Raw genomic sequence first — 115,343 nt, 5'->3', positions numbered from 1 at the left:
TCTTGCGTACTGTCAGACTGGCATGGTGCAGAAGTTACTGATGAGGCGAATGAGACTGCTGGGACTGTTGGTGATCGCGGTGCTCGCCGCGGTTGTCGGCGGCGCCGGGCAGTCGGTCGCCGCCCCAGAGACAACTACACCCGAGACATCCACGCCGGGGACGTCCACCACGCCTAGTCCGGGAACGACGCCCGGGTCGGGCATGCCGCTGCTCGACGGCATTCTCGACCAGCTCGCCGGTGGGACCGGGTCGGACGACGGCACCGGCGGTGCCGGTGTACCCGGGGCGGGTGGGCCGACGAGCCAGATGATCGTCGTGACCGCGCCGAAGGCGTCCGACACCACCGCCACCCTGACGGCCTTCGACCGGGGCGCCGACGGCAGTTGGAAACCCGTCATCGGCCCGACGAAGGCCTACCTCGGTTCGCTGGGCATGGGCGAGCCGAAGGACAACGTCCACCGGACCCCGCAGGGCACCTTCCCGCTCGACCAGGCCTTCGGCCGTGCGGAGAATCCCGGGACCAAGATGCCGTATCGCAAGGTCGACCAGCAGGACTGGTGGGACTCGAACATGAAGTCGCCGACCTACAACACGCACGTGCGTCAGCCGCAGAGCCCCGGCGGGGACAGTGAGAACCTCTACAACTCCGGCCCGGTCTACGACTACGCGGTCAACATCGCGCACAACCCGCAACGCACCCCGGGGCGGGCGTCGGCGATGTTCCTCCACGTGACCAACGGTGAACCGACCATGGGCTGCGTCGCGATCGAACGCGAGCTGATGAAACAGATCCTCGTGTGGCTCGATCCGGCCAAGAACCCGAAGATCACCATCGGTGTCAACCAGGGTGCACCCGCAGGCGACGCGCCCGGAGCAACCCCTCAAACCGCTCCGGGCACGACGCCGGGGACGACGCCTCCCACCACCTCGGGCGTTCCGGGTGCCGACGTCCTGACCGGTCTGCTCTCGCAGCTCGTCGGCGTGGTTCCGGCCCTGTTCGGGCTCGGCGGTCAGGCGGGCTGATCGGTCCGGCCGGGCCGGGCGCGAACGTCGGACAAACTCATCCGGGCACATCGGCAGCCGGGGCACCACGTGGCCTCGGTGCTGATGTGCCACCCGTTGACCCGGGCGAGATCGTCCAGATCGGACTGGCGGAGCGGCGTACGGATCGCGAACGCGCGTCCGCAACTGCCGCAGTGCCGGTCGGAGGGGGAAGTCCCGGTTTCCACGAATGCGGAAACAACTGTCATCTCGATGGACCTTCTCTGTCACTTGTTCGGGCGTCGGGCCGCACTCGTCCGAGAGCCCTCCCTGTTCGGACGAGCGACCATTTCAGTGTCAGCTTATGTGATGTAGATCTCAAGAGTCGAATGACACATCGTTCGATCGACCCCCCGCGTGGCCCCCCGCGCGGCGCGTCAGCGTCGTCGGTCGCGGTTCGCGGTCTTCGCCGCGTACACCGCCGCCTGGGTCCGGCGCTCCATGCCGAGCCTGCCGAGCAGTCGCGAGACGTAGTTCTTGACGGTCTTCTCGGCGAGATGCATCCGCGCGGCGATCTGCCTGTTGGTCAGGCCCTCGCCGAGTAGGGCCAGCAGCGTCCGATCCTGCTCGCTGAGTCCGTCGTCCGCCGGTTCCGCGGCGTCCTGCCGGGCGCGTAACCGATCCATCAAGGCTGCCGCGGCGCGATTGTCGAGCAGAGACCGGCCGGCGCCCACCTCGGCGATCGCCTGCGCCAGTTCCATCCCGGTGATGTCCTTGATCACGTAACCGCTGGCCCCGGCCAGGATGGCGTCCATCATCGCCTCGTCGTCGGTCAGTGAGGTCAGCATGAGGCAACGCAGGCCGTCCACTCTGCTGAGGAGCTCACGGCACAATTCGATGCCGTTGCCGTCCGGAAGCCGGACGTCGAGCACGGCGACATCCGGAGACACCGCGGGAATGCGCGCGAGCGCCTGCGCGACGGTGGCGGCCTCGCCGACGACCTCCACGTCGGAAACGGAGTCGAGCAACTCGACGAGTCCCCGTCGGACGACTTCGTGGTCGTCCACCAGGAAAACCCTGATCATGCCGTCTCCCTCCGGATCGGACACCTGAATCGGATTGTAGGACGGGCCGGACGAATTAGACGAATGTGTGCAGGTCTAATTAAATGTCATCGCTCGTGTCCCACCCCGAGCGAAACCGCGTTCGAACCCGAAGTGCAGCACCCGGAAATGAACCTGACTATGATCCGGTACATGGTTTCCGAATTCTCGGAACTGGATCCGAGATCGCTCGAATTGCAGAAAGCGCTGTCGCAGATGCGTTTGCGCGAACTGCTCGACGAGGTCTCCGACCGGATCAGCCTGATCGCCGACGTACGCGATCAGACCGACGGGCTCCTGCAGGCGATGTTGGTCGTCAGTTCCGGACTCGATCTGGAAACCACTCTCGAATCGATCGTGGCGTCGGCGATCCGTCTCGTCGACGCCGAGTACGGGGCGCTGGGCGTGCTCGGGAGCGGGCATCACCTGTCCGCGTTCCTCTCCCAGGGCATCGACGCCGAGACCCGGGTACTGATCGGCGACCTGCCCACCGGTGGCGGCGTCCTCGGTCAGCTCATCGACCAGCCCGAGCTCCTGCGGTTGTCCGATTTGTCCGAGCACCCCGAATCGGCGGGTTTCCCGGCCAACCACCCGCCGATGACGAGTTTCCTCGGCACGCCGATCCGGGTCCGCGACGAGGTCTTCGGCAATCTCTATCTGACCGAGAAGAAAAACGGCGGCGTCTTCACCGAGGACGACGAGGTGGTCATCCAGGCGCTGGCGTCGGCTGCCGGGATCGCGATCGACAACGCCCGGCTCTACGCGCAGGCGCAGAACCAGCTGGCCTGGATCGAGGCCAACCGGGACGTGATGACCGAGTTGCTGACCGGCGCCGATCATCAAGACGTCCTCGAGCAGATCGCGCGGAAGGTGCTGACCCTGGCCGATGCCGACCTGGTCTTCATCGCCGAGCCCCACGACACCGAAGAACCCGTGGAACTGATCGACGAACTGGTGATCACGGTCGCCGAGGGAGAAGACGGACACGTCTTCCGCGGCCAGAGCATCCCCATCACCGGGTCCACCTCGGGGACGGCGTTCGTCCAGCGCCGGCCCGTGCTCCGGAATCACCTGGAGTACGAGGTCGGCGATTCGACGCGCTACGGGCCGGTCATGGCCGCCCCGCTGCGCACCGTCGATTCCACACGGGGAGTGCTGATCGCCATGCGGGCCGACGGGCGGGAGCCGTTCGCCCGGGATCTGCTGGGACTGAGCGCGGACTTCGCCGACCAGGCCGCACTCGCGATGCAGTTGGCCACCGCGACGATGCAGGCCCACCACATGCGCGTGCTCGAAGACCGCGAGCGTATCGCGCGCGACCTCCACGATCATGTGATCCAGCGGATCTTCGCCGAGGGGCTCAGCCTACAGGCGACGCTGCAGCGCACCCACTCACCCGATATCCGGTCGCGGCTCACCCGCTCGATCAACAACCTCCAGGACATCGTCCAGGAGGTGCGCTCGACCATCTTCGACCTGCAGACGGAGGACATGACCGTCACTCGGTTGCGCCAGCGTGTGCAGGAGGTCATCGACCAGCAGATCGACGACCTGCCGATCCAGATGCACGTGCGGACCTCGGGTCCGCTGTCCGTGGTCGATCGCCCATTGGCCGAGAATGTCGTCGCGGTGATACGCGAGGCGGTCAGCAACGTCGTGAAGCACGCCCGGGCCACGACGGTGACGGTGTCGATCACGGTCGCCGACGAGCTGGTCGTCCAGGTCATCGACAACGGCATCGGGCTGCCGGCGGACGTGACTCCGAGCGGTCTGGCCAACCTCGCGCTCCGGGCCGAGAAGGCCGGCGGAACGTTCACGACGACCCCGCCGCCGGGCGGCGGTCTCGCGCTGCGGTGGTCGGCGCAGCTCTAGTGACACACCACTAGGGGGCGTCCGCCTCGGCCGGTAGTCGCCATGCCGACATGCGTTCGGTCAGCCAGGCGACCGTTTGGAGTCCGGTGAGCACGCCGAAGAGCACGAGCAGCCACACGGACAATCCGATGATCGCGCAGACGGCGAATGCGGCGAGGAAAGCGACGAGAACGGCCGTGAGAGTGATGACGGTCCCCCTGGGAGAGCTTGCTCCGACTGTGTGCGGAGAAATTGACCCTCACACCATCCACCGACGTCGCGCCCGCCGGGAGGGGCCGAAGGTCACCGATCCGAGGGGCCAAGGAAACGTCGGGTCGTCGCCGCTGCCGCTGCCGCCGCTGCTGATGCGCGGTGAGTCGTGCCGGCCTCAGGCGGGCCGACCCCGTTTGAGCTCGAAGCCGGTCACATGACGGGCATCGCCGTCCCGCGGCGCGGTCGCCATCTCGATCTGCGCCCGCGCCTGGTCGAGGACCGGGGTGTCCGGATCGAGGACGGAGAGGTAGCGGTCGTGGGCGGCGAGTGCTCGAACGGCCGCGTCGAGTTGTTCCTCGACCTCGACGCCGTGGGTCGCCGCCGGACCGTTCTCGAACAACCACGACGGCGGGGCTTCCAGGGCGTCGTAGGCCTCGACGACCGCCGCGGCGAACTCCATGTGGTCGCGCTGGTTGGGCATGCCCGGCGCCCACTCGGGCCCACCGAAGAGCGAGACGATCACCTGCGGACGCACCCGTTCGACGGTCTCCGTGATCTTGTCCCGCAACTCCGGCACGTTGCGGATGTCACTGTCGGGGAACCCCCAGAACTCCACCTCGTCGACGCCGACGATCGACGCGGACGCGCGCTGCTCCGCTTCCCGCAGGGGGCCGCACTCGGCGGGTGGCAGACCTTCGATGCCCCGCTCGCCGCTCGAGGCCAGCGCGTAGACGACTCGCTTGCCCTCGCCGGTCCAGCGGGCGACGGCCGCCGCCATCCCGTACTCGGGGTCGTCGGGGTGGGCGACGAGCACGAGTGCGGTCTGCCAGTCGGTGGGGAAGGGGAGCAGCTGCGCCGTCACGGTTCTCAGCGCTCCCGGTCGAGATTGGCCATCTTCAGCACGTCGAGCCGGGCGTCCAGTTCGTCCTCGGTCAGCTTCTCGCCGACCAGGCCACGTTCGAGGACGGTCTCGCGGATGGTCTTGCCCTCCTTCAGTGCCTGCTTGGCGACGGCCGCTGCCTCCTCGTAGCCGATGGCGCTGTTGAGGGGGGTGACGATCGACGGCGAACTCTCCGCGAGCGTGCGCAACCGCTCGGTGTTGGCCTGCAGACCGGTAATACAGCGGTCGGCGAACAACCGCGAGACGTTCGCGAGCAGCTTGAGGGACTCGAGGACGTTGCGCGCCATCATCGGGATGTAGACGTTGAGTTCGAAGGCGCCGTTGCCGCCGCCCCAGGTGACCGCGGCGTCGTTGCCGATGACCTGCGCCGCCACCTGCGTGACAGCTTCGGGCAGAACGGGATTGACCTTGCCCGGCATGATGGAGCTGCCCGGCTGCAGGTCGGGGAGCAGGATCTCGCCGAGCCCGGTGAGCGGACCCGAGCCCATCCAGCGGACGTCGTTGGCGATCTTGGTCAGCGACACCGCGATCGTCTTCAACTGGCCGGAGAGTTCGACGAGCCCGTCACGGGCCGCCTGCGCCTCGAAGTTGTCCTTCGCGAGGGTGAGTGACTCGACGCCGGTGAGCGACACGAGTTCGGCGACCACCTTGGTACCGAAGCCATCTGGCGCATTGAGGCCGGTGCCGACCGCGGTACCGCCGATGGGCAGTTCGCCGACGCGCGGGAGGGCGGCGGTGATGCGCTCGATGCCGGCCTCGACCTGACGCGCGTAACCGCCGAACTCCTGTCCGAGCGTGACCGGTACCGCGTCCATCAGATGCGTGCGCCCGCTCTTGACGACCTCACGCCATTCGGTTGCCTTGTCGGCCAACGTCTTCTGCAGATGTTCGAGCGCCGGGATCAGGTCGGTGACGGCGGCCTCGGTGGCGGCGACGTGCGTCGCCGTCGGGAAGGTGTCGTTGGACGACTGGGACATGTTGACGTGGTCGTTCGGATGCACCTCGACGCCGTTGGACTTGGCGATCGACGCGATGACCTCGTTGGTGTTCATGTTCGAGCTGGTGCCCGAACCGGTCTGGAACACGTCGATCGGGAACTGGTCGTCGTGGCGTCCGTCCGCGATCTCGGTGGCCGCGGCGACGATCGCGTCGGCCTTCTCCTTGTCGAGGAGACCGAGGTCGGCGTTGACGGTGGCGCAGGCCGCCTTCAGCAGTCCCATCGCCCGGATCTGCGTCCGTTCGAGGGGGCGTCCGCTGATCGGGAAGTTCTCCACGGCACGTTGCGTCTGTGCCCGCCACAGGGCGTCGACGGGTACCCGGACCTCGCCCATGGTGTCGTGCTCGATGCGGTACTGCTCGCCCTGCGCGTCGGTCTGTGTTTCCTCGGTCATCGGCGTGCCTACTCCTTCGATCGAATCCTTATGCCGCTCAGCGGGACGTTGACGGCCCCACTCGGGTCGGTGAAAAAGTCGTTGCCCTTGTCGTCAACGACGATGAAGGCGGGAAAATTCTCCACCTCGATCTTCCACACGGCCTCCATGCCGAGTTCGGGATACTCGATGATCTCCTGGCTCTTGATGCAGTCGAGCGCGAGACGTGCCGCGGGCCCGCCGATGGAGCCGAGGTAGAAACCGCCGTGCGCGCCGCACGCCTCGGTGACCTGCTTGGATCGATTCCCCTTGGCCAGCATGACCATCGAGCCCCCGGCGGCCTGGAACTGCTCGACATAGCTGTCCATCCGGCCGGCCGTCGTCGGACCGAACGATCCGGAGGCCATGCCCTCGGGGGTCTTCGCCGGCCCCGCGTAGTAGACCGGGTGGTCGCGCAGGTAGTCGGGCATCGGCTCGCCGGCGTCGAGGCGTTCCTTGATCTTGGCGTGGGCGATGTCGCGCGCGACGACCAGCGGTCCGGTCAGCGACAGGCGCGTCTTGACCGGATACTCCGAGAGCTGCGCGAGGATCTCCGGCATCGGGCGGTTGAGGTCGACCTCGACCACCTCGCCGCCCGAGATGTCCTCGGCCACACCGGCTGCGGGCATATAGCGGGCCGGATCGGTCTCGAGCTGCTCGAGGAAGACGCCGTCGGCGGTGATCTTGCCGAGGGCCTGACGGTCGGCCGAGCACGAGACCGCGATCGCCACCGGGCACGACGCTCCATGGCGGGGCAACCGGACCACGCGCACGTCGTGGCAGAAGTACTTGCCGCCGAACTGCGCCCCGATGCCGAACGACTGGGTGAGCCGGAAGACCTCGTCCTCGAGCTCGAGATCGCGGAAACCGTGCGCCGACATCGATCCCTGCGTGGGCAGGTTGTCGAGGTAGTGCGCCGACGCGTACTTGGCGGTCTTGAGCGCGAATTCGGCTGAGGTGCCGCCGATCACGACGGCCAGGTGGTATGGCGGGCAGGCCGCGGTGCCCAGTGAGCGGATCTTCTCGTCGAGGAACTTCAGGATGCTCGTCGGGTTCAGGATCGCCTTCGTCTCCTGGAACAGGAACGACTTGTTGGCGCTGCCACCGCCCTTGGCCATGAACAGGAACTTGTACTCCGGACCGTTGGGCCCCTGCTCGGTGGCGTAGATCTCGATCTGGGCGGGCAGGTTCGAGCCGGTGTTCTTCTCCTCGTACGTCGTCAGCGGGGCGAGCTGCGAGTACCGCAGGTTGAGCTGCGTGTAGGCGTCGTAGACACCGCGGGAGATGGCTTCGGCGTCGTCGGTGCCGGTCAGGACCCCTTCGCTCTTCTTGCCCATCACGATGGCGGTGCCGGTGTCCTGGCACATCGGCAGCACGCCGCCGGCGGAGATGTTGACGTTCTTCAGCAGGTCAAGGGCGACGAACCGGTCGTTGCCCGAGGCGTCCGGGTCGTCGATGATCTTGCGCAACTGCGCGAGATGAGCCGGGCGGAGATAGTGGCTGATGTCGTGCATGGCCTCCGCGGTGAGCCTCCGGATGGCCTCCGGGTCGACCTTCAGGAAGGTCCGACCGTCGACGGAGAACGTGGACACACCCTCGGTCGTGATCAACCGGTACGGGGTCTCGTCGGCGCCGGTCGGGAGCAGATCGGAGTAGAGAAACTCGGGGGCTGAGGCTGGTTTACTCACGGACCGCATCGTATCGCCCACGACATCGGCCCCACGCCAGAGGTTGACTCGTGAAGTCACCGGTGTTGGTGTGGGGCCGATGTCGTGTCTCAGAGATCGATTCGGGAGTAGCCGCGAAGCTTGGCCGGCTTGTGGACGGCCTCGATGCGGCGGACGGTGCCGGACTTCGAGCGCATCACCAGCGACCGGGTCGTCGCGCCATTGGGCCGGTAGGTGACGCCGCGCAGCATGTCGCCGTTGGTGACCCCGGTGGCGCAGAAGAAGGCGTTCTCGCCGCTGACCAGGATGTCGTTGGTCAGCACCCGGTCCAGGTCGTGGCCGGCATCGATGGCCTTCTGACGCTCGTCGTCGTTGCGCGGCCACAGCTTGCCCTGGATCTCGCCGCCCATGCACTTCATCGCGACGGCGGTGATGATGCCCTCGGGAGTGCCACCGACGCCCATCAGCATGTCGACGGTGGAGTAGTCGTCGGCGGCGGCGACCGCACCGGCGACGTCACCGTCGGAGATGAGGCGGATCTTGGCGCCGGCCTGCCGGATCTCACCGATGAGATCGGCATGACGAGGACGGTCGAGGACGATCACGGTCAGATCGGCGACGTCGATGCCCTTCGCCTTCGCGACCGAGTTGATGTTCCACTCGACGGACTCGTTGATGTTGATGGCGCCCTTGGCCTCGGGTCCGACAGCGATCTTGTCCATGTAGAAGACCGCCGACGGGTCGTACATCGTGCCGCGCTCGCTGACCGCGATCACCGAGATCGAGTTGGGGCGGCCCTCCGCCATCAGCGTGGTGCCGTCGATGGGATCCACGGCGACGTCACAGTCGGGGCCTTCGCCGTTGCCCACCTCTTCGCCGTTGTAGAGCATCGGCGCCTCGTCCTTCTCGCCCTCTCCGATGACCACGACACCGCGCATCGAGACCGACGACAACAGTTCGCGCATCGCGTCGACCGCCGCGCCGTCGCCGCCGTTCTTGTCGCCACGACCGACCCAACGACCGGCCGCGAGTGCAGCCGACTCGGTCACGCGGACCAACTCCATCGCGAGGTTGCGGTCCGGGGCCTGATGGGTGCTGACGGTCATGGGCAATCGACTCCTCTGTTCGGCGCGGGTCGACTCCAGCGGCGCCGAGTGATGGTGGCGGTGGTCTCGACCACCATCCTTGCATGTCACACCGGGCATTCGGTCAGTGACCCTGCTGGTGGGATACTCGGCGCCATGGCTGACAAACCCCGCATTCTGAACAACGGCAAGGACATGTTCTGGTCGTTGGTCCCGTTGCTCGCGCTGTGTGCGCTGGTGGCGATCGCGTCGGGGAACTGCTCGATCGGGGCCTCCAAGGACGTGGCCGACAGCAAGCTGCCGCCGTTCGACGTGGTCAGCGCATTGAACGCCGACGCCGCCCAGCTCCCGTTCCCGATCCGCCGCCCGCCTACGCCGGAGGGCTGGCGGCCCAACTCCGGTTCGTCGGACGCGATCGAGGGGCACCGGGTCAGCACGGTGGGATGGCTCAGCAGCGACGGCGCCTACGTCCAGCTCAGTCAGTCCGATGCGCCCGAGGACGTGTTCGTCCCCTACCTCGGCGGCGGCAGCGGGGGTGATTTCGCCGACATCTCCGGTACCGGTACGCGCCAGGCGGGCGGGCGGCAGTGGGTGACCTACGAGACGTCGGCGGGCAAGCGGTTCTGGATCACGGACCTGGGCAAGGTACGCATCGCGGTCCTGTCACGCGGCAGCGACGCCGACATCGAGACGATCGCGTCGTCGGTCGTCGCCCAGCAGCCGCTGCAATTGGGGTAGCGCACTACTCGTGAGAACCCGGCCCGCGGTTCCTAGCGTCTTCGGCAGGAGGCGCTCATGGATGGGGGATCGGGGTTCGGCTTGCACCTCGTGTGGGCCAGGCTCGTGCTCGTCGCGGTCCTCGTGCTGCTCGTGGTGACCGTTCCGGTGCAACAGGCGGGCGCCATCGATGCGCCGACCGACCCGCGATCCGGGGCCGCGACCGCATCCGGTCTTCCGTACATCGTCGGGCCGCCTCCGGATTCCGCTGTGGGGCGGCCGCTTTCCTCCTCATCGAGGGGTGGGGAGGATCGTCGGCCGGTGCTCGCGCGGGCCGGTGCGCGACCGACCGCCGAGCACACGCGCATCAGTGTTCTCGACCGCGAGGCGCTCACCCGGTTCGACTGATCGGTCTCAGTCGTCCTCGGGGTCGTCGGGATCGGAGCCGGTGCTGATGACCGCCTCGATGCGCTCGCGGGCACCGCGCAGGTGCTCCTCGCAGCGGGTCGCGAGGGCCTCGCCACGCTCCCAGAGCGCCAGCGAGGCGTCGAGGTCGAGTCCGCCGTGCTCGAGGGCGGTGACGATCTCGGCGAGTTCGTCGCGTGCTTCCTCGTATCCGAGTTCCTCGATCGGAGTAGATGATTCGTCGGTGCTCACGCGTTTCCTCCGTGTTCCGGCATGGTCGTGGGTTCGTCGACCCGGGCGGTTGCGGCGCCGTCGGCGACCCGGATGCGCAGGGGTGCACCCGCCGGCAGGTCCGCGAGCGTGCCGACCACATGGGGTGGGTCGGTGTCGGTGCGCTGTACCACCGCGTAGCCGCGGGCCAGGGTCTGCGCGGGACCGAGTGTCGACAGGCGCGCACCGAGATGGTCGGTACGTCGTTCCTCGGAGTCGATGTGGCGCAACATATCTCGGCGCAGGGCGCGGACCAGCTCGGCCACCTGTCCGGCTTCGGAGTCCACGAGCACCCCGGGACGGGCGAGCACCGGCCGCGCCCGCAGCGCGGCGACGACGCCGGACTCGCGGCGCACCCAGTTGCGCAGGGCCTGCGCGCTGCGTCGACGCAGATCCGCGATGCCCGCGAGTTCGGCCTCGACGTCGGGCACGACGCGCTTGGCCGCATCCGTCGGAGTGGCGGCGCGCAGGTCCGCGACGAGATCGAGCAGTGGATTGTCCGGTTCGTGCCCGATCGCGCTGACGACCGGGGTCCGGCACCGAGACACCGCGCGCAGCAACGCCTCGTCGGAGAACGGGAGCAGGTCTTCGACGCTGCCCCCGCCGCGCGCGATGATGATGACCTCGACATCGGGGTGGGCATCGAGGTCGGCGAGGTGGGTCAGGATGCGGGCGACCGCCGTCGGCCCCTGCACGGGAGCCTCCCGGATGTCGAAGCGCACGTTCGACCATCGAGCGGTGGCGACACTCACGACGTCGTGCTGCGCTGCGCTCGCGCGGCCACTGATCAGGCCGACGGCGCGCGGCAGGAACGGCAGCGGCCGTTTGAGCCGTGAATCGAAGAGGCCCTCGGCGGCCATGAGCTGCCGCAGCCGTTCGATGCGCAGCAACAGCTCGCCGATGCCCACGGCCCGGATCTCGCTGACCCGCAGCGACACCGTGCCGCGCCCGGTGTAGTAACTCGGCCGGCCCAGGACCACCACGGAGCTGCCGTCCGTCAGCGGGACCTCGGTGCGTGCCAGCAGGTCGGGGCTGCATGTCACCGAGATCGAGATGTCGGCAGCGGGGTCGCGCAGGGTGAGGAACGCGGTGCGGGTCCCCGGCCGCCGGCTGATCTGGGTGACCTGTCCTTCGACCCAGATCTGTCCGAGCCGATGGATCCAGTCGGCGATCTTGGTGTTCACCGTCCGGACCGGCCAGGGATGCTCGGCCGAGTTCGGTGACGAGGAACGTCGCGGTGTGTCGCTCGTGTCGGCCCCGGTCACGCTTCGGTGGAGCGCTTGTTCTGCGCGGCGATCCGGTTCTCGAGCATCGTCACGAACGGCGCGCGGTCGCGGCGGGATTTCTCATAGTCGACGAGTGCGATCAGGTCCTCGACGGCGACCGACCGCAGACGGGCCCGGAGTTGCGCGAGGGTGAGGGTGTCGTAGTCGATGAGCTCGACGATCTCGGGCCCGGAGCCGTCGGCGGAACCCACCGCCTCGGTGCCCGGCACCTCGGCCGCGACGACCTCGTCGGGGGTCGAGCTGTACAGCGCGAACCGCCCGGCATCGGCGCGCGGCGGTGCGGCGAGATCGGCGTCGGCAGCCGCCTCCTCGATCTCCTCGTCGATGGTCGTGGGCGACGGGGTCGTCGCGGCGGCCTTCGGCTTCTCGTCCTGCACAGACGTATCGGTGGTCTCCGCGGGCGCGGCGGGCGTGACCGGGTCGGGACCCGCTGCGTCGTCCTCGTCGAAACGTGCCCACTCGGGCTGTTCGTCGGGCCGGTCGAAGAGCATCTCCAGGGCGGCGTCGCCCTTGATGGCCAGTTCGGCGATGTTCTGTTGCGCCCGCATACCGGCCTGGAGGGTCTGGCTGATGGCGGTCATCGGCAACGTGATGAGCAGCGCCGGGAGTTTCCGTGTCTCCTCGAGGGCGGTGACGATCAGACCTGCGGCTATCCGGGCGGGGTACGGTGCGCGATCCATGCCAACACTCTGCCATCACGGGCAACGCCGCGTAACCCGTACCCTGGGAAGCATGTCTGAGACGAAGCGTGTCCTGCTCGCCGAACCCCGCGGCTACTGCGCTGGTGTCGACCGTGCGGTGGAGACGGTCGAGCGTGCCCTCGACAAGCACGGCGCTCCCGTCTACGTGCGCAAGGAGATCGTGCACAACCGGCACGTCGTGGAGACCCTGGCCGAGCGCGGGGCGATCTTCGTCGGCGAGACCGACGAGGTGCCCGAGGGCGCGTTGGTCGTGTTCTCCGCGCACGGGGTGTCCCCGCTGGTGCACCAGACCGCCGCCGAGCGCAACCTGCGCACCATCGACGCCACGTGTCCGCTGGTCACGAAGGTCCATCAAGAGGCGAAGCGATTCGCGCGCGACGACTACGACATCCTCCTGATCGGCCATGAGGGCCACGAGGAAGTCGAGGGCACCGCCGGCGAGGCCCCACAGCACATCCAGCTCGTCGACGGTCCCGACAGCGTGGACGCGGTCGAGGTCCGTGACGAGTCGAAGCTCGTCTGGTTGTCGCAGACCACCCTGTCCGTCGACGAGACCATGGAGACGGTCCGTCGACTCCGCGAGAAGTTCCCGCTGCTCAACGACCCGCCCAGCGACGACATCTGCTACGCCACCCAGAACCGGCAGGTCGCGGTCAAGGCGATGGCTCCCGAATGCGACCTGGTGATCGTCGTCGGATCGCAGAACTCCTCGAACTCGGTGCGCCTCGTCGAGGTGGCCCTGCAGGCCGGCGCGAAGGCAGGCCACCTGGTCGATTACGCCCGTGAGATCGACGACTCGTGGCTCGACGGTGTGACGACGGTCGGGGTCACCTCTGGCGCGTCGGTGCCCGAGGTGCTGGTCCGCGGGGTTCTCGACTACCTGGCCGAACGCGGCTACGGCACGGTCGAGACGGTCAACACGGCCAACGAGACGCTGACCTTCGCGCTCCCGCGCGAGCTGCGCCCCGCACGTTCGTCCAGCTGACCTCGGGCCACGATCCGGCGTCGACAGATCAGAACTCGTCCGGGTCGAGCTTGCGCACCCGTCGGTGGGGTAGTGCGATCGCGAGGACGGCGGCGATGACGATCGCCGCGACGGCGCTGCCGATGATCGCGACGTTGCGCGCGGAATTGTCCGGTGGCTGCGCCACGGTAGGTGCGGCGATGGGCGCCGAGGCCCGGTCCGGCTGCTGATCGGTCGGCACTTCGGCGGTCAGGGCGGCGACCGGATCGATGACACCGTGTCCGATCCGCTGGTCGCGCCCGGTTCCCGGGGAGTGGGCGGTGGCGATGATGCGGTCCATCACCTCGCGCGCGGTCAGATCCGGGAAGCGGGCCCGGATCAGCGCGGCGGTGCCCGCGACGTACGGCGCGGCGAAACTCGTGCCGATCAAGGGCACCGGCCCGCCGTCGCTCTGCTGGGCCGACGCCAGCCGGTTCGAACCGCGCTTGCTGTTCAGGCTCACGATGTCGGTGCCCGGCGCCGCGATGCTCACCCACGGGCCGTGCAGGCTGAAGTCGCTCGGCGAGCCGGTGTCGGCGTCCACCGAGCCGACCGTCAGCACGTACGGCGAGTACCAGGCGGGACTGGCGACGGTCGCGACCGACCGCCATCCGTCGGGGTCGTCGGCGGCGGGAGCCGGATTCTGGTTCTGGCAGGCGCCGTCGCGCGTCAGGTTGCCGGCTGCCACGACGACCACGACGTTCCGGTCGTAGGCGTGCCGGATGGCCGCACCGAGCGCCCGGTCGTCGACCGAATCCGCCGCCGACGCGCACGCCACCTCGGAGATGTTGATGACGGTGGCGCGGAGATCGACCGCGCGCACGATGGCGTGCGCCAGCGTCCGGACGGACCCGTAACCCGAGCCGACCACCGGCGCGGCGTCGTCCCGGGCGCGGTCGTTCTTCTTCTGGAAAGCGCTGCTGGACTGGCGGATCGCGATGATCGATGCCGCGGGCGCGACGCCGGCGAACGCGTCGGCGGTGCTGGGCCGGGCGGCGATGATCCCGGCGACCAGGGTGCCGTGGGCGTCGCAGTCGTCGAGTCCGTTGCCGCCCGAGACGTAATCGCCACCGGCGACGACGCGACCGAGCCGCGGATGGGGCGTCACCCCGGTGTCGATGACGGCCACCCGCTGACCCTGTCCGCGACTGAACCGCCACGCCTCCGGGAGATTCATCATCGCCTGCGCCGCGGTCGGTTTCGTCACGGTGCGCGTCAGTTCCGGGATGTTGCACAGGTGCCGCTGCTCGGTCGGTTCGAGCGGGGCGACCGGGGCCGACCGGACGAGGGCGCCGGGATCGATCCGAGGCGGGGTCACCGCCGCAGCGGGCGTCGCCGAGGCCCCGACGAGTGCCGCGACGAGGGTCGTCGCGAATACTCCGGCACCACGGACACGGTTGTCGCGCATCAGATCTCGCGGACCATTCGGTACAGGTCGAGCAGCCACAACAGCAGGGGCACGATCAGGGCGACGAGGATGTACTCGCCGATCTCGGCCCACCGACGCATCACGGGTGAGAAGTCCTGGTTCGGTGCGACGACCCCGAAGACGAGGGCGCCGATCACCACGAGGATGCCGAGGGCGAAACCGATCACCGGCCACTGGTCGTCGCCGAACGCGAGACCGGTGATCAGGGTGATCACCACGAGCGATCCGCCGATGACGAGGATTCCCGCCTGGAACAGGTCGCTGTGGGAGCGGCCCCGCAGACACAGCACGACGCCGATGATCGCGGCGTAGACGGCGTTGCGCCATTCGAACCCGGCGAGCGGGGCGGCGGTGAGCACGGCCGCGATGGCGGTGACGATCGTGAGCCCGCCGACGATGCCGGTCAGGTACGCGTTGGCGAGGTAGGAACGACGTTCCAGCGCATCGGCTTTGGGAAGGGCGGTCGCGCCGATCGCCCCGATGCCCTCGATGGCCGGTCGCGGTTCGATGTCCTTGACGTCGATGGCGGCACCCGCGGTCGGCACCGGGGGCAGCGGCAGTTTCGCGAGCAGGATCGTCGTGCGGGGAGCCAGACCGATGCACAGCAGACCGACCGCGGCGATGACGGCGGCGACATCGGCCACCGGCGCATCGATGAGGAGTCGCGCCCCACAACCGGTGGCGCCGAGCAGCGCCGCGCTGGTCACGGCGCTGTGTGCGGTCGCCCCGGCCGCGGTCATGCGATAACTGACGACCGCGGCGACGAGTGCGAACGCGAAGCCCAGGGTGAGGTGTGCGGCGCCGTATGACCCGGGCGTCACGATCATCCCGGTCACGAAGGCCATCGGTGCGGCACACAGGGACAGCACCGTCGAACTCTGCTCGTCGCGGTAGTAGCGGGACACGATCGTCGAGGCGGTGACGAATCCGACGACCGCCAGCCCGGACAACCCGGCGAACCACAGGGCGCCGGTGCCGGAGCGGACCGCGGCCAGGGACGCCGCCGCCGCGATCGCGGCGACGAGTGCCAGTGCGTAACCGACCTTCCGGGCGGACGCCGCGGTCCAGTCGACGAACTGCGATTCGTTCAATCGGGCGACAGCGTCGACCACATCGTCGAACAGCACCGGGGACTCCCCGGTTCGCGTGGAGGTCAACAGCAGCAGGTCGCCGTCACGGATACCCGACTCCGACAGCGACCGGTGCAGGGGCAGTGGGTCCTGTCCGACGAGCGCGAGCGTCCACTTGTTCTGCCGGTCGTGCGGTCGGCCGGGATTGCGGGCGTCGGCATCCGGGTCGTCGGGGTCCGACCTCGAGGGATTGCGCGATTCGATCTGGGCGACAAGGTCACCGATGAGTCCGGCGATGGGGATGCCGGCCGGCAGTCCGACGTCGAGCTGGGTGTTGCCGCCCAGTACGGACACCCGTACGAGTTGCGGCTCGACGGCCCCCTCACCCCGCCGGCGATCCCCGGTGTCCGCGTCGGCAGCGGTGGCCGGGTACCCCGGTGCGAATCCGTCCACAGACGACATCAGGTCAATCCTCCCCCTAGATTCAGCAGCTAACATAGCCAACCGCGGCGGGTTCGACCGCCCGGGGATACACAGCGCGACATGTCAGGGGGGACGTGTGGTCACGACGACGGAGGGCTTTGTGCGTCGCCCGCGCATCACGCCCCCACGCACGCCCGGAGGCGAGGTCAACATCCAGGCGCCGCCGGATGTGCCGCGGGTGGTGCCCGGCGGCCTCCTGATGAAACTGCTGCCGGTGGTGATGGTCGTCGCCGTCGTCGGCATGGTGGCACTGATGGTCGTCACCGGTGGGCGCAACATCCTGACCAACCCGCTGTTCATGATGTTCCCGCTGATGATGCTGATGTCGATGTTCGGCATGTTCGCCGCCGGCGGCCGTGGCGGGGGCAAACGCGCCGGAGAACTCAACGAGGAACGCAAGGACTACTTCCGCTATCTCGGCCAGCTGCGCGGCCAGGTCTTCGAGACCGTCGACAACCAGCGCGCGGCACGCACCTGGAGCCACCCGGACCCGCGTGCGCTGCTCGACGTGATCGGCAGCAGGCGCATGTGGGAACGCCGCCCCAGCGACGCCGACTTCGCCCATGTGCGCGTCGGGGTGGGTGTCCAGCGACTCGCCACGCGGCTCATGCCGCCGGAGACCGGGCCCCTCGAGGACATCGAGCCGGTGTCGATGGTGGCCCTGCGCCGGTTCGTGCGCACGCACTCCGCGGTGTACCGCCTGCCCACCTCGATCTCGCTGCGCGGCTTCCCCGCCATCAACATCGAGGGTGCGCGGCAGGAGACCCGCGAACTCATCCGGTCGATGGTCGTGGAGCTGTGTGCGTTCCACGGTCCCGATCATCTGCACATCGGCATCGTGACCGGTGATCCGGCGGGGGAGGCCTGGGACTGGGCGAAATGGCTTCCGCACGTGGGACATCCGACGCTGCGCGACGGCGTCGGGGCGATGCGGATGATCTATCCGACGCTGGCGGACCTCGAGAACTCGATGGCCGCGGACCTCCTCGAGCGCGGCCGGTTCAGCCGGTCGGCGCCGCCGAACGCCAACCGCGCACACCTCGTGGTGATCATCGACGACGGTTACGTCGCCGGCGACGAGCGGATCATCAACGACGCCGGCATGGAAGGCGTCACGATCCTCGACCTGACCGCGCCGCCGGACGGTCTCGCGGTGCGGCGCGGGCTGCAACTCGTCGTGCGCGGGGGCAAGGTCTCCGCGCGCAGTGCCGCCGGCGTCGAGGAGTTCGCCGACATGGACTCGCTGACGATTCCCGAGGCGGAGGCGATCGCCCGGCGCATGGCGCGCTACCGGCTGGCCACCGCGGCGACGCTGGCCCACCTCGAGTCCGAAGCGACCTCGGCCGACCCCGGCCTGCCCGCGCTGCTGGGCATCGACGACGCAGCACGCTTCGATCCGGCGACGGCCTGGCGTGGTCGTACCGGCCGGGAGCGCCTGCGCGTGCCGATCGGTTACACGCCGACCGGCGCGCCCGTGGAGATCGACATCAAGGAGAGCGCACACGGCGGCATGGGTCCGCACGGGCTGTGCATCGGCGCCACCGGATCGGGGAAGTCGGAGTTCCTGCGCACGCTGGTCCTGGCGATGCTGGCGACTCATTCGCCGTCGGAGCTGAATCTCGTGCTCGTCGACTTCAAGGGCGGCGCGACGTTCCTGGGCCTGGAATCCGCGCCGCACGTCGCCGCGATCATCACGAACCTCGAGCAGGAACTCTCGATGGTCGACCGGATGAAGGACGCGCTCTCGGGCGAGATGAACCGGCGCCAGGAGGTGTTGCGGGCGGCGGGCAACTACGCGAACGTCGCCGACTACGAGCGCGCCCGCGCCTCGGGGGTGCGCCTCGATCCGCTGCCGGCACTGTTCATCGTCGTCGACGAGTTCTCCGAACTGCTCTCGCAGAAGCCCGATTTCGCCGAACTGTTCGTCGCCATCGGTCGTCTGGGTCGCTCGCTGCACATCCATCTGCTGCTCGCCTCGCAGCGGCTGGAAGAAGGCAAACTCCGGGGCCTGGACTCGCACCTGTCGTATCGGATCGGCCTGAAGACGTTCTCCGCCAACGAGTCCCGCTCGGTTCTCGGTGTTCCCGACGCCTATCACCTGCCGAGCGTCCCGGGTTCGGCGTACCTCAAGTGCGATTCGGCGGACCCGATCAGGTTCAACACCTCCTACGTGTCGGGGGCCTACTACTCGCCGACGGTCACCGAGTCGGTCGATCCGACGACCACGGCGTCATCGCGTCGCGGAAACCTCAAGGTCTTCACCGCACTTCCGGTGCCGCTGGACGAGGGCGCGTCGCGTTCGCTGCTCGACCAGGCCGAGAGCCTGCTCGACGAGGAACCGCCGGCACCCGAGGCGCCCACCGAGTTCGAGCCGGTCTCGGCGCAGGTGCCCACGCTCATGGAGACCATCGTCGAACGCATGGAACACGCGGGCCCGCCGGCCCACCGCGTGTGGCTGCCGCCACTGGACGACTCGCCCACCGTGGAACATCTTCTCGGCGAGCGGGACTGGTCCCACCCGGCGGTGCCGGGGAGTCTCAGCGTTCCGATCGGCGTCGTCGACCGGCCCTACGACCAGCGACGCGACCCGCTCGTCATCGACCTCGCGGGGGCCGCGGGCAACGTGGCGGTGGTCGGCGGTCCGCAGTCGGGCAAGTCGACGACGCTGCGCACGATCATCATGTCGGCCGCCGCGTCCCACACGCCCGAACAGGTGCAGTTCTACTGTCTGGACTTCGGCGGCGGCAGTCTGGCCGGTCTCGCCGGGCTCCCGCATGTCGGCTCGGTCGCCTCGCGCGGCGACATGGACGCGGTCCGCCGTACGGTCGCCGAGGTGGCGGCCGTGGTCCGCTCGCGCGAACTGCTGTTCACCCGGCTGGGCATCGAGGCGATGCGCGACTACCGGTCCCGCCGGGAAGCGTGGTTCCGGTCCGGCGTCACCTCGCCGGCGTCGGACCCGCTCGCGCAGGACCGGTTCGGCGACGTGTTCCTCGTCCTCGACGGCATGAACGTGCTGCGTACCGAACTGGAATCGCTCGAGGAACAGATCACCGCGATCGTGGCCCAGGGGTTGAGCTATGGCGTCCACGTCATGGTCACCGCGTCCCGATGGGCCGAGGTGCGCCCGGCGGTCCGCGATCTCATGGGTACCCGGATCGAGCTGCGGCTGGGCGACCCGATGGATTCCGACATGGGTCGTCGCGCCGCCGCGCTGGTCCCGCAGAACCGACCCGGCCGCGGCCTGACCGGGCAGGAGCTGCACATGCTGATCGCGCTGCCCCGGCTCGATTCGGTCAGCAGTGCCGAGTCGTTGCCCGCGGGCGTCGCCCAGTCGGTCGAGAAGCTCACCGCCGCCTATCCGGGCCGCTCGGCGATGGCCGTGCGCAAGCTGAGCACCGAGATCGACTACGCATCGGTGCAGCGCGCGGTTGCCGCCGCCGGGCTGACGCTGGCACCCAATCAGGTGGCGATCGGTGTCGGTGAGCTCGAACTCGCCCCGGTGGTCCTCGATTTCACCGCCCAACCGCATTTCATGGCGTTCGCCGACGTCGAACACGGCAAGACCAACCTGCTGCGGACGATCGTCACCGGGCTGGTCGCGGGTGCCACACCCGAGCAGGTGCGCATCGTCTTCGTCGACTACCGCCGCACGATGCTGGGGATCATCGACGGCGATCATCTTGCCGGCTACGCGAGTTCGCCCGACCGCGCGGCGTCGATGATGACGGAGCTGGCGGCGTATCTGAAGAACCGGATGCCGCCTGAGGACGTGACGGTCCAGCAACTGCGGGACCGCACCTGGCTCGAGGGCCAGCCCGAGGTGTACGTGGTGGTCGACGACTACGACATGGTCGTCACCTCGACCGGCAATCCGATGCTGCCGATCGTCGAACTGGCCTCCCATGCGCGCGACATCGGGCTGCACATCGTGCTCGCCCGACGTTCCGGCGGCCTCGGTCGGGCGATGTTCGATCCGCTGATCGCGCGCCTCAAGGACCTGTCGTCGGACATCCTGCTGATGAGCGGCGACCGGGACGAGGGATTCATCACCGGCCGGTCGAGGCTGCAGACGCTGGTGCCCGGCCGCGGCGAACTGGTGTCGCGCGTCCGGCCGCAGGAGATGATCCAGGTCGCCCATCTCCCGATCGGCGACTAGGGGTGGGTCGGGCCGGATGACACAGCCGGGCGAGGTGCAACCGATCGGCGACGGGAACCGTCCGACGGTGGTCGATCTCGCGTTCGGGACGCCGCTGGTCCATGACCCGGAGCGCGGGCTGCGCCGGGTGGATCGCGATGTGCGGCCGCTGCTCGAGTCGGTGGACCAGATGAGTGTCGTGGCCGACGGTCGGCGCGAACACCTGCGCCAGGTGTGGCGACGGGTCTTCGCCGGCCTCGACTTGCCCGCGGGCCGACCCCTCGTCGTCGGGCACCCGAGCACCTGGGGACCCCGTCGGGCATCGACGCTCGCCGACCTCGGCGACGGCCGCGCGCCGGTGGCACTCCTACCGCGGGCGGTGCTCGTCGCGCGCAGTCACGCCGATCTCACCGTGCGGCGGTGCGCCGTCGTCGAGACCACACATCTCCCGCGCCCGCCCGCCGATCCCGGCCACCCGCGACCGGCGTGGTGGGACGTGCAGATCGTCGGGCGCGGTCCGGACGGCTGGGTGATCGAGCGCTCCGGGCTCATTCGTCCCGGTGCCGACCGTGCGCCGCGCTCCTCGTCGAACGCGGACGGCCTCGACGTCATCGACGACTCGGTCGAGGCGGTGTTCGTCGACGGGGACCGCCCGGACGAGGTGTCCGCGGCGATCGGCGTCATCGCCGGGCACGCGGTCGCGGGACGCGTGGTCGCCGTCGACCGCGAGCTCGTGGTCCGGCTCGGCCACCGCACCGGCGGTGCGGACGAGGACACGATGGCCCCGGGCGCCGATCCCGGACCCTCGCTCCCGGTCGGCGCCACCCGGCGCCGGTCGGGGACGCTGCTCGCCGCGGCGGTGATGGCGATCCTGGTCGTGAGCGGTGCGATCGGGGTGGGACTCTGGCAGCGCGGCACCGCACCGGACGCGGCGTCGACGGAGGTCGGCCTCGGGCGTGCGACGCTGGCGGTGCCCGGCGACTGGCGGCAGTCCGAACAGCGGACCCCGAGCGGTTCGGCCGACGACCCGTCGACCACTCGCGCGGTGTTCGTCGATCCCGACGACGGCCGGCGCATCATCGCCGTCCTCACCGAGGTGCGCGCCGGCTCCACCCGGGAATCGGTCGCGGGGAGCCTGCGCAACCGGATCGAGCAGCGCGGCGACGACGTCGTCACCGAGTTCTCCGCCGCCACCCGGTTCGGCGGGCGGGACGTGATCGGCTACCGCGAGTCACCGGCCTCGGGCGGCGCGATCCGCTGGTACGTCGTGGTCGACGATGGTCTGCAGGTCTCGATCGGTTGTCAGGCGGGTACCGCGGCCGAATCCGCCGACGACGAGTGCGCGGCGGCGGTGCGGTCGGTTCGGGTGTCGCCGTCGTCGTGAGGCCGAGTCCGTTTTGACCCCGGCCGGAGGCCGAGTCCGTTTTGACCCTGACCAGCGCGGTCGCGTAGCCTGGGTCGCTGGTGCTCGGCGCCTGGCGCACAGCTGTGTGTCCAGGTCAGCGGAGGCCCGGGTCCCCACTGGTCGCCGGGAACAATCTCTGCCGTGCACCCGACCAGCATCCATTCGACAAGAGTTGAGGACAACTGTGCCTACCTACACCCCGAAGGCCGGTGACATCACGCGTACGTGGCATGTCATCGACGCCGAGAACGTGGTGCTCGGCCGGCTGGCCGTGCAGGTCGCGAACCTGCTTCGCGGCAAGCACAAGCCGACCTACGCCCCGCACATGGACGGCGGCGACTTCGTCGTCATCATCAACGCGGAAAAGGTCGCGCTGACCAGCAACAAGGCTGATCGCAAGCTGAACTACACCCACTCGGGGCACCCCGGTGGCCTGAAGTCCCGCACCACCACCGAGCTGCTCGCGACCTACCCCGAGCGGGTCATCGAGAAGGCCGTCAAGGGCATGCTGCCGTCGACCAAGCTCGGCCGCGCCATGGCCTCGAAGCTGAAGGTCTACGCCGGCCCGAACCATCCGCACGCGGCCCAGCGCCCCGTCCCCTTCGAGATCAAGCAGGTGGCCCAGTGAGCAACGAGAACATCAACGACGCCGTCGAGGCCGTCGACGAGGCTGCCGTCGAGGTCGTGGAGGCCGTCGAGGTCGCCGCTGACGACTACGACGCCGCTGTCGTCGAAGAGGTCCGCGAGCCGGTCGTCATCGACCGTCCGATCCAGACCGTCGGCCGCCGCAAGGAGGCCGTCGTCCGCGTTCGCCTGGCGCCGGGTTCCGGTGAGTTCACCCTCAACGGCCGTTCGCTGGAGGACTACTTCCCCAACAAGGTGCACCAGCAGCTGATCAAGGCCCCGCTGGTCACCGTCGAGCGCACCGAGTCGTTCGACATCTACGCCAAGCTCGTCGGCGGCGGCCCCTCGGGCCAGGCCGGCGCGCTGCGTCTCGCCATCGCGCGTGCGCTCATCGAGGTCACCCCGGAGGATCGTCCCGCCCTGAAGAAGGCCGGCTTCCTCACCCGTGACCCGCGTGCGGTCGAGCGCAAGAAGTACGGCCTCAAGAAGGCCCGCAAGGCGTCGCAGTACTCCAAGCGCTGATCTTGGCACGCCTTTTCGGAACCGACGGCGTCCGAGGCCTGGCCAACGACGAGCTCACCCCCGAGCTCGCGTTGCGCCTGGCCTCGGCCGCCGCGGTCGTTTTTGCAGAGAGTTCGGCGACCGAGTCGCACCGGCGTTCGCGCGCGGTCGTCGGTCGTGATCCGCGGGCATCCGGCGAGATGCTGGAAGCCGCGGTGTGTGCGGGGCTCGCCGCCACCGGAGTCGACGCCATCTGTGTCGGCACCGTGCCGACCCCGGCGGTCGCATTCCTGACCGCGGACTACCACGCCGACTTCGGCGTGATGATCTCCGCGTCGCACAACCCCATGCCCGACAACGGGATCAAGTTCTTCTCCGGCGGCGGGCACAAGCTCGACGACGCTGTCGAGGACCGCATCGAAGCGACCATGGACGGCGAGTTCATCCGCCCGATCGGGGCTGCGGTGGGCCGGATCGTCGCTGCGCCGGACGCCGGCGACCGCTACCGGCGCCACCTCGCACAGGCCGTCGACACCCGCCTCGACGGATTGACCGTGGTCGTCGACTGCGCGCACGGCGCGGCGTCGGAGCTCGCTCCGCAGGCCTACGCCGACGCCGGGGCGACGGTGATCGCGATCCACGCCGAGCCGGACGGCCTCAACATCAACGCCGACTGCGGGTCCACCCACATGGACAAGTTGCAGGCGGCCGTGCTCGAGCACGGAGCCGACCTCGGACTCGCTCACGACGGTGACGCAGACCGTTGTCTCGCAGTCGATTCCACGGGTCAGATCGTCGACGGCGATGCCATCATGGCCGTGCTGGCGACGTCCCTGAAAGACCAGGGCAAGCTCCACGACGATGTGCTCGTCGCGACCGTCATGAGCAATCTCGGACTGCACATCGCCATGCGCGAGGCCGGGATCACCGTGCACACCACCGGAGTCGGGGACCGGTACGTCCTCGAGGAACTGCGGCGGGGCGGTTATTCGATCGGCGGGGAACAGTCCGGTCACATCGTCGTCCCGGGTTCGGGCACGACGGGTGACGGCATCCTGACCGGGCTGATGCTGATGGCGCGGATGGCCGCCACGTCGACGCGGCTCGCCGACCTGGCCGGCATCGTGACGGTGCTGCCGCAGGAGCTCATCAACGTGCGCGTGGGCGACAAACACGCAGTGGCGCAATCGCAATCGGTGAAAGAAGCGGTCGTGGCCGCCGAAGCCGAGCTGGGGGAGACCGGTCGCGTCCTGCTGCGTCCGTCGGGAACCGAGCAGCTCGTCCGCGTGATGGTCGAAGCCGCGACCGCCGATCAGGCGCTGGCGGTGGCCGGCCGTCTGGCCGACGTCGTCCAGGGGGCCGGGGCATGACCGGTTCGGTTCCGCGCGCGGTCCTGTTCGACTTCTCCGGCACCCTGTTCCGCTTCGAGGCGCGCGACGAGTGGTTCGCCGACCTGCGCGACGACACCGGTGCCGAGTTCGACCGCGACCGTCAGGCGGACATCATCCGGCGCATGGTCGCACCCGTCGGTCTGCCCGACGGCGTCGTCGGTGCCGACCAGGACGCCTGGGAACGTCGCGATCTCGACCCGGCGCTGCATCGGACCGGTTACCTGGCGTTGCTGCGCACGGTCGGGATGAGCAATGTCGACCACGCGAACGCTCTCTACAACCGGGTGCTCGACCCGGCCTCCTGGGTTCCGTTCGCCGACACCGTCGCGGTGCTGCAGAAGCTCGGTGCGGTAGGGGTTCCGGTCGGCATCGTCAGCAACATCGCCTTCGACCTGCGCAAGGTGCTGGCCCTGCACGGCGTCGAGGACCTTGTCTCGGCGTTCGCGCTGTCCTACGAGGTCGGGGCGATCAAACCCGACCCCCGGATCTTCCACGCCGCGCTTGATCCGCTGGGTGTGCCGGCCGACGAGGTGCTGATGGTCGGGGACAGCGAGACCGCCGACGGCGGGGCGCGCGCCCTCGGCTGCGCGTTCGCGCTGGTCCACGACGTCCCGGCCGCCGACCGGCCCACCGCTCTGCTCGACGCCGTGACCTCGCACGGCATCGAACTGCCCGACTGACCGCTCGCCTGATGGCGCACTGGCGCCTCGCCCCTCCGTACGCGACAATTCCCTGCGTGTCCGGAGAAGTCCCGGGAACCGGCGGCCGCTGCCGTGCGTCCAAGAATGCAAGGCCGCTCGGAAGATCGCGGTGAACTGGCGGACGCGCGTCGGGGAGGGGTGACATGAACGGCGACGGTGCGGACGGTGTCGGGTCGCGCCCGATCTCGATGGACACCGCCCAGGTGTCCGCGGTGTCGGCGTACTACCGCAGGTCCTCGCTGGTGTTGTCGGCGGTCGCCGACGATCTGGCCGCACACGACTTCGGGACCTGGGCTCGGGAGTCGATCGCAGGAGACGGGAACCCGGTCGCCTTCGGGCCGTCGGCCGCGGCGTACGCCGAGATGAGCGCGACCCTGTCGCGCCGGTTACGGGTGCAGGCCACGGCCGCTGCGGCGCTCGCGGACACTCTCCGCAACAGTGCGCTGACCATGGCGGACGGGGATCGGCGCGTGGCGGACGAGATCTCGCGAGCGCTGCCGCCTTCGGGGGTGGACGGCCGGTGAGACGAGGCGTGGACTCGTTGTCGGTGCTCAGGTCCGACGCCCGGGGTGGCGTCGAGGCGTTGATCGAACTCGTGTCGGCCGGTCGTCTGATGGGGGTCGCCGCCCCCGACGATGCCACCCTCCGCAACGGACTCCGCGTGGTCGACGGATTCGACATCGCGGCCTTGTCCGCGGACAGTCGCGCCCTGGTGTCGGCGCACCGGGCCGTGTCCGAACAACTCCACCATCTCCCCGAACAGCAGGTCCGCCTCGACGACGGCTGGAACAGCGAGTCCGCGACTGTCGCCCTCACGACGGTCATCGACCATCAGCGTCGCGCCGAATCGGACCTGCACATTCTGCGCACCCTCACCGACGCCACCTCGGCCGCGGCGTCGGGCATCGACCGCCTGCTGCGCACCTTCTATCTGACCGTCGCCCGGTTGTCGGCACCGACCGCGGCCGGGGTGCCGCCGGCGGAACTGCCGCAGGCGGTGCTCACCGGTCGCGTGCCGATCGGGGTGGCGGTCGAGGACATCTCGTCCCGGCTGGCCCTGTTCAGCACCTCGCAGGAGACGACGACCCGCGGGATCGCCGGAATCCTCGACCTCCTGAACCGGTCCGTCGACGGCATCGACGACGAGTCCTATCCGGTCGACGCCGGGCCCCCGGACGCCGTCCCGGTCGTGTCGCCGGGATCACCGTCGGCGGCGGCACCGGCTCAGACCGTCGCCGCGCCCGCATCGGGACCCCAGACCTGGATGGCCGAATCGACCACCGATGCCCGGCCGGCGGAAACCGGGGCGGCGACCGCCGCGGCACGATCAGAGCCCCCGGTGTCGGTGTCAGGTGCGGCCGCGTCCGAGCCCCCGGCGTCCGTACGGTCGTCGGAGCCCGACGAGTCGGCGCGCGCACCCCGCGACGACGGCGTCGACGTCCCGTTCCGGCTGGGCGGCGCCGAGGGACACGACGCGCCCGTCGCGTCAGGGCCGACGGCCTCGGCCACCGTCGAGGCGGCAACCGGGGCGGTCGCCGAAACCGAAGCCGCGGAACCGAATCGGTCGAAACAGAATCGGTCGGGGCCGGAACCGGAGGCATCGCCGGACCGATCGTCGGGTGATCTGGCGTTGGCGGGTGACCAGTGAACCTCGCCGACCAGATCGAGGCCCTCGCCCGCACCGCGACCGCCGGCGTCGCGGAGGCGTCACACGTGTTCTCCGCTCGACAGCGGGACCTCGAACTCGCCATGGACGAGCATCGCCGCAACGCGGTGCGGTCGGAGACGCAGCAGCTCCGGGACGAGCTCGAGAACGCCGCCGACGCCGCGGACGCCACCCCGGGCATCATGTTGCCGGCCGACGTGGCCGACGCCAGTCCCCATCTGCCGCCGCGCAACACATAGGCTGTCTGCTGTGCCAGGCAAGAAGCAGCAGAAGCCGACGCAGTCGCCCGCGAAGCTGATGAAGGTGCTCGCCCGACGCGGCCCCCATCGCGTGTTGCGCGGCGACCTCGGGATCGTCGGGACCCCGGGTGTCGTGTTCACTCCCGCCGAGGGCGAACGACTCCCCGCCATCGCGTTCGGGCACGGGTGGATGACGTCGGTCGAGCGCTACCGCGACCTGTGCCACCACCTCGCGTCCTGGGGCATCGTCGTCGCCGTCCCGGCGGGTCAGCGAGGCCTGCTCGCGTCCGACGACACGATGGCCGCCCAGCTCCGTTCAGCGCTGTCGATCGTGACCCGGGTCCCACTCGGCTTCGGCGAGATCACCGTCGACCCGCGCAAGATCGGGTTCGCCGGCCACGGCTTCGGTGCCGCCGCAGCGGTATTGGCCGCGTCGGAGGGCGTGCTGCACGGTCAGCCGCAACCGCCGGCGCGGGGGGTGGTCGCTCTGTTCCCGGCGCCGACGACTGCGCAACTCCTGCCCGCGGCCCGCCGGGTGAGTGCTCCGGGACTCATCGTGTCGGCGATCGGCGAACTCGACACCATCGACGGCAACGCCCTGCCGCTGGCACAGGCGTACGGGTCGGAGTCGGCCGCCGATCCCCGTCCCGGTGTGGTGCTGCGTACCCCGCCGGCCGCGACCTCCCGCGGGCTGATCGAGCACCGATCGATCAAATCACTCCTCGGCGGCAACGGCGCCGACAAGAAGACGCACACCGCCGCACGCGCCCTGACCACGGGATTCCTGCTGCACACCCTCGACGACGACAGCCGGTACGAGGCCTTCGCCGACTCCGACACCGAGCTCGGCAAGGTGCCCGCGGTGGACCTCGACGATCCGCCGGAGATCCAGGACAAGATCGCCAAGTTGCTCGGCGCGAAAGAACGCAAACGCCGCCGCGCGGCGAGTCCGGTGCCGTCCCGGGCCCCGAACGCGGTGGTGCCCGACACCATCGAGTGACGTCCGTGCCGCGGCACCCGACGGCGGCCTGCTGTGACCCCCGCTCGGCACCCGACGCGCCGCGCTGCCGCTCGCGCGTCCGCAGGTACCCTGACTAGCTATGTGTGGAATCGTGGGATACGTGGGGCGGCGCGATGCCCTGGACATCGTCGTCGACGCGTTGCGGCGGATGGAATACCGCGGGTACGACTCGGCGGGCGTCGCAATCCTCGACGGCGAGGGAAGCACCGCGATCCAGAAGAAGGCACTCCGGCTGGAGAACCTCGAGAAGCAGATCGCCACGGTCGGGCGCGAGTCGCTGTCGGGCACGACCGGGATCGGACACACGCGGTGGGCCACGCACGGCAAGCCGACCGATCGGAACGCGCATCCGCACGCCAGTGACGACGGCAAGCTCGCCGTCGTCCACAACGGCATCATCGAGAACTACGCCGAGCTACGCGCCGAACTCGAGGACGACGGCATCGAGTTCGTGTCCGAGACCGACACCGAGACCGCCGTGCACCTCGTGTCGAAGTACTACGCGTTCGGGCCGACCGCCGGCGACTTCGTGGCTAGCGCGTATGCGGCGCTGCGTCGCCTCGAAGGTGCGTTCACGCTCGTGTTCACCCATGCCGACCACGCGGACACCATCGTCGCCGCGCGGCGGTCGACCCCGCTCGTGGTGGGTGTCGGGCAGGGCGAGATGTTCCTCGCGTCGGATGTCACGGCCTTCATCGAACACACCCGGGACGCGGTCGAGCTCGGCCAGGACGAGGTCGTGGTGATCACCGCCGACTCGTACACGGTCACCGACTTCGACGAGAACGCCCGGGACGGCAAGCCGTTCCACATCGACTGGGATCTCGCGGCCGCGGAGAAGGGCGGCTACGACTTCTTCATGCTCAAGGAGATCGCCGAGCAGCCGCGCGCGATCGCCGACACCCTCCTCGGGCACCTGCAGAACGGTCGCATCGTGCTCGACGAGCAACGCCTGACCGACGACGATCTGCGCGACGTCGACAAGGTGTTCGTGGTGGCCTGCGGCACCGCCTACCACGCCGGGCTGCTCGCCAAGTACGCGATCGAGCACTGGACGCGCCTCCCGGTCGAGATCGAACTCGCCAGTGAGTTCCGCTACCGCGACCCGGTTCTCGACCGGTCGACCCTGGTGGTGGCCATCTCGCAGTCCGGTGAGACCGCCGACACGCTCGAGGCGGTCCGGCACGCGAAGGACCAGAAGGCACGCGTCCTCGCGATCTGCAACACCAACGGGGCACAGATCCCCCGGGAATCCGACGCGGTTCTCTACACCCACGCGGGCCCCGAGATCGGCGTCGCGTCGACGAAGTGCTTCCTCGCGCAGATCGTCGCCGCCTATCTCGTGGGGCTCGCGCTTGCGCAGGCACGCGGCACGAAGTACGCCGACGAGGTCGCCCGCGAGTTCGCGGCCATCGAGGCGATGACCGACTCGGTCGCGCAGGTGTTGGACACGATGGAACCGGTCCGGGAGCTGGCGCGTTCGCTGGCGCACCACAACACGGTGCTGTTCATCGGCCGGCATGTCGGGTATCCGGTGGCGCTCGAGGGCGCTCTCAAACTCAAGGAACTCGCGTACATGCACGCCGAGGGGTTCGCGGCCGGCGAGCTCAAGCACGGGCCGATCGCGCTGATCGAGGACGGGCTCCCGGTGATCACGGTCATGCCCTCGCCGGACGGCCGCGCCGTGCTGCACTCGAAGATGGTCAGCAACATCCGCGAGATCCAGGCCCGCGGAGCCCGCACGATCGTCATCGCCGAGCCCGACGACGCGGCCGCCCGTGCCGTCGCCGACGAGTTCATCCCCATCCCGAAGACGCCGACGCTCCTGCAACCGCTGGTCTCGACCGTGCCGCTGCAGGTGTTCGCGGCGAGCGTCGCGCAGGCCCGTGGCTACGACGTCGACAAACCGCGGAACCTGGCCAAGTCGGTGACCGTCGAATAGCGGTTCCGCATGCCGATCCGGTACCTGACGGCCGATGAGGTCCGCGCCGCCGAGCGGGCGACGGGGAACCTGCTCACCGACGGCGTCCTGATGCGCCGGGCGTCGCACGGCGTCGCCCGGGTGATCGCGGCAGAGCTGAGCCGGACCGGCGGATGTTATGGACGGCCGGTCGGGCTGGTCGTCGGTGCGGGGGACAACGGCGGCGACGCGCTGTTCGCCGGTGCCGAGCTGTGCCGCCGCGGCGTGCGGGTCGACGCGGTCCTGCTCGCCCCGGACCGCGCCCACGCCGCCGGGCTGCGGGCATTCCGCGCCGCCGGCGGACGGATCGGCGAGCGGCTACCCGACGGCCTCGAGGTGATCGTCGACGGCGTGGTCGGACTCGGTGGCCGGGGGCCGCTGCGGGCGAACGCCGCCGAGGTCTTCGCGGGTGTCGATCCGGACACCGCGGTCGTCGCGGTGGATCTGCCGTCGGGTGTCGACGCCGACACCGGTGAGGTCCACGATCCGGCGGTCCGTGCCGACATCACCGTCACCTTCGGCTTCCGTCGCCGCGCGCACCTGCTCGCCGCCCCACAGTGCGGGCGGGTCGTCCTCGTCGACATCGGCCTCGATGACGCCGGCCTCGGCGACCCCGCCGATTCGGCGCTCGCCACCTTGACCGACGACGAGATCGATTGGCCGACACCGGGTCCCGGGGACGACAAGTACACGCAGGGGGTGGTCGGGGTGATCGCCGGGTCGCATCGGTACCCCGGTGCGGCCGTCCTCGCCACCGGCGCGGCGGTGACTGCGACCTCCGGAATGACCCGGTTCGTCGGCTCCGCCCACGCCGAGGTGGTGGCGCAGTGGCCGGAGGTCGTCGCCACGCCCGACCTCGCCGGTGCCGGACGCGTGCAGGCGTGGGTCCTCGGCCCCGGCATGGGTACCGACGATGCGGCCGCGACGACCCTGCGCACTGTCCTGGACACCGATCTGCCGGTCCTGGCCGACGCCGACGCGCTCACCCTGATCGCCCGCGACCCCGGGCTCGTCGACGGGCGGACGGCACCGACGCTGCTGACCCCGCACGCCGGCGAATTCGCCCGCTTGACCGGTACCGAACTGGGCGCCGACCGTCTGACCGCCGTCTCCGGTCTCGCTGCACGGTGGGGCGTCACGGTGCTGCTGAAGGGACGTATCACGCTGGTCGCCGACCCGACGGGTCACGTCCTGGGCAACGACGCCGGGTCGTCGTGGGCGGCGACCGCCGGGGCCGGCGACGTCCTGTCGGGGATCGCCGGGGCCCTGCTCGCCGCCGGGAGGTCGCCGCTGGTCGCCGGTGCGTCGGCGGCGCGCGTCCACGCCCGGGCGGCGCAGCTCGCGAGTGGCGGCGCGCCGATCGGGGCGTCGACGCTGCTGGGGGCGCTGCGGCCGGCGATCCGTGAGTTCACCACGCCGCCAGCACGAACGCGAGCGGGTACAGCGCCGTCAGCACGCTGAACGCGGTGACCGACGACAGCACGATCGCGTCGGCGATGACGCCCGGGCGCCGAAAGGCGCCGTGCCTGACCCGCTGGACGAATGACACGACGAGACCTGCGCAGGCGGCGATCGTCGCGAGTACTCCGACGCCGAAGGCGACGAGAGCCGCGACCCCGTACCCGTCGGCGGGTTCGCCCGCCATGGCGTGCCCGAGGGCGAGCAGGAAGAGCACCGCGGCCGTGGCGAACGCCACCCACCCGATCGTGTTGGCGGCCCACGACGTGAGCGATGCGCGCAGGCCCGGCCGACCCGGGCGCGCGGGCGGGACGATCGGGTCGACGGGCACGAAGCCGGCGGGCACGAAGCCGGCGGGCACGAAGCCGGCGAGGTCGTGGGCTGGGCGCAGGCGGACCGGGGCGAGAACGGCGGGGTCCTGCGGATTCGAGTTCGTGTACATGGTGACTTCCGGTGGATGCGGCGGTTCGGGATCAGCGTCGGGGTCCACTCAACCGTCCTCCCCGACGCCGCGCATCGGTGTGACTACTCAGACCATCTCCGCAGAACGACGCGCACCTCACGCCGGAGGCAGCCGGGACGAGCCGCACCCGGCGATCTGGGACAATGGTCGACGATGACTTCCCCTGCTCTGACCGCGACCGTGGATCTCGGCGCGATCGCCCACAACGTCGGCGTGCTGCGCGCCGCTTCGGGCGCTGACGTGATGGCGGTCGTGAAGGCCGACGCCTACGGCCATGGCGCCCTGCCGGTGGCCCGCGCCGTGCTCGCCGCCGGCGCCGCCGAACTCGGGGTCGCGCACCTCACCGAGGCCGCCGCGCTTCGCGCCGCCGGCATCGACGCCCCGATCACCGCGTGGCTGCACACGCCGGGAGCCGACTTCGCCGGAGCGATCGTCGACGGCATCGACATCGCACTCTCGTCGATCTCCCAGCTCGACGCGGTGATCGCGGCGGCACACCGCACCGGCCGGTCCGCGGTCGTCACCGCGAAGGTGGACACCGGCCTCAATCGCAGCGGCGTTGCGGTGGACGAGTGGGCGGATTTCGCCGAGCGGGTGGCGAAGGCGCACGTCGACGGCTCGGTGACCCTGCGTGCGGCGATGTGCCACCTCGCGCGCGGCGACGAACCCGAGCACCCGCTGAACGACGCGCAGGCGCAGCGACTCGACGCCGCGGTCGCCGACCTGGCCCGCCTCGGCGCTGCACCGCAGGTGGTCCACATCGCCAATTCGCCTGCCGCGCTGACCCGTCCGGATCTCGCCCGCGACCTGGTACGGCCGGGGGTCGCCGTCTACGGCCGGACCCCGGTACCGGCACGCGGCGACTTCGGGCTGATCCCGGCGATGACCCTGACCGCGACCATCGCGCTCGTGAAGAAGGTCGCCGCGGGGCAGGGTGTGTCCTACAGCGAGACGTGGATCGCGCCGCGCGACACGGTGGTGGCCGTGGTCGCCGCGGGGTACGCCGACGGCGTGCCGCGCCTGCTGTCGGGCCGGATCCGGGTCCGGATCGGCGAGCGGATGTTCGACGGGGTGGGCCGGATCTGCATGGATCAGCTGGTCGTCGACCTCGGACCCGACGGCGCGGGTGTCCGCGAGGGCGACCAGGCCGAACTGTTCGGCACCGGCGCCTCGGGCGGCCCCACCGCGAAGGACTGGGCGGACGCGATCGGCACCATTGACTACGAGATCGTCTCCCAGGTCGGGACGCGCGTGGTCCGTCGTTACCTCGGCGAGAGGCAGGTCGGGCTCGCCGCCGAGACAACGGAGACCGGACAGTGAGCGAGGCAGCAGTGGTGGAATCCGACCGGGTCGGACTGCTGGCCGGGGTGGCGGGGATCGCCGCCCTGGGCGGCATGGCAGCCGTCGGGGCAGCGCGCAACATCGCCCGCAAGAGCGTGGTGGGCCGGCCGGACCCGCACGCCGATGTCGATCTCACCGCGCTCTACCGCGAGCGGGGGACCACGGTCACCGCCGATGACGGCCTGGATCTCGCGGTGCGGATCGTCGACCTCGGGACGGTGTCGGAAGGCTCCGTGCCCGACCTCACGATCGTGTTCGTGCACGGCTTCAGCCTCCGGCTGTCGAGCTGGCATTTCCAGCGCGAGCAACTCGCCGCCGAGTGGCACGATCGCAACTACCGGCTGGTGTTCTTCGATCACCGGGGGCACGGGGAGAGCGACCCGGCCCCGACCGAGACCTGCACGATCGCGCAGCTGGCCGACGACGCGGCAGCGGTGATCCGTGCCACCGTACCCATGGGACCCGTTGTGCTCGTGGGTCATTCGATGGGCGGGATGACGCTGATGGGGCTCGCGCGCCGGCACCCGGCATTGTTCTCGTCGCACGGTCCGGTCGCCGGGGTGGCGCTGGTGGCGACGGCGTCGCGCGGTGTCACCGACGCCGGACTCGGTGAGGGACTGCGCAATCCGGTGGTGGATGCCTTCCGGATGAGTGTGCGCCGCGCGCCGCGCCTGGTCCAGGCGGGCCGCGGCCTGACCCGCGCCGCCCTCGAACCGGTGCTGGTCGCGGCGAGTTTCGGGCCGACGTTCTACAGTCCGGCCCTCGGCGCCGCGGTGGACACGATGATCCAGAGCACGCCGATCGAGACCATCGTGAACTTTCTGCACGCCTTGGAGATCCACGACGAGTCGACCGCCCTGCCGGTGGTCGCCCAGGTGCCGACCACGGTCGTGTGCGGAGACCGGGACCGGCTCACACCATTACGCAACTCGGTCCGGATGTACTCCCAACTGGGCGCCGATTCCCGCCTGGTCGTCGCCAAGGGCTCCGGCCACATGGTCCAGATGGAGGAGCCCCGGCTCGTCAGCGACGCGATCGCCGAACTGGTGGATCGCGCGCGGATCGCTCTGCCGGCCCCCCGTCGGCGCTGGTGGAAGCGAGGCCGCCGATGAGCGGCGTGGGTCCCCGCGGTACGCGCGACCTCCCCGAGGTCGATGACACCGAGGCCTTCGGCGCCGAGCTGGCGTCGACCCTGTCCGCAGGTGACGTGGTCATCCTCGACGGTCCGTTGGGCGCGGGAAAGACGGCGCTGGCCCGCGGGATCGGTGCCGGTCTCGGCGTCGAGGGACGGGTGACCTCGCCGACGTTCATCATCGCCCGCGAGCACCGGCCGGGCCGGCCCGACCGCCCGGGGATGGTCCACGTCGACGCCTATCGGCTCGGCGGTACGGGAAGCGGGTCCGGGATGCTCGACGAACTCGATGCCCTGGACCTGGACTCCGACCTGGACGAGGCGGTCGTCGTCGTCGAGTGGGGCGAAGGTGTGGCCGAGCGGCTCGCCGACCGGCATCTGGTCGTGCGGCTGCGACGGGACACCGAAACCGATGTGCGACACGCCGAGTGGGAGTGGGTGAGCGCGGAATGAGTCAGGGTCTGGTGCTGGCGGTCGACACCGCCACCGATTCGGTGGTGGCCGGAGTGGCCGAACTGCGCGACGGTGAGGTGCGCGTGCTGGCCGAACGGGTGGTCGCCGACCACCGACGGCACGCGGAACTGCTCACCACCCTGGTCGCCGAGTGTCTTGCCGAATCCGGCACGGCCCGAACCGAACTGACCGCGGTGGTCGTCGGCTGCGGGCCCGGGCCGTTCACCGGACTCCGGGTGGGGATGGCGACCGGCGCCGCCTTCGCCGACGGGCTGGGGATACCGGCGTATGGCGTGTGCTCCCTCGATGCGCTTGCCGTCGACGCCGGTCCGGACGACGCAGGATCGCGGGCTCTGGTGGTGACCGACGCGCGCCGGCGCGAGGTCTACTGGGCGCTCTACGAGGGTGGCCGCCGTGTGCGCGGCCCCGAGGTGACCGCGCCCGCGGTGGTCGCCGAGGAGCTCGCCCCCGATGTCGCCGGGGGGCGGATCGGTGCGGTGGCGGGTTCTGCGGCCCACCTCGAACTCGCCGGCTGGACCGGTGATCCACCCGCGACCGGCGTGCCGACCGTACGCGGGGTGGTCATGGCGGCTGCCGCCGACATCGTCGCGGGCGCCGAACCCGAACCCCTTGTGCCGCTGTATCTACGACGCCCCGACGCGGTCGAGCAGAAGGCCCGTCGGGCGGGTGCGGCGCGATGACCACACCGGAGCTGGTCATCGACGCGCTCACCTTCGGTGACATCCCGCGCTGCGCCGCGCTGGAACGGCGGATGTTCGCCGACGACTCACCCTGGCCCGCCGCGGCTTTCCGCGCCGAACTCAACGCCCCGTACAACACCTATTTCGCGGCTCGGGAGCGCCTCGGCGCCGACGTCATCGGTTACGCCGGGATCTCCACGCTCGGGCAACCCGACGCCTGGGAGTGCGAGATCCACACCATCGCCGTCGATCCGGACCATCGGGGACGGGGAGTGGGCCGGGCGCTGCTCGAGGCCATGCTCGCCGTCGCGGACGAGAACGACGCCGCGGTGTTCCTGGAGGTACGCACCGACAACGAGGTGGCGATCGGGCTGTACTCACATCACGGGTTCAGCACCGCGGGTATTCGCCGCAACTACTATCAGCCGTCCGGCGCGGATGCCTACACGATGTTGCGGCTCCCGGTGTCGGGCCGGCCGCTCGAACCGGAGGAGGGCCCGGCGTGATCGTTCTCGGCATCGAAAGCTCCTGCGACGAAACGGGTGTCGGCATCGTCCGGTGGACGCCGGGCGACGGCGACACACCCGGATTCGCGACGATGCTGGCCGACGAGGTCGCGTCGAGCGTGGACGAACACGCCCGGTTCGGCGGCGTGGTCCCCGAGATCGCCTCCCGAGCGCACCTGGAGGCGATCGTCCCCACGATGCGTCGGGCGCGGGAGGCGGCCGGGATCGACCGCCCCGACGCCATCGCGGTCACCATCGGGCCGGGACTCGCCGGCGCGTTGCTCGTCGGGGTGGCCGCGGCGAAGGCCTACGCACTCGCCTGGGACGTGCCGCTGTACGCGATGAACCATCTCGGCGGGCACGTCGCGGTGGACACCCTCGAGCACGGACCGATGCCGGAGTGCGTCGCACTGCTGGTCTCCGGTGGACATACGCACCTGCTGCACGTCACCGATCTCGCCGAGCCCATCGTCGAACTGGGCACCACGGTCGACGACGCGGCCGGGGAGGCCTTCGACAAGGTCGCCCGCCTGCTCGATCTCGGTTTTCCCGGGGGGCCGGCGCTGGACCGCGTCGCCCGTGAGGGTGACCCGGGTGCGATCGCCTTCCCACGCGGTATGACCGGTCCCCGCGACTCGCGGCACGACTTCTCCTTCAGCGGACTCAAGACCGCGGTCGCACGGTATGTCGAGAAATGCGTGCGCGACGGTGTGGAGGCACCGGTGGCGGACGTCGCGGCCTCGTTCCAGGAGGCGGTGGCGGACGTGCTGACGATGAAGGCAGTCCGGGCCTGCGGTGACCTCGGGGTGGACACCCTGGTCCTCGGCGGCGGTGCCACCGCCAATTCGCGCATCCGATCGCTGGCGGAGGAACGCTGCGCGGCGGCCGGGATCGACCTGCGGGTTCCGAAGCCGCGCCTGTGCACCGACAACGGCGTCATGATCGCGACGCTCGGCGCTCATGTGATCGGCGGGGGCGCGGCGCCCTCGCCGCTGACCGTGGCGTCGGACCCGGCGATGTCGGTGCGTGTCAGTCAGCTGTAGCGGACGGAGCCCGGCCGTCTTCGCGGGGAGCGAACACGGCCGGGTTTTTGCAGCCTCCACCCTTGAGTGCTGGCACTCGCATGTATAGAGTGCTAGATGGCGCTGACCGAAGCCTCGGACACCCGCGACGACGGGGTTTTGCAGGGCCGTGAACGTGCAGATTCTTTCTCAGTAGGAAAGTTGAGGACTCACATCGTGGCGAGCGTGAACATCAAGCCGCTTGAGGACAAGATCCTGGTGCAGGCCGTCGAGGCCGAGACGACCACCGCGTCGGGCCTGGTCATCCCGGACTCCGCCAAAGAGAAGCCGCAGGAAGGCACCGTCATCGCTGTCGGCGAGGGTCGGGTCACCGAGCAGGGCAACCGCGTCCCCGTGGACGTCAAGGAAGGTGACACCGTCATCTACAGCAAGTACGGCGGCACCGAGATCAAGTACGCCGGCGAGGAGTACCTGATCCTCTCGGCGCGCGACGTCCTCGCCGTCATCGGCAAGTAGGACCGGCACCGAACTCCGGCCGAGTTAGACCCCGCGAGCCTTCATCGCGTCTCACATCGCCCCGGCGCCCCGTGCAGGGGTACCGGGGCGATGTGCGTTACGCCGACAGGCTCCCGTTGCAGAAAGTGATTCATGGCCAAGCAGATTGAATTCAACGAAACCGCGCGCCGGGCGCTCGAGCGAGGCATCGACCAGCTCGCCGACACCGTGAAGGTCACCCTCGGCCCGCGCGGACGGCACGTGGTCCTCGCCAAGGCGTTCGGCGGACCGAGTGTCACCAACGACGGCGTCACCATCGCGCGCGACATCGAGCTCGACGATCCGTTCGAGAACCTCGGCGCGCAATTGGTGAAGTCCGTCGCCACCAAGACCAACGACGTGGCGGGCGACGGCACCACCACCGCGACCGTGCTGGCACAGGCGATGGTCAAGGCCGGCCTGCGCAACGTCGCCGCCGGGTCCAACCCGATCGCTCTCGGGCAGGGCATCAGCAAGGCTGCCGATGCGCTGAGCGAGGCCCTGCTCGCCGCTGCGACCCCCGTCGCCGGTGAACAGGCCATCGCCCAGATCGCCACCGTGTCCTCCCGCGACGAGGAGATCGGCGAGATGGTCGGCAAGGCGATGACCGCGGTCGGCGCCGATGGTGTCGTGACCGTCGAGGAGAGCTCGGGGCTGAGCACCGACCTCGAGATCACCGAGGGCGTCCAGTTCGACAAGGGCTTCCTCTCGCCCTACTTCGTCACCGATCTCGACAGCCAGGAAGCGGTTCTCGAGGACGCGCTGGTCCTGCTCTACCGCGACAAGATCAGCTCCCTGCCGGACTTCCTGCCGCTGCTGGAGAAGGTCGTCGAAGCAGGCAAGTCGCTGCTGATCATCGCCGAGGATGTCGAGGGCGAGCCGCTGTCGACCCTCGTCGTGAACTCGATCCGCAAGACGATCCGCGCCGTCGCCGTCAAGGCGCCGTTCTTCGGCGACCGCCGCAAGGCCTTCCTCGAAGACCTCGCGATCGTCACCGGCGGAACCGTCGTCTCCTCCGACATCGGCCTGAGCCTGCCGACGGTCGGTCTCGACGTGCTCGGCTCGGTCCGTCGCGTCGTCGTCACCAAGGACGCCACCACCCTCGTCGAGGGTGCCGGCACCAAGGACGCGATCGCGGACCGTTCGGCGCAGCTGCGACGGGAGATCGAGCAGTCCGACTCCGACTGGGACAAGGAGAAGCTCGCCGAGCGTCTGGCGAAGCTCTCCGGTGGTGTCGCGGTGATCCGCGTGGGTGCGGCCACCGAGACCGCGCTCAAGGAGCGCAAGCACCGCGTCGAGGACGCCGTCGCGGCGGCCAAGGCCGCCGTCGAGGAGGGGATCATCCCCGGTGGTGGCTCGGCCATCGTGCAGGCGTCGAAGAAGCTCGACGCCCTCGCCGAGTCCCTGACCGGTGACGAGGCCCTGGGTGTGCGGGTCGTCCGCGACTCCGCGCGGGCGCCGCTCTACTGGATCGCCGCGAACGCTGGACTCGACGGTGCGGTCGTGGTCGACAAGGTCGCCGGTGGGGCCGAGGGCTCGGGGTTCAACGCCGCGAGCCTGTCCTACGGCGACCTGGTCGCCGAAGGCATCATCGACCCGGTGAAGGTCACCCGGTCGGCGGTCGTCAACGCCGCGTCGGTGGCCCGCATGGTGCTGACGACCGAGACGGCGATCACCGATCAGCCGGCCGACGAACCGGCCGGTCACGCGGGACACGGGCACGCGCACTGACGTAACTCCGCGCAGTTCGACGAACACGAGAGCCGGGCATCCTCGCAGGGATGCCCGGCTCTCGCGGTCGTGGTCTGGTCGGGTTCGACGCCCCTGGCCTCAGCTGGCCATCCGGCGGCCGACGCCCCGCTTCATCAAGATGCTGCGCTCGGATTCGGACAGTCCGCCCCAGATGCCGTACGGCTCCGCCACCGCGAGTGCGTGCTCCCGGCATTGCGCGATGACCGGGCACTGGTGGCACATCTCTTTGGCGCGTCGCTCACGCTGCGCTCGGGCGCGGCCGCGTTCGCCGTCCGGATGGAAGAACATCGACGAGTCGACGCCGCGGCAGAGTCCTGACATCTGCCAGTCCCAGATGTCAGCGTTGGGGCCGGGGAGATGATTGGGCTGAGGCATGACAGCTACTCCTTGTCGTGGGCCGCACCGGGGTGCTTCGGTGGGAAACGTCGATTTCCTGCAACGCTGAACTCACATTAAGCGGGCCTGAGAAATTGCGTCAATAGCCCTGAAATGGGACCGGATTGCTGCGAAAGTCTCAGAAATGTTAACGGCGGGTTAGGTGATCGCGGTTGGATAGCACAGCGCGGATGCGTCGTTGCGGTGCCCCCTGATCCGGGGTGACCGACCCGGTGTGACCTGCAATGATGACTGCCGGGTCCAGGTGTCTGTCCAGTGCGTCGGACGTAGGGGTGTGGTGACGTCGATCGAACCGATTTACACGGCGGAAATCTTCCGATGATGCACCCGTGATCTGTCCAGAGAATTAACGTTGGGAATCGTTCGTTAAATTCATGCAAACCGAAAAAGATCGAGTGACCAAGAACACCTCCTCGACGCTCGACAAAGCCGTTGAGCTGCGTCGACACCCCTCGATGCGACCTTCGGTGGTCCCGCTGCTGCATGCGTGGGCCGCGGCGGTCTCCGCCGGCGGGGACGGGAACTACGCCCGCGCGCTCACCGAGCTCGCGTCCCTCGAACGGGTCGCCGGTGTGCGAGCGCGGGGATTCGCGCCCACCGACCCCCACCTCGCCGTGCTGTCTCTGTGTCAGAGCACGCGGGCCTCGCTGATCCGCCAGGCCGGGCGACACCACATCTCGCATGGGGTCGACGGTCGAGCCCTCCTCACCGTCGGAATCTCCGGCGCCCGGGCCGAGCCGGGTGCACCGGGCCCCGGGCCACGCGAGGTCTCGCTCATCCGAGCGGCGGTCGCGGACGGACTCGTCGGGCTCGCGGCCGACAATCTGGGTCTGCTGCGGTTCGATGCGTCCCGTCGGCTGCTCGACCGGGCGCGAACGGTCCTCGATCCCACGGACGAGCGGCCGGTCGGGGCGAACCCCGAACAGTGGTCCTGGCGGCCGGCGGACGCGGACTGGATGACGGCCACGCGCTGCCGCCTGCGCTGGGAATGGGTGAGCGCCGAACTCGGTCTGTACCGCGGTGACGTGGCGTCCGGGCTCGAACACGCCCGAGCGGGGGCACTGCTGGTGCGGGAGATGCACGACGCGGCGACTCCGGTCCCGGCCCGCCATCGAGTGAAGACCGCGTTGATCGCCGCGGCTGCCGCCGCGGGCGCGGGGGATCGGGGTGGCACCGCGAACGCGGCGCGGGACGTCGTCGCCGACGCTCGCGACGAGGCCCTCCTGCCCCTGGAGTGGGCGGCGATGAGCCTGCTGCTGGGCACCGGAGCCGCGTCCGGCGACGAGGCCGTTCACCACCGCCGGCTCCGCGCCACGCTGATCGGCAAGGGCATGGCGCTGATGCCGGACGGTTGATCGCTAAGGTGTGTTGGGGTCTGCCACGTCGTCGCCGCCGGAGACGTCGCCGGAACGCGCTCTCCAGCCGCGTGCCACGACGATCGCCACCGGCGGCGTCACCGTGCCGGGGCCCGGACCAGGACCGGCAATTAGACCGGTTGGCCGACTTGTAACACGGGGATTCCTACGCGCGATGAAGTTGACAGGTGGTGAGTTGAACGACGCCGTTCGGGCCGCGGGCCAAGGCGATCGGGCAGCTCTCACGTCAGTTCTCGAAAGCGTGCAGGAACCGATCCTGCGCTACTGCCGAGGACGCATCGGGGTAGGGGAACGGCATCTGTTCTCCGCCGACGACATCGCGCAGGAGGCATTGATGGCGGTGATGACCGCGTTGCCACGGTACCGTGACCAGGGCAAACCGTTCATGGCCTTCGTCTACGGCATCGCCTCGCACAAGGTCGCCGACGCCATGCGGGTGGCGGCACGGGTGAAGTCGGACCCGGTCGAGGAGATCCCCGAGGTCTCACACGTCACCGGTGGCCCCGAGCAGTTCGCGATCGATGCCGACGGCAGCAGGCGGATGAGAGCCCTGCTGGGCATCCTCCCCGAGAAACAACGCGAGGTACTGGTCCTGCGGTTGATCGTCGGGATGTCGGCGGAGGAGACCGCGCAGGCGATCGGCAGCACCGCGGGAGCAGTACGAGTCGCCCAGCATCGAGCGCTGGCGAAATTGAAAGACGAGTTGAGACGGACAGGAGGTCACGATGAGCGGACAGTCTGATTGGCGTAGACGCCGTGTCGCCGGTGGTGACCAGCCGAATCGACCCGGTCAGCCGCCGGCGCACCGTCGCGCGCCCGGTTCGAGCGGCCCGGCGCCCGCCGGGCCCGGACCCCGCCCGGTTGACCCGTTCTCCTCGGACGCGGAGTCCGGACTCGACGCGTTCGATCTCTCCGCTTCCGATGACGCGCTCGATCTCTCCGAACTGAACTTCGACGAGAACTTCCTCGACGCGCTGACCCGCGATGTGCCGGTGCCGACCCGCGACGCGGCCGAGTATCAGCTGGCCGAGATGCTGTCGGGCTGGCGGTCGGAGATCGTGTCCACCCCCGAGCCCGAGCTGCTGTCCGTCGACGACGTCGAGCGGGCAATCGGGACCAGCGAGCGCGCGAGTCGCGGCCGCCGCATGGTCCGTCACCTGCGCGTCGTGTCGGGTGCCGCCGCGATCGTCATCGTTGCGGCTGCCGGCCTGACCGTGCTCTCCGAGGGCTCGCAACCCGGCGACCCGCTGTGGGGCATCAAACAGGTCGTGTTCGCCGAGGCCGCGTCGCAGACGCAGGCGGCCCACGACGTCCGGAACAACCTCGAGCGTGCCGAGGCCGCGATCGCCGCCGGTGATCCGGGTGCGGCGGCCAGCCTGCTGGCCGAGGCGCAGGAGCGCATGGGTCCGATGGACAACGAGATGCGTGACGAGATGACGGACTGGATGAACCGCATCCGCGCGGGTGCGGGTCTGCCGACCGAGACCACCGATCCCGCACCGTCGACCGGTGCGGAACAGCCCGGGACGATCGACCCGACCCGGCCCGATCTCCGGAACTCCGAGGACCAGCCCTCACCCGACGCGTCGACGCCTCCGGGCGGCGGGACGGATGAACCGACCACGCCGTCCGAGCAGACGAGCGAACCGCAGGAGCCGTCGTCGGTCCCGCCCTCGAGCGAGCCGGCAGAACCGTCGACGCCGTCGTCGAGCACGAAGGTCACCCGTTTCCCGGCCGAGTTCCCCGAGATCCCGTGGACGCCGCCGCCCGGCGTGGACGCCGGTCGGCCGATCGGCTGACGCGACCGCACCATCGCCGGCCCCAACGGTCGTTGGAGATCATGAGCGAGGCCCCGCACCGGATCGATCGGTGCGGGGCCTCGCTCATTGGTGGTGCCGGAGAGTCGGCGACAGTTACCGCCGCGTCCGTGGAGGATCAGCGCTCGTCGTCGAGATGACTACGGGCGTCGGCGTAACCGCGGCAGTAATCCCACGTGACGTAGGCGTCCGGACGGGGATCCACCGCGGGCTCGTGCGGCCGGACGGTGCCGTCGATGAGAAGCTGGATCAGGTTGGCGCGCAACATGTCCCAGTCGTGGTAGTGGTCCTCGCGGCAGTCCTCACACACGACGACCAGGCCGCGTACACCGCGATTGGCCAGTAGGGCCTCGTAGAGTGCGAGATCGGCGAGGTCTTCTTCGACCGCGAGCCGCTCGTTCTCGTCCAACGGGATACCCGGCTCCACGCTGTCCAATGCGGATGCGGGATCGCTGGGATCGTCGGCGAACGGATCCGGCGGGAGGCCGGGTGGCAGGTGGTCACGCACCACACCACCGTAGCCGATCCGCGGGTGCGCGCGCCGCAGGCGTTCACCGGTCGAGCGCACCTGTTGAGAGTGGGTCGGGCGACCTCATCGGCGCGAAGACTCCTGTGTGACGATCGCCGCAACAAGGGACTCGATACCATGGTCCGATGACTGCTGTTCGTACCGGTGGAGACGATCCCGGCAAGGTCGCGATGCTCGGCCTGACCTTCGACGACGTCCTGTTGCTGCCCTCGGCGTCGGACGTGATACCCAGCGAGGTCGACACCTCGTCGCGGGTGACCAAGAACGTGACGCTGCGTGTCCCGCTGGTGAGTTCGGCGATGGACACCGTGACCGAGTCCCGGATGGCGATCGCGATGGCGCGCGCCGGGGGTATGGGTGTCCTCCACCGCAATCTGTCGATCGAGGAGCAGGCCGGCCAGGTCGAGACCGTCAAGCGGTCCGAGGCGGGCATGGTCACCGATCCGGTGACGTGCACCCCCACGCACACGCTCGCCGAGGTGGACGCCATGTGCGCGCGCTACCGCATCTCCGGTCTGCCCGTTGTCGACGACAAGGGTGAGCTCGTCGGCATCATCACCAACCGCGACATGCGGTTCGAGGTCGACCAGAGCCGTCCGGTCGCCGAGGTGATGACCAAGGCCCCGCTCATCACCGCCCAGGAGGGCGTCTCCGCAGAGGCCGCACTGGGACTGCTCCGCCGGCACAAGATCGAGAAGCTGCCGATCGTCGACGGCAACGGTCGCCTGACCGGACTCATCACCGTCAAGGACTTCGTCAAGACCGAACAGCATCCGCTGGCGACCAAGGACTCCGACGGACGGTTGCTCGTCGGGGCGGCCGTCGGCACCGGTGACCCGCAGTGGGACCGGGCGATGGCGTTGGCCGACGCCGGGGCCGACGTGATCATCGTCGACACCGCCCACGCGCACAACCGGCTCGTGCTCGACATGGTGGCCAAGTTGAAGGCCGAGGTCGGCGATCGGGTGGACGTGGTCGGCGGCAACGTCGCGACCCGCGAGGCCGCGCAGGCCCTCGTCGACGCCGGCGCCGATGCGGTGAAGGTCGGCGTCGGACCGGGCTCGATCTGCACCACCCGCGTCGTGGCGGGTGTCGGTGCCCCGCAGATCACCGCCATCCTCGAAGCCGTGGCGGTCTGTCAGAAGGCGGGAGTGCCCGTGATCGCCGACGGTGGTCTGCAGTACTCCGGCGACATCGCCAAGGCCCTCGCGGCGGGGGCGTCGACCGCGATGCTCGGTTCGCTCCTCGCCGGCACCGCCGAGGCCCCCGGCGAGCTGGTCCTGGTCAACGGCAAGCAGTTCAAGAGCTACCGCGGCATGGGTTCGCTGGGTGCGATGCAGGGTCGCGGACAGGCGAAGTCGTACTCCAAGGACCGCTACTTCCAGGACGACGTCCTCAAAGAGGAGAAGCTGGTTCCCGAGGGCATCGAGGGACGGGTGCCGTTCCGCGGTCCGCTGTCGCAGGTGATACATCAGCTCGTCGGCGGCCTTCGTGCCGCGATGGGCTACACCGGCGCGTCGACGATCCCGGATCTGCAGACCGCGCGGTTCGTCCAGATCACCGCGGCCGGCCTGAAGGAATCCCACCCGCACGACATCACGCTGACCGCAGAGGCACCCAACTACTATTCCCGCTGAACTCCCCGAGGTCGTTCCCGCCGGACTCGTCCGGGGGGCCAGGCCGTAGGGTCGTTGTGCAGCTGAACTCCGCAGAAAGGCGCAGTGGTGCGTGACCTCGTCGAAATCGGCATGGGCCGGACAGCCCGACGGACCTACGAGCTGGGGGACATCAGCATCGTCCCGTCCCGTCGGACCCGTTCGTCCAAGGACGTCTCCACCGCATGGCAGATCGATGCCTACCGGTTCTCCTCGCCGATCCTGAGCCACCCGACGGATGCCCTGGTGTCGCCGTCGGTCGCGATCGAACTGGGCAAGCTCGGCGCGCTCGGCGTCCTGAACGGTGAGGGGCTGTGGGCCCGTCACCGCGACGTCGAGGCGAAGATCGCCGAACTCGTCGCCATCGCGGCGGAGGACCCGGATCCCTATGCGGCGGTTCGACACCTGCAGCAACTCCACTCGGCCCCGCTCGACAGCGGGTTGCTCGGCGAGGCCGTGGCCCAGGTCCGCGACGCGGGGGTCACCACGGCCGTCCGCGTCAGCCCGCAGCACGCACCCGAGCTGACCCCGGCGCTGCTGGCCGCCGGGGTGGAGATCCTGGTGGTGCACGGCACGATCATCTCGGCGGAGCACGTGGCGCAGGTCGATGCCGACGGCACGCAGCGGGAACCGCTGAACCTGAAGACCTTCATCGCCGATCTCGACGTACCGGTCATCGCGGGCGGCGTGCACGACCACCGCACCGCGCTGCACCTGATGCGGACGGGTGCCGCGGGCGTGATCGTCGGCTACGGTTCCGCCGCGGGAGCCACCACGACGGGCGAGGTGCTCGGCATCGGTGTGCCGATGGCCACCGCCATCGCCGACGCCGCCGCCGCGCGTCGCGACTACCTGGACGAGACCGGCGGCCGCTATGTCCACGTCATCGCCGACGGCGACATCCACAGCTCGGGCGACATCGTCAAGGCGATCGCCTGTGGAGCCGACGCCGCGGTCCTCGGGACCTCGCTCGCCGCAACGAGTTCCGCGCCCGGCAACGGGTGGTACTGGCCGTCGGCCGCTGCTCACCCCGACACCCCGCGCGGCGCCCTCCTGCAGGTCGCCGCGGGCGAGGACCGACCGAGTCTCGAGCGGGTCCTCTACGGCCCCTCCGACGACCCGTACGGCGAGCTGAACGTCGTCGGCGCACTGCGTCGGGCCATGGCGAAGGCCGGTTACTGCGACCTCAAGGAATTCCAGCGCGTGGGGTTGTCCGTCCGCGGCTGAGCTGAGGAGCGCCCGGAGCTTGCGGAACGGCAGCGGCCCCTCCGCTCCCTGGGGAGCGCTCGGAGCTTGCGGGACGGCAGCGGCCCCTCCGCTCCCTGGGGAGCGCTCGGAGCTTGCGGGACGGCAGCGGCCCCTCCGCTCCCTGAGGAGCGCCCGGAGCTTGCGGAGGGTGCGTCACGAAGGGTTAGGGTGACCTGGGTCTCGTTATGTGACAAGGCGCGTTAGTATGTTCGGCATGGGATTCGACAAGTCGACCGAACGCGCCACCGACTTCGACGTTCTGATCGTCGGCTCCGGGTTCGGCGGCAGCGTGAGTGCGCTGCGGCTCGTGGAGAAGGGGTACCGCGTCGGCGTGGTCGAGGCCGGTCGTCGGTTCGAGGACGAGGACTTCGCCAAGACCAGCTGGCGCCTCAACCGGTGGTTGTGGGCACCGAAGCTGGGCCTGTACGGCATCCAGCGGATCCACGCCCTGAAAGACGTGATGATCCTCGCCGGGGCGGGCGTCGGCGGCGGCTCGCTCAACTACGCCAACACGCTCTACAAGCCCCCGACGCCGTTCTTCACCGATCCCCAGTGGAATCACATCACCGACTGGGAGGACGAGCTCAGCCCGTACTACGACCAGGCCCGGCGGATGCTCGGCGTGGTCACCAACCCGACGGTCACCGCGTCCGACCGCGTGGTCGCCGAAGTCGCCGCCGAGATGGGTGTCGGGGACACGGTGACCCCGACGCCGGTCGGTGTGTTCTTCGGTGCGAAGACGGGTCTGTCCGGGGCGCCCGGCGAGACCGTCGCCGACCCGTACTTCGGCGGTGCGGGTCCGGACCGGACCGCCTGCACCGAGTGCGGCGCGTGCATGACCGGGTGCCGGGTGGGTGCCAAGAACACCCTGCTGAAGAACTATCTCGGCCTCGCGGAACGCCACGGCGCCACCATCATCGACCGGACCACGGTGGACTCGCTCCGGCAGCGCGCCGACGGTGTCTGGGAGGTGGGCACGCATCACTCGTCGTCGTGGGGTCCGCTCGGACGCCGTCGACGCACGATCACGGCGGGTCAGGTCATCCTGGCGGCCGGCACGTTCAACACCCAACGACTGCTGCACCACGCGAAACTCGGTACGCTGCCGCAGATCTCGGACGCGATGGGTCGGCTCACGCGCACCAACTCGGAGTCGATACTGGGTGCGATGGGGTCGCGGATCGATCCGGAGAACGACTACTCGCGCGGCGTCGCGATCACTTCGTCGTTCTATCCCGAGCCGAACACGCACATCGAACCGGTGCGATACGGCAAGGGCTCCAACGCGATCGCGTACCTGCAGACCCTGCTCACCGACGGCGGGTCCCGGCGCAATCGGTTCGGGCAGTTCCTGCGTCAGGTCGCCCGCAACCCGTTCCTGCTGGTGCGGTTGCTCGTGGTGCGACAGTGGAGCGAGCGGACCGTGATCGCCCTGGTCATGCAGAACAACAACAACTCGCTGACCACCTTCGTCCGCAAGCGCGGACCGGTGCGGTACGTCACCAGCAAGCAGGGCCACGGCGAGCCGAACCCGACGTGGATTCCGAAGGGCAACGAGGCAACTCGCCGGATCGCGGCGAAACTCGACGGCGGCGTCGCCGGCGGGACCTGGGGCGACATCGTCAACATGCCGCTGACCGCGCACTATCTCGGCGGCTGCGCGATCTCCGACGACCCGGACAACGGCGTCATCGATCCCTACCAGCGCGTGTGGAACTACCCGACGTTGCACATCGCCGACGGCGCGTCGGTGTCGGCGAACCTCGGCGTCAATCCGTCGCTGACGATCTGCGCGCAGGCGGAACGCGCGGCGGCACTGTGGCCGAACAAGGGCGAACAGGACCGGCGTCCTGCGCAGGGCGACCCGTACCGCCGCATCGAGCCGACGACGCCGGCGTCCCCGGTGGTGCCGGCCGACGCACCCGGCGCCCTGCGGCTGCCGATCACCCCGGTCGTCCCCGCCACTCCACTCACGGCACAACGCATCTCGTAGCGCCGGTGCGCCGTCACGCGCACTGTGACCACGAAATCCCGGTCGGAGGCGTCGGCGGGTAGTGTCGTCGTCCAGTGCCGAACGGGGGGAGACGCATGTCGGGTACAGAGCCGCTGACCGTGGTGTTGGCGGGCGGAAGTGGCTCGCTGGGAACGCATCTGGCGACCGATCTCGCCGAGCGTGGATACCATCCGGTCATCCTGACGCGGCGGGTCGATCCGTCGTCGCCGTTCGAGCAGGTGGTCTGGGACGGCAGGACCCAGGGCGACTGGGTCGAGACGCTGGCCGCAGATCGTCCGACGGCGGTGGTCAACCTCGCGGGCAAACTCGTGGATTGCCGCCCCACGGACGCCAACATCGCCGCACTGCGGAACAGTCGGGTCGACGCGACGCGAGCACTCGTCACCGCATCGCGCGAACGCACGACGCCGATCTCGTACTGGCTGCAGTCCAGCACGACCGCGATCTGGAGCGACGCGGGTGAACTGTGGTGCACCGAATCGACGCCGATCCCGGTGGGCCTCCCGCAGATGACCGGTGTGGCGCAGCCCTGGGAGGAGGCGGTGGACGGCGCGAACACCGACCATCTGACCGTGCTGCGCACCTCGATCGTGCTCGATGCGGATTCGCCGGCCATCCGACGCCTCGTGGGCCTGACCAGGTTCGGACTCGGCGGGCGGGTCGGCGACGGCCGGCAATGGTTCAGCTGGATTCACATCGACGACTGGCTCGCGATCGCCCGCGCGGCGCTGCGGGTCGACGGCGCGGTGTCGCTGCCCGACGGTGTCGTCGTGGCGGCCAGTCCGAATCCGGTGCGCAACTCCGAACTTATGGCGATGCTGCGCGCGGAGATCGGACGGCCGCCCGCGCCGCCGACGCCCGCGTGGTTGCTGAAGCTCGGTGCGGTGGTGCTGCGGACGGACCCGGCCCTCGGACTCACGGGGCGCCGCGCGCGGTCTGATGTACTGGCCGACGCCGGTTTCGAATTCCGCTTCCCACGGCTCGAGGACGCACTCTCCGATCTGCTCTGAGAGGTCGCCTCAGTCCAGTCCGCGCGCGGTGAGGGTGTCGGCGAAACCGTCGGCGGTGCGCAGGGCGGCGAGGACAACCGGCGCGACGAGGATGCGTGGACCGGGCCGGAGCCCGCGAGCCTTGCGTGCCTCGTCGACCTCCCGCACCACCTCGACCATCAGCGGGATCGCCCGAATGGTCAGCGCCAGCGCGAGGGCGATGAGGTCCACGCGCACCCCGAGCCGTCTCAGGGGGCCGAGCGCACGGACGATCGTGTCGAGCATGTCCGTCGTGCGGGTGGTCAGCGAGACGGCCGCGGCGAGTGCGACCGACAGCGCGAGGACGCCGCAGACGATTACCGCCCGCCGCCAGTCGGTGAAGACGACCTGGAACGCGAAGATGAACAGCAGCAACCACATCAGTGGCCGCAGCTGCCGCCACGCCTCGCGCGGCCCGATCCCCGCCAGCGCGTAGACGACCGCGACCCCGGCCGTCGCGATGCCGAGGGCGGTGAGCGACCGGACCGTAAGCGACAGCACCAGGATCACCACGCCCATCGCGACGAACTTGACGCCTGCGGGCAGTCGGTGCAGCAGCGTGTTGCCGGGACGGTAGACGCCGAGGACGTTCACGACATCATCCCGCGGTAGGCGGCCAGCGCAGGCCGAGGTTCGTCGTCGACGACGACCCGCCCCTCGTCGATGACGATGACGCGGTCGAAGTCGGCCAGGATGTCGAGATCGTGGCTGACGACGACGAGTTGCTCGTCGAGGGTCGCGAACACGTCGGTGAGCATGCGGGTGTTGCGCAGGTCGAGCAGGGTGGTGGGTTCGTCGGCGACGATGATCGCGGGGTCGGTCACGAACACCGACGCCAGGGCGAGGAGCTGCTTCTGCCCGCCGGAGAGCCGCTGGGCCGGATGGTCCGCGTGGTCGGCGAGGCCGAATCGGGCGAGCACCTCGCCGGCACGCTCGGCGCGCGCGGACTTGTCGAGATCGGTTCGACGAAGCGACAGTTCGATGTCCTCGCGGACCGTCGGCATGATGATTTGACGGTCGGGGTCGGAGAAGATGAAGCCCACCCGGCGTCGGACCTCACGCTTGTTCTTCGCGACCGATAGCCCGTCGACGATGACGGTCCCGGAGTCGGGCACGACGAGCGCGTTGATCATCCGCGCCAGCGTCGACTTGCCGCTGCCGTTGGCGCCGACGATCCCGATCCGGTTCTCCGACAACGTCAGTGAGACCTCGCGCAGGACGACCCGGTCGCCGTAGGCGTGGGTGACATCGGTGAATTCGATCATCGCCGCTGGGGTGGGGCGGCTTCTCAGCCGGCCACGGTGCCGGATCGGCGCGCGCGCAACGGTTCGATGAGGCCCGGCCGGCCGCGGTGGACCTGGGCCGCGACCAGGGCCGCGATGACGCACTTGGCGATGTCGCCGGGGATGAACGAACCGTTGGTCGCGATGGCCGCCCACAGTGTCAGGTCGGTCCGCACCAGCAGGCCGAGCACCCCGCAGGCGTAGAGGACGACGATGCCGCCGAGCGCGTTGATGCCGATGCCCCACAGCACGCGATATTTCCCGGAGCCCGTCTTCCCGCCGGTCGAGACCATGAGTGCGGTCAGCACCCCGATGACGATGACCGCCGGGAGGAACCCGATGAAGTATCCGGCCGTCGGGGAGGACAGCGCGGTGAGGCCGTTGCGTCCGCCCGAGAGGATCGGGAGTCCGGCGATCGCCAGCACCATGAAGATGACCACGGCCAGCGTGCCCTTCCGCGGGCCGAGGACCGCCCCGGCGAGGATGACCCCGAGCGACTGGAACGTGATCGGCACACCGCTGGTGCCGATGTTGATGGTCCCGGGCAGGCCGAGCGCGGCGATCAGCGCGGCGAACACGGCGGCCTGGGTGAGGTCGCCGATGCTCAGCGACCAGCGGTTGGGGGATTTCGGCGATGCAGTCATGTCGATTCCGGAGTATTTCACGCGGCGGCGGCGCAGCCGCACCCACCGGGCGGGGTGACCAGGTATCGACGCCGGTCCGCCCACTAGACTCGGCCCGGTGACAGACACTTCTTCTGCGAACTCGTCCTCTCCCGAGGATTTCCTCGAGGGCCCGCGGCCGGTGCTCGTCGTCGACTTCGGCGCGCAGTACGCGCAGCTGATCGCGCGTCGGGTGCGGGAAGCGCGGATCTACTCGGAGGTGATCTCGCACGAGGCGCCGATCGCGGAGATCCAGGAGAAGGATCCGGTCGCGATCATCCTGTCGGGCGGACCGTCGTCGGTGTACGCGGAGGACGCGCCGGACCTCGATCCCGCCCTCTTCGACCTCGACGTCCCGGTCTTCGGCATCTGCTACGGCTTCCAGGCGATGGCGGACAAGCTGGGCGGCGAGGTGGCCAACACCGGCGGGCGCGAGTTCGGCCGGACGACGTTCACGACCAACGGCGAAGGCGTTCTCCACCAAGGTCTCTCGGACACCCAGCCGGTCTGGATGAGCCACAACGACGCCGTCCAGTCCCCGCCGGAGGGGTTCACCGTCACCGGGTCGACGCCCGGCGCGCCGGTCGCATCCTTCGAGAACCTGAAGCGCCGGATGGCCGGTGTGCAGTACCACCCCGAGGTGCTGCACACACCGCACGGCCAGCAGATCCTCACCCGTTTCCTGTACGAGATCGCCGGTCTCGAGGCCACCTGGACGGCGGCCAACATCGCCGACGCGCTGATCGACGCGGTCGCCGACCAGATCGGTGACGGGCGGGCCATCTGCGGGCTCTCCGGCGGCGTGGATTCCGCGGTGGCCGCCGCGCTGGTGCAGCGCGCCATCGGCGATCGTCTGACCTGTGTCTTCGTCGACCACGGTCTTCTGCGCGCCGGAGAACGCGAACAGGTACAGCACGATTTCGTCGGGGCGACCGGGGCGAAGCTGGTGACGGTCGACGCCGCCGACACCTTCTTGCGTGAGCTGTCCGGCGTCAGCGACCCCGAGACCAAGCGCAAGATCATCGGCCGCGAGTTCATCCGGTCGTTCGAGGGTGCGGTCAGCGAGGTCCTCGGCGAGGAGGCCGAGGCGGGGGAGAAGGTCGACTTCCTCGTCCAGGGCACGTTGTACCCCGACGTCGTCGAGTCCGGCGGCGGCAGCGGCACCGCGAACATCAAAAGTCATCACAACGTCGGCGGTCTGCCCGACGACCTCGAGTTCAGTCTCGTGGAACCGCTGCGTCTGCTGTTCAAGGACGAGGTGCGTGCGGTCGGCCGCGAACTGGGGCTGCCCGAGGAGATCGTCGCCCGCCAGCCGTTCCCCGGGCCCGGCCTGGCGATCCGCATCGTCGGCGAGGTGACCGGCGACCGACTGGAGACGCTGCGCAAGGCCGACCTGATCGCGCGCGAGGAACTGACCGCCGCCGGCCTCGACTCGCAGATCTGGCAGTGTCCGGTCGTGTTGCTGGCCGACGTGCGCAGTGTGGGCGTGCAGGGAGACGGCCGCACCTACGGCCACCCGATCGTGCTGCGCCCGGTGTCGAGCGAGGACGCGATGACCGCGGACTGGACGCGTGTGCCCTACGAGGTCCTCGAGATCATCTCCACCCGCATCACCAACGAGGTCGCCGAGGTCAACCGGGTGGTGCTCGACGTGACGAGCAAGCCGCCGGGCACCATCGAGTGGGAATGAGCTGACGAGAGCGGCCGGTGGCGTCTGCCACCGGCCGCTCTCGTCTGCGCGTGCCGGGTCTCAGCGCCGGGAACGCGTGCCGGACACGATCAGCACGAGTCCGACCAGCAGCCCGATCCCGACGACGACCCATCCGAGGTCGGCGGCGTCGGGAAGCGCCGGCCCGTCGGCGAGCCCCCACCCGGCCACGGCAAGGGCGGCGAGTCCGAGCAGCCCCAGACCGGGAGCGCGATGGGTGGCGCCACAACCTCGGTCGTCATCGGTGCCGGAAGCGTTCATCTCAGTGCTCATCGCAGGACCTCTACCTCTCCCAATCCGGTGCGGGCCTCGATCTGCAGGACCGGGCCATCGGTGCCGTCACGTCCGCCGTCGAGCCCGGTGGGGCAGTTGTAGTCGCCGACACCGGTCTGGCAGTCGGCACGCACGTTCATCGTCTCCGGCACGTGGACCGTGATCTTGCCGACCCCGCTCTCGAGTCGTACGGTCCGGTCGGCGGTGAGTTCGACCGCGCGCAGGTCCAGGGCCATCTCGCCGATGCCGAGTGAGTACTCGGCCTGGATGTCGTTCTCGGTCAACGGCTTCCACTCGCGGTCACCGACCCCGCCGGGCGGCAGCGGGCCGGACAGGCCGTTGACCCCGGAGATCACGGTGGTGACGATGACCGCGGCACCGAGAGAGACCGCGATGGGCGCCAGGCCCGTGCTGTGCTCGCCGGTGCGACGCTTGACGACGGCCGCGACGAGGAGTCCGGCTCCGATCACGGCGAGGGAGAGCGACAGGATGTGGGGGACGGTGAACCACTCGACACCCATCTGGTGCAGGCCCGCACCGATCGCACCCACGATGGTCGCCAGACCGACCACGATCAGGGTCAGCGGTGAGCGACGGTGCCGACGGACGGCCGGTTCGGCCGGGCGGGTCGGTTCGGGCAGATCCCAGGCGAACCGCGCCGCTCCCAACGGATCCCACGCGGGTGGACTCGCCTCGAGTGGTTCGTTCTTCGACAGTTCGACTTCCGGCACCGGGGTGGCCGGGTGTTCGGTGGCCGGATTCCCGCCGATCGCGGACGGGCCCGGTGCTTTGGTCATGGATACTCCTGGGGTCTGGGGGCCGTCCGTGGGGGTGACCGCGCCGGGGGCCGGGTGGCTCATCGCGCGCGGCACCCACCGTTCGAACTGCCCGGCCGCCGGTGGCGGGACGACGATGTCGGTGACCGCCGCGGTGTCGATGCTGGTACCGGCCGGTGGAGTCGGGGTCCGCAGGTACAGCAGGTACCAGCCGCCGAGCATCAGGATCGCGCCGACGAGCCCGCCCGAGCCCCAGGTGCGATTGGGGCCGAATGAGGTGACGATGACGATCGCGAGCACGACCAGCAGGATCACCTGCGGATTCCCCAGGCCGTGCATCGAGTTGTGCGACGCGGTGTGACCGGCCCGGGGGGAATCGACACGGAGCGCATCGGCGCGGGCGCGTCCGGCGCCCGGGAACGCGACCCAGGCCGCGAGGTAGAGGATGAGTCCGCTGCCGCCGAAGAAGGCGGCCACCACGAACGCGACCTTCACCAGAGTCGGGTCGACGCGATACCGGGCGGCGATGCCGGTGCACACGCCGGCAATCGTCCGATCGTCGGGCCGATACGGACGGGTCGCCCACAGGCCCTGGATCTGCTGCTGGAACTCCTTGGTGTCCATGACGATCATCGTGCCGCCCGTCCGGCCCCGGACACATCGGGTGATCCCCTGAATTGTCCCCCGGAGAATCCCGAGGCCCGGGGGCGGCGGAGCGGACACACCCTGAGATCGCGGCGCATGAACCGGGGTTGACCCCGATGTCGCGAAGCCGATCGCATGGGACGATCGAGGAGTGAGTCGAATGGAGGTCGAGCCGGTCCCGAAACTGGTGCGCCGCGACGGCGGCCGCGTCGTCGCCGGTGTCGCCGGCGGATTGGCCGATCATCTCGGGGTCGAGGTCTTCCGCGTGCGGATCGTCTTCGTGGTCCTGGCCGCGCTGGCCGGCGCCGGGGTCGCCGCCTACGGGCTGCTGTGGTTCTTCTGCCCGCAGGGCGACGACACCGCGTCACCGGCACCGGGAGAGCGTCGTCAATCCCTCGGTCTGGCGATGGTCGGGCTGGTGGCCATGGGCGTGGTCGGATTCGCGGCGTCGGGGACCCCGGCGGAGTACCTCATCCCGTTCGTCTTCATCGCGTTGGGCGCCGCCCTCGTGTGGCGCGAATTCGATACATCCCCGCGCGCACCCCGCACCCCACTGCGCACTTGGACGCGGTTGATCGGCGGCGTCGCGCTCGTTGTCGGCGGCCTCGTGGTCGTGGTGGTGGCCGGGGATCGCAGCTTCGGCGGTCTCAATTCCACGATCCTCGCGGTCGGGGCGACCCTGATCGGCGTCGTCCTGTTGACCGTGCCCCTGTGGATGCGGATGCTGCGCACCATCAACGAGGAGCGCTCGGCCCGCATTCGCAACGCCGAGCGCGAGGAGATCGCCTCGCATCTGCACGACTCGGTCCTGCAGACCCTGGCCCTGATCCAGAAGAAGGCGGGCCGCCCCGAGGAGGTGGCACGCCTGGCCCGGAGTCAGGAACGCGAGCTGCGGGCCTGGCTGTTCGGCGACCCGGCCACCGAACGCGGCTCGCTCGCGGCCGCACTCCGGAGTGTCGGCGCCGAGGTCGAGGACGCCTACGGTATCGAGGTGGAGATCATCACCGTCGGCGATCTGCGTCCGGACAACACCCGGGACGCCAAACGCTGGTCGGCTCTCGTGGGGGCCACCCGCGAGGCGCTGGTCAACGCCGCCAAGCACTCCGGTGAACGCACCGTGGACGTGTACGGCGAGATCACCGACGACGAGGTCGAGGTGTATGTCCGTGACCGGGGAATCGGTTTCGACCCCGACGCCGTCGACGACGACCGCCAGGGCATCTCCCGGTCGATCCGCGCACGTGTGGAGAGGATGGGCGGCCGCGTGCGGATCACGTCGACCCCCGGGCGCGGGACGAACGTGGGTCTGATGATGCCGCGTGGTGACGGGGGATCGGGATCGATCGACGAGAGAGCGGACGACACCCGACGCTCTGCCGAGGTGACCGTCGACGCGGTCGCCCCGACCGACAACAGGAAGGCACGATGACGCCGAGTTCCCCGAGTTCCGACCCGACCGGCCCCGGTCCGGTGACCTTCTATCTCGTCGACGACCATGCGGTCTTCCGCTCCGGGGTCCGTGCCGAACTGGCCGACGAGCCGGGCCTGCGCGTCGTCGGCGAGGCGGGCACCGTACCCGAGGCAATCGACGGGATCGTGGCGGCGGCTCCCGATGTGGTCCTGCTCGACGTGCACATGCCGGCCGGCGGCGGGGTGGCGGTCCTGCGCGGGGTGCTCGATCGACTCGGATCGAACGGAACGGGTTCGAATGCAACGGGTTCGACACCGCCGGTCTTCCTGGCCCTGAGTGTGTCGGACGCGGCCGAGGATGTCATCGCGACCATCCGGGCCGGTGCCCGCGGTTACGTGACCAAGACGATCGCGGGCCCGGAACTCGCCGACGCGGTCCGCCGGGTCGCCGACGGCGACGCGGTGTTCAGCCCACGTCTCGCGGGTTTCGTCCTCGACTCGTTCACCGGAAAATCCTCGGCACCCGAACCGCCGCTCGACCCCGAACTCGACTCGCTGACCAGGCGCGAACTGGAGGTGTTGCGCCTGCTGGCGCGCGGGTACACCTATCGGGAGATCGCCGAGGAGCTGTTCATCTCGATCAAGACGGTCGAGACACATGCGTCGAACGTTTTGCGGAAGACCCAGCAGTCCAACCGCAATGCCCTCACCCGATGGGCGGCCACCCGTCACATCGGCTGACCGCAGCGGCGCCGGCTCAGCGCAACAGCGCGATCGCGAGTACGACGACGACCGCGAGCACGGCGAAGAACACGAAGATCGACACCGCCAGTGCCGTGCTCGACGTGCCCGGCGCCGGCGGACCGGGGTTCGGTTGCCGGGATTCGGACGAGTACTGCTGGGAGGCAGGCGGTCTCGGCGTCGACGAATGTGGTTGCGGCGTCGACATCAGGGTCGGGGACATGCCGCGACGTGTGTCCGGAAGGTCGCGGGAGCCGCGATCGGCGGACATCGTCGGGGCGTAGGGGGGCAGGGTGGCACCGGCCGGACGATGCGAACCGGTCGTCGACGACCGGCCGCCGCGCTGTGACCAGGTCGGCGTGCCCGCTCCGGGCCGGGTGATGAGGCCGGTCAGGACCTGGTCGCGGGTGCCTCGGGAACCGGCCGCGAACGAGGTGAGCATGTCTCGTGCCTGACTCATCGTCGGGCGTTTGGTCGGGCTCGGTTCCAGGAGGCGCAGCAGGATCGGCTCGAGCTCGGCGGCATTCTGCATGGGATTGATGCGTGCGCGTGCGACCTTGTGTAGCAGCGCGATCGAGTTGTCGTCGACACCGAAGGGCGGCTGACCCTCCACCATCGTGTAGACGGTCGCGCCCAGCGAGTAGACGTCCGAGGCCTCCTGCGGATCGGCGCCGCGCGCGACCTCGGGAGCGAAATACGCAGGCGTTCCGGTGATCACGCCGGTCTGGGTGAGAGTGACATCGTCCTTCGCCCGCGAGATCCCGAAGTCGGTGATCTTGACCAGGCCGGTCTGCCGTCCGCCCTCGGCGATGAGGATGTTGCCGGGCTTGATGTCGCGGTGCACGATCCCCGCGGCGTGGGCCTCGACCATCGCATCGGCCACCTGGGCGCCGATCTGGGCAGCCTCGGCGGGCGCGAGAGTCTTTGTGGTGTGCAAGATCTGGGCCACACTGCGGGAGGGTAGGTATTCCATGACCAGCCAGGGCTCACCCCGGTCGAGGGCGACGTCGTGCATGGCGATCGCATTGCGGTGGGAGAGCTTCGCGGCGATCCGCCCCTCCCGCATGGCCCGCTTGCGCACGTTGTCGGCGGAGTCCTCGGTGAGGCCCTCGGTGGAGACGACCTGCTTGACGGCGACGTCACGGTCGAGGAGCTGGTCGCGGGCGAGCCACACGGTTCCCATGCCGCCGCCGCCGATGCGCGACTTCAGACGGTACCGGCCGGCCACCAGGTACTGGGGACCCGGCGCATGGTGGGTTCCGGCGGTCGTCGACATACGGAGATGATAGCGGCGAGGTCGACGCCGCGGGCACCGCACTTGACAGCCATCTCGTACGTATGTTCGACTCCCATCATGCGATGGTCGGATCAGGCGGTCGAGGTCGACGACGGGTCGCTCCCGGGGCTGAGCCGCTCGGGTCTGGTGCGGTCGGTGCGTACGCCCGATTTCGAGGGTGTCACATTCCACGAGGTGCTGGCCAAGAGTGCGCTCAACCGCGTGCCGGAGGCCTCGCAGCTCCCGTTTCAGTTCACGGTCAACACCTTTCGCGGGTGCACGCATGCCTGCCGCTACTGTTTCGCCCGTCCGACGCACGAGTACCTCGACCTCGACGCGGGCACCGATTTCGACACCCAGGTCGTGGTGAAGCTCAACGTCGCGGCGGTGTTGCGCAAGGAACTCAAACGCCGGTCGTGGACCCGGGAGACGGTGGCGCTGGGCACCAACACGGACCCGTATCAGCGTGCCGAGGGGCGGTACCGACTCATGCCGGGCGTGATCTCCGCGCTCGCCGAGTCCCGGACGCCGTTCTCCATCCTGACCAAGGGCACCTTGATCCGTCGGGATCTTCCGCTGTTGCGTCAGGCTGCGGGGGAGGTCTCGGTCAGCGTCGGGATCTCGCTGGCGATCCTCGATCAGGACCTGCAGAAGAAGATCGAACCGGGGACGCCGTCGCCCCAGGCGCGGCTGTCGGTGATCCGCGATCTCGCCGATGCCGGCATCGCGCCGCATGTGATGGTGGCCCCCGTCATCCCGTACCTCACGGATTCGACCGCGCATCTCGACTCGTTGCTCGAGGCACTCGCCGAGGCGGGCGCGTCTGGTGTGACCGCGTTCCCGATGCATCTGCGATCCTCGACCAAGCCGTGGTTCCTCGAGTGGCTGGCGGAGGAGCATCCGGCGCTCATCCGCCGGTACCGGGGGCTCTACGGGCGTGGCGCCTATGTCACCCCGGAGTACTCCTCGTGGCTGCGTGACCGGATGAAGCCGCTCGTGCACCGGCATGGCCTGGCCGGTTCCGGCGGTCTCCGGCAATCGGGTCCCGACTCGCCGGCGACGGTGGCCGCGCCCGAGCTGCAGCACGCCCTCACCCTGTTCTGACCCGTGCCGTCCTGACCGCGCCCCTGAGCTGGGCTGTTTTCGGCGTGGATGCAAACATCCTGTGCTGCGCAACGGCTTTCGGCTTCGGTTGACGCTTGTCGGTGGTTGGTTCTACTCTCGAACAATCGAAACAGTGTTCGAATGATCGGCGGACGAGGGGCCTCCTCGGGATCGTTCGGGAACTGTGTCGAGAACCCTGATGGCGCGCACCTTCCCGGCTCGCTCGAGAACTACTCATGTCGACTGGAGGGTGCCGGATGGATGTCTCTGCTGGTGTGGCCGTGACCGATGCCGTGACCGATACGGCGGCCGGTGGCCGGGCCGACGAGCTGGCGGGTTTGCGCCGGCGGATGGCGGCCATGTCCGGTCGGCCCGACCAGCGGGTGGTCGAGGTCCGAGACCGGTCGGTGGGTGTCCTTCCCGTGCCGGAATCGTTGTCGGACATCTTGCCGCACAACGGTATTCCGCGAGGGTCGGTGGCCCGGCTCGACGGCGCCCGTTCGGTGCTGATCGCGATGATCGCTTCGGTGACCCGTGCGGGTGGACAGGTGGGGATCGTCGGGTTGCCCCGGTTGAGTCTGCTGCCCGCGGCGGAGATGGGCGCCGACCTGTCCCGCATCGCCACCATCCCCGATCCCGGTCCCGACCCGGTCGAGGTGGCAGCGGTGCTGCTCGACGGTATGGACCTGGTGATCCTGGACCTGGGGAGCGGTGGCGAGGGTGCTCGCCCGCGGAACGAGATGGTGGCCCCCTCGCGTGCCCGGGTGGTCATGGGCCGCGTGCGCAAGCAGTCGTCGGTGCTGCTGGTGACCGGTGGTGCATGGCCGGGTGCGCAACTGGCCCTCGAGGCCCGTGTCCTCACCTACCGGCACAGTCCGGGCCTGCCCGGCCGGTCTGCTCCCGCCTCCCGCGCGGCCGGTCTCGACTCCGCACGCAGCGGCTACGGCCGCATCGGCGGGATGCGGCTGGAGGTCACGGTGTCGGGCCGCGGCCGGCGATCCGAGAGCACCGAGGTCGAACTCCGGGCGACGGGCCACGGTGCCGATCGCACGGTCGAGATGGTCGCGGCGACGACCGTCTCCCCGGTGCTCGCGGTGGCGAACTGATGCCCTCCGGAGAGCAGGGGTCCCGGCGTATCCTCGCGCTCTGGTGCCCGGACTGGCCGGCGATGGCCGCGGCGGCCGAGGCGGATCTGCCCCCGCTGCATCCGGTCGCGGTGCTGTCGGCGAATCGGGTGGTGGCCTGTTCGGCCTCGGCACGGGCCGCCGGTGTGCGGCGGGGAATGCGGAAGCGACAGGCGCAGGCGGCGTGCACGGAGATGACCGTGGTCGCCGCCGACGAGAACCGGGACGGACGGCTGTTCGAACCGGTGGTCGCCGCGGTCGCCGAGGTGATCCCCGCCCTCGAAGTGCTCCGGCCGGGTCTCCTGGTGATCGCCGGCGACCGTGCCGCCCGCTACTTCGGCGGGATGGAGGCCCTCGCGGAGGAGCTCGTCGACGTGGTGTCGGCGTGCGGCATCGAGTCGCAGGTCGGCATCGCCGACGAGATCTTCACCGCCGTCCTCGCCGCCCGGAACGGGCATCAGGTGGAGCCCGGGGGTGACCGGGAGTACCTCGCCGGCCGCCCCGTCGCCGACCTCGCCGTCGAACCCAGCATGAGCGATCCGTCCCGTGCCGATCTCGTGGAGTTGCTGCGCCGGTTGGGGATCGGCACGATCGGCGCCTTCGCCGACATGTCCGTCACCGACGTCGCCACCCGGTTCGCCCGGGATGCGGTCGTCGCGCACCGGCTGGCCAATGCGCTGCCGGGGCGTGTCCCGTCGTCACGTGGTGTGCCGGCCGAACTCGACGTCGACCACACCTGCGACCCGCCGGTCGACCGCATCGACGTCGCGGCGTTCATCGGTCGCACCCTCGCCGACGTGCTGCACCGACGCCTGCGTGATGCCGCGGTGGCCTGCACGCGACTCACCATCATCGCGACCACCGAACGCGGACAACAGCATTCGCGAACCTGGCGATGTGCCCAACCGCTGACGCCGGAGACGACCGCGGATCGTGTCCGATGGCAACTCGAGGGGTGGCTGACCGGCGCGGCGCGGCCCACCTCCCCGCGGGTCGAGCCGCGCGCAGCGAGGAGCAGTGCCCGACCCGACTCGCCGATCGTCCGGCTGCGGCTCGAACCGGTCGAGGTCGTCGAGGCCGGGGCCCTGCACTATCAGCTCACCGACGATCTCTCCCGTGGCGGGCTGGCCGGTGAACCGGATGTGGAGGAGCGCGCCCGGCGTTCGCTGGTGCGGATACAGGGGCTGCTGGGCGGGGATGCGGTCCGTATTCCCGTGCTGAGCGGTGGTCGTGGACCCGCCGAACGGATCACCATGGTCTCACTGGGCGACGAGCCGGCTCCGCGCCGGGATCCGTCGGCGCCATGGCCCGGACGCCTGCCACAACCCAGCCCGACGGTGCTGGTGGAGACCGCGATCCACGTGCTCGACGCCGTGGGGCAACCGGTGAAGGTGACCGATCGCGGGGCCTTCACCGCCGAACCGGTGACCGTCGCGCTGGCCTCGTCCCGGGCGCGCCGGTCGAGTTGGGGCCTGTGCTGGTGGGCCGGGCCCTGGCCGGTCGGAGGCGCCGACCTGCCCGCCGGGGCCTCGGTGCCGACCGGAGCCGCCGAGACCGGACTGACCGCGCGGGCGCAGGTGCTGCTCGACGATTCGCGCGCCCTGCTGCTGTGTTACCGCGCCGGGGAGTGGATCGTCGAAGGTGTCTACGAGTGACTGCGTCCCGCGGAGTGGCTTCGAGAAGAAACGCCGCGACCGAAAGCGTGCGCGTTCGCCTCTGAGATGCCACTCTCGACGCATGGCACGTACCTGGTTGTCGGTGACAGTGGAACTGCTCGGTGGTCGCGGCGTTGAGTTGTGGCCCTGGCCCGGAAGGGTTTTCGCGGTCGGACCGGCGCACACGTTCAAGGATCTGGCGACCGCCATCGATGACGCGTTCGCTCGATGGGATCGTTCCCATCTGTCACTTTTCACCCTGGACGACGGCAGGGTGGTCGCCGACGCCGCGCTCGGTGCCGACCTGGCCGGTGGTATCGGCGGCCCGATCTCCGAGCCCGTGGACATCGCCACGGCCAAGGTCGCCGCGTTCGCAGCGACCGGTTCCGAGTTCCAGTACACCTTCGATCTAGGCGACGAGTGGACCCATCGGTGCGTCGTGGGAGATCTGAAGGTCGACCCGGTGGACGTGTTGGGCATCAAGCCGACAGCGCCGCTGGCGTACTTCGGTTGGGGCGACATCCCGGATCAGTACGGTCGACGGACGGCCGATGGGGACGACGAGACGCCACCACGCCCCACCGTTCCTCATCCGATGCTCGTCGGCCAGTGGCCCGCGCAGAAGGAGATACGTGAACTCGATCTGGGCGAGGTACGCGGGTCGATCGCGTCGTCGGATGCCGATCGTTTCCTGGATGCCGTCATCGGATGCGATCTGCACGACGCACTCCAGCAGGTCGGCCCCGGGGTACCGATGGCACTGCAGAAGCGCCGCGAGCGAGCCGAACCGGTGGCTGTGTCGATCGTCGAACAACTCAAACGACGGGGAGAGGCCGGCGACGCCGAACTCGCCGAGGAACTGCTCGCGAGCCTGCGCGGGGAACCCGCGCCGGGACGGCCGATCGCGGTGGATCTCGAGATGCTCAGCGACGAGATGGAGGGTGATCCGAACCGGTCCACCGGCGGACTCATCGACCTGAGCACCGGCTTCGTGTACAACGACGAGATGCTCGACCCGGGCGTGCTCGATGAGGAGATCGACGTCGAGGAGGACCCGGACCGCTGGCTGCGCTTCGACTGCATCGGTTCGCGCGACAGCTGGCGGGACATGGCCGATTTCGCCACGCGCACCACCGATCCCGACCTGCGAAACCGTCTGGAGCGCGCGATCGAGGGACGAGGTGCGTTCCGCAGGTTCCGGGACGTCGTCCACGAAGCGGGTGTGAGTCAGCAGTGGTATGCGTTCTCCACCGACCGCAAGTTCGGACGGGCACGCAAATTCCTGGTCCGTGAAGGCATCCGACCGATCTGACTCAACTGTTGTGCCCCCGCGCGATGACCGGCCACCGGCTGTCCGAGCCGTCGATCGCCACCAGTTCGTCGACGAGATTGACCGCAGTGCAGACGTGGTTCGGCACCACCCGGATCACGTCGCCCAACCGGGGGGCTGACGTCGATTCCGCCGGGAACTCCACCACCGCGTGATGTTCGGACAACTGCACGACGCGGGCGTCGGGGTGATCGAGGAGGCGTCCGTGGCCGGTCGCCCAGGCGGCTCGGTCGGCGCCGAGGATCTTGCTGCCGGCGTCGAGGACGATCCGTCCGGGTTCGCTCCGCACCACGGTTGCCACCGCGGTCAGAGCGACGTCGTCGAATCCGCAGGTGCCGATCTCGACCTGCTGGGCGTCGCTGAGGGGATACACGCCCGGACGGATCTCGGTGAGCACGCCCGCATACGTGGGGTCGCCGACGAATTCGACGGTGGGTGTGGATCCGCCGCTGCGCACCCGCGGATCGATGCCCTGCGCTCGGAGACTCTCCGCCGCCGTACGCAGTGCCGCCACCTCCTGTTCCGCGGCCCGCCGGCGGGTGTCGCCGACGCCGTAGCCGTGGCCGGGGAAGGTGAAGACGCCGACGACGTCGAGCCCCGCTGACACGCCCGCCGCCGCGACGCCTCCGGCGTCCCCGGGTGCGGTCCCGGTGCGGTGTTGCCCGGAGTCGACCTCGACGAGTGCCTCGACCCGCTGCCCGCCGAGCAGCGCCCCGAGATGCCGTGCGCCCTCCGCCGAGTCGACACCCACCCGTAGCGACACCCGGTCTGCGAGGGCGCGTAACCGGGCGGCTTTCGCCGGGGTCGGCCAGATGGGATAGGCGATGAAGATGTCGGTGCACGAGGTGATGTCGGCGGCGTCGGCGAAGGCCTCGGCCTCGCCGATGGTGGCCACCGCCAGCCCCGTGGCACCGGAATCGATCTGCATCCGCGCGATCTCGGCGCATTTGTGGGTCTTCGCATGCGGCCGGAAGTCGACGCCCGCCGATCGCGCGCGGTCGGCGAGCACCGCGAGGTTGCGCGTCATGCGGTCGACGTCGACCTCGAGATACGGGGTGTCGATCACGCGTCCCGCCCGCCGGCGTCACGATCCGAACGGCCCAGCGCCGCCGCCGATTCGCCGAAGACCAGGTACTCCTGGTGCAGGATGCGGGTGGTCAGTCCGGGGGTGACGCGGTGCCCGATCTCGGCGACGAGCCCGACCAGCGAGTCGACGCGCTTGGGTCGATCGATGATCGCGTGCAGCACGCGCGCCGCGGCCCGGTCGACGTTCCAGGTCCCGGGCTGGTTGTCGTAGGCCTCGGTGGGCGCGATCATCCGCGTCTTCACGAGGGGGAGACGGACATTGGAGAAGGTCACGTGGTCGGACACCGTTTCGGTGCCGGTGACGTCGCTGAAGGCCTCCAGAGCGGCTTTTGACGCCGCGTAGGCACCGAACCGCGGGCCACGCGACTGCACCGCGATCGAGGTCACGTTTACCACATGACCCGCCTGCCGGGCGATCATGTGCGGCAGCAGTCCGAGGACGAGGTTCACCGCGCCGAAGTAGTTGACCGCCATCACCCGGTGGTAGTCGTGAGACCGATCCACCGAGTTGATCGTGGCACGACGGATCGACCGGCCGGCATTGTTGACCAGGACGTCCACGTGACCGTGCGCGGCGAGCACGGTCTTGACGAGCGCATTGACCGATTCCTCGTCGGTGATGTCGCACTGGTATGCGGTCACCTGACCGGGCGGGATGCCCTTCTTGCTCGTCGTCGAGTTCAATTCCTCGGTCGCCGATTCCAGTTCGTCGGCGTTGCGGGCGACGATGAGGACGTTGGCCCCGCGTGCGACGCACATCCGTGCGGTGGCCTTGCCGATCCCGCTCGACCCGCCGGTGATGAGAACGTTCTTGCCGACGAGCGGCCCGCGCGGATCGGTGCGCCGGTTGCGTGACCGGTCGAGGTGTCGTGACCAGTAGGTCCACAGGCGCGGGGCGTAGTCGGCGAAGTCGGGCACGGTGATGCCGAGGTCACCCAGGACCGCCACGGTGGTGTCGGCGCGGAAGTCGACCGGCAGCGTCACCGCGTCGAGTACTGCCCCGGGGATCCCCTGCTGGGCGGCTACGAGGTTGCGTCCGACGCGCGCGATCCCCATGCCGGACAACGTCATCACGGGTTCCACCGCAGCCCGTGGGATGGCGTCGAACCCCTTCGGCGCCTTGAACGCCGGTGCCAGCGCGTTGTACATCTCGGTGGTGGTGAGCGACTTCGGGTCGCTGAGATGGAACACCAAACCGCTGCGCGTGGGGTTCACGCCGAGGAGGGCGACCATCGCGGCGGCGACGTAATCGACCGGCACGATGTTGAGCGTCCCGAGATCGGGCATCGGCAGTCGCAGCATCGAGGGCAGTCGGCCGAGCGTCGCGAGGTGGCCGAAGAAGTAGTAGGGACCGTCGATCTTGTCCATCTCGCCGGTGCGCGAGTCGCCGACCACGATCGACGGCCGGTAGACGCGCCAGCGGAGTCCCTCGCGTTCGCGCACGACACGTTCGGCCTCGAACTTGGTGCGATGGTAGGCAGTCGGAAAGCCCTGTCCGACTTCGAAGTCCATCTCGGTGAACCGCCCGCGGTGGTCACCGGCCACGGCGATCGAGGAGACGTGGTGGAACAGCGCATCGTGCGCGATCGCGAAGTCGGCGGCGCGCGAGGTCCCGACGACGTTGGCGGCGCGCTGTGACTCCGCATCGGCGGCCATGTCGTAGATCGCCGCGAGGTGGATGACGTGATCGATCGCGGGGACGGTGTCCGGTGCGATACCGAGTCCGGGTGCGGTCAGGTCGCCGACCACGGGTGTCACGCGGTCGCCCGCGTCGAGGTCGTCGAGCATGGCGACGAACGCCGCGCGCGAGGTCTCGCGTACCAGTGCGTGGATGGTGGCGTCGGGAGCGACGGTCAGGAGACGTTCGAGTACGCGTCGCCCGATGAACCCGCTGCCCCCGGTGATGAAGTAGCTCGTCATGGAAGAGATCCCATCAGATGGGCGGGCCGACGGCCCGCTGGCTGTCCACGGCCCGCGGGCCGCGGATCTGTCTGGTACTCAGGGTGACACTAACTTGCGGCGATGGCAATGACTACGCGCGCGGCGTCGCGCGCCCGTACGCGTCGATCGTGCGTCTCATTCCGTCGACTGTGCGTTCGACCCCGTCGATTGTGCACCGCGATCGCCCGACCAGGCCGACTTCCGCAACAGGCGGGCGCCGTTGAGCGCGACGAGCACGGTCGAACCCTCGTGCCCGGCCACGGCCAGGGGGAGTGGCAGGGTGCCGATGAGATCCCAGGTCACGAGGGTGAGGATCACGGTGGCGGCGATGCACAGATTGGCGATGACGTAACGGCGGGCGAGGCGGGACAGCCGTATCAGCGCGGGGACCGCGGTGAGGTCGTCACGCACGATGATCGCGTCGGCGGTCTGGACGGCGAGGTCCGCACCGCGACGACCCATCGCGATGCCGGTCCCGGCCGCCATGAGTGCCGGTGCGTCGTTGATGCCGTCGCCGACCACGAGCACGTGTCCCTCGATCTCGCCGACGATCCGGACCTTGTCCTCCGGCAGCAGGTCGGCGTGTACCTCGCGGATTCCGGTCCGGTCGGCGACGTCCGCGGCGACCGATGGCCGGTCGCCGGTCAGCAGCAGGACCGAACCCGACGTGACGTCGCCGATAAGCCGCACCGCCTCGGCGGCGTCGTCCCGCAGGCGATCGACGAGTTCGATCCGGCCGATCTCCCGCCCGTCGACGAGTACGCCGACCACCGTCCCGGTCGAACCGGCGACGGTGCGCTCGACGGTGACGCGGCGCCCGCCGACCGCCCCCGTCACCCCGCGTCCGGGAAGCGCCCGGAAACCCTCCACCGATTCGACGTCCAGTCCGCGGTCGGCGGCGGCGGTGACGATCGCGCGACCGAGGGGATGCTCGCTGGGGTACTCGACCGCGGCGGCCAGCGCCAACACCTGCGACGGGTCGTGACCGTCGAGCGCCGCCACGTCGACGACCTGCGGGCGTCCCTCGGTGAGGGTGCCGGTCTTGTCGAACGCGACGACCGAGGTCCGTCCCACCGACTCCATCACCGCGGCGGACTTGACCAGGACGCCGTGCCGACCGGCATTGGCGATCGACGCGAGCAGCGGCGGCATCGTCGACAGGACGACGGCGCAGGGCGAGGCGACGATCATGAACACGATGGCACGAAGCAGCGCCTCGTCGAAAGTATTGCCGAACAACATCACCGGGATGCCCAGCACCAGCAGGGTGGCGACGACGACGATGACGGAGTACGTCTGCTCGACCTTCTCGATGAAGAGCTGGGTCGGTGCCTTCGTCTCGGATGCCTCGGCCACGAGCGTCGCGATGCGGGCGATGGCCGACTCCGACGCCGGACGGGCGACCTCGACGATCAGCGCGCCGGTGCCGTTGACGGTGCCGGACAGCACGTCGTCGCCCGCCGCCCGCACGATCGGGACCGACTCGCCGGTCACGGCCTGCTGATCGACCTCGCTGCGGCCGTCGACGACGACGCCGTCCGCGCCCACCCGTTCGCCCGGACGGACGAGGATACGCTGGCCGACTTCGAGTTCGCGGCAGTCGATCTCGCGTGTCGTGCCGTCGGGCGCATACAGGGTGGCACGTTCGGGGGCCAGTCCGAGCAGGGCGGTCACCGAATCGGCGGTGCGCTGGGTGACGACGACCTCCAGAGCTCCCGAGGTCGCGAAGATCACGATCAGCAGCGCGCCGTCGAAGACCTGCCCGATCGACGCGGCGGCGACGGCGGCGACGATCATCAGCAGATCGACGTCGAGTCGTCGTCCCCGCAGTTCCTGCAGGCCCGATCGGGTCGGTTCCCATCCGCCGGCCAGATAGCACGCGAGATACGCGGTCCACCAGGACCATTCGGGCGCCTGGCTGATCTGGAGCAACCAACCCGCGAGGAACAGTGCCAGCGCGAGGCCCGCCCAGCGCACCTCGGGTAGCCGGAGTCCCGTCCGGAGGATCGACGGCGGGGTGCTCCCGCGGTCGGCTCCCGCGCGCGTCGAGTTGCGGGCCGTTCGTTCCGTCGTCTCCGCCGTACCCATCGTGTCTCCCGTCTGTCGTCGGCCCTCCTGCTGGTTGAGCCGGCACCGAGCGCGAGCGAGGCGCCGAGTCGAAGCCACTTGCCGACAGCCGCCCTCCTGCTGGTTGAGCCGGCACCGAGCGCGAGCGAGGCGCCGAGTCGAAGCCACTTGCCGGCAGCCACCTTCCTGCTGGTTGAGCCGGCACCGAGCGCGAGCGAGGCGCCGAGTCGAAGCGACTCGCCGACAACCACCTTCCTGCTGGTTGAGCCGGCACCGAGCGCGAGCGAGGCGCCGAGTCGAAGCCACTCGCCGACATCCACCTCTCAGACAGTAACAGTTCATATGAAGAGGTTTTCATGTAATGTCCAGCCGGTAGCATCCGCTGCATGGGACACGGCATCGACGAGGGGATGCGGCCGGCTGCGCGGCTCGATCCGGAATCGGCCGTGCACGTCGCCACCACCCTGCAGGCGCTGGCGACCCCGAGCCGGCTGCTCATCCTCACCGAGTTGCGGTCCGGACCGCGCTCGGTGACCGATCTCGCCGACGCCGTCGGCATGGAGCAGTCCGCGGTCTCCCATCAGCTCCGGTTGCTCCGCAACCTCGGGCTGGTCACCGGCACCCGGTCGGGTCGGTCGATCAGTTACAGCCTCTATGACAGCCATGTCGCCCAGCTGCTCGACGAGGCGGTCTACCACAGCGAACACTTGCGGCTCGGGCTCGCCGAGCGTCCGCAATCGGCGGGTTGATCCGACGTCACCGAAAGGCATCGCATGACCAGTGACCACACGGCCACGTCGGGAGAACCGCTTCTGTGGATCGAGCAATCCGGGCGGGTGCGGACGTTGGTCCTCAACCGTCCGTAGGTCCGGAATGCGCTCAGCTTTGACCTGATCGTCGCTCTCCGTTCCGAATTGGCGAACGCGGATCACGACGATGACGTCGACGTCGTCATCCTCACCGGCGCGGGCTCGGCATTCTGCGCCGGCCTGGACCTGGCCGAGTTGGGCTCGTCGACCGACAGTGCTCGACTGCTCGATCATGCGGACGTACCTGTCGGGCATCCGTGGCGCCCCATCTCGAAGCCGATCATCGGCGCCGTCAACGGTGTCGCCGCCACCGGTGGTCTGGAGTTCGCCCTCGCGTGCGATGTCCTGATCGCGTCCGAACGGGCCCGCTTCGTCGACACCCATTCGCGGGTCGGGGTGCTGCCGGGCTGGGGTCTGACGTCTCGATTGCCGGCAGCGGTCGGCCGGGGTTTCGCGCGCCGCATGAGCCTGTCCGGGGAGTTCGTCGATGCCCAGACGGCGCTGCGGGTCGGTTTGGTGACCGAGGTGGTGGCCCACGATCAGCTGATGGCCTCGGCGATGGAACTCGCGGTGTCCATGGCCGGGAGTGACCAGCTCGCGGTGCGGACCATGCTCGACTCGTATCGGCGTGCCGAGCAGCATCTCGTCGGCCCGGCGCTCGACGTGGAGAACGACACGTCGGTCGAGTGGATGTCAGGTTTCGACCCCGCTCGGGTGGCCGATCGTCGGTCCGGCATCGTCGAGCGGGGCCGGGCCAACAGCTGAGTCCTCCCCGCTGTCGCATCGAACTTGTGTTCGATAGGCTTGGCGGGTGGGCTGGGATCAAGGACCACCGACGTGGTCGGAGATGGAACGGGTGCTCGCCGGCCGAGCGCCCGGCAGTGCCGACCGGCCCGGCACCGAGTTCGGTCCCGACCTCAGCGAATGGGCGCCGTTCCCCGGGGATGGCGGCGACAGTCCGGCCTGGTCGCGCAAACGCGGCGCCTACCAGGCCGAGGACATCGCGCGCGGCTCGTCGGCGGTGCCCTACGCCGAACTGCACGCCCACAGTTCGTACAGCTTCCTCGATGGTGCGTCGATGCCGGAGGAGCTGGTGGAGGAGGCGCAACGGCTCGGACTCCGCGCACTGGCCGTCACCGATCACGACGGGTTCTACGGCATCGTGCGCTTCGCCGAGGCGGCCCGTGAGTTCGGCATGCCGACCGTCTTCGGTGCCGAGCTGTCACTGGAACCCGACATCGCGCGGACAGGCCAGAACGATCCACCGGGCGAGCATCTGCTGGTCCTCGCCCGGGACGGTGAGGGCTACCGCCGTCTGTCACGGACCATCGCCGACGCGCACATGGTCGCGGGGGAGAAGGGCCTGCTCCGTTACGACCGCGAAGCCCTCGCCGCGGCCGGCGGCGGGCACTGGCTCATCCTCACCGGATGCCGGAAGGGTGCCCTCCGACGAGCACTCGATCGCGGCGGCGTCCCGGCCGCCGAGCAGGCGCTGCGAGAACTGATCGAGACCTACGGCCACGACAACATCGTCGTCGAGCTGACCGCGCAGGGCATGGCCGACGACGACGAACGCAACGCGGTGCTCGCCGGCCTCGCCGCCGGGGCAGGCGTGCCGACCGTGGCCACCACCGGCGCCCACTTCGCCGCGCCCCGGCGCCGACGGCTGGCGATGGCGATGGCCGCCGTCCGGGCCCGCACCGACATCGACACCATCTCGGGGTGGATGCCCGGCGTTGCCGGATCACATCTGCGCAGCGGCGACGAGATGGCGCGGCTGCTGCCCGCACATCCCGATGCCATCGACAACGCGGTGGGCATCGCCGCGGACTGCGCATTCCACCTGGGCCTCATCGCACCGCAGTTGCCACCCTTCGACGTCCCCGACGGGTACACCGAGGCGAGTTGGTTGCGCGAACTCACCATGACCCGGGCACGCCGCCGGTACGGCACCCCCGCCGAACATCCGCAGGCCTACCGGCAGATCGAGCACGAACTCGCCATCATCGAGACGCTCACGTTCCCCGGCTACTTCCTGGTGGTCGCCGACATCGTCGATTACTGCAAGGCCAACGACATCCTCTGCCAGGGCCGGGGGAGCGCGGCCAACTCGGCCGTCTGTTACGCCCTCGGCATCACCAACGTCGACCCGGTCGCCAACACGCTGCTCTTCGAACGGTTCCTGGCCCCCGAGCGCGACGGCCCGCCCGACATCGACATCGACATCGAATCCGACCGACGCGAGGAGGCCATCCAGTACGTCTACCGCCGCTACACCCGGGAGCGCAGCGCGCAGGTCGCCAACGTCATCACCTACCGGGGGAAGTCGGCGATCCGGGACATGGCCCGGGCGCTCGGGTACGCGCCCGGTCAGCAGGACGCCTGGGCCAAGATGCCTGACACCGCTCCCGCCGACGTCGCCGAACTCGCCGGCGAGATCCTCGGCATGCCAAGGCATCTGGGTATCCACTCCGGCGGCATGGTGATCTGCGACCGGCCGATCGCCGATGTCTGCCCCACGGAGTGGGCGCGGATGGAGAACCGCAGCGTGCTGCAGTGGGACAAGGACGACTGCGCCGCCATCGGACTGGTCAAGTTCGACATGCTGGGTCTCGGCATGCTCTCCGCCCTGCACTATGCGATCGACCTGGTCGCCGAACACAAGGGGATCGACGTCGACCTCGCCACCCTCGACCTCGCTGAACCCGCCGTGTACGAGATGCTCTGTCGCGCCGACTCGGTCGGCGTGTTCCAAGTGGAGTCCCGTGCGCAGATGGCCACCCTCCCGCGGCTGAAACCGCGCTGCTTCTACGATCTCGTCGTCGAGGTGGCCCTGATCCGGCCCGGCCCCATCCAGGGCGGCTCGGTGCATCCGTTCATCAAGCGGCGCAACGGAGAAGAGCCGGTGACGGTCGAGCATCCGTCGATGAGCAGGGCGCTCGAACGCACCCTGGGGGTGCCGCTGTTCCAGGAGCAGCTGATGCAGTTGGCCGTCGACGTGGCCGGGTTCGACGCCTCCGAGGCCGACCAGTTGCGCCGGGCGATGGGTTCCAAACGGTCGCCGGAGAAGATGGAACGCCTGCGGCAACGTTTCTACGAGGGCATGGAGAACCTGCACGGCATCACCGGGGACACCGCCGACCGCATCTTCGAGAAGATGGCCGCGTTCGCCAATTTCGGCTTCCCGGAGAGTCATTCGCAGAGCTTCGCGTCCCTGGTGTTCTACTCGTCGTGGTTCAAGCTGCATCACCCGGCGGCGTTCTGCGCCGCGCTGCTACGGGCGCAACCGATGGGTTTCTACTCACCGCAGACCCTGGTGGCCGACGCCCGACGGCACGGTGTCGCGGTCCATCGCCCCGACATCAATGCCTCACTCGCGCACGCCACTCTGGAGAACGAGGGTCTCGATGTCCGGTTGGGTCTCGACGGTGTACGCGGGGTCGGGGAGGAGGCGGCGCAGCGCATCGTCGACCGCCGGTCCGACGGTCCCTACCTCGACATCACCGATCTCTCCCGGCGCGCCCGGCTGACGACCAAGGAACTCGAGGGGCTCGCCGGTGCCGGCGCCTTCGACGGGTTCGGCCTCAGCCGGCGTCAGGCCCTGTGGGAGGCCGGGGCCGCCGCGACGGTGCGCGACGATCAGCTGGCCCTGGAATCGGCGCAGGCGACCCCCACCCTTCCGGGTCTCTCCGACGTCGAGCTGGCGGCCACCGACGCCTGGGCCACGGGGATCACCCCCACGTCGTATCCGACGCAGTTCCTGCGTCCCCGGCTCGACGCGATGGGAGTGCTGGCCGCCGATCGCCTGCTGTCGGTGCCCGACGGTTCGCGCGTGTTGGTCGGTGGCGCGGTGACCCATCGGCAGCGTCCCGCCACCGCGTCCGGGGTGACCTTCATCAACCTCGAGGACGAGACCGGGATGGTCAACGTGGTGTGTTCGGTCGGTTTGTGGGCGCGGTACCGTGTACTCGCTCAGACGGCACCCGCTCTGCTGATCCGCGGCCGGGTGCAGAACGCCGAAGGCGCTGTGACCGTCGTCGCAGATCGACTGCAGCGCATGGATCTTCGGGTGGGGAGCAGATCCCGGGACTGGCAGTAGTCCTCCGGCGGACGCGCCGGGATGTCCGAGCCGGATCGGTGTTCACGAAGAACAGGAAGAGTCATGCCGCAACAGGTCGTGGTGACCGTCAAACCGAAGAGCAGCAAGGGCCCGTTGGTCGAGACGGGTCCCGGCGGCGCGATCACCGTCTACGTCCGCGAGCCGGCCACCGAGGGCCGGGCGAACAAGGCCGTCTCCGAACTGCTCGCCGCCCACCTCGGGGTCCCGAAGAGCAAGATCGCGCTCATCGGCGGTGCCACGGCACGCATCAAGCGCTACCGCGTCGGCTGATCACACCGCGCCGGCGAAACCGTGCTGACGCCACGCCTCGTAGACGACGATGCTCGCGGCGTTGGCGAGGTTGTGGGAACGACGTCCGGCGAGCATCGGGATGCGGACCCGGTCGGTCACCTCGGGTTCGTCGAGGACCTCCGCCGGTAACCCGGTCGGCTCGGGGCCGAACAGCAACACGTCGCCCGGCTGGTAGTCGACGTCGGTGTGATAGCGCTCGGCATGGGCGGTGAACGCGAAGACCCGTTCCGGCTTCAGCGTCGTCCAGGCGGTCACCAGGTTCGGATGCACGGTGACGTTGGCCATCTCGTGATAGTCGAGTCCCGCGCGCTTCACCTGCGCGTCGGACATCGAGAACCCCAGCGGTTCGATGAGGTGCAGTTCGCACCCCGTGTTGGCGGCCAGCCGGATCGCGTTGCCGGTGTTCGGCGGGATGCACGGCTGGTAGAACATGATTCGGAACATGATGGTGTCAGCGTAGTCGGTGACGACCGTCGCAGATGTCGCGCGATCGCGCCGGTCACACGGCGAGCGCGGTGTTGGCCCCGCAGAGCACGATGCACAGCGTCGAATCGGGTTGCGGCCGAACAGCTCCCGAGACCACACCGGCGACCGCGGTGGCGGTGCCGTGTTCGACGAGGATGCGGTGGGTGTCCCAGAGCATCCGTCGCGCCGCGATGATCTGTTCGTCGGTCACCAGGACGCTCCCGACCGCCGGGTTCCCGGCGACGGCGTTCCAACAGAGCCCGCCGACGCTGGTGGCGCCGAGCGAGTCCGCGGCGATGCTCTCGAGTTCGACGGGTACGGGAGTTCTCGCGGCGAGGGCCTGATGCAGACATGACGCGCCGAGTGGTTCGACGCCGACGATGCGGTCGCCCGGGCGCAGCGTCGCCGCGAGGCCCGCCAGAAGCCCGCCCCCGCCCACACAGACGACGGTCGTGAGCGGTCCGGGCACGTCGTCGATCATCTCGAGACCGATGGTGCCGGCGCCGGCGACGACATCGGGGAGATCGTAGGCGTGCAGCGCGAGCGCTCCGGTCTGCTCTGCCAGCGCGACGGCGGCGTCGGCGGCCTCGGAATAGCGCCGTCCCATGAGGTGGACGCGCGCTCCCGCGGCGCGCAGCGCGTCGATCTTGACCGGCGGCGCGGTCTCGGGGATCACCACGGTGACCGGCACGCCGACGATCCGCGCCGCGATTGTCGCGCCGATCGCGGCGTTGCCGCCGGAGGCGACGAGCACACCGGCGTCGGTCAGCAATCCCTGGTCTTGGGCGTGCAGCGTCGCCCAGAGGCTGCCGCGCGGTTTGAAACACCCGCCGACTTGGGCGTACTCGAGTTTGAGAACCACCTCGACCGGCCCGTGGACGGTGTCGATGGTCGTGCGTAGTGTCGGCGTGCGACGGAGGTGGGGTGCGATCGCCGCGCGGGCGAGGTCGACGTCGCTGCGCACCACGGTCACCGTTCCGACAGTAGCGCCGTGGAAGAATGTCGGCGTGACCGCGATACGACTCGATGGCAAGACCACGCGCGACGAGATCTTCGCTGATCTGGCCGAGCGGGTGGAGAAGCTCAGGCTGGCGGGTATCACGCCTGGTCTGGGTACCGTTCTGGTCGGCGACGATCCGGGTTCGCACTCCTATGTCAAGGGAAAGCACGCCGATTGCGCCCGGATCGGCGTTGCCTCCATCCGCAAGGACCTGCCGGCCGATGCCACCACCGAGCAGCTCAACGCGGCGATCGACGAGCTCAACGCCGATCCGGCCTGCACGGGCTACATCGTGCAGTTGCCGCTGCCCAAGCATCTTGACGAGAATGCCGCCCTCGAGCGGATCGACCCGCTGAAAGACGCCGATGGACTCCACCCGATCAACCTCGGGCGGTTGGTGCTGGGCAAGGAGTCGACGCTGCCGTGCACCCCGCGCGGGGTCATCCACCTCCTGCGACGCTACGACGTCCCGCTGGCCGGCGCCCGGGTCACGGTGGTCGGGCGCGGGGTCACCATCGGCCGGCCCATCGGGCTGCTCCTGACCCGGCGGAGTGAGAACGCCACGGTCACGCTGTGCCACACCGGCACCACGGATCTGGCGTCGGAGATCGCCCGGGCCGACATCGTGATCGCCGCGGCCGGCGTGCCGCACCTCATCACCGCGGACATGGTGAAGCCCGGCGCCGCGGTGGTCGACGTGGGTGTCAGCCGTACTGACGAGGGTCGTCTCGCCGGCGACGTTCATCCCGATGTCTGGGAGGTCGCGGGCCACGTCTCGCCGAACCCCGGTGGTGTGGGTCCGCTGACGCGGGCGTTCCTGCTGGTCAACGTGGTCGAACGTGCTGAGCAGATGCTCGCCTCGGGGAGTGGTAGCGACGCGTGACCCGAGAGGAGCACCAGAGTGAGTCCGCTCACTCCGAACCGCCCGGCGCCGCGGACGCCCGTCCCGGACACCGGGGGCGTCGTGCCGCCGACTCCTCCCGGTTGCGGGCAGTGCTCATCCAGCTCCCGTACCTGCTGGTGATGTTGGGTGTGCTGGCCGCCGCGCTGCTCGTGATGTTCGATCGCTGGCGGCGTGGGTCCTTCGTTTTCGGGGCGGCTCTGCTCGTCGGAGCCGTACTCCGTGCCTTCATCCCCTCCTCGCAGGCAGGCCTGTTGCAGGTCAGGGGCAAATCGTTCGACGTGACGGCGATGGCCACGGTCGGCGGCGTGATGCTGTGGCTGGCGGCGTCGATCGACTCTTTGGGCACGGATTGATTACAATAGAGACCTGAGCGTGACCTGGCGGACCAGTCATGCGCTCAACCAGGCAATTTTCCGCTGCTCTGCGCAGACACACCGACCGCTGGAGTTTGTATCACCGCATCACCAACCGACGGCACCGTGAATGAAGTGACGTCCATGGGCGTGTCAGCAGGGGCTGGCATGATTCACTACGTCCTCTTGACGCGTGACGATCTCGGTCGCAGTGTGGTCGATTCCCGCGTGATCGACGTGGATCCCACCGACGGCCTCGATTCCGCCGGCCGGGTCAACGCCGGGATCGACGTGATGCTCAGCGCCGCCCGCGAGACCGGGACGCGAGTGGGCCCGATCGGGGTCGCCGCACGCACGGGGAGCCAGCGTCGGCAATTGCGTTCACGGGGCAGCGGACCCCGGCGTCAGGTCCGTCTCGCCGGCGAGGACGAGGCCGTGCTGGCCTACCTGACCGACACCGGGGAGATCGACCGTTTCTCGTCTGCCGTCGTCGTCGACTGCGGCGACACCGGCATGTCGCTCTACACCGTCGATCCCCGCGAGGGTCGCATCGGCGACGCCGAGCACTCGACCGTGCTGAGCGGTCGTCGTCTCGACCGGTCCATCGTCGACCAGCTGACCGCCGACAATCCCGTCCTGGGCGACGCCACTCGGACGCGGGCGGAGCGCAGCGAGTTGCGCAGCGCGTGCCGGACCGCGAAAGAAGAGATCGCCTACGGCGGCGTCGCGGCCGCCGAGTCGGTCGTCGCGGTCTCGGCGAACACCGGTCGTGTGGCGCTGTCCGCGACCCAGGTCGAGCAGGCGATCGCGCCGATGATCGGTGATGCGAAAGAAGTGTTCGCCCGCTATGTAGCGGCCGTCAGGTCACGCGGCGTACGACCGGACGCGGTGGTGTTCATCGGCGGACTCGCCAACCTCCCCGCGGTGCGCGCGATCGCGGCAGAGCATGAGCTCGAGGTCGTGAACCCGACGGCGCCGGAGCTGGTCGTGGCCACCGGCGCAGCCTTGCTGGCCCTCCAGAGTTATTCGGGCGCAGCGCGTCTGGCGTTCATCGGGGGCAAGCCGCAGCGCGAGTGGCTTTCCGCGACCCCAATTGCGGTTGCCGGGGCGGTCATCGCGGCCACATTGATGACGATCTACGCGGTGAGCTCGTCGTTCGCCGACCGTCCGGCCGTCGAGCCGCAGCCGTCGGTCAGCAGTGTGCCCCCCGCGGCGGCGACCAGCGAGGAGGAGCCGCCGTCCACCGCGCGGCCCACCTCCCAGCCGATCACCCGAATCCCGGCCGAACCCGTCGAGCCCACCGTCGTCACTCCCGTTCCGACGCAACGGCCCGCGCCCGAGACCGGCTGGAACGACCCGCCGGCATGGGCGACGACGGAGTTGCCGCCGACGCGGCCGTCCACGAGTACCAGCACCCGCACCCTCTCGCCGTTCCCGTGGCCGGACCTGACCTTCCCGCCCGGTTCGACACCGACGATCCCGCCGGACCTGCTGCCCCCGGGTATGCGTCCGCCGAGTGTGGCGCCCACTCCGCCGCCGCCCACGTACTCGACGTCGACGTTGCGCTCCGCGCCCAGCGGCCCGCCGCGGCCGAGCAGCACCCGCGCCACCGGGTCGACTGAGATTCCGGGTGTAGCCGAACCGGGGAAATCCGTTGACGGGGAGTCGGGCTCACCGGTGACCCCGGTACCTCGGTCCGGCAGCCCGGTCCCGTCGGTGCCGGCGCCGCGCTGACAGGACGCCGCCGACAGCTGGGTTACGGTCCGTCAGGCGTCGCGACGCGCGAGTTCGACAGTGCGCTTGAGTAGATCGCTGATGGCATCGAATTCGGTGAGGAATCCGTCGTGGCCGGTCTCGGAGTTGACGACCTGGAGCCCGCCGACGCAGTTGCCCAGCTCGTCGGCGAGTTCGACCTGCAGCCGGATCGGGTAGAGACGATCGGAGTCGATCCCCCCGACGATCACCGGAACGCGGCAATTGTTGAGCGCCTTGGCGACTCCGCCGCGACCACGGCCGACGTCGTGGTGGTTGAGGACCTCGGTGAGGACGACGTAGCTGGCCGGGTCGAAGCGGGACATCAGCTTCGACGCCTGGTGGTCGAGATAGCTTTGCACGGCGTAGCGCCCGCCGGTCAGGGGATTCTCGTCGCCCTGGGCGTCGTTGCCGAAGCGGGAGTCGAGCTCCGGCTCGCTGCGGTACATGAGGTGGGCGATCCGACGCGCGATCCCCATGCCCTGCAACGGAATGCGGCCGGTGCCGTGGTAGTCGCCGCCGCACCAGTCCGGGTCGGCCTTGATCGCGGCGATCTGTGCGGACTGGATACCGATCTGATCCGCGGTCGCGCGGGCGCCGACGGCGAGCACGAGGGCGCTGCGGACGCGGTCGGGGTACTCGATGGCCCACTCGAGCGCGCGGGCGCCGCCCATCGAACCGCCGAGAACCGCACCGACGCTGCGGATTCCGAGGCGGTCCAGCAGTGCCACCTCGGCGCGGACCTGGTCGAGCACGGTGATCTGTGGGAAGCGTGAGCCCCAGGGCCGACCGTCGGGGGCGATGGAGCCCGGACCCGTCGAGCCCTTGCATCCGCCCAGGACGTTGGCGGAGATGACGCACCATTCGTCGGTGTCGATGGCCTGTCCCGGGCCGATCAGCCCGTCCCACCATCCGGCCGAGTCGTGGTCGGCGTCGGCGGGTCCGGTGACGTGCGAGTCGCCGGTCAGTGCGTGGAGCGTGAGGATGACGTTGTCGCGGGACGGCGACAACGTCCCCCAGCGCTGGAACGCCAGGGTGACGTCGTCGATCCGTGCTCCGCTGTCGAGAGGCAACGAGCCGATGGGAATGCCGACGAGTTCCCCGTCCGGGAGGGTCTCCCAGTCGGGCTGATCAGATGCTGTCGCATTCAGGTCGATACTCACCGACAAAGCTGCCTCACCTGTTTCACTTGGCCGCCGCGAATCCCTGTTCGAGATCGGCCAAGATGTCGTCGATTCCCTCGATGCCCACGGCGAGCCGGACCAGTCCCGGGGCCACGCCCGCGGCGAGCTGCTCCTCGGGGGTGAGCTGGCTGTGTGTGGTCGAGGCGGGGTGGATGACCAGCGACCGCACATCGCCGATGTTGGCGACGTGGCTGTGCAGGCTGAGCGCGTCCACGAACTTCTTGCCGGCGTCCACTCCGCCCTGGATCTCGAAGGCGATGATCGCACCCTGACCCTTCGGGGCCAATTCCTGACCGCGCTTGTACCAGGGCGAGGACTCCAGACCCGCGTACGCCACGGACTCGACCTGCGGGTGTGCATCGAGGAAGGCGGCGACCTTCTGCGCGTTGGCGACGTGGCGCTCGATGCGCAGACTCAGCGTCTCCAGGCCCTGTGCCAACAGGAACGCGTTGAACGGGGAGATCGCCGCGCCGGTGTCACGCAACCACTGCACGCGTGCCTTGAGTGCGAAGGCGGGCGCGCCCAGGTCGGCGAAGACAGCACCGTGGTAGCTCGGGTCCGGCGTGGTGAAACCGGGGAACAGGTCCTTCCCGTCGCGCTGGACCCGCCAGTCGAAGGTGCCGCCGTCGACGATGACGCCGCCGATCGCGGTGCCGTGACCGCCGATGTACTTCGTCGCCGAGTGCACGACGATGTCGGCGCCGTGGGCCAGCGGGCTGATCAGGTACGGGGTGGCGACGGTGTTGTCGATGATGAGGGGTACGCCGTTGCGGTGCGCGACCTCCGCGATCCCCGAGATGTCGAGGATCTCGTTGTTGGGGTTGGAGATCGACTCACCGAAGAACGCGCGGGTGTTGTCCTTGACCGCGGCCTGCCACGACGCCGGATCCTCGGGGTCCTCGACGAAGCTCACCTCGACCCCGAGCTTGGGCAGTGTGTAGTGGAAGAGGTTGTACGTGCCGCCGTACAGGCGGGGGCTCGACACCACGTGCCCGCCGGTCTCGACGGCGTTGAGGATCGCGTAGGTCTCGGCGGCCTGTCCCGATGCGACGAGCAGCGCGGCGACGCCGCCCTCGAGCGCGGCGATCCGCTGCTCGACGGCATCCTGCGTGGGATTCATGATGCGTGTGTAGATGTTGCCCGGTTCGGCGAGCCCGAAGAGATTGGCCGCGTGCTGGGTGTCGTTGAAGACATACGACGTCGTCTGGTAGATCGGCAGCGCACGGGCGTTGGTCACCGCGTCCGCGGACTGCCCGACGTGGATCTGCTTCGTCTCGAAGCTCCAGTTCTCGCTGGGATCGTTGCTGTCGAGGGTGCCGTCAGGGACATCAGACATGGCGATTCATCACTTTCTACGGTCGGCAGGGCCAACTCGACCCTGTTGGGGTCCGACCTTCGGACCCGCGCTTGCCGGGGATCGCCACTGCGATCCCGCAACCCGGTCATCACCCGGAGCACCCCACCGCGGAAGGAGGGTTGCCGATCAGCCAGCCGGGGCTTCGCACTGATACTCATGACCTGGCGACAAGGATATAACACGGATGTGAGCGCCCGAGAACCGTCCCGGTCACGCCGCGCCCAACCCTTGAGAAGTGCACCGGAAGGGTGCCGGTGGCTGTCCTCCGACCGAGTGAAATCGGGTGTGGTCAGATGCGAAACCACTGGTCAAGGTAGTTAGCGACGCTCAGCGTGCTGTCGGTTCCGCGATCGCGGATCTAGAGTTCGGGACAGCCCCGGCTGCACCGGAATGCTCCGCTCAGGTGGTCCGGGTTCGCACAGGAGCGCTCATGGCCGTGATGGCTCATCTCCGGACCCGACGCGTCGCTCTGTTGGCCGCCTCGATGTCGACGTTGTCGACCCTCGCCGCATTCGGCTTCACCGGGGTGGCGGCGGCGACAGCCGGCGGGCCCTCGTGCAGCGGTGCCGTCGTGGTGGTCGGGGGGACCGTCGACGCTGAGTCGCTATTGCTCGAGGGCGTCAAGGAGCGTTACCGCGAGCAGGGCTATGAGGTGATCAACGCGCCCTACCCGGCGACCATATGGCCGCTCGGAGCGACGGGGTACGACCGCAGTACCGAACAGGGGATCGCATCGACGGCGTCGGCGATCTCGTCGTATCGAGAAGCGTGCGGGTCCGAGGCGCCGGTGGTGGTGACGGGCTATTCGCAAGGGGCGCGCATCGCTGGAGACGTGCTCGCCGGTATCGGCAACGGCCGGAAGTTCGATGTCGCGAACACGCCCGACGATCCCAGCGACGACGTCGTGATCTCCGACGTCGGGGTGTCGGGCGAGCTGTATTCGGATCCGCGGCAGGCCGGTGACAAGACCGGGCGAGGTATCGAGTTGTCGCTGATCGGGATCATCCCGGGTCTGACCATGTCGGGGTCGCGTGGTGCCGACAGTACGGACGCCGGCTTCGGGACGGTCAGCGACCGGGTCGTGTCGGTGTGCATCGAGGGCGACCCGATCTGCGACCTGCCCGATCCCGTCTACGACCCGATCGGCGCCATCGACGGCATCCTCGGCTACCAGGTCAAGCATTTCCTGTATCCAGAGGAGATGTCGGGCAACCCGCTGCAGCCGGGATACACGTGGGCGAAACGTCCGGTCGAATGTGCGGACGGCGTCTGTATGGTCGCTGCGGACTCCGCACTCGCCGAACTCGTCCAGGGCTGGGCTCGCAACCTCGGCTACCAGGGCGCCATCGGCGATTTCTTGTCCGATCGACCGACCATCGGGCTTCCGTTCGGCATCGAACTGGCGAATCTGCAGCCGGTGGTCCGGCTGGTGCAGGGCTTGCTGCCGCCACTCCCACGTCTCGGGTACGGCGCATACCTACCCGACATCTTCGTCTTCGAGGACATCCTGCAGGGCATCGTCACCGCGACACCGGCTCGGTTCGTGCGCGGTGTCAGCGCCCTGGCTGCCAGCGTGCGCAGCATCGTCCTGCTGCCGGTCAACTTCGTCCGATACTGGGCGGGCGCGCTCATCGGGCCGGTGGCGTCGGAGGGCGGCGCCGTCACGATTCTCGCGGCGGACACGTCGCACCTGCGATCGTCCACGTTCGCGCGACTGGCAGCCGTACCCGACGAGTCCGTGGGGCCGGTCCGCGCTGAAGAAGTGGGCGGGTCCGGCCCCTCGTCCGAGCCGTCGGCGGCCCGGGGTGCCGAACCGGATGCCACCGACCCGTCACCGGCCGAGCAGCCCCCGGTGGGCCACACGACCGACACGTCGTCGGGGGCCGACACGGGCACCGATACCGAGACCGATACGCCCGACGCGGACCCCGCGCCTGCCCCGCCTCGCGACGACGACTCGCCGGCCGCCACCGATCCGTCGGGAAGCGATGTCAAGACGTCTGGAACCGACGGCCACGGGGGAGAGGACGGCGAGAAGGCCGGCTCGTCCGACACGGCTTCGGACCCGGACGGGCCTTCCGCAGACCCGTCCGACCCCGACAGCGATGCGGGCTCCGAAGCCGGCGACTGACACCCCGCGCGATGCTGAGGACACTGCGCGTGTGAATGAACTCACCACCGGCTGAGGAATCAGCGCTGACGGGCGCGGGTTGGCATCGACCGTGCCTGATGCTCTCTCGACGACCGAAGCCCCGGCCGACCCCTCACTGACGGGTCCGTCCACCGCCGGGGAACTCCGCAGCCCCGCGCGGGCCGAATCGGCCGAGGTGTCCCGCCGGGTGCGTCGGTGGACGATCCTCGCCCTTGCGCTGGGTGGATTCGGGATCGGGACGACCGAGTTCGTCGCCATGGGCCTCCTGCCCAACATCGCCGGATCTCTGGGTGTCTCGGAACCGACTGCCGGACATGTCATCTCGGCCTACGCGATGGGTGTGGTGGTGGGTGCGCCGCTGATCGCGGCGCTCACCGCGCGGATGTCCCGTCGGACGCTTCTGATCGGCTTGATGGTGGCGTTCACGGTCGGCAACCTCGCGACCGTCCTCGCACCGGATTACGGTTTGCTGCTGGTGGCGAGATTCGTCGCCGGCCTCCCGCACGGCGCCTACTTCGGTGTCGCGGCTCTGGTCGCCGCTCATCTGGCCGGCCCGCGCAACCGTGGCAAGGCCGTGGGACAGGTGATGCTCGGTCTGTCCGTCGCGAACGTCCTCGGCGTACCGGCGGCCGCCTGGCTCGGCGAGACGTTCGGCTGGCGGTCCGCGTTCGCGATCGTGGTCGTGATCGGAATCGCCACCGTCGTCGCGCTGATCCGGGTGCTTCCCACGCTCACCGGAATGAAGACCACCGACCCGCTCACCGAGCTCGGTGCACTCAAGCGGTCCCAGGTCTGGTTCACACTGGTCATCGGAACCGTCGGGTTCGGTGGGATGTTCGCGTTCTACACGTATCTCAACTCCGCGCTGACCACCGACACCGGGTTGTCGGTGTCGGTCGTGCCGTTCGCCCTGATGCTGTACGGACTGGGAATGGTGACCGGCAACTTCGTCGGCGGCTATGTCGCCGACCGCAGCGTGGCGGTGGCGATCCTCGGCGGACTCACCGCCACCGCGCTCTCCCTCGGCGCTTTTGCGGTGCTGGCCGAGAATGCTTGGGCAGCATTGATCCTCACCTATCTCGTGGCGCTCACGGGATCGATGATGCTACCCGCGCTGCAGACCAGGCTGATGGATGTGGCGGCCGATGCGCAGACCCTGGCCGCGGCCCTGAACCATTCCGCGCTCAACATCGCCAACGCGGCCGGAGCGCTGCTCGGTGGCGTGGTGGTCAGTGCCGGCTACGGATACCTGGCGCCGTCGGTGGTCGGGGTGATGCTCGCGGTGGCGGGTATCGCGGTCACCGTCGTGGCCCTCGCGACCGCGCGGCGCCAGCCCGTCGGGTCCTGAACGAGCGCGGCCGTCCTACCTACGACGAGGGCCGACCGGATAAGTCCGGTCGGCCCTCGTGTCGTCGAGTCGGTGCAATCAGCCGTTCGTGGGCGGTGTGGCGATCGTCTTCGACAGGTAGAGCTGCTCGCCGAGCTTGTTGATCAGCTCGAGTTGCGTCTCGAGATAGTCGATGTGTTCCTCTTCGTCGGCGAGGATCTGCTCCAAGAGGTTGGCGCTGGTGATATCGCCCTTGGACCGGCACATCGCGATTCCGGGGCGGAGTCGTTCCACCACCTCGACCTCGATCGACATGTCCGACTCGAACTGCTCCCGGATCGACTGCCCGATACGCAGCGGCAGCAGGCGCTGATAGTTGGGCAGGGCGTCGAGGAACAGGATGCGATCGGTCAGGACCTCGGCGTGAGTCATCTCCTCGATCGACTCGGCCCGTGTCTTCGCGGCGATCTCGGTGAGACCCCAGCTCTGCTGCATCTTCGCGTGCAGGAAGTACTGGTTGATCGCGGTCAGCTCACTCGTGAGCTGTTCGTTGAGCAGGTCGATGACCTCGGGGTCGCCACGCATCTGTCCGCCTCCCATTTCCCGTGTGTGTCCGGTCGAACCGTAACACGACAAAACCCCCCGCGCGTCGTCTCGCGCGAGGTTCGTCGGCTCGGAGGTCAGGTCATGCAGCGGTCGTCGCGGTTGACGCCCTTTCGCTCAGGATGGTGTGCAGTTCGTCCAGGCAGGTCCCGCAGCCTTCGCCCGCGCCGCAGCGGTCGCTGATCGCGTCGACCGTGTACGCGCCCGCATCGCAGTGCGCATGGACCTCGTCCACGGTGACGGCGCGGCATATGCAAACGAACATCTCGGAAACTCACCTTCGTGCCTGGATTAGGCAATGCTTACATATCTTAGGGTGTCCGCACAAGGGTTGCCTTACCTTTTGTTGACGTCGTTCGAGTGGCGCGATCACGGCCAATGGGCTGTCGGACAGCCGCCGTAGGATGTGGCCCCGTGCCACTCACGATCTCCACGGTGAACGTCAACGGAATCCGCGCAGCGGTCAAACATCGATCGGAGGCCAACCGCGGCCTGCTGCCCTGGCTCGACACATCTGGACCGGATGTGGTCCTGCTGCAGGAGGTCCGCGCGAGCGAGGAACTCGCCCGCGACGCGCTGGTGCCGGTGCTCGACACCGGATGGCATCTGACGATGAGCGAGTCCTCGGTGAAGGGTCACGCGGGCGTCGGTGTGCTGACACGTAGCGCGCCGTCGGCGGTGCGCGTCGGATTCGGGAGCGCGGAGTTCGACGACCTCGGCCGCTATCTCGAAGTCGACGTCGACACCGACCTGGGACCGCTGACCGCGGGAAGCCTGTACCTGCCGAAGGGTGCCGCGCTCTCCGACGCCGAGAAGGACATCGCCAAGCACGACGAGAAGGTCCGTTTCATGCGTGAGTTCGGCGCATACCTGGATCGGTTGGTCCGTCGACGCCGCCACGTCGTCGTGGGTGGCGACTGGAACATCGCGCCCGCCGAAGCCGACATCAAGAACTGGAAGGGCAATCTCAAGAGCCCCGGCTTCCTACCGCACGAACGGGCCTGGGTGGCCGACCTGCTCGCCGCCGGGTGGCGCGACGTCATGCGCGAACTCTTTCCCGACGACGCCGGGCCCTACTCGTGGTGGTCGTGGCGCGGTAAGGCCTTCGACAACGATTCCGGATGGCGGATCGACTATCAGCTCACCAACAAGATGCTGGCCGGCCGGGCGACCAAGGCCGAGGTGGAACGTGCGGCGGCCTACGACCTCCGCTGGTCCGACCACGCTCCGGTCACCGTGCGGTACGAGTGACCGGGTCTGACAAACTGGGCGTCATGACCAGCGACGTAGAGCGCAACGGAGAGCCCGCGGCCGAGTCAATGCCGACCCGTCCGCGTGTGCTGTCCGGTATCCAGCCGACGAGTGACTCCTTCCACCTCGGGAACTATCTCGGTGCGGTCCGGCAGTGGGTGGCCTTGCAGGACGACTTCGAGGCGTTCTACTTCATCCCGGACATGCACGCACTCACGGTGCCGTTCGACCCCAAGGTCCTCGCCGAACGCACCCGCCTGAGCGTCGCGCAATTGCTCGCCGTCGGTGTGGACCCCGAGCGGTCGACGATCTATGTGCAGTCCCACATCCCCGAGATCGCCCAGCTGACGTGGGTCCTGTCGTGCATCACCGGTTTCGGCGAGGCCAGCCGGATGACCCAGTTCAAGGACAAGTCGGCCAAGCAGGGCGTCGACGCGGCGGGCGTCGGCCTGTTCACCTACCCCATCCTGATGGCCGCGGACATCCTCGCCTTTCAGGTCGATCGGGTTCCGGTCGGGGAGGACCAGCGGCAGCATCTCGAACTCACCCGCGACCTCGCCCAGCGATTCAACTCCCGGTTCGGCAAGGTGCTGAAGGTGCCCCAGGCGCACATCGTCGCCGAGTTCGCCAAGATCTACGACCTGCAGAACCCGACGGCCAAGATGAGCAAATCCGCCGAGACCGACAAGGGTCTGATCAATCTGCTCGACGATCCGAAACGTTCGGCGAAGAAGATCCGGTCGGCTGTCACCGATACCGGTTCGGAGATCCGGTTCGATGTCGTCGATAAGCCTGGTGTCTCCAACCTGCTGACCATCCAGTCGGCCCTGTCCGGTGTCGGCGTCGACGATCTGGTCGCCAAATACGAGGGCAAGGGATACGGCGACCTGAAGGTCGACACCGCGGAGGTGCTGACCGAGTTCGTCACCCCGCTGCGCGGGCGGGTCGAGGAGTACCTGTCCGATCCGGCCGAACTCGACGCCATCCTGGCTCGGGGCGCGGCCCGCGCGCGTGCCATCGCCTCCGAGACGCTGGCGTCGGTCTATGACAAGGTGGGGTTCCTGGCGCCTGGCCGGTGAGACCGCATCCGCCGGACGCCGTCCCGCGATCCGACCAGGAAGGCGATCCATGACCTCCGCGCGCGACTCGGCGAGATCACCGGTGGACACGGCGAAATCGGCGGTGGACAAAGGGATGACGACCGTCGACAAGGGCAAGTCGGCCTTCGCCGCGGCGCGGGAGAAGTGGCCCGCCGTCGAGCACCTGGTGCAGACCGTCGAACGCTACAACGACCGGCGCGGAAACGTGTATGCGGCGGCCATCAGCTTCAACGGCATCCTCGCGCTCGTCCCGATCATCATGGTGGTGTTCTCGGTCGCCGCGTTCGTGTTGGCGAATCAGCCACAGCTGCTCGAAGACCTGCAACAGGCGGTTGTCGACGCCGCGCCCGGCAAGATGGGCGAGCAGCTCAGTGAGGTCATCGATTCGGCGATCTCCTCCCGCGCCGCGGTAGGGATCGTCGGTCTGATCGGTGCCGCCTTCACCGGGATCGGGTGGATCTCCGGCGTCCGGGTGGCCTTCACCGAGATGTACGGGGGTCGCGTCGACCGCAACCCCGTGCTGTCGAAGGTGTGGGATCTCCTCACGTTCGCATTGCTGGGCATGGCCTTCGCCGTGACGATGGCGCTGACGACGCTGGGCAACAGCGGGCTCACCACCACGATGCTCTCCTGGGTGGGCCTCGACGACGCGTCATGGGCCCCGGTCGTGGTGCGGGCCGTCGCCATCGTCGTGTCGGTGTTCGCCAGCTGGCTGCTCTTCACCTTCGTGCTGGCGCGGCTACCGCTGGTGCCGCTGCCGATGACGCACGCCATGAAGGCCGGACTGGTCATCGCGATCGCGTTCGAGCTGATGAAATCCCTTGGCGGGCTGTATCTCCAGTCGGTCCTGGGCTCGCCGGCCGGGGTGGCGTTCGGTCCGATCTTCGGTGTGTTCGTCTTCGCGTACCTTGCGTCGCGGATCGTGTTGTATGCCACCGCGTGGTGCGCGACCGACCCCATCAACAGCAAGTACCAGGTGGTGGAAGAGCCGGACGCGGAACTGCACCGGCCGGTCCAGATTTCGCCGACGGTCGAGGTGAGCCCGGCGCCCCGGCCCGGCGCCCTCGCGGCCGCCGTCGGACTGGGCGCAGTCGCGGCCGCGCTGATCGGAGCCCTTCGGCGGCGTTGACCTCCGGCGCTGGTCGTCTGATCAGCGGCGTCCGGCGAGCTTCAACCCGATGAGCAGGAGGATGACCGCCGCGAGTGCGGCCACGAGCCCGATGAGGATCTGGACGGAGGTCGACGACGCCTGGTCGGAACCTGTTGCGACGGCGCGGTTCTCGGTCTGCGTCGGCGCTGGTGTCGAGGTCGGTCCGGACGCGGCCGACGGCTCGACGAGGCGGCCCACCGAGATGGCGGGGTCGGTTCGGAATCCGTAGTCGAACATCGCCTTCGCCTGGTCCCAGTACGGATCCCCGTCGACGGACAGGCCGAACATCTGCACGATGATCACCGTCTGGCCGTCGCGTTCGGCGGCACCCACGAACGTCTTCCGTGCGTCGTCGGTGTAACCGGTCTTGCCGCCGAGCATTCCCGGATACCCATCGAGGAGGAGGCGGTTGGTGCTGTACATGTCGTAGGGCGGATGATCCTTGTCGCCCGGCACATCTGGACGCCGCGGGTAACCCGGGAAGCGGATCGTGGGCATCGCGATGATCTCGCGAAAGGTCGGCTCGGTCATCGCGGCCCGGAACAGCAGCGCCAGATCGTAGGGCGAGGAGGACATCCCGGCGGCGTCCAGTCCGGACGGGCTGGCAGCACGCGTGTCCGTCGCGCCCAGCTGCGCGGCCCGGTCATTCATCTTCTCGAGCGTCGCGTCGACGCCGCCGAGCTGACGCGCGAGCGCATTCGCGCAGTCGTTGCCGGACACGAGCAAGAGTCCGGTGAGCACGTCGCGAACGGTGTAGACACCACCGGGCCCCATGCCACAGGAATCACCCTCGGTGCTCGAGTCCTCGACGGTGGGCACGACCGGCGCGCCGAGGTCGAGTTCGTCGAGGACGACCAGTGCGAGCAGCACCTTGATCGTCGACGCCGGCCGGTACCGGCCGTGGGGATCCTTGGCTGCGATGACCTGCCCGGACTCGAGATCGGCGATCAACCAACCCGCGGAGGTCAGTCGCGGCGGAACGGGACCGGCCGACGGATCGGCGATGACCCCGCAACCGGCGAGTTGGTCACCGCCGACGGCCGGTGCGGGAACAGGAAGGGGAGTGGGGGTCGTCGAACCCGGTGCGACGACCTCGGATTCGTCGACGGCCGGAGGCGTGGCGACTTTGTGCGGGCAGTGATCGGTGACCGGCGTGGTGATCGCCGGAGGCGGTACGGTCGGCAGCGGGACGGCCACGGCCGGGCCGACGCGAAGGACGAGGCCGAGCACTCCGACGGTCAGCACGGCGACGAGCGCGCACGCGGTACGACGAGTCCACGTCGGGGTCATCGGCCGCACGTTACCAGCGGGGCCGTGCGCTGCCGACGACATCGTGCAACCAGCGCCGCATCACTGCCTCCGCCGTCGGCACGGTCACTTTCTCGGCGGCCGCGGCGTCGATCGGGAAGCGGTCGGTGGCCGACTCACCCAGGACCTCGGCCACCGCGGACCGTGATTCCTGGTGTGACAGCCACCCCCTGACGAGATCGCCGCCGGCTTCGAGGTGGAACTGCACTCCGTAGCAGTTGTCCACGCGGAACAACTGATTGACGCAGGCGTCGGAGGACGCGAGCAGGGTGGCCCCGGGTGGCAGGGTGAACGTGTCGAAATGCCACTGGACTGTGTCGATGTCGCGTGGTGCGGGTGCGATGACCGCCCCGCCCCACACCGGGTCGGCCATCCCTGCGTCGTTGAGACGCACCCGGCGTACACCGAGTTCCGGTATGTCGCTCGTGTGCACCTCGCCACCGAGAGCCGCTGCCAGCATCTGCGCGCCCAGACAGACACCCCAGATGGGCACACCGCGTTCACGGGCACGGCGGAGCAGGTCGATCTCGTCGGCGATCCACGGGATGCGGTCCGCGTCACCGACTCCCATCGCTCCGCCGAGAACGAGGATGGCGTCGAAATCCGCTGGATCGACGGTCGCGGGTTCGCGCCAGATCCGCAGGGTGGCCGTCTCGGTGATCGCGTGCAGGGCGGGTCCGTAGGCGCCGGGTGGTTCGGACTCCGCGTGCCGGATCTCCAAGACCCGCATCCGCTCCCGCGGGCGCTCGACCGGCTGTGTTCTGGTGCTCATGACGAGTGCAAGAGTACGGTCTCGGTGGCGATTCCTCTCGCCGACGCGGGGTCGGAACCCACGCCGGGCTGCGTCAACCGGAATGACATGAACTCGTCGGACGGGACCCGTGCGCGGTGTGGTCGGCGACCCGTTCACCGTCGACCGTGATCTCACACCGGGCGAACCGCCCGCCGGACTGGAACAGCGCGTCGACCGGTGCCTCGGCCGCGGCCCGCGTGTACACCAACGACGCCTTGAACTTGCCGTCTGGATCTCGTTGCGACAGCGGCACTTCGGACTGTGTGCGGAGTCTTCCGTCTGCGTCCGTCCACGCTGCGGCGCCGTTGTGCTCGTGGTCGGAGATCAGCGTGATCGTGATGCGTTGCGTGTCGGTGGTGGGTGCTGCCGCGGCCGGTGCGAACACCAGGAGGCACGCGAGCGCACTCACCGCGAGTGTCAGCAGCAGCCGGAACAGAAGGGCGCGGGCCATGAAGTACTCCGTTCGATGGGCGATCACCGGTCCGGCGACGGGCCGGGTTCCTCGGTCTTCCTTCGACGCATCGGACGGCATATCGGTTCCATCGGGCTGCTGAGCGAGCGGAAGTCGGGATTCTGCTGTCAGCGGGTGATCGTCAGCGGCAGCGTGGTGAAACGACGGACGAGAACCCCGGGCTCCCACGCCGCCTGCGTCAGATCGACCCGGAACGCAGTCGTGGAGCGCAGCAGATGCTCGACCGCGAGACGCGCCTGCAGACGCGCCAGCGCGGCCCCGACACACAGGTGCATGCCCTTCCCGAACGCCAGATGTGACCGGCGCGCGGCCGGATCGAGGTCGATCGCCGCGGGGTCGACGAAATGGGCGGGGTCCCGGTTGGCGGCGCCCCACATCAGGAAGATGTGCGACCCCGCGGGCAGGTGCGCGTCACCGAGGGTGGTGTCGGCGACGACATGCCGGAAGTGGCCGCGGAACGGCGTCTCGAGCCGCAACGCCTCCTCCACGAACACCGGGACGAGCCCGGGGTCGCTGCGAAGCCGTTCGACGACGTCGGGATGGCGGTCCAACAGCCAGACGGCACTGTTGAGCAGGCTCGTGGTCGACTCGGCCCCGGCGGCGACCAGTTGGAACAGGATCATCACCGCGGTCCCGTGATCGAGACTGCCCTCGGCGACGCGGCGTGCCACCTCGACCAACGCAGTCGGCCCGCTCGCTTCGCTCCCGGCGCCGGTGTCATTGTGTGCGTTGCTCAGCGCCGCCGACAGATACGCCGTCAGCTCACCGACCGCCGCGGTCGCGGTCGTCAGCTGGTCCGGCGTGATGACGCCGTCGATGAGGACGTTCGTCGCGATCGCCCACCGGGTCAGCGTGGCACGGTCGGCGACCGGCAATCCGATCACCGCCGTGGCGACCTCCATCGGAATCCGTTGCGCGACAGCGCTCACCCAGTCGATCCGGCCACCACGGAGATTGTCGGCCCATGCCTCCGTGATGTATCGACGAATGGTCGGTTCGAGCTCGCGGATGCGTGCCGGAGACACCGACCGCATGGCGAGCTTCCGATGATCGCGGTGCCGGGCCCCGTCGGCGGTGGCCAGGACGTGCATCGCGTCGCCCAGGCCGGCGACCGGGAACTCCGAGACCGTGCCGTCGCCATGCCACACCATCGTGGCGGTCAGGTTCGACGAGAAGTCCTCGGGGCGTCGGACCGCGTCGGCGATCAGGTCCCAGGAGCCGACGGCGAAGAACGATGAATCCCCGATCCGCTGCACGGGCGAACCGGTGTGGAGACGCGAGTAGAAGGTCGTGGGGTCGGCGGTGGTGTCCATGGAGTCCAGCGTGGGCGACCCCGGGCCATCGACGCACGCATATCCCCGAAGTCGAGATCGGTGAGAAGTCACGGCACCATCCGGTGTCTCAGGCTAGCCTCGTGAACAGCTGGAACGTCCTTCATCGACAGGATGGTTCGTCTCACCATGAGAACGGGGGAGCGATGGCCCGGGACTGGCTGGTCGACGCAGATCGGCACGATGCTGCACGCGAGCGTCTGATCGCGCACGCGGCGGCCCTCATCGCACGCCGTGGCCTCGACGGGTTCGACCTCGACGAGCTCGGTCGTCGGGCGCACTGTTCGAGGGCGACGATCTACCGCCATGCCGGCGGTCGGGCCGCGCTGATCGAGTCCGTGCTGGCCACCACGTCGGCACCGGTGCTCGCCGCCATCCGTGCGACCGTCGCGGATCTCACCGGGCCCGATCGAGCCCGGACGGCGATCATCGAGACCCTGCGCGCACTACGTGGCGATCGGGTCATCCGGCAGTTCCTCCGGCCCGACAACCTCATCGACGCGACGCCCACCGTCCTGTCGTCTCCCGCGGTGCACGCGGTCGCCGCCGATCTGGTCGGCGTCGATCCCGATGATCGCGCGGATGCACGGTTCCTCATCCGTTCCGTTCTCGCCCTGCTGCTCTGGCCCGCCGAACCCGACGAGGAGGCGCGGAGCGCGGAATCGATCGTCGCCGGCATCTTCCGTCGGGACCCCGTTACCGACGACGACGGCCCGCACCCCTGAGGGTGCGGGCCGTTGCCGGGCTGCAGAGAAAGTTCGAATCGGCTAGCGCGAGAACATGAGTGCGCGCTTGACCTCCGAGATCGCCTGGGTGACCTGAATGCCACGCGGGCACGCGTCGGTGCAGTTGAACGTGGTGCGGCAACGCCACACACCGTCGACGTCGTTGAGGATGTCGAGTCGCTCGACGGCCCCCTCGTCGCGGCTGTCGAAGATGAACCGGTGCGCGTTGACGATCGCGGCGGGACCGAAGTACGAACCCTCGGTCCAGAAGACCGGGCAGCTCGTCGTACAGCAGGCGCACAGGATGCACTTGGTGGTGTCGTCGAACCGGGCGCGGTCGGCCTGGCTCTGGATGCGTTCGCGGGTCGGCTCGTTGCCCGAGGTGATCAGGAACGGCTTGATCGCGCGGAACGCGTCGAAGAACGGTTCCATGTCGACCACGAGATCCTTCTCCACCGGCAAGCCGCGGATCGGCTCGATGGTGATCGTGATCTCCTTGGACTTGTCCTTCGGGAGCATGTCCTTCATCAGCAGCTTGCAGGCGAGACGGTTGACGCCGTTGATCCGCATCGCGTCCGACCCGCACACGCCGTGGGCGCAACTACGACGGAACGTGAGCGTCCCGTCCAGGTAGCCCTTCACGTACAGGAGCAGGTTGAGCAGGCGGTCGGTCGGCAGCGCCGGGACGCGGAAGCTCTCGAAGCCCTGGGCGTCGGGATTCTCCGGGTTGAAGCGGAAGATCTTGAGCGTCACCATGGTGGCCTCGTCGGGCACCGGAGGCAACGGCGGATCGTCGGAAGACGGTGCGGGCTTGTCCAGAACAGATGTCATCAGTACTTACGCTCCATCGGCTCGTAGCGGGTTTCCACGACCGGCTTGTACTCCAACTCGATGTCTGAAAGGAGGTCCGTGCCCTTTTTGTAGGCCATGGTGTGCCGCTTGTAGTTGACGTCGTCACGATCCGGGTAGTCCTCGCGTGCGTGACCGCCGCGCGACTCCTTGCGGTTCAGGGCTCCGGCCACCGTCACCTCCGCCATCTCCAGCAGGAAGCCGAGTTCGATGGCCTCGAGGAGATCGCTGTTGAAGCGCTTGCCCTTGTCATGGACTCGGATGTGGGCGTAGCGCTCCTTGAACCGGTGGATGTCGGTCAGGGCCTGCTTGAGGGTCTCCTCGGTGCGGAACACCGAGGCGTTCGCGTCCATCGAGGCCTGCAGCTCGGTACGGATGTCGGCGACGCGCTCGTGTCCGTGGTCGCTGAGCAGCAGCTCGAGCCACGAGTCGACCATCGCGGTGGGCGTCTCGGGGAGCTCGGCGAACTCGGCCGAGTTCGCGTAGTCCGCGGCCGCGATTCCCGCGCGTCGTCCGAAGACGTTGATGTCGAGCAGCGAGTTGGTGCCCAGCCGGTTGGCTCCGTGGACCGACACGCACGCACACTCGCCGGCGGCGTACAGGCCGTGGACGACCTCGTCGTTGTTGCGCAGCACCTGACCGTTGATGTTGGTCGGGATGCCGCCCATGACGTAGTGACAGGTGGGGAACACCGGCACGTACTCGGTGACCGGGTCGACGCCGAGGTAGGTACGGGCGAACTCGGTGATGTCGGGGAGCTTCTCGTTGAGGACGTCCTCGCCGAGATGGGTCACGTCGATGTAGACGTAGTCCTTGTTCGGGCCGGCACCGCGACCTTCGAGCACTTCGAGCACCATCGACCGCGCCACGATGTCGCGCGGCGCGAGGTCCTTGATGGTGGGGGCGTAGCGCTCCATGAAACGCTCGCCGTCGGCGTTGCGCAGGATGCCGCCCTCACCGCGGACCGCCTCCGAGATGAGGATGCCGAGCCCCGCGAGACCCGTCGGATGGAACTGGTGGAACTCCATGTCCTCGAGGGGCAGGCCCTTGCGGAAGATGATGCCCATGCCGTCGCCGGTCAGCGTGTGCGCATTCGAGGTCGTCTTGTACATACGGCCCGAGCCGCCGGTGGCGAACACGATCGACTTGGCGTGGAAGACGTGGATCTCGCCGGTCGCGAGCTCGTAGGCGACGACACCGGTCGCGACCTGCTCGCCCTTCTCGTTCTCCGTGAGGCAGATGTCGAGGGCGTAGAACTCGTTGAAGAACTCGACGTCGTGCTTGACGCAGTTCTGGTAGAGCGTCTGCAGGATCATGTGGCCGGTGCGGTCGGCGGCGTAGCAGGCCCGCCGGACCGGGGACTTGCCGTGATCGCGGGTGTGGCCGCCGAAGCGTCGCTGATCGATCTTGCCCTCGGGCGTCCGGTTGAAGGGCAGGCCCATCTTCTCGAGATCGAGCACCGCGTCGATGGCCTCCTTGGCCATGATCTCGACGGCGTCCTGATCGGCGAGGTAGTCACCACCCTTGACGGTGTCGAAGGTGTGCCACTCCCAGTTGTCTTCCTCGACGTTGGCGAGTGCCGCACACATGCCGCCCTGGGCCGCGCCGGTGTGGCTGCGGGTCGGGTACAGCTTGGTCAGCACCGCGGTGCGAGCACGAGGGGCGGCTTCGATCGCCGCGCGCATGCCTGCGCCGCCGGCGCCCACGATGACGACGTCGTAGCGATGTTCCTGCATGTTGTGGGTCTCCTCTAGCCGACGCTGTTGACGTCGAAGGTCAGGAGGGCGTAGGTGCCCATCGTGAGGACGAGGATCATCGACACGGCGAGCAGCACGTTCAGCCAGAAACGGGTCGAGTCCTTGCGGGAGTAGTCGGCGATGACGGTGCGCACACCGTTGCCGCCGTGCAGCTGGGCCAGCCACAGCATGGTGAGGTCCCAGATCTGCCAGAAGGGTGAGCTCCAGCGCGCGGCGACGAACGAGGAGTCGATGCGGTGCACGCCGCCGTCCCAGGCCAGCATGATGAACATGTGTCCGATCGTCAGGACGACGAGCAGCAGCCCGGAGAACCGCATGAACAGCCATGCGTTCTTCTCGAAGTTGCCGCCCTTGGGCTTGCGGGGCGAGCGCGGGTTGTCCAGGCTCGCGGGACGGTCGTGCTGAGTACCGAGGGTCTTGGCGACACCGGTGGCTTCCGAGGTGGTCATCTCTGGTGTCTCCTACAGGTGGCTGAACATGATCTGCAGCAGGCGGACCGTGCCGGCACCGAAGACGATGACGAACAGGGTCATGGCCACCCACAGCATCTGTCGCTGGTACTTGGGTCCCTTGGACCAGAAGTCCACGAGGATCAGGCGCACACCGTTGAAGGCGTGGAACAGGACGCACGCGACCAGGGCGATCTCCATGAGACCGATGATCGGCGTCTTGTAGGTCTCGATGATCTCGTCGTACTGATTGGGGTCGACTCGGATGACCGCGGTGTCGAGCACGTGTACGAAGAGGAAGAAGAAGATCGTGACGCCGGTGATGCGGTGCAGGACCCACGACCACATGCCGGGATCGCCGCGATAAAGAGATCGTCTGCGCACCGGGTCGGGTGCGACTTCGGTCGAGGTGCTCATCGGGAAAGTGGCCTCCAACATCGTCGATGGACGCGTCGAATCGGCATGCTCCGACTCGACCATGGACCCATACGAAGAGACTCTAAACCCATGCACATTCCGGTGGTAAATTGCCCGAACCGATCTGGGCGACAAGACATTACGGCTTAGGTTTGCCTTACCCAAGCTTTGCGGTGATGAAATCCGGATGAACGGCCGATGACGCCGGGCGACAGGAGATCCACGTGGTTACAGAAATCGATTGGGATGTGTTGCGGGACAAGGCCAGATCGATGATCGGTCGTGCTTACGCACCCTACTCCCGGTACCCGGTGGGCGCCGCCGGGATCACAGCCGAGGGCGGTGTCGTCGCCGGTTGCAATGTGGAAAATGTCTCATATGGCCTGGGTATCTGCGCCGAGGTCGCACTGGTCGCGGCCCTGGTGAACGACGGAGGCGGAGCGCTGCGGGCGGTCAGCGTCTGCGACGCCCGCGGGGCGGTTCTGATGCCGTGCGGACGGTGCCGACAGGTCCTGCTCGAACACGGCGGGCGCGAGCTCCTCGTCGACCACCCCGGTGGTCCCCGGATGCTCGCCGAGCTGCTTCCCGATGCCTTCGGACCCGACGATCTCGAGGCGGTCCGTTCATGACGGTCGACGCCCGGGAGATCATCCACGCGGTGTCGGTGATCGCCACCAAGCGGGGCGGACACGAACTCGCCGACGCACAGATCGCGTGGATGGTCGACGGCTACACCCGCGGCGAGGTGGCGGCGGAACAGATGTCGGCATTGCTGATGGCCATATATCTGCGCGGGATGAATCGCCGTGAGATCGCGTCCTGGACGCACGCGATGATCGACAGCGGGCGCCGGATGGACCTGTCCGGTCTGCAGCGGGACGGGCGGCCGCTGGCCACCGTGGACAAACACTCCACCGGCGGCGTCGGGGACAAGATCACCCTCCCGCTCACGCCGCTCGTCGCGTCGTTCGGTGTCGCGGTGCCGCAGCTGTCCGGTCGGGGGCTCGGTCACACCGGTGGGACGCTCGACAAGCTGGAGTCCATCCCGGGGTGGCGGGCCGAGGTGAGCACGTCCGACATGCTCGACCAGCTCGAGCGGGTCGGCGCGGTCATCTGTGCCGCAGGCGCCGACCTGGCACCCGCCGATCGCAAGCTCTACGCCCTGCGCGATGTCACGGGCACGGTCGAGTCCATTCCGCTGCTGGCGTCGTCGATCATGAGCAAGAAGATCGCCGAGGGCACCGGTGCGCTGGTCCTTGACGTCAAGACCGGGTCGGGTGCCTTCCTGCCCGACGAGGACGACGCGCGCGAACTGGCGTCGACCATGGTCGAACTCGGTCACGACGCCGGTGTCGACACCCGTGCGGTCATCACCGACATGGGTACACCGCTCGGACTCGCGATCGGCAACGCCGTTGAGGTGGCCGAGTCGGTGGAGGTACTCGCCGGCGGCGGACCCGCCGACGTCGTCGAACTGACCCTGGCCCTCGCCCGGGAGATGCTCGACGCCGCCGGGCTCGTCGACGCCGACCCCGCAACCCATCTCGCCGACGGCCGGGCGATGGACACGTGGCGGGCGATGATCGCGGCGCAAGGTGGCGACCCCGATGCGCCCCTACCGACGGCGCGCCACCACGACACCGTGACCGCGTCGGGCGACGGCATCGTCACCGAGATGGACGCGCGCGCGGTCGGCGACGCCGCGTGGCGCCTCGGCGGCGGCCGATCGAAGCCGGGGGAGGCGGTCGCGGCAGAGGCGGGAGTGACCATCCATGCGAAGCCCGGTGATCGTGTCCTAGCCGGTCAACCGTTGTTCACCCTCCACACGCAGGATGAGGACCGGATCCCCGGCGCCCGCTCCTGCCTGGCCGGGGCGACGACGGTGGGGCCCGACTCCGCCGAACACGCGGGCGGCGCGCTCACCCGTCCACTGATCATCGACCGCGTTAGGTTTCCATCATGACGACGCTGACCCCGGCGAACATCTCCCTCGCCCCGAAGGTGCTCCTCCACGACCACCTCGACGGCGGACTCCGGCCCGCGACGGTCCTCGAGTTGGCCCACGAGGTGGGGTACGACGGCCTCCCGGCGGACGAGAACGGCAGGCCGATCGACGACGCCGACTCGCTCGGGCAGTGGTTCCGACGTGCGGCCGACAGCGGCTCGCTCGAGCGCTACCTCGAGACCTTCTCGCATACGGTCGCGGTGATGCAGACCGTCGGCGGGTTGGAACGCGTCGCGCGCGAGTGCGTGGAGGACCTCGCCGCCGACGGGGTCGTGTACGCCGAGGTGCGTTATGCGCCCGAACAGCATCTCGAAGGCGGGCTGACCCTCGACGAGGTCGTCGAAGCGGTGCTGCGGGGCTTCGCCGAGGGCGAGGCGGTCGCGGCCGAGCGGGGCCGGACGATCACCGTGCGGTGCCTGGTCACCGCGATGCGCCACGCCGCCCGGTCACGCGAGATCGCCGAACTCGCGGTCCGCTACCGGGACCGGGGTGTCGTCGGTTTCGACATCGCCGGCGCCGAGGCGGGGCATCCGCCGACCCGCCATCTCGACGCCTTCGAATACATGCGGGCCAACTGTGCGCCCTTCACCATCCACGCCGGCGAGGCATTCGGGCTGCCGTCGATCCACGAGGCCATCGGCTTCTGCGGGACGGACCGGTTGGGTCACGGCGTCCGCGTCTTCGACGACATCGAACTCCCGGAGGGGGTCGATCTCGCGGCGCACTCGTTCGCGGGTGCGCGGCTGGGTCAGGTGGCGAACATCGTGCGGGACAAGCGGATTCCGCTGGAGCTGTGCCCGAGTTCGAATGTGCAGACCGGGGCGGTCGGTTCACTCGCCGAGCATCCGTTCAACGTGTTGGCGCGCCTACGGTTCCGGGTGACGGTGAACACCGACAACCGATTGATGTCCGACACCACCATGAGCAAGGAATTCGGCCTGCTCGCCGATCGGTTCGGCTACGGCTGGGCGGATTTCGAACGGTTCACGGTGAACGCGATGAAGTCGGCGTTCATCCACTTCGACGAGCGGCTGGCGTTCATCGACGACGTGATCAAGCCCGGCTACGCGGTGCTGCTCGGCTGAGCAGCACCGTCGCGGCCGGTTATGGGCGGAGAGGACTGCGCCCGTCAGCCCTTCTTGGTGAGCCGGGCCTCGAAGTCGTGCTCGAGCGCGCGCCACGCCTCGGCCTCGTTGTCGAACGGACCGCTGGGCGCCATGCGCTTGGGGTCGGGGTTGACGGTGTAGTCGACGAACCATCCCAGCGGGGTGGTGGTGCCGAGGGCCTCGGAGACCGTGCTGTCACCGGCGTAGTCGGCTGCGTCGGTGAAGAGTTCGACGGCGAGGTCGAGCTGGTCGCGATCCATTCGGCGGGGGCCGTCGGCGATGTCGTCGGCAAGACCCGGCAGGACGTAGACGTTGTCGTCGATGACGTCGAACTCGAGTGATCCGTTGGTCGCCTCGGTGCGGACCTCGTCGAACGTGGACAGGTCGGCGAGGTCATGCGTGTTGTCGTCGGCGAGGAACCGCGAGAGCGAGCGCGCCGAGGTGAACACGAAGATCTTGCCCTTGGTGCCGAGGAACACCGGGTCGTCTCCGAGATAGCACCGCAGTGTCAGGTACTCGTTCGCGCTGGTGACGATCTTGATCGGGTCGATGCCGACCGACGCCCAGAAATCGTCGTCGTCGTAGTCGTCCTCGTCGTCCTCTTCGAGGTCATCGTCGTCGGCGGCGTCCGAGGACTCGGAGTCGGGGGCACCGACGATCTCGATGTCATCGTCGGTCGGCTCGTCCTCGTCCTCGGCGGACGCGGCGGCCTCGAGTTCGGCCTCGGCGGTCTCGACGGCCTTGGCGTCCACCTTCGGTGTGCTGATGACACCGTCGATGGCATCGAGCACGTCATCCCAGTGCTTGGCGATGAGCCGGCCGATGCGCACCCAGAGGTCGGTGCCCTCGCGGCCGTCGAAGTTGCGTGTGCCGGTGGTGACGGCGCCCAGGATCGGGTTGCCGTTGAAGAACTTGGTGACCGGTGTCAGTTCGCAGACCTCACCGAGGATGCGCACGATCTCGAGTGCGTCTTCGAGTTCGGCGATGACCTCGGCGGTGGGGTCCTCCGCGGCGAGCTCGGGTACGCCGACGAGGTCGTAGCTGTGGCGCTCGTCGGGGACCAGTTCATCGGCCTGCAGGCCGACCACGGTCGACCACGCCGGATGCTCGACGAGATCGTTGTCCTCGTTGGTGCGGATGAACGCGGCGAGCTCGGCGACAGAGGGCAGGACGTACAGGTCCTCGTCCAGTCCGAGGAAGGCCTCCCATTCGTCATCGCCCTCACGCCAGCGGGGTGCCCACAGGGTGAAGCTGTTTCCGTCGGTGAGTCCGAGCTCAATCGGGACGATGTCTCCGGCCATGGGGACACAGCCTAGCGATTGTCGGCGGCGGATCCAGTAGTGCCCCCACAGACGGTCGGTGGTGTGCCGACGACTTTTCGATGAACTCCTGACTCGCCCGCGGGTGCGACCATCGGCGCGGCTCTCATCGTGGACGGAAGAATCCTTCGAATGCCTGGTCGAGGTTCGAGGTTCGCACCGGCGAGACGCCTACGGGGTCACCGGCTTCGATCATTTGACCATTGCCGATGTACATCGCCACGTGGCCGGACCACACCGCGAGGTCTCCGGGCTGCAGCTGCGCCTGGGACACCTGATACCCGGCGGTGTCCTGCTCCTGGGCGAGGCGGGGGAGTTCGAGCCCGGCCTGCCGGTAGGCCCACTGTGTGAAGCCGCTGCAGTCGAATCCGTCGGGCGTCGTCCCGCCCCAGACATAGGGCACCCCGCGTTGACTCAGCGCGGCCCGCACCGCGGTCGCCGCGCGTTCGTTCGGAGCGTGGGCGACCGAGCCGTCGGGCAGCGTGATGGGGACGCCGCCGGGCGTGGGGACGGGCGACAGTCTGGCGGCGTCGCCGCCTGCGACTCCGACCATCTCGGCCGGCGCCGTGCGGCGGGCCAGGGCGGCCATCGCCTCGGTGTCGGAGCCGAGCTCGGCGCGAGCACGGCCGATGATCTCCACGCCGCGGCTCAGATGCTCGACGGCGATCGGCAGTACGGCGAGAAGGACTGCCGGAGTGGCCAATCCGCCGTTGAGGCCTCGGACATGCCGTTCCAGGGAGTCCACGAGGCCGTTCAGCGCGGTCGACGCCATGTGGACGGTACGGCCGGCGCTCTCGACGAGCCGGCCGAACTCGGCGGCGCATTCGGTGAGTTCGGTGAGTCGGCGCTGGTTCGCCGCGGTCGCGGCTGCGGCTCCGGCGGCCCCGGCTCCGTCCCACCGCGTGCGGACGGACTCGGCGGCCGACGTCGACCGCTGGCGCACCGACTCGACGGTGCCCGCTACGGTCCGGACCCGTTCGGCGGGGTTGCCCGGTGCCAGGATGCCGGTCCCCAGCGCGGCGATCAGTTGCCGCAGTGGCTCGATGAGGAGTTCGACGGGGATCACAGCGTCAGCTCACCGGCCGTCGCGATCCGGTCGGCGGCGGCGCAGTCGCAGTCGGCGTACGACGTTGCGGCCGAGCTCGTCGTGAGTCCGAGGCGTTCCTCGCGCGCCGTGGCGGCCTCGATGGTGCGACGGTACAGGTCGAGGAACTCGACGACGGCGGTGAGGAACTCGATGCCGATAAGGCCGAAGGTGATGGCGAGTTCGACCACGGCGGCGTCGTCGCTGCCGGTCCCGCCCTCGAGCATCCGGGCATTGGTGCGGTGGGTGCCGGAGAACTCGTGCAGCGCAGACGAATCGGCGACCAGTCGGCCAGCGGGGTCCGGGCCTGGCCGGGTGGGTGCGGGATGGGGGTGAGGGGAGGACGGGCTCATGGGTTTCTGACGCGGCGCGGCCCTGTTGGGTTCCATCGGATTCTCGCGGCGACCGAGACCGGCGTGGTGGAGCTCGCCCAAGCGGCACGCGAGCGCCGGGGAGGAAATAGGGTGTCGGCATGGAGTCCCTGATCGTCGACCATCCCCTCGCAGCCGCGCGTCTGACCACGATGCGCGACGAGACCACCGACAACGCCGGATTCCGGGCTGCGCTGTCCGACCTCACCCAGATGCTGATCTACGAGGCGCTTGCCGGTGCGCCGCGCGCCGACGTCGCGATCAACACGCCGATGACCGCGCACACGGGATCGAGGCTGGCATCCCCGCCTCTCCTGGTCCCGGTCCTGCGGGCCGGCCTCGGGATGGTCGAGCAGGCGCACGCGATGGTGCCCGAGGCGCATGTCGGTTTCGTGGGCCTCGCCCGCGACGAGGAGACCGCACAACCCGTGCCGTACCTGGAGTCGCTGCCGGAGGACCTGTCGGGACGGCCGGTGTTCGTCCTCGACCCCATGCTCGCCACCGGCGGCTCCATGCTCCACACCATCGAGTTGCTGGTCGCCCGCAATGCCACCGACATCACCGCCGTGTGTGTCGTCGCCGCACCTGAAGGGGTTGCGGCGCTGGAGAATTCCGGTCACCCGTGCCGGCTCGTCGTGGCTGCCGTGGACGACGGGCTTAACGAGGTCAACTACATCGTGCCCGGTCTCGGTGACGCGGGCGACCGGCAGTTCGGTCCGAGGTATTCGTGAGGATGGCTGAACCTCGCGCGGCACGTCGCTGAGACAAGCCACACGTCGTCATTCAAGGGCCCTCATGACCCGCCCTGATGTTCTTTTCGCCGAACGCTGCCGTCTGGTACTGGCAGGATGCTTCGTCGATCACCGATCACGGACGGCCGCTGCGGTGGGCCGCCGAACGGTTTGAATGCTCGAGCGACGGCCGAGAAACGGGCCGACGGCTACCGTGTTCACGGCGAAGCCGGCATGACAGCTCACTCCAGCCGCCCCACCTGTCACCCAACGAACCCCGGTGCGACGTGAACGTCGAATCATCAAGCTATGCCTATCTCCCCGCCGGGACGCAGCTCCTATTGCCACGCATCTACTGCTGCGAGATCGACCGTCGAGGCGGTGCTGCGCCGATATGGGATGCCACTGTTGCGACACCTCGCCCAGGCCACCGCGCTGCCGGTACGCCGAACCCCACCGCGCCGCTTAGATCACGGCGCTCCCGGAGGCCTCCATATCGTCGACGACCACACTCGGCTGCGTACTCCGAGATCCTCACCGACGAACGCACAGAGACCGATACGCAATTCTGGGGCCGGGCACGCCCTTCTTCCACGCGCACGGCATCACGGACAAGAGTTGTTGACCGACTACGGCGGCAGTTGCCGCCCAGGGCTTTCCGCGCATGCCCTCGGCCATGAGATCGCGCACCAGAGACCCGTCTGTACCGACCACAGACCACAACAGAGTTGAACGCTTCCACCGGTTGCTCGCCTCGGAAAGGGCCTACGCGAGGTCCACACCACTGAGGCCGCCCGAGCGGCGACCTACGACGACTGGCTGCACGACTACGAAAACCACCGAATCCACACCGTTATCGGCGGATTCGCCCGAACGCCTACGCGTCCACAACTTCACCGGGGCTACAGCGAGTCCGCGGCACGAACACCGTTGGAAGAACGAATTCCGAAACGGGTGTGACTGAAGTTCACCACTGTCATCGATCCACGCACTGCAACGCACAGTGGACGAAAAGCGCTGCACAGTCATTGGTTTCGTAATTTCCGGGCTTGTGGAGTTTTCTCGTAATCGAATGGATGTTCCTGTACCTTGGAGTCATGTCAGAGCTAGCCACTCTCCTCGATCAACTCATCGAGACCACCCCACCCGCCGACGACCCCACCGGCAGAGCAACATTCGACGCCCTCGACACATGGCGCCTGATCCGCAACCTTGCTGATCATCAGATCGTCACCCACGCAGCGCAACTCGACGAACTCGGCGTCGCGCAGAAAGCCGGCAGTACCACCAAGAAGTTGCTGATCGAAAGCGGCCACGCACCTGCCGCTGCTCTTCGCACCGTGCGAAGTGTCAACGCCCTGCCGACGCTGCCCGTGGTGGCGCGTCACGCGGCCGACGGGAGACTGGCTGGCGAGATCGTCGACGCCATCGTGCGCGGGGTGAACGAGATCGAGAAACGTTGTCACGAAGGGCTTTCCGACGACGATCGCACCCGGCATGAGAGCGAGCTCGTCGCCCAGGCGCTGTCGGGCGCGACACCGACTGAAGTACTCAAGCACGCTCGAGCCATCGGCAACACACTCTGCGACGACTCTGACACCGGTGCACCGGCGGCCGACGACCCATCGCTGAACTCGGTCAACGCACATACCGCCGACGACGGCCGCGTCGAGGTCCGTGCCGATCTCACCCAGGTGGTCGGCGAGAAGTTCCTGGCCATGATCGACGAACGCTCCTGCCCAAAACCCGAACCCGACGGAGCCGAGGATCGTCGCACCGCCGAGCAACGCCGCGCCGACGCTTTCGAGTTGATCCTCGACCAAGCCGCGATCGGCGCGACCATCGATACCGTTGGTTCCCCGCGCACGCAACTGATGCTGACGATCCCCGCGACCGGAGAGCTGGCAACGCTGCCGTGGACCGGGACGGTCAGCCAAGCGACCGCCAAAAAGGTGTCGTGCGACGGGTCCCTGACCGAGATAATCCTCGACCGTGAGGGCGTACCGCTGCAGATGGGTCACACCCGCCGGTTGTATCCGGCACACCTCCGCAAAGCAATCATCGTGCGCGACGCCTGCTGCATCAAATGCGGTGCACCACCCTCACATACCCAAGTCCACCACATCCGGTCATGGGCCGACGGCGGACCCACCGACCTCGACAACGGCTGCCTGCTCTGCCAACGCTGCCACACCCAGGTCCACCACCACGGCTGGGACATCGTCATTGGTTACGACCGGCACCCGTGGCTCATCCCACCCGCGTCGATCGACCCGCACCGCCGGCCACTACCCGCCTACAACCGACGCACCATGCGACTCGACGACGCCGCCTGACCACACCTTCGCGCAGCACCTTCCGCACCCGGGCCACACCCGGGACCGAACCTGTCCCTTGACAACTCAACAGTGTCACCCCAGCGGCAACCGCCCGTACGAGACCGGAACGTCTCGTCGTCGTGGGTGGAAGGCGACTGCCGAGCGCCGAATGAGGGCCCGGACCTGGGCCAGTGCTGCCGGGTGTTCCAAACTGCCGGGGACGGTGGTCGTCTGTGCCCCAGGCGAACTGGCGGCACGTCCAAGCGGGGGCGGCAACGTCGGCGTGGCAACGGTCGTCCCGTCACGCACGCTTCGAATTACGGTGACCGGGCTGCGCCGAACCGCGGTCAGCGAGGTGCGGCGGGTCTCAGCCGGGCAGCGACCAGTACGCGAGCATCGGCTCCTCGGTGAGCACGGCGCCGCCGTCGACGATGGTGAGACTTGTCGGCGAGACGAGGTAACGCACCGAACCGTTGCGCGCCTCGAAGGTGTCGCCGGTGCGGGTCGGGAACTGGAGTTCGATCCCGCCCTCGGGTGCGGCGCCCTTGTAGTACAAGCGGCCCGTCTGGGTGCCCACCTGGCAGATCACCACGCGCGACCGGGCGGTCTGTCCGACGGCCACGGCGGGGTCGTCGGCGGCGTTGCAGCGGGGGCCGCTGGTGAATCCCTGCCAGTCCGCGCCGGCGACGGTGGGGGTCGGCCGGACCGGGGGCGGCGGCGTCGTGGTGGTGGTCGCGGTGGTGGGGGTCGTCGTCTCCGCGGGGCGGGTGACGGTACTCGTGAAGGTCGACGCCGACGGTTGTCCGCCGTCCGCGCTGTCGCGGTCCGCGGACTCGTCGTCCGCGGGGATCAGGAGCAGCGCCGCGAGGACGCCCACCACCACCAGCAGCACGCCCGCGCCGATCGCCACCAGCACCGCCGGCGACGACCACGGGGACCGAGGCGGGCCAGGTGGCACCGGGCCCTGCGGGTAACCGCCCGACGGATAGCCATACTGGGGATAGCCGCCTGGACCGCTCGGTGGATAGGTCATCTCGCTCCTTCGGTTCGGCCGGCCGCCGGTTCCGTTCGGTCCTACAGTTCGCCGATGATCCGGGCCAACAGCTCGCCCATCCGGGTTGCCGACGCGCGGCCGACCTCCAGGACCTCTGCGTGGCTCAGGTGTTCGCCGGTCATGCCGGCCGCGAGGTTGGTGACAAGGGAGATGCCGAGCACGTCGAGTCCGGCGGCGCGCGCCGCGATGGTCTCGTGCACGGTCGACATCCCGACCAGGTCCGCACCCATCGTCCGCAACATCCGGATCTCGGCGGGGGTCTCGTAGTGCGGGCCGGGGAGCCCGGCGTAGACCCCATCGGCGAGGCCCGGGTCGATGCCGCGCGCGATCTGTCGCAGCCGCGGTGAATACGCATCGACCAGGTCGACGAACTGGGCCCCGACCAACGGGGAGCGGGCCGTGAGATTCAGATGATCCGAGATGAGCACGGGTTGCCCGACCGACATGTCCTCGCGCAGACCGCCCGCCGCGTTGGTGAGCACGACGGTGTGGACACCGGCCGCGGCTGCGGTGCGGACCGGGTGGACCACGCGAGCGAGGTCGTGGCCCTCGTAGGCGTGAATACGTCCCAGCATCAACAGGACTCGTCGATCACCGATCCGGACGGAGTGGACCACGCCGCCGTGGCCGGCGGCCTTGGGCGGGACGAATCCCGGGATCGACGCCATCGGCAACGAGCGGATGGGCCGCCCGAAGGCGTCGGCGGCAGGTGACCATCCCGACCCGAGGATGACGGCCACATCGTGTGTAGCGGCGTCGGTCTCGGCAGCGATCGTGGCCGCGGCGACGATGGCCGCGGCATCGGGGTCGGCGGTGGGCTCCATGCGCCAACCCTAAACCGTTCCCAGGCCCACACGGCCGCGCGTCGCAGCGCGCCGACCGATCGGGTCGGTGGCGACGAGACCGGGAGCGATAAGGTCGGGACATGCCATTTCTGAACGGTGACGGGGAGGTCGTCGAGCTCCATCTCGGAGCGCGCGGTGAGGAGATCAGCGAGTCCAATCCGGAGAACCGCTTCCGGGCCGACTGGTTGGACGAGGTCGATGCACTGCTGGACCAGGTGGTCGCCGACCCGACACGACCGCTGGTGATCACCGCCACCGGGAAGTTCTTCTCCAACGGCCTGGACACCGACCACATCTTCGCCGCTCCCGACCAGCTGCCCGGTTACCTCGACCGCGTGCACGCCCTGTACGCGAAGGTGCTCACCCTGCCCGTTCCGACGGTCAGCGCCGTCAACGGACACGCCTTCGGCGCCGGAGCGATGCTCGCGTTGTGCACCGACCACGTCCTGATGCGCACCGAACGCGGTTTCTGGTCGCTGCCCGAGGCCGCTCTCACCATGCCGTTCACCCGTGGGATGGCGACGTTGCTGCGCACCCGACTGACCGATCGCACCGCCACCGAGGCGATGTACACCAGCCGGCGGTACGGCGCCGACGACGCGGTGCGTGCGGGAATCGTCGACGAGGCCGTGGACGCCGAACTCCTCGTGAAGCGGGCCATCGAGATCGCGGCCGCCCGCTCCGCGACCGCCGGACCCAACCTGGCGCTGATCAAGCGCGGACTCCGTGGCCCCCTGCTCGACGACCTCGCACGTCAGACCCCGCCCGGAGTCTACTGATGTCGGCCGCGGGAGCGGACTTCGCCGCGGCGGACGATCCCATTGACGCCTGGCTCGCCGAGCACGGCGGCGATCTCATCGCGTGGCGCCGGCAGATCCATGCGCATCCGGAACTGTCCCGGCAAGAGGTCCGCACCACCGAGCTGGTGATGAGCGAGCTCACCGCTGCCGGACTCACCCCGCGCCGGCTGCCGCTGGGCACCGGAGTGGTGTGCGACCTCGGTCCCGCCGGTGAGCCCCGTATCGCGCTGCGCGCGGACATGGATGCCCTGCCGGTGACCGAACACACCGGCCTGCCGTTCACCTCGGCGGTGGAGGGCGCGTCGCACTCGTGCGGTCACGACGCGCACACGGCCATCCTGATCGGCGTCGCGAAGCTCCTCGCCGCGGCCGAACCACTTCCGGTCGGCGTGCGTCTGATCTTCCAGGCCGCCGAGGAGGTCATGCCCGGCGGAGCCCTCGACGCCATCGAGGCGGGCGTCACCACCGGTCTCGGCCGCATCTTCGCCTTGCACTGCGACCCTCGCCTGCCGGTCGGCACGGTCGGCCTGCGGTCCGGCCCGTTGACGTCCGCGGCCGACCACATCGATCTGCAACTGCACTCGGCCGGCGGGCACACGTCGCGGCCGCACCTCACCGGGGATCTCATCTACGCGATGGGCACGGTGATCACCGGCCTGCCCGGGGTGCTGTCGCGACGGATCGACCCGCGTTCGGGCACGGTGATGGTGTGGGGCGCGGCGAACGCCGGCAGCGCCGCCAACGCCATCCCGCAGGAAGGTCGCATGCGCGGCACGGTCCGCACCGGCGATCACGCCACCTGGGCCCAGCTCGAGCCGCTGGTCCGCAGCGTCGTCGGCGAGCTGCTGGCACCGCTCGGCGTCCGGTACGACCTCTCGTACTTCCGCGGGGTGCCGCCGGTCGTCAACGACGAGGTCGCGGTCGGGATGTTCGAACGGTCCGTCGCCGCGATCGGGTCCAAGGCGATCGCGGACACCCCGCAGTCACCCGGCGGCGAGGACTTCTCCTGGTATCTCGAACACGTCCCGGGAGCGATGGCCCGCCTCGGCGTGTGGGACGGATTCGGACCGCAGGTCGATCTGCACGCGCCCAACTTCGATCTCGACGAACGTGCCCTCGCCATCGGTGTGCGCGCGCTCGCCGGGATCGTGCTGAACGCGACCAGCGCCGCCGGCTAGGACATCTCGTTCTATTCCGCGGGCCCCGGCCCGGGTCCGACATTGCGCGACTCGCGCAACCGGAGGTCTTGCACATACTCCGCGGGTGCGCCGGCGATCTCCGCGGCCTCGGCCATGACGCCGAGGTAGCGCGCCGAGGGCAACCCGCCCTCGAAGGCGTCGAGGACGTACAACCAGGCCAGTACCGGGCCGTCGGCGGTGTCGACGCGGGCGCGGATCTTGCGGTGGATGCCGAGCTCGGAACCCTCCCACCGGTCGAGCAGATCCTCGTCCTCGGTGGTGACGTCGTAGAGAACCACGAACACCCGGGCGTCGGGGTCGTCGCGGTCCTCGGTGACCGTGGCCAGGGACCCCTCCCACCCGATGTCGCCGCCGCCGAACGTCAGACGCCAGCCGGGGAGCCATCCGGTGCCCGACATCGGGGAGTGCGGCGCGCGCTCGGCCATCTGCTCGGGATGCATGTTGGATCCATAGGCGGCATAGATGGGCACGGATGGAGCCTAGATGGTCTCCGCCGAGTCCGGAAGGCGACACCGTGGCCCGGCTCCGGTGTGCGACCACGTTCACAACGACGGACCCGCCCGACTAGTTTGGTAGGCGGCGCGAACGGGGTCGACCGTCTCGCGCGACCCGAGGAGCGTGTCACCCCGCGTTCCCGTCGAGCCACGACACACAGCCGGGCGCAGCTTCCCCACGAAGGACGCGGCGAGCCGGCGTGGAGAACAGGAGTCACAGTGACCAGGATCGTCATCATCGGCGGCGGACCCGCGGGTTACGAGGCGGCGCTCGCGGCGGCCGCCTACGGGGCCGACATCACGGTGATCGATTCGGACGGGATCGGCGGTGCCTGCGTGTTGTGGGACTGCGTCCCGTCCAAGACGTTCATCGCGTCCACCGGCATCCGCACCGAGGTCCGTCGCGCCGTCGATCTGGGTATCAACATCAAGACCGACGACACCTCCGTCACATTGCCGCAGATCCACCAGCGGGTCCGCGACCTCGCGTTCGCCCAGTCCGCGGACATCCGCTCACGACTCATCAGCGAAGGCGTGACGCTTGTTTCCGGTACCGCAGTTCTCGACGAGCGGCAGGTCGGCGTCTCGACGCACACCGTCGTCGCGACCCTCGCCGACGGAACCACCGAACGCTACGACGGCGATGTGGTCCTGCTGGCGACCGGCGCCTCGCCCCGCGTGCTGCCCGACGCCCAGCCCGACGGCGAGCGCATCCTCACCTGGCGTCAGCTGTACGACCTCGAGGAGCTGCCCGAACACCTCGTCGTCATCGGTTCCGGCGTCACCGGCGCCGAGTTCGTCCACGCCTACACCGAACTGGGCGTCAAGGTGACGCTCGTGTCGAGCCGCGACCGGGTCCTCCCGCACGAGGACGAGGACGCCGCGCTGGTGCTCGAGGACGCACTCGCCGAACGCGGCGTCGAACTGGTCAAGCACGCCCGCGCCGACAAGGTCGAGCGGCACGGCGATTCGGTCACCGCGCATCTGGCCGACGGCTCGACCGTGACCGGCAGTCACGTGCTGATGACCGTCGGTTCGGTCCCCAACACCACCGATCTCGGACTCGATCGTGCCGGGGTCGCGGTCGGCAAGGGCGGTTACATCGAGGTCGACCGGGTGTCCCGCACGTCGGTCGCGGGGATCTATGCGGCCGGCGACTGCACCGGGCTGTTCCCGCTGGCATCGGTGGCCGCCATGCAGGGCCGCATCGCGATGTACCACGCACTCGGCGAGGGCGTGAGCCCGATCAAGCTGAAAACCGTTGCGTCCGCGATCTTCACGCGTCCGGAGATCGCCACGGTGGGGGTGTCGCAGAACGCCATCGACACCGGTGAGTACCCGGCGCGCACCGTGATGCTGCCGCTGGCCACCAACCCGCGCGCCAAGATGAGCGGTCTGCGCCGGGGGTTCGTAAAGATCTTCTGCCGGCCGGCCACCGGCGTGGTCATCGGCGGCGTCGTGGTGGCACCGAACGCCTCCGAACTGATCCTGCCCATCGCCCTCGCGGTGCAGAACAAGCTCACCGTCGGCGACCTGGCCCAGACGTTCTCGGTGTACCCGTCGCTGACCGGGTCCATCACCGAGGCGGCGCGGCAGCTTGTTCGGCACGACGACCTGGACTGAGCGCCGCCCGCCCACTGTGCACAGCCGGTGCCGGTGTGCGCCGCCTGCTGCGTCGTCACGGTAGGGTCGGACGAATTCGTTCGTCCCGGCCGGCGACCAAGGGGGTGTCGTGAGCTCGCCGCAGCAGTCCTACAACACCTACGGCAGTCGCAACGACCGCGCGTTCGCTCGCGGTCGCACGCAGTGGGCGGGCATGAGCATCGACGAGATCCTCCACGTCCTGAGCACGATGGAACCCGGCCGTGCCGGCGGTGACGTGAACACGATCCTGCAGGCGATCGAGTCCGTCCGCCGCGCGGCCGAACGGATGCACGCGATGTTCGGCGACGGCATGCTCGGTCAGGCTTCCGACGCGGCGCTGGAGGCGGGCCGGTCGCTGTCGGCCGATCTGGCGACGACCTCGGAGACCGCCGGCCAGATCGGTGATGCGCTGTCCGGCGCGACGGGCATCCTCGGGTCGGCTCGCGGTCAGGAGGGGCGGTTGCGTGAGCTGCAGCAGCACATCCGTGACAATCCCGAGGACGCGCCGGCGGTCCGGCACGAGGTCGACCGGGCGATGACGGGCGCCTACTCCTCGCCGATGATCGGGCTGCAGCGCTCCCTGCCGAACGACCCGTCCGGGGCGAACGGGGTGACCGCAGGACTCGGCGGCGGGCCGACCGCAGGCGGTTCCGGGGCCGCGGGCTCCGGGCCGGACGCTCCCCGCGGTCAGGCTGCCAACACCGTCGACGCCGGCGACTTCGGGCGTGCCACTCCGACCGCCGGGCCGGTGCCGGTCGCTGCGGGCGGTCCACCACCCGGTGGCGGCGGACCCGGTGCGTCGTCGACGCCGCCAGGGCCTGCGGGTCCGGGCGGCGGACCATCCGGTCGTGGCAACACAGACGGCCCCGACGGGTTGGTGCGTGGTGGTCGGGCGACGCCCGAGTCGACGACCCGCGGTGCCGCGGCTCCGGGAACGCACCGGTCGGGAGGCGCTGACGGGATCGGTGATAACAACGGACCCGGTTCCGGTGCCGGTGCGCCGGCGAGTGGAGGCCCCGGGATCCCGGTCGCGATGCCCGCCCCCGGCTTGCTCCCACCCGCATCGGCGCCGACGCCGACCCCGGGCGCCGGCGGCTCACCGACGCCGGCGACTCCCGCCACCGCCGGGCCGGTTGCCCAGCGCCCGACGGGGATGCCGCTCGCCGGGGCCCCGAGCGGCGGACGGCGGCCCGGCGCCGACGACGACAGCCACCGGGCCGCGCCGTACCTGCACACTCGGGAACACGGCGCGCAGCTCGTCGGCGACATGCCGCTCGTCGGGCCGCCCGTCATCGGCGACTGGATCCGGCAGGCCTTCCCGGCGGTCGACGATGCCGCGCCGGCCGGGCCCGATCAGGCCTTGTCCCTGCGGCCCGCGGCACCCGGCGACGCCGTCTCTCGGACCCCCGTCGACGGTGCGGCGCAGGAGGTCTCGGACGACACCGATGCACCGTCGGGCGGTTCGGCCACGTCGAGACCGGAGACCGTGTGAACGCCGGGCTGAAGCGTGTCGACCGGTTACCGGGCGGCGTCGCCCGCCTCGTCGACTCGGTGCCCGACGAGGACCTCACGGCGTGTCTGCACCTGATCGTCGCGACCGTCCTTGACGTCACGGCGGTCTCGACGCCCGAGATCCGGGAGGCCACCAGCCAGTGGCGGCGGCAGGGCGGTGCGTCGACGGCCGGGATCGCACGTCTGCGGCTCGTCGCGGCACAGCACGACTTCGACGCCTTCGCGCATCAGCGTCGTGGCGACGTGGACGCTCAGCGCGACAGCTTCCGCCGCGCCCGCGCCGTCGACTGCCTGGTGGCCGCGATGTCGACGCCCGCCGCTGGTGAGTCGCTGCGCGATGCGCTCCGCGAATCGGCCTATGAGGCCGCCGCGGCGCTCGGCGGCACCGCCGGTGTGGTCGCCATCCTCGCCGACCACGTGATGTGAGGCGGCGGCGCCGTCGCGCCGGTCAGGTCAGGCCGAAGCTGTGCTCGACGGCCCGGTTCCATCCCGCGTAGAGGCGGTCGCGGTTGTCGGCGGCCATCCGGGGCTCCCACCGGCGGTCTTCGGCCCAGTTGGCGCGGATGTCGTCCTCGCTCTCCCAGAAACCGACGGCCAGGCCGGCCGCATAGGCCGCGCCCAGAGCGGTCGTCTCGTTCACGACCGGCCGCACGACGGGTACGTCGAGGATGTCGGCCTGGAACTGCATGAGCAGTTCGTTCACGACCATTCCGCCGTCGACTTTGAGCGTCGACAGTTCGACCCCGGAGTCGGCCTGCATCGCCTCGATGACCTCCCGCGTCTGAAAGGCGCTGGCTTCCAATGCGGCTCGGGCGATGTGGCACTTGTCGGCGAACCGGGTGAGACCCACGATGACGCCGCGGGCATCGGGGCGCCAGCGCGGCGCGAAGAGTCCGGAGAACGCCGGCACGAAGTAGACGCCGCCGTTGTCGTCGGCGCCGGCCGCCAGTTTCTCGACGTCGGACGCCTGCGGGATCAGTCCGAGGTTGTCCCGCAACCACTGGATGAGCGAACCGGTCACCGCGATCGAGCCCTCGAGGGCATATCGCGCGGGCTGGTCGCCGATGCGGTAGCAGACGGTGGTGAGCAGGCCGTGCTCACTGAACACCGGTTCCGTGCCGGTGTTGAGGAGCAGGAAGTTCCCGGTGCCATAGGTGTTCTTCGCCTCACCGGGCTCCAGACAGGCCTGGCCGAACGTCGCCGCCTGCTGGTCGCCGAGGATGCCCGCCAGGGGCACGCCGGGCAGCGGGCCGTTGCCGCGGAGCGCCCCGAAGTCGCCTGAGGAGCTTCGGATCTCGGGCAGCATGGCCATCGGTATGCCCATGTCGGCGCAGATCTCGGCATCCCACTGCTGGGTGCGCAGGTCCATCAGCATCGTCCGGGAGGCATTCGTGACGTCGGTGACGTGCTGACCCCCGTCCACGCCGCCGGTCATGTTCCACGCCATCCAGGAATCCATTGTGCCGAAGCACAACTCGCCGTTCTCGGCGCGTTCGCGGAGGCCGTCCACGGAGTCGAGCAGCCAGCGGGCCTTGGGGCCGGCGAAGTAGGTCGACAACGGCAGGCCGGAGCGATCGCGGAACCGGTCCATGCCGACATCTCCGGCGAGCTCGGTGCACAGATCATCGGTTCGCGTGTCCTGCCACACGATGGCGTTGTGCACCGGCTTGCCGGTGTCGCGCTCCCAGATCACGGTGGTCTCGCGCTGATTGGTGAGGCCGCAGGCGACGATGTCCTTCGCGGTCAGTTCGGCCGACGCGAGGGCAGCGGCGCCGACGCGCCGGGTGTTACGCCAGATCTCGGCGGCGTCGTGCTCGACCCAGCCCGCGCGCGGGAAGATCTGTTCGTGTTCGAGCTGCTCGACGCCGACGACGCGCCCCTTGTGATCGAAGATCATCGCCCGGGTCGAGGTGGTGCCCTGGTCGATCGCCGCCACGTATTTGCCTGACCTACCCACGCCGGACAGTGTCGCACGCTGTCCGACTCGCCGAGATCAATTAGGCTCGGCAACCATGAACACCGAGTTCAACCCGGACCGGCCGGCCGACATGGGGCCCCTCTACCGCGCCGAGGCGTGGCGGAGATTCGGGGAGGAGCAGTTCGACGTCGTGGTCATCGGCGGCGGCGTGGTGGGCGTCGGCGCCGCACTCGACGCGGCGACGCGCGGCCTGCGGGTGGCGCTCGTGGAGGCGCGCGACATCGCCTCGGGCACGTCGAG

106 protein-coding genes, 2 pseudogenes and 1 riboswitch (1 of these 109 cut by a window edge) are annotated in these 115,343 nt (G+C 69.2%); of the genes and pseudogenes, 64 read left to right on the top strand and 44 right to left on the bottom strand.

The window, feature by feature from the left end; genetic code table 11:
* The first annotated feature begins 49 nt into the window (after positions 1-49).
* The gene (locus B1818_RS05145; protein ID WP_058250724.1) at positions 50-1,024 is read left to right on the top strand and encodes a L,D-transpeptidase; all 975 of its coding nucleotides are present in this window, start codon (positions 50-52) and stop codon (positions 1,022-1,024) included.
* On the opposite strand, the gene B1818_RS05140 is transcribed toward B1818_RS05145, so the two are convergent.
* Together B1818_RS05140 and B1818_RS05135 are read right to left on the bottom strand one after the other, a co-directional pair.
* Complete coding sequence (locus tag B1818_RS05140) at positions 1,012-1,251, bottom strand: hypothetical protein (RefSeq protein WP_058250723.1); 240 nt, start codon at positions 1,249-1,251, stop codon at positions 1,012-1,014. The genes B1818_RS05145 and B1818_RS05140 overlap by 13 nt on opposite strands.
* 168 nt (positions 1,252-1,419) lie before the next feature.
* Positions 1,420-2,067, bottom strand: coding sequence for a response regulator transcription factor (locus tag B1818_RS05135; RefSeq protein ID WP_058250890.1), 648 nt, complete (start codon positions 2,065-2,067; stop codon positions 1,420-1,422).
* Positions 2,068-2,238: 171 nt separating this feature from the next.
* Here B1818_RS05135 and B1818_RS05130 point away from each other — a divergent pair, with 171 nt between their 5' ends.
* Positions 2,239-3,957 (top strand): GAF domain-containing sensor histidine kinase, encoded by a 1,719-nt coding sequence (locus B1818_RS05130; protein ID WP_058250889.1) that lies wholly within the window; start codon positions 2,239-2,241, stop codon positions 3,955-3,957.
* A 367-nt stretch (positions 3,958-4,324) separates the two neighbouring features.
* Here the strand turns inward: B1818_RS05130 and B1818_RS05125 are convergent, their stop codons facing one another.
* From B1818_RS05125 to glpX, 4 genes are all read right to left on the bottom strand, one after another.
* Positions 4,325-5,011: a PIG-L deacetylase family protein gene (locus B1818_RS05125; protein WP_058250722.1), complete on the bottom strand. Its 687-nt coding sequence runs from the start codon at positions 5,009-5,011 to the stop codon at positions 4,325-4,327.
* 5 nt (positions 5,012-5,016) lie between these two features.
* Positions 5,017-6,441 carry a class II fumarate hydratase gene (locus B1818_RS05120; protein WP_058250721.1) on the bottom strand — a complete coding sequence of 475 codons (1,425 nt, stop codon included), beginning with the start codon at positions 6,439-6,441 and terminating at the stop codon, positions 5,017-5,019.
* A gap of 8 nt (positions 6,442-6,449) precedes the next feature.
* Positions 6,450-8,147 carry a fumarate hydratase gene (locus tag B1818_RS05115; protein WP_058250888.1) on the bottom strand — a complete coding sequence of 566 codons (1,698 nt, stop codon included), beginning with the start codon at positions 8,145-8,147 and terminating at the stop codon, positions 6,450-6,452.
* An 89-nt stretch (positions 8,148-8,236) separates the two neighbouring features.
* On the bottom strand, positions 8,237-9,232 hold the full coding sequence (gene glpX, locus B1818_RS05110) for a class II fructose-bisphosphatase (RefSeq protein WP_058250720.1): 996 nt from the start codon (positions 9,230-9,232) through the stop codon (positions 8,237-8,239).
* Positions 9,233-9,367: 135 nt separating this feature from the next.
* On the opposite strand from glpX, the gene B1818_RS05105 reads away from it, so the two are divergent.
* Positions 9,368-9,949 (top strand): DUF4245 domain-containing protein, encoded by a 582-nt coding sequence (locus B1818_RS05105; protein WP_058250887.1) that lies wholly within the window; start codon positions 9,368-9,370, stop codon positions 9,947-9,949.
* 57 nt (positions 9,950-10,006) lie between these two features.
* On the top strand, positions 10,007-10,336 hold the full coding sequence (locus B1818_RS05100; RefSeq protein WP_058250719.1) for a hypothetical protein: 330 nt from the start codon (positions 10,007-10,009) through the stop codon (positions 10,334-10,336).
* Positions 10,337-10,342: 6 nt separating this feature from the next.
* Here the strand turns inward: B1818_RS05100 and B1818_RS05095 are convergent, their stop codons facing one another.
* The 3 genes from B1818_RS05095 to B1818_RS05085 are packed head-to-tail and all read right to left on the bottom strand — an operon-like array spanning position 10,343 to position 12,569.
* Complete coding sequence (locus tag B1818_RS05095) at positions 10,343-10,585, bottom strand: exodeoxyribonuclease VII small subunit (RefSeq protein ID WP_058250718.1); 243 nt, start codon at positions 10,583-10,585, stop codon at positions 10,343-10,345.
* Positions 10,582-11,868, bottom strand: a complete 1,287-nt coding sequence (gene xseA / locus B1818_RS05090) for an exodeoxyribonuclease VII large subunit (protein WP_078112085.1) — start codon at positions 11,866-11,868, stop codon at positions 10,582-10,584. Before xseA ends, B1818_RS05095 begins: the two co-directional genes overlap by 4 nt.
* Positions 11,865-12,569, bottom strand: a complete 705-nt coding sequence (locus B1818_RS05085) for a lipid droplet-associated protein (RefSeq protein WP_078112084.1) — start codon at positions 12,567-12,569, stop codon at positions 11,865-11,867. Before B1818_RS05085 ends, xseA begins: the two co-directional genes overlap by 4 nt.
* Positions 12,570-12,621: 52 nt before the next feature.
* Between B1818_RS05085 and B1818_RS05080 the strand changes: the two genes are divergently transcribed.
* Complete coding sequence (locus tag B1818_RS05080; RefSeq protein WP_058250715.1) at positions 12,622-13,575, top strand: 4-hydroxy-3-methylbut-2-enyl diphosphate reductase; 954 nt, start codon at positions 12,622-12,624, stop codon at positions 13,573-13,575.
* Positions 13,576-13,603: 28 nt separating this feature from the next.
* Here B1818_RS05080 and mycP read toward each other — a convergent pair whose 3' ends face one another.
* Together mycP and eccD are read right to left on the bottom strand one after the other, a co-directional pair.
* Positions 13,604-15,001, bottom strand: coding sequence for a type VII secretion-associated serine protease mycosin (mycP, locus tag B1818_RS05075; protein WP_078112083.1), 1,398 nt, complete (start codon positions 14,999-15,001; stop codon positions 13,604-13,606).
* Positions 15,001-16,554 (bottom strand): type VII secretion integral membrane protein EccD, encoded by a 1,554-nt coding sequence (eccD, locus tag B1818_RS05070; RefSeq protein ID WP_058250713.1) that lies wholly within the window; start codon positions 16,552-16,554, stop codon positions 15,001-15,003. The genes mycP and eccD overlap by 1 nt, the downstream gene beginning before the upstream one ends.
* Before the next feature lie 97 nt (positions 16,555-16,651).
* Between eccD and eccCa the strand changes: the two genes are divergently transcribed.
* The 12 genes from eccCa to B1818_RS05010 all read left to right on the top strand — a co-directional run bounded on the left by eccCa (position 16,652) and on the right by B1818_RS05010 (position 31,679).
* Entirely contained in the window at positions 16,652-20,731 is a 4,080-nt protein-coding gene (gene eccCa / locus B1818_RS05065) for a type VII secretion protein EccCa (RefSeq protein ID WP_058250712.1), read from the top strand.
* A 16-nt stretch (positions 20,732-20,747) separates the two neighbouring features.
* Positions 20,748-22,094, top strand: a complete 1,347-nt coding sequence (locus tag B1818_RS05060; RefSeq protein WP_058250711.1) for a type VII secretion-associated protein — start codon at positions 20,748-20,750, stop codon at positions 22,092-22,094.
* A gap of 205 nt (positions 22,095-22,299) precedes the next feature.
* Positions 22,300-22,743 (top strand): 50S ribosomal protein L13, encoded by a 444-nt coding sequence (gene rplM / locus B1818_RS05055; protein WP_058250710.1) that lies wholly within the window; start codon positions 22,300-22,302, stop codon positions 22,741-22,743.
* Entirely contained in the window at positions 22,740-23,261 is a 522-nt protein-coding gene (gene rpsI, locus B1818_RS05050; RefSeq protein WP_065629913.1) for a 30S ribosomal protein S9, read from the top strand. Before rplM ends, rpsI begins: the two co-directional genes overlap by 4 nt.
* Before the next feature lie 2 nt (positions 23,262-23,263).
* Positions 23,264-24,610 (top strand): phosphoglucosamine mutase, encoded by a 1,347-nt coding sequence (gene glmM / locus B1818_RS05045; RefSeq protein ID WP_058250709.1) that lies wholly within the window; start codon positions 23,264-23,266, stop codon positions 24,608-24,610.
* Positions 24,607-25,311 carry an HAD family hydrolase gene (locus B1818_RS05040; RefSeq protein ID WP_058250708.1) on the top strand — a complete coding sequence of 235 codons (705 nt, stop codon included), beginning with the start codon at positions 24,607-24,609 and terminating at the stop codon, positions 25,309-25,311. The genes glmM and B1818_RS05040 overlap by 4 nt, the downstream gene beginning before the upstream one ends.
* Before the next feature lie 164 nt (positions 25,312-25,475).
* Positions 25,476-25,856, top strand: a complete 381-nt coding sequence (locus tag B1818_RS05035) for a hypothetical protein (RefSeq protein WP_058250707.1) — start codon at positions 25,476-25,478, stop codon at positions 25,854-25,856.
* Positions 25,853-26,980: a hypothetical protein gene (locus B1818_RS05030; protein ID WP_058250706.1), complete on the top strand. Its 1,128-nt coding sequence runs from the start codon at positions 25,853-25,855 to the stop codon at positions 26,978-26,980. Before B1818_RS05035 ends, B1818_RS05030 begins: the two co-directional genes overlap by 4 nt.
* Positions 26,977-27,237, top strand: coding sequence for a hypothetical protein (locus B1818_RS05025; RefSeq protein WP_058250705.1), 261 nt, complete (start codon positions 26,977-26,979; stop codon positions 27,235-27,237). Before B1818_RS05030 ends, B1818_RS05025 begins: the two co-directional genes overlap by 4 nt.
* Before the next feature lie 10 nt (positions 27,238-27,247).
* Positions 27,248-28,237 carry an alpha/beta hydrolase gene (locus tag B1818_RS05020; protein ID WP_058250704.1) on the top strand — a complete coding sequence of 330 codons (990 nt, stop codon included), beginning with the start codon at positions 27,248-27,250 and terminating at the stop codon, positions 28,235-28,237.
* A 100-nt stretch (positions 28,238-28,337) separates the two neighbouring features.
* A complete protein-coding gene (gene glmS / locus B1818_RS05015; RefSeq protein ID WP_058250703.1) occupies positions 28,338-30,200 on the top strand; it encodes a glutamine--fructose-6-phosphate transaminase (isomerizing) in 1,863 nt (620 codons plus the stop codon).
* Between the two features lie 9 nt (positions 30,201-30,209).
* The gene (locus tag B1818_RS05010; protein ID WP_058250702.1) at positions 30,210-31,679 is read left to right on the top strand and encodes an NAD(P)H-hydrate dehydratase; all 1,470 of its coding nucleotides are present in this window, start codon (positions 30,210-30,212) and stop codon (positions 31,677-31,679) included.
* On the opposite strand, the gene B1818_RS05005 is transcribed toward B1818_RS05010, so the two are convergent.
* The gene (locus B1818_RS05005; protein ID WP_231742303.1) at positions 31,627-32,166 is read right to left on the bottom strand and encodes a hypothetical protein; all 540 of its coding nucleotides are present in this window, start codon (positions 32,164-32,166) and stop codon (positions 31,627-31,629) included. The genes B1818_RS05010 and B1818_RS05005 overlap by 53 nt on opposite strands.
* A gap of 126 nt (positions 32,167-32,292) precedes the next feature.
* Between B1818_RS05005 and alr the strand changes: the two genes are divergently transcribed.
* The 8 genes from alr (at position 32,293) to groL (ending at position 39,559) form a co-directional block, all read left to right on the top strand.
* A complete protein-coding gene (gene alr, locus B1818_RS05000) occupies positions 32,293-33,459 on the top strand; it encodes an alanine racemase (RefSeq protein ID WP_058250701.1) in 1,167 nt (388 codons plus the stop codon).
* Complete coding sequence (locus B1818_RS04995) at positions 33,456-34,592, top strand: alpha/beta fold hydrolase (protein ID WP_058250700.1); 1,137 nt, start codon at positions 33,456-33,458, stop codon at positions 34,590-34,592. Before alr ends, B1818_RS04995 begins: the two co-directional genes overlap by 4 nt.
* Complete coding sequence (tsaE, locus tag B1818_RS04990; protein WP_058250699.1) at positions 34,589-35,065, top strand: tRNA (adenosine(37)-N6)-threonylcarbamoyltransferase complex ATPase subunit type 1 TsaE; 477 nt, start codon at positions 34,589-34,591, stop codon at positions 35,063-35,065. The genes B1818_RS04995 and tsaE overlap by 4 nt, the downstream gene beginning before the upstream one ends.
* Positions 35,062-35,766, top strand: coding sequence for a tRNA (adenosine(37)-N6)-threonylcarbamoyltransferase complex dimerization subunit type 1 TsaB (gene tsaB / locus B1818_RS04985; protein WP_058250884.1), 705 nt, complete (start codon positions 35,062-35,064; stop codon positions 35,764-35,766). The genes tsaE and tsaB overlap by 4 nt, the downstream gene beginning before the upstream one ends.
* On the top strand, positions 35,763-36,272 hold the full coding sequence (gene rimI, locus B1818_RS04980; RefSeq protein ID WP_058250698.1) for a ribosomal protein S18-alanine N-acetyltransferase: 510 nt from the start codon (positions 35,763-35,765) through the stop codon (positions 36,270-36,272). The genes tsaB and rimI overlap by 4 nt, the downstream gene beginning before the upstream one ends.
* Positions 36,269-37,315, top strand: a complete 1,047-nt coding sequence (gene tsaD, locus B1818_RS04975; protein WP_058250697.1) for a tRNA (adenosine(37)-N6)-threonylcarbamoyltransferase complex transferase subunit TsaD — start codon at positions 36,269-36,271, stop codon at positions 37,313-37,315. Before rimI ends, tsaD begins: the two co-directional genes overlap by 4 nt.
* 195 nt (positions 37,316-37,510) lie before the next feature.
* Complete coding sequence (gene groES / locus B1818_RS04970) at positions 37,511-37,810, top strand: co-chaperone GroES (RefSeq protein ID WP_004019185.1); 300 nt, start codon at positions 37,511-37,513, stop codon at positions 37,808-37,810.
* A 132-nt stretch (positions 37,811-37,942) separates the two neighbouring features.
* Complete coding sequence (gene groL, locus B1818_RS04965; protein ID WP_058250696.1) at positions 37,943-39,559, top strand: chaperonin GroEL; 1,617 nt, start codon at positions 37,943-37,945, stop codon at positions 39,557-39,559.
* Positions 39,560-39,658: 99 nt separating this feature from the next.
* On the opposite strand, the gene B1818_RS04960 is transcribed toward groL, so the two are convergent.
* Complete coding sequence (locus tag B1818_RS04960; protein ID WP_010841865.1) at positions 39,659-39,955, bottom strand: WhiB family transcriptional regulator; 297 nt, start codon at positions 39,953-39,955, stop codon at positions 39,659-39,661.
* A 416-nt stretch (positions 39,956-40,371) separates the two neighbouring features.
* Between B1818_RS04960 and B1818_RS04955 the strand changes: the two genes are divergently transcribed.
* From B1818_RS04955 to B1818_RS04945, 3 genes are all read left to right on the top strand, one after another.
* The gene (locus tag B1818_RS04955) at positions 40,372-41,331 is read left to right on the top strand and encodes a hypothetical protein (RefSeq protein ID WP_058250695.1); all 960 of its coding nucleotides are present in this window, start codon (positions 40,372-40,374) and stop codon (positions 41,329-41,331) included.
* Between the two features lie 175 nt (positions 41,332-41,506).
* Positions 41,507-42,094: a sigma-70 family RNA polymerase sigma factor gene (locus tag B1818_RS04950; RefSeq protein WP_010841867.1), complete on the top strand. Its 588-nt coding sequence runs from the start codon at positions 41,507-41,509 to the stop codon at positions 42,092-42,094.
* A complete protein-coding gene (locus B1818_RS04945) occupies positions 42,078-43,151 on the top strand; it encodes an anti-sigma-D factor RsdA (protein ID WP_058250694.1) in 1,074 nt (357 codons plus the stop codon). The genes B1818_RS04950 and B1818_RS04945 overlap by 17 nt, the downstream gene beginning before the upstream one ends.
* Before the next feature lie 136 nt (positions 43,152-43,287).
* Here the strand turns inward: B1818_RS04945 and B1818_RS04940 are convergent, their stop codons facing one another.
* Positions 43,288-43,677, bottom strand: coding sequence for a DUF5319 domain-containing protein (locus B1818_RS04940; protein ID WP_058250883.1), 390 nt, complete (start codon positions 43,675-43,677; stop codon positions 43,288-43,290).
* Positions 43,678-43,823: 146 nt separating this feature from the next.
* Here B1818_RS04940 and guaB point away from each other — a divergent pair, with 146 nt between their 5' ends.
* The 4 genes from guaB (at position 43,824) to B1818_RS04920 (ending at position 49,625) form a co-directional block, all read left to right on the top strand.
* On the top strand, positions 43,824-45,335 hold the full coding sequence (guaB, locus tag B1818_RS04935; RefSeq protein ID WP_058250693.1) for an IMP dehydrogenase: 1,512 nt from the start codon (positions 43,824-43,826) through the stop codon (positions 45,333-45,335).
* Between the two features lie 87 nt (positions 45,336-45,422).
* Positions 45,423-46,580, top strand: coding sequence for a GuaB3 family IMP dehydrogenase-related protein (locus tag B1818_RS04930; protein WP_058250882.1), 1,158 nt, complete (start codon positions 45,423-45,425; stop codon positions 46,578-46,580).
* Between the two features lie 226 nt (positions 46,581-46,806).
* Positions 46,807-48,594 (top strand): FAD-dependent oxidoreductase, encoded by a 1,788-nt coding sequence (locus tag B1818_RS04925; protein ID WP_078112082.1) that lies wholly within the window; start codon positions 46,807-46,809, stop codon positions 48,592-48,594.
* Between the two features lie 95 nt (positions 48,595-48,689).
* Positions 48,690-49,625, top strand: coding sequence for an epimerase (locus tag B1818_RS04920; RefSeq protein WP_058250691.1), 936 nt, complete (start codon positions 48,690-48,692; stop codon positions 49,623-49,625).
* Positions 49,626-49,634: 9 nt separating this feature from the next.
* Here B1818_RS04920 and B1818_RS04915 read toward each other — a convergent pair whose 3' ends face one another.
* From B1818_RS04915 to B1818_RS04905, 3 genes are read right to left on the bottom strand one after another with little or no spacing between them, the layout of a single operon-like run.
* The gene (locus tag B1818_RS04915; protein WP_058250690.1) at positions 49,635-50,237 is read right to left on the bottom strand and encodes an energy-coupling factor transporter transmembrane protein EcfT; all 603 of its coding nucleotides are present in this window, start codon (positions 50,235-50,237) and stop codon (positions 49,635-49,637) included.
* Positions 50,234-50,908: an energy-coupling factor ABC transporter ATP-binding protein gene (locus B1818_RS04910; protein ID WP_058250689.1), complete on the bottom strand. Its 675-nt coding sequence runs from the start codon at positions 50,906-50,908 to the stop codon at positions 50,234-50,236. Before B1818_RS04910 ends, B1818_RS04915 begins: the two co-directional genes overlap by 4 nt.
* Before the next feature lie 23 nt (positions 50,909-50,931).
* Positions 50,932-51,570 carry a biotin transporter BioY gene (locus B1818_RS04905; protein ID WP_058250881.1) on the bottom strand — a complete coding sequence of 213 codons (639 nt, stop codon included), beginning with the start codon at positions 51,568-51,570 and terminating at the stop codon, positions 50,932-50,934.
* Between the two features lie 160 nt (positions 51,571-51,730).
* On the opposite strand from B1818_RS04905, the gene guaA reads away from it, so the two are divergent.
* Positions 51,731-53,278, top strand: coding sequence for a glutamine-hydrolyzing GMP synthase (gene guaA, locus B1818_RS04900; RefSeq protein WP_058250688.1), 1,548 nt, complete (start codon positions 51,731-51,733; stop codon positions 53,276-53,278).
* A gap of 60 nt (positions 53,279-53,338) precedes the next feature.
* Here the strand turns inward: guaA and B1818_RS04895 are convergent, their stop codons facing one another.
* Both B1818_RS04895 and B1818_RS04890 read right to left on the bottom strand, forming a co-directional pair.
* On the bottom strand, positions 53,339-53,569 hold the full coding sequence (locus B1818_RS04895) for a hypothetical protein (RefSeq protein ID WP_058250687.1): 231 nt from the start codon (positions 53,567-53,569) through the stop codon (positions 53,339-53,341).
* Positions 53,566-54,978 (bottom strand): PspC domain-containing protein, encoded by a 1,413-nt coding sequence (locus B1818_RS04890; RefSeq protein ID WP_078112081.1) that lies wholly within the window; start codon positions 54,976-54,978, stop codon positions 53,566-53,568. Before B1818_RS04890 ends, B1818_RS04895 begins: the two co-directional genes overlap by 4 nt.
* A gap of 172 nt (positions 54,979-55,150) precedes the next feature.
* Between B1818_RS04890 and B1818_RS04885 the strand changes: the two genes are divergently transcribed.
* A complete protein-coding gene (locus B1818_RS04885) occupies positions 55,151-56,419 on the top strand; it encodes an ATP-binding protein (RefSeq protein ID WP_058250685.1) in 1,269 nt (422 codons plus the stop codon).
* The gene (locus B1818_RS04880) at positions 56,416-57,141 is read left to right on the top strand and encodes a response regulator transcription factor (protein WP_058250684.1); all 726 of its coding nucleotides are present in this window, start codon (positions 56,416-56,418) and stop codon (positions 57,139-57,141) included. The genes B1818_RS04885 and B1818_RS04880 overlap by 4 nt, the downstream gene beginning before the upstream one ends.
* A 16-nt stretch (positions 57,142-57,157) precedes the next feature.
* On the opposite strand, the gene B1818_RS04875 is transcribed toward B1818_RS04880, so the two are convergent.
* Positions 57,158-58,417 carry a serine/threonine-protein kinase gene (locus tag B1818_RS04875; protein WP_058250683.1) on the bottom strand — a complete coding sequence of 420 codons (1,260 nt, stop codon included), beginning with the start codon at positions 58,415-58,417 and terminating at the stop codon, positions 57,158-57,160.
* A gap of 78 nt (positions 58,418-58,495) precedes the next feature.
* On the opposite strand from B1818_RS04875, the gene B1818_RS04870 reads away from it, so the two are divergent.
* The 4 genes from B1818_RS04870 (at position 58,496) to B1818_RS04855 (ending at position 63,612) form a co-directional block, all read left to right on the top strand.
* Positions 58,496-59,521: an Rv2578c family radical SAM protein gene (locus B1818_RS04870; RefSeq protein ID WP_058250682.1), complete on the top strand. Its 1,026-nt coding sequence runs from the start codon at positions 58,496-58,498 to the stop codon at positions 59,519-59,521.
* A gap of 257 nt (positions 59,522-59,778) precedes the next feature.
* Complete coding sequence (locus B1818_RS04865; RefSeq protein WP_176455884.1) at positions 59,779-60,627, top strand: hypothetical protein; 849 nt, start codon at positions 59,779-59,781, stop codon at positions 60,625-60,627.
* Positions 60,627-62,300, top strand: a complete 1,674-nt coding sequence (locus B1818_RS04860) for a DNA polymerase Y family protein (protein ID WP_058250680.1) — start codon at positions 60,627-60,629, stop codon at positions 62,298-62,300. The genes B1818_RS04865 and B1818_RS04860 overlap by 1 nt, the downstream gene beginning before the upstream one ends.
* An 82-nt stretch (positions 62,301-62,382) precedes the next feature.
* Entirely contained in the window at positions 62,383-63,612 is a 1,230-nt protein-coding gene (locus B1818_RS04855) for a UPF0158 family protein (protein WP_058250679.1), read from the top strand.
* Between the two features lies 1 nt (position 63,613).
* Here B1818_RS04855 and B1818_RS04850 read toward each other — a convergent pair whose 3' ends face one another.
* The 3 genes from B1818_RS04850 to B1818_RS04840 all read right to left on the bottom strand — a co-directional run bounded on the left by B1818_RS04850 (position 63,614) and on the right by B1818_RS04840 (position 68,745).
* Entirely contained in the window at positions 63,614-64,696 is a 1,083-nt protein-coding gene (locus B1818_RS04850; RefSeq protein WP_058250678.1) for an alanine racemase, read from the bottom strand.
* Positions 64,693-66,636 carry an SDR family oxidoreductase gene (locus B1818_RS04845; RefSeq protein WP_078112079.1) on the bottom strand — a complete coding sequence of 648 codons (1,944 nt, stop codon included), beginning with the start codon at positions 66,634-66,636 and terminating at the stop codon, positions 64,693-64,695. The genes B1818_RS04850 and B1818_RS04845 overlap by 4 nt, the downstream gene beginning before the upstream one ends.
* 156 nt (positions 66,637-66,792) lie before the next feature.
* Positions 66,793-68,745 (bottom strand): heavy metal translocating P-type ATPase, encoded by a 1,953-nt coding sequence (locus B1818_RS04840; RefSeq protein ID WP_078112078.1) that lies wholly within the window; start codon positions 68,743-68,745, stop codon positions 66,793-66,795.
* Positions 68,746-69,110: 365 nt separating this feature from the next.
* Here B1818_RS04840 and B1818_RS04835 point away from each other — a divergent pair, with 365 nt between their 5' ends.
* The 4 genes and pseudogenes from B1818_RS04835 (at position 69,111) to B1818_RS04820 (ending at position 73,923) form a co-directional block, all read left to right on the top strand.
* The gene (locus tag B1818_RS04835) at positions 69,111-69,473 is read left to right on the top strand and encodes a metalloregulator ArsR/SmtB family transcription factor (RefSeq protein WP_078112077.1); all 363 of its coding nucleotides are present in this window, start codon (positions 69,111-69,113) and stop codon (positions 69,471-69,473) included.
* A gap of 24 nt (positions 69,474-69,497) precedes the next feature.
* Positions 69,498-70,298, top strand: a pseudogene (locus tag B1818_RS04830) (enoyl-CoA hydratase).
* A gap of 46 nt (positions 70,299-70,344) precedes the next feature.
* The gene (locus B1818_RS04825; RefSeq protein WP_058250674.1) at positions 70,345-73,632 is read left to right on the top strand and encodes an error-prone DNA polymerase; all 3,288 of its coding nucleotides are present in this window, start codon (positions 70,345-70,347) and stop codon (positions 73,630-73,632) included.
* Positions 73,633-73,695: 63 nt separating this feature from the next.
* On the top strand, positions 73,696-73,923 hold the full coding sequence (locus B1818_RS04820) for a DUF167 domain-containing protein (RefSeq protein WP_058250673.1): 228 nt from the start codon (positions 73,696-73,698) through the stop codon (positions 73,921-73,923).
* On the opposite strand, the gene B1818_RS04815 is transcribed toward B1818_RS04820, so the two are convergent.
* Both B1818_RS04815 and B1818_RS04810 read right to left on the bottom strand, forming a co-directional pair.
* Positions 73,924-74,388 carry a tRNA (cytidine(34)-2'-O)-methyltransferase gene (locus tag B1818_RS04815; RefSeq protein WP_058250672.1) on the bottom strand — a complete coding sequence of 155 codons (465 nt, stop codon included), beginning with the start codon at positions 74,386-74,388 and terminating at the stop codon, positions 73,924-73,926.
* 55 nt (positions 74,389-74,443) lie between these two features.
* A complete protein-coding gene (locus B1818_RS04810) occupies positions 74,444-75,382 on the bottom strand; it encodes a serine/threonine dehydratase (RefSeq protein ID WP_091344272.1) in 939 nt (312 codons plus the stop codon).
* Positions 75,383-75,416: 34 nt separating this feature from the next.
* Here B1818_RS04810 and B1818_RS04805 point away from each other — a divergent pair, with 34 nt between their 5' ends.
* The 3 genes from B1818_RS04805 to B1818_RS04795 all read left to right on the top strand — a co-directional run bounded on the left by B1818_RS04805 (position 75,417) and on the right by B1818_RS04795 (position 78,400).
* The gene (locus tag B1818_RS04805; protein WP_175404280.1) at positions 75,417-76,292 is read left to right on the top strand and encodes a bifunctional methylenetetrahydrofolate dehydrogenase/methenyltetrahydrofolate cyclohydrolase; all 876 of its coding nucleotides are present in this window, start codon (positions 75,417-75,419) and stop codon (positions 76,290-76,292) included.
* A 101-nt stretch (positions 76,293-76,393) separates the two neighbouring features.
* A complete protein-coding gene (locus B1818_RS04800) occupies positions 76,394-76,666 on the top strand; it encodes a DUF3017 domain-containing protein (RefSeq protein ID WP_058250878.1) in 273 nt (90 codons plus the stop codon).
* Positions 76,667-76,834: 168 nt separating this feature from the next.
* Positions 76,835-78,400, top strand: coding sequence for an Hsp70 family protein (locus B1818_RS04795; RefSeq protein WP_078112076.1), 1,566 nt, complete (start codon positions 76,835-76,837; stop codon positions 78,398-78,400).
* Between the two features lie 32 nt (positions 78,401-78,432).
* Here the strand turns inward: B1818_RS04795 and B1818_RS04790 are convergent, their stop codons facing one another.
* A complete protein-coding gene (locus B1818_RS04790) occupies positions 78,433-79,587 on the bottom strand; it encodes a homoserine O-acetyltransferase (protein ID WP_058250670.1) in 1,155 nt (384 codons plus the stop codon).
* Between the two features lie 16 nt (positions 79,588-79,603).
* Positions 79,604-80,938 (bottom strand): bifunctional o-acetylhomoserine/o-acetylserine sulfhydrylase, encoded by a 1,335-nt coding sequence (locus tag B1818_RS04785; protein WP_058250669.1) that lies wholly within the window; start codon positions 80,936-80,938, stop codon positions 79,604-79,606.
* A gap of 62 nt (positions 80,939-81,000) precedes the next feature.
* Positions 81,001-81,121: riboswitch (SAM riboswitch) on the bottom strand.
* Positions 81,122-81,389: 268 nt separating this feature from the next.
* On the opposite strand from B1818_RS04785, the gene B1818_RS04780 reads away from it, so the two are divergent.
* Positions 81,390-83,090, top strand: coding sequence for a PE-PPE domain-containing protein (locus B1818_RS04780; RefSeq protein ID WP_078112075.1), 1,701 nt, complete (start codon positions 81,390-81,392; stop codon positions 83,088-83,090).
* 91 nt (positions 83,091-83,181) lie between these two features.
* Positions 83,182-84,459, top strand: a complete 1,278-nt coding sequence (locus B1818_RS04775; RefSeq protein WP_078112074.1) for an MFS transporter — start codon at positions 83,182-83,184, stop codon at positions 84,457-84,459.
* 78 nt (positions 84,460-84,537) lie between these two features.
* Here the strand turns inward: B1818_RS04775 and bfr are convergent, their stop codons facing one another.
* Both bfr and B1818_RS04765 read right to left on the bottom strand, forming a co-directional pair.
* Positions 84,538-85,023, bottom strand: coding sequence for a bacterioferritin (bfr, locus tag B1818_RS04770; RefSeq protein ID WP_058250877.1), 486 nt, complete (start codon positions 85,021-85,023; stop codon positions 84,538-84,540).
* 100 nt (positions 85,024-85,123) lie between these two features.
* Positions 85,124-85,306, bottom strand: coding sequence for a bacterioferritin-associated ferredoxin (locus B1818_RS04765; protein ID WP_058250667.1), 183 nt, complete (start codon positions 85,304-85,306; stop codon positions 85,124-85,126).
* Positions 85,307-85,455: 149 nt separating this feature from the next.
* Here B1818_RS04765 and B1818_RS04760 point away from each other — a divergent pair, with 149 nt between their 5' ends.
* From B1818_RS04760 to B1818_RS04750, 3 genes are read left to right on the top strand one after another with little or no spacing between them, the layout of a single operon-like run.
* Entirely contained in the window at positions 85,456-86,292 is an 837-nt protein-coding gene (locus tag B1818_RS04760) for an exodeoxyribonuclease III (protein WP_078112073.1), read from the top strand.
* Positions 86,293-86,315: 23 nt separating this feature from the next.
* The gene (trpS, locus tag B1818_RS04755; protein ID WP_058250876.1) at positions 86,316-87,371 is read left to right on the top strand and encodes a tryptophan--tRNA ligase; all 1,056 of its coding nucleotides are present in this window, start codon (positions 86,316-86,318) and stop codon (positions 87,369-87,371) included.
* A gap of 49 nt (positions 87,372-87,420) precedes the next feature.
* Positions 87,421-88,521 (top strand): YhjD/YihY/BrkB family envelope integrity protein, encoded by a 1,101-nt coding sequence (locus B1818_RS04750; protein ID WP_078112072.1) that lies wholly within the window; start codon positions 87,421-87,423, stop codon positions 88,519-88,521.
* 21 nt (positions 88,522-88,542) lie between these two features.
* On the opposite strand, the gene B1818_RS04745 is transcribed toward B1818_RS04750, so the two are convergent.
* The 4 genes from B1818_RS04745 to B1818_RS04730 all read right to left on the bottom strand — a co-directional run bounded on the left by B1818_RS04745 (position 88,543) and on the right by B1818_RS04730 (position 92,428).
* Complete coding sequence (locus B1818_RS04745; protein WP_078112204.1) at positions 88,543-89,832, bottom strand: D-alanyl-D-alanine carboxypeptidase family protein; 1,290 nt, start codon at positions 89,830-89,832, stop codon at positions 88,543-88,545.
* A gap of 10 nt (positions 89,833-89,842) precedes the next feature.
* Positions 89,843-90,622, bottom strand: coding sequence for a type 1 glutamine amidotransferase (locus B1818_RS04740; RefSeq protein ID WP_078112071.1), 780 nt, complete (start codon positions 90,620-90,622; stop codon positions 89,843-89,845).
* Positions 90,623-90,695: 73 nt separating this feature from the next.
* Entirely contained in the window at positions 90,696-91,175 is a 480-nt protein-coding gene (locus tag B1818_RS04735) for a hypothetical protein (protein WP_223258988.1), read from the bottom strand.
* Positions 91,176-91,222: 47 nt separating this feature from the next.
* Positions 91,223-92,428, bottom strand: coding sequence for a cytochrome P450 (locus B1818_RS04730; RefSeq protein WP_078112070.1), 1,206 nt, complete (start codon positions 92,426-92,428; stop codon positions 91,223-91,225).
* Positions 92,429-92,592: 164 nt separating this feature from the next.
* Between B1818_RS04730 and B1818_RS04725 the strand changes: the two genes are divergently transcribed.
* Entirely contained in the window at positions 92,593-93,171 is a 579-nt protein-coding gene (locus B1818_RS04725; RefSeq protein WP_078112069.1) for a TetR/AcrR family transcriptional regulator, read from the top strand.
* A gap of 42 nt (positions 93,172-93,213) precedes the next feature.
* Here the strand turns inward: B1818_RS04725 and B1818_RS04720 are convergent, their stop codons facing one another.
* From B1818_RS04720 to sdhC, 4 genes are read right to left on the bottom strand one after another with little or no spacing between them, the layout of a single operon-like run.
* On the bottom strand, positions 93,214-94,002 hold the full coding sequence (locus B1818_RS04720; protein ID WP_058250661.1) for a succinate dehydrogenase iron-sulfur subunit: 789 nt from the start codon (positions 94,000-94,002) through the stop codon (positions 93,214-93,216).
* A complete protein-coding gene (sdhA, locus tag B1818_RS04715) occupies positions 94,002-95,756 on the bottom strand; it encodes a succinate dehydrogenase flavoprotein subunit (protein WP_078112068.1) in 1,755 nt (584 codons plus the stop codon). The genes B1818_RS04720 and sdhA overlap by 1 nt, the downstream gene beginning before the upstream one ends.
* A 14-nt stretch (positions 95,757-95,770) precedes the next feature.
* The gene (locus B1818_RS04710; protein ID WP_058250659.1) at positions 95,771-96,226 is read right to left on the bottom strand and encodes a succinate dehydrogenase hydrophobic membrane anchor subunit; all 456 of its coding nucleotides are present in this window, start codon (positions 96,224-96,226) and stop codon (positions 95,771-95,773) included.
* A gap of 12 nt (positions 96,227-96,238) precedes the next feature.
* The gene (gene sdhC / locus B1818_RS04705; RefSeq protein WP_058250873.1) at positions 96,239-96,643 is read right to left on the bottom strand and encodes a succinate dehydrogenase, cytochrome b556 subunit; all 405 of its coding nucleotides are present in this window, start codon (positions 96,641-96,643) and stop codon (positions 96,239-96,241) included.
* Positions 96,644-96,867: 224 nt separating this feature from the next.
* Here sdhC and B1818_RS04700 point away from each other — a divergent pair, with 224 nt between their 5' ends.
* Genes B1818_RS04700 through B1818_RS04690 form a run of 3 tightly spaced genes read left to right on the top strand, consistent with a single transcriptional unit; the run spans position 96,868 to position 99,733 of the window.
* Positions 96,868-97,272 carry a cytidine deaminase gene (locus B1818_RS04700; protein ID WP_058250658.1) on the top strand — a complete coding sequence of 135 codons (405 nt, stop codon included), beginning with the start codon at positions 96,868-96,870 and terminating at the stop codon, positions 97,270-97,272.
* The gene (locus B1818_RS04695; protein ID WP_058250657.1) at positions 97,269-98,606 is read left to right on the top strand and encodes a thymidine phosphorylase; all 1,338 of its coding nucleotides are present in this window, start codon (positions 97,269-97,271) and stop codon (positions 98,604-98,606) included. Before B1818_RS04700 ends, B1818_RS04695 begins: the two co-directional genes overlap by 4 nt.
* Positions 98,603-99,733, top strand: coding sequence for an adenosine deaminase (locus tag B1818_RS04690; RefSeq protein WP_058250656.1), 1,131 nt, complete (start codon positions 98,603-98,605; stop codon positions 99,731-99,733). Before B1818_RS04695 ends, B1818_RS04690 begins: the two co-directional genes overlap by 4 nt.
* Positions 99,734-99,777: 44 nt before the next feature.
* Here the strand turns inward: B1818_RS04690 and B1818_RS04685 are convergent, their stop codons facing one another.
* The 3 genes from B1818_RS04685 to B1818_RS04675 all read right to left on the bottom strand — a co-directional run bounded on the left by B1818_RS04685 (position 99,778) and on the right by B1818_RS04675 (position 102,510).
* Complete coding sequence (locus B1818_RS04685; RefSeq protein WP_058250655.1) at positions 99,778-101,055, bottom strand: hypothetical protein; 1,278 nt, start codon at positions 101,053-101,055, stop codon at positions 99,778-99,780.
* A gap of 124 nt (positions 101,056-101,179) precedes the next feature.
* Positions 101,180-102,139: a C40 family peptidase gene (locus B1818_RS04680; RefSeq protein WP_058250654.1), complete on the bottom strand. Its 960-nt coding sequence runs from the start codon at positions 102,137-102,139 to the stop codon at positions 101,180-101,182.
* Complete coding sequence (locus B1818_RS04675; protein WP_058250872.1) at positions 102,136-102,510, bottom strand: type VII secretion target; 375 nt, start codon at positions 102,508-102,510, stop codon at positions 102,136-102,138. The genes B1818_RS04680 and B1818_RS04675 overlap by 4 nt, the downstream gene beginning before the upstream one ends.
* Before the next feature lie 119 nt (positions 102,511-102,629).
* Here B1818_RS04675 and upp point away from each other — a divergent pair, with 119 nt between their 5' ends.
* The 3 genes and pseudogenes from upp (at position 102,630) to B1818_RS04660 (ending at position 105,595) form a co-directional block, all read left to right on the top strand.
* Positions 102,630-103,259 (top strand): uracil phosphoribosyltransferase, encoded by a 630-nt coding sequence (gene upp, locus B1818_RS04670; protein ID WP_058250653.1) that lies wholly within the window; start codon positions 102,630-102,632, stop codon positions 103,257-103,259.
* A gap of 64 nt (positions 103,260-103,323) precedes the next feature.
* Positions 103,324-104,223 (top strand): annotated as a pseudogene (locus tag B1818_RS04665) (IS481 family transposase).
* 112 nt (positions 104,224-104,335) lie between these two features.
* On the top strand, positions 104,336-105,595 hold the full coding sequence (locus tag B1818_RS04660) for an HNH endonuclease signature motif containing protein (RefSeq protein ID WP_078112067.1): 1,260 nt from the start codon (positions 104,336-104,338) through the stop codon (positions 105,593-105,595).
* Between the two features lie 349 nt (positions 105,596-105,944).
* On the opposite strand, the gene B1818_RS04655 is transcribed toward B1818_RS04660, so the two are convergent.
* Positions 105,945-106,610: a hypothetical protein gene (locus tag B1818_RS04655; RefSeq protein WP_078112066.1), complete on the bottom strand. Its 666-nt coding sequence runs from the start codon at positions 106,608-106,610 to the stop codon at positions 105,945-105,947.
* Positions 106,611-106,651: 41 nt separating this feature from the next.
* A complete protein-coding gene (locus B1818_RS04650) occupies positions 106,652-107,455 on the bottom strand; it encodes a purine-nucleoside phosphorylase (protein ID WP_078112065.1) in 804 nt (267 codons plus the stop codon).
* A gap of 101 nt (positions 107,456-107,556) precedes the next feature.
* On the opposite strand from B1818_RS04650, the gene B1818_RS04645 reads away from it, so the two are divergent.
* Together B1818_RS04645 and B1818_RS04640 are read left to right on the top strand one after the other, a co-directional pair.
* Complete coding sequence (locus B1818_RS04645) at positions 107,557-108,255, top strand: enoyl-CoA hydratase/isomerase family protein (RefSeq protein WP_078112064.1); 699 nt, start codon at positions 107,557-107,559, stop codon at positions 108,253-108,255.
* On the top strand, positions 108,255-109,454 hold the full coding sequence (locus B1818_RS04640) for an amidohydrolase (RefSeq protein WP_068971766.1): 1,200 nt from the start codon (positions 108,255-108,257) through the stop codon (positions 109,452-109,454). Before B1818_RS04645 ends, B1818_RS04640 begins: the two co-directional genes overlap by 1 nt.
* Positions 109,455-109,465: 11 nt before the next feature.
* Here the strand turns inward: B1818_RS04640 and B1818_RS04635 are convergent, their stop codons facing one another.
* Positions 109,466-109,945 (bottom strand): gamma-glutamylcyclotransferase, encoded by a 480-nt coding sequence (locus B1818_RS04635; protein ID WP_078112063.1) that lies wholly within the window; start codon positions 109,943-109,945, stop codon positions 109,466-109,468.
* 243 nt (positions 109,946-110,188) lie between these two features.
* On the opposite strand from B1818_RS04635, the gene B1818_RS04630 reads away from it, so the two are divergent.
* The 3 genes from B1818_RS04630 to B1818_RS04620 all read left to right on the top strand — a co-directional run bounded on the left by B1818_RS04630 (position 110,189) and on the right by B1818_RS04620 (position 113,551).
* Positions 110,189-111,592: an NAD(P)H-quinone dehydrogenase gene (locus B1818_RS04630; protein WP_058250647.1), complete on the top strand. Its 1,404-nt coding sequence runs from the start codon at positions 110,189-110,191 to the stop codon at positions 111,590-111,592.
* A 109-nt stretch (positions 111,593-111,701) separates the two neighbouring features.
* Positions 111,702-113,105 (top strand): hypothetical protein, encoded by a 1,404-nt coding sequence (locus B1818_RS04625; RefSeq protein WP_078112062.1) that lies wholly within the window; start codon positions 111,702-111,704, stop codon positions 113,103-113,105.
* Positions 113,102-113,551 (top strand): hypothetical protein, encoded by a 450-nt coding sequence (locus B1818_RS04620; protein WP_254859568.1) that lies wholly within the window; start codon positions 113,102-113,104, stop codon positions 113,549-113,551. Before B1818_RS04625 ends, B1818_RS04620 begins: the two co-directional genes overlap by 4 nt.
* Before the next feature lie 22 nt (positions 113,552-113,573).
* Here the strand turns inward: B1818_RS04620 and glpK are convergent, their stop codons facing one another.
* Positions 113,574-115,061, bottom strand: coding sequence for a glycerol kinase GlpK (gene glpK / locus B1818_RS04615; RefSeq protein WP_078112061.1), 1,488 nt, complete (start codon positions 115,059-115,061; stop codon positions 113,574-113,576).
* A 76-nt stretch (positions 115,062-115,137) separates the two neighbouring features.
* Between glpK and glpD the strand changes: the two genes are divergently transcribed.
* Positions 115,138-115,343: the 5' portion of a glycerol-3-phosphate dehydrogenase gene (gene glpD, locus B1818_RS04610; RefSeq protein WP_078112060.1), read on the top strand. The gene runs 1,537 nt beyond the window's last position; the window shows 206 of its 1,743 coding nt (coding positions 1-206); it begins with the start codon at positions 115,138-115,140; its stop codon lies beyond the right edge, outside the window.

The organism is Gordonia sp. IITR100 (assembly GCF_002009645.1).
Lineage (GTDB): Bacteria > Actinomycetota > Actinomycetes > Mycobacteriales > Mycobacteriaceae > Gordonia > Gordonia hongkongensis.
Note: the sequence above shows the minus strand (reverse complement) of the source record. Positions and strands in the feature narration are given on the sequence as shown.

Coding starts and splice junctions, on each gene's coding strand:
- B1818_RS05145 (WP_058250724.1), top strand. CDS start 50: ATGAGACTGCTGGGACTGTTGGTGATCGCGGTGCTCGCCGCGGTTGTC.
- B1818_RS05140 (WP_058250723.1), bottom strand. CDS start 1,251: ATGACAGTTGTTTCCGCATTCGTGGAAACCGGGACTTCCCCCTCCGAC.
- B1818_RS05135 (WP_058250890.1), bottom strand. CDS start 2,067: ATGATCAGGGTTTTCCTGGTGGACGACCACGAAGTCGTCCGACGGGGA.
- B1818_RS05130 (WP_058250889.1), top strand. CDS start 2,239: ATGGTTTCCGAATTCTCGGAACTGGATCCGAGATCGCTCGAATTGCAG.
- B1818_RS05120 (WP_058250721.1), bottom strand. CDS start 6,441: ATGACCGAGGAAACACAGACCGACGCGCAGGGCGAGCAGTACCGCATC.
- glpX (WP_058250720.1), bottom strand. CDS start 9,232: ATGACCGTCAGCACCCATCAGGCCCCGGACCGCAACCTCGCGATGGAG.
- B1818_RS05105 (WP_058250887.1), top strand. CDS start 9,368: ATGGCTGACAAACCCCGCATTCTGAACAACGGCAAGGACATGTTCTGG.
- B1818_RS05100 (WP_058250719.1), top strand. CDS start 10,007: ATGGATGGGGGATCGGGGTTCGGCTTGCACCTCGTGTGGGCCAGGCTC.
- B1818_RS05085 (WP_078112084.1), bottom strand. CDS start 12,569: ATGGATCGCGCACCGTACCCCGCCCGGATAGCCGCAGGTCTGATCGTC.
- B1818_RS05080 (WP_058250715.1), top strand. CDS start 12,622: ATGTCTGAGACGAAGCGTGTCCTGCTCGCCGAACCCCGCGGCTACTGC.
- mycP (WP_078112083.1), bottom strand. CDS start 15,001: ATGCGCGACAACCGTGTCCGTGGTGCCGGAGTATTCGCGACGACCCTC.
- eccD (WP_058250713.1), bottom strand. CDS start 16,554: ATGTCGTCTGTGGACGGATTCGCACCGGGGTACCCGGCCACCGCTGCC.
- B1818_RS05060 (WP_058250711.1), top strand. CDS start 20,748: ATGACACAGCCGGGCGAGGTGCAACCGATCGGCGACGGGAACCGTCCG.
- B1818_RS05040 (WP_058250708.1), top strand. CDS start 24,607: ATGACCGGTTCGGTTCCGCGCGCGGTCCTGTTCGACTTCTCCGGCACC.
- B1818_RS05035 (WP_058250707.1), top strand. CDS start 25,476: ATGAACGGCGACGGTGCGGACGGTGTCGGGTCGCGCCCGATCTCGATG.
- glmS (WP_058250703.1), top strand. CDS start 28,338: ATGTGTGGAATCGTGGGATACGTGGGGCGGCGCGATGCCCTGGACATC.
- B1818_RS05010 (WP_058250702.1), top strand. CDS start 30,210: ATGCCGATCCGGTACCTGACGGCCGATGAGGTCCGCGCCGCCGAGCGG.
- alr (WP_058250701.1), top strand. CDS start 32,293: ATGACTTCCCCTGCTCTGACCGCGACCGTGGATCTCGGCGCGATCGCC.
- tsaE (WP_058250699.1), top strand. CDS start 34,589: ATGAGCGGCGTGGGTCCCCGCGGTACGCGCGACCTCCCCGAGGTCGAT.
- tsaB (WP_058250884.1), top strand. CDS start 35,062: ATGAGTCAGGGTCTGGTGCTGGCGGTCGACACCGCCACCGATTCGGTG.
- rimI (WP_058250698.1), top strand. CDS start 35,763: ATGACCACACCGGAGCTGGTCATCGACGCGCTCACCTTCGGTGACATC.
- groL (WP_058250696.1), top strand. CDS start 37,943: ATGGCCAAGCAGATTGAATTCAACGAAACCGCGCGCCGGGCGCTCGAG.
- B1818_RS04960 (WP_010841865.1), bottom strand. CDS start 39,955: ATGCCTCAGCCCAATCATCTCCCCGGCCCCAACGCTGACATCTGGGAC.
- B1818_RS04950 (WP_010841867.1), top strand. CDS start 41,507: ATGAAGTTGACAGGTGGTGAGTTGAACGACGCCGTTCGGGCCGCGGGC.
- B1818_RS04945 (WP_058250694.1), top strand. CDS start 42,078: ATGAGCGGACAGTCTGATTGGCGTAGACGCCGTGTCGCCGGTGGTGAC.
- guaB (WP_058250693.1), top strand. CDS start 43,824: ATGACTGCTGTTCGTACCGGTGGAGACGATCCCGGCAAGGTCGCGATG.
- B1818_RS04925 (WP_078112082.1), top strand. CDS start 46,807: ATGTTCGGCATGGGATTCGACAAGTCGACCGAACGCGCCACCGACTTC.
- B1818_RS04920 (WP_058250691.1), top strand. CDS start 48,690: ATGTCGGGTACAGAGCCGCTGACCGTGGTGTTGGCGGGCGGAAGTGGC.
- B1818_RS04910 (WP_058250689.1), bottom strand. CDS start 50,908: ATGATCGAATTCACCGATGTCACCCACGCCTACGGCGACCGGGTCGTC.
- B1818_RS04905 (WP_058250881.1), bottom strand. CDS start 51,570: ATGACTGCATCGCCGAAATCCCCCAACCGCTGGTCGCTGAGCATCGGC.
- B1818_RS04895 (WP_058250687.1), bottom strand. CDS start 53,569: ATGAGCACTGAGATGAACGCTTCCGGCACCGATGACGACCGAGGTTGT.
- B1818_RS04890 (WP_078112081.1), bottom strand. CDS start 54,978: ATGATCGTCATGGACACCAAGGAGTTCCAGCAGCAGATCCAGGGCCTG.
- B1818_RS04885 (WP_058250685.1), top strand. CDS start 55,151: ATGGAGGTCGAGCCGGTCCCGAAACTGGTGCGCCGCGACGGCGGCCGC.
- B1818_RS04880 (WP_058250684.1), top strand. CDS start 56,416: ATGACGCCGAGTTCCCCGAGTTCCGACCCGACCGGCCCCGGTCCGGTG.
- B1818_RS04875 (WP_058250683.1), bottom strand. CDS start 58,417: ATGTCGACGACCGCCGGAACCCACCATGCGCCGGGTCCCCAGTACCTG.
- B1818_RS04870 (WP_058250682.1), top strand. CDS start 58,496: ATGCGATGGTCGGATCAGGCGGTCGAGGTCGACGACGGGTCGCTCCCG.
- B1818_RS04865 (WP_176455884.1), top strand. CDS start 59,779: ATGGATGTCTCTGCTGGTGTGGCCGTGACCGATGCCGTGACCGATACG.
- B1818_RS04860 (WP_058250680.1), top strand. CDS start 60,627: ATGCCCTCCGGAGAGCAGGGGTCCCGGCGTATCCTCGCGCTCTGGTGC.
- B1818_RS04855 (WP_058250679.1), top strand. CDS start 62,383: ATGGCACGTACCTGGTTGTCGGTGACAGTGGAACTGCTCGGTGGTCGC.
- B1818_RS04845 (WP_078112079.1), bottom strand. CDS start 66,636: ATGACGAGCTACTTCATCACCGGGGGCAGCGGGTTCATCGGGCGACGC.
- B1818_RS04840 (WP_078112078.1), bottom strand. CDS start 68,745: ATGGGTACGGCGGAGACGACGGAACGAACGGCCCGCAACTCGACGCGC.
- B1818_RS04835 (WP_078112077.1), top strand. CDS start 69,111: ATGGGACACGGCATCGACGAGGGGATGCGGCCGGCTGCGCGGCTCGAT.
- B1818_RS04820 (WP_058250673.1), top strand. CDS start 73,696: ATGCCGCAACAGGTCGTGGTGACCGTCAAACCGAAGAGCAGCAAGGGC.
- B1818_RS04815 (WP_058250672.1), bottom strand. CDS start 74,388: ATGTTCCGAATCATGTTCTACCAGCCGTGCATCCCGCCGAACACCGGC.
- B1818_RS04795 (WP_078112076.1), top strand. CDS start 76,835: ATGATTCACTACGTCCTCTTGACGCGTGACGATCTCGGTCGCAGTGTG.
- B1818_RS04785 (WP_058250669.1), bottom strand. CDS start 80,938: ATGTCTGATGTCCCTGACGGCACCCTCGACAGCAACGATCCCAGCGAG.
- B1818_RS04780 (WP_078112075.1), top strand. CDS start 81,390: ATGGCCGTGATGGCTCATCTCCGGACCCGACGCGTCGCTCTGTTGGCC.
- bfr (WP_058250877.1), bottom strand. CDS start 85,023: ATGCGTGGCGACCCCGAGGTCATCGACCTGCTCAACGAACAGCTCACG.
- B1818_RS04765 (WP_058250667.1), bottom strand. CDS start 85,306: ATGTTCGTTTGCATATGCCGCGCCGTCACCGTGGACGAGGTCCATGCG.
- trpS (WP_058250876.1), top strand. CDS start 86,316: ATGACCAGCGACGTAGAGCGCAACGGAGAGCCCGCGGCCGAGTCAATG.
- B1818_RS04750 (WP_078112072.1), top strand. CDS start 87,421: ATGACCTCCGCGCGCGACTCGGCGAGATCACCGGTGGACACGGCGAAA.
- B1818_RS04745 (WP_078112204.1), bottom strand. CDS start 89,832: ATGACCCCGACGTGGACTCGTCGTACCGCGTGCGCGCTCGTCGCCGTG.
- B1818_RS04740 (WP_078112071.1), bottom strand. CDS start 90,622: ATGAGCACCAGAACACAGCCGGTCGAGCGCCCGCGGGAGCGGATGCGG.
- B1818_RS04735 (WP_223258988.1), bottom strand. CDS start 91,175: ATGCCGTCCGATGCGTCGAAGGAAGACCGAGGAACCCGGCCCGTCGCC.
- B1818_RS04730 (WP_078112070.1), bottom strand. CDS start 92,428: ATGGACACCACCGCCGACCCCACGACCTTCTACTCGCGTCTCCACACC.
- B1818_RS04725 (WP_078112069.1), top strand. CDS start 92,593: ATGGCCCGGGACTGGCTGGTCGACGCAGATCGGCACGATGCTGCACGC.
- B1818_RS04720 (WP_058250661.1), bottom strand. CDS start 94,002: ATGACATCTGTTCTGGACAAGCCCGCACCGTCTTCCGACGATCCGCCG.
- sdhA (WP_078112068.1), bottom strand. CDS start 95,756: ATGCAGGAACATCGCTACGACGTCGTCATCGTGGGCGCCGGCGGCGCA.
- B1818_RS04710 (WP_058250659.1), bottom strand. CDS start 96,226: ATGACCACCTCGGAAGCCACCGGTGTCGCCAAGACCCTCGGTACTCAG.
- sdhC (WP_058250873.1), bottom strand. CDS start 96,643: ATGAGCACCTCGACCGAAGTCGCACCCGACCCGGTGCGCAGACGATCT.
- B1818_RS04695 (WP_058250657.1), top strand. CDS start 97,269: ATGACGGTCGACGCCCGGGAGATCATCCACGCGGTGTCGGTGATCGCC.
- B1818_RS04690 (WP_058250656.1), top strand. CDS start 98,603: ATGACGACGCTGACCCCGGCGAACATCTCCCTCGCCCCGAAGGTGCTC.
- B1818_RS04685 (WP_058250655.1), bottom strand. CDS start 101,055: ATGGCCGGAGACATCGTCCCGATTGAGCTCGGACTCACCGACGGAAAC.
- B1818_RS04675 (WP_058250872.1), bottom strand. CDS start 102,510: ATGAGCCCGTCCTCCCCTCACCCCCATCCCGCACCCACCCGGCCAGGC.
- upp (WP_058250653.1), top strand. CDS start 102,630: ATGGAGTCCCTGATCGTCGACCATCCCCTCGCAGCCGCGCGTCTGACC.
- B1818_RS04660 (WP_078112067.1), top strand. CDS start 104,336: ATGTTCCTGTACCTTGGAGTCATGTCAGAGCTAGCCACTCTCCTCGAT.
- B1818_RS04655 (WP_078112066.1), bottom strand. CDS start 106,610: ATGACCTATCCACCGAGCGGTCCAGGCGGCTATCCCCAGTATGGCTAT.
- B1818_RS04650 (WP_078112065.1), bottom strand. CDS start 107,455: ATGGAGCCCACCGCCGACCCCGATGCCGCGGCCATCGTCGCCGCGGCC.
- B1818_RS04645 (WP_078112064.1), top strand. CDS start 107,557: ATGCCATTTCTGAACGGTGACGGGGAGGTCGTCGAGCTCCATCTCGGA.
- B1818_RS04640 (WP_068971766.1), top strand. CDS start 108,255: ATGTCGGCCGCGGGAGCGGACTTCGCCGCGGCGGACGATCCCATTGAC.